This is a genomic window from Pseudomonas sp. B40(2017), from assembly GCF_002112855.1.
In the GTDB taxonomy this organism is placed as follows: domain Bacteria; phylum Pseudomonadota; class Gammaproteobacteria; order Pseudomonadales; family Pseudomonadaceae; genus Aquipseudomonas; species Aquipseudomonas pharyngis.
This window is the reverse complement of the sequence record NZ_NEIT01000007.1, coordinates 284001-396147: the sequence shown is the minus strand read 5'-3', so window position 1 is coordinate 396147 and position 112147 is coordinate 284001. Positions and strand designations below refer to the sequence as shown.

Below are 112147 nucleotides of genomic sequence, written 5' to 3'. Positions count from 1 at the left end.
ATACGGCCACGAGCAATGGGTGCTCAACGACATCGAGGCCTGTGGCGGTGACCGTAACGCTGTGCGTGATGGCCAGCCGTCGCTGCCGATCGAGCTGATGGTCAGCTTTCTTTACGATCTGATCGCCCGAGGCAATCCGGTGGGTCTGTTTGGCATGGTCAACGTGCTGGAGGGCACCAGCATCGCCCTGGCCACCCATGCGGCGGGCAGCATCCGCGAACGTCTGGCCCTGCCGGAAACGGCGTTCAGCTACCTCAGCTCCCACGGCTCGCTGGACATCGAGCACATGCAAACCTATCGCCGGCTGATGAATCAGCTGGAAGATCCGGCCGACCAGGCGGCGGTGATTCATGCCTCGAAAGTCGTCTATCGTCTCTACGCCGACATGTTCCGAGGCCTGCCCCGCGACGCGGAGGCTCAACATGCAGCTGCATGAAGCCCGTGTGGTGTTGACCGGTGCCAGCGGCGGCATCGGGATAGCGATCACGCGTGCCCTGTGCGCTGCCGGTGCGCAGGTCCTGGCGGTCGCGCGACATCAGGAATCGTTGCGCCCGTTGCTCGACCTTTACCCACAGAACCTGTGCTGGGTCGCTGCCGACCTGACATTCCTCAGCGACCGGCGCAAGGTGCTGGCCGCCGCCGAGGCCATCGGCGGCATCAACCTGCTGATCAACGCCGCCGGGGTCAATCATTTCGCAATGCTGGAACAGCTCGACGACAGCGACATCAACGCCATGCTGGCGGTGAACATCGGTGCGCCGATCTGCCTGACCAAACTGTTGCTGCCGCTGCTCAAACAGGCCGACAGTGCCATGGTGGTCAACGTTGGCTCGACCTACGGGTCGATCGGCTATCCCGGTTATGCCAGTTATTGCGCAACCAAGTTTGCCTTGCGCGGATTTTCCGAGGCCTTGCGCCGAGAGTTGGCGGATACCCGGGTCGGTGTGTTGTACGTGGCGCCCCGCGCCACACGCACCAGCATGAACAGCCCCGCCGCCCAGGCATTGAACGATGCACTCAAAGCCAGCGTCGACGATCCGCAGGCCGTCGCCGCTGCGGTGATTCATGCGATTGCCGGTGATCGCCGCGACCTCTATCTGGGCTGGCCGGAGCGCTTCTTCGTACGCCTCAACAGCCTGCTGCCCAATCTGGTGGATCGCGGTCTGCGCAAGCAATTGCCATTGATCCGTCGCCTGAGTGAAAAAACCGAGAACGAGACGCCGAAACCATGAAAAAACTTCTCGCCTGTGTGCTGCTGGGCGCCCTCAGTCAAAGTGTCTGGGCGCTGGACGCTGCCGATCAACAACGCCTCAACAGCATCCAGCAGAGCTGGGCACACATCCAGTACGAAACACCGGAAAAACAGCGCGCCGCTGCATTTGAACAGTTGGCCGTCCAGGCAACGCACTTCGCCACCGAACGGCCGGCCGTCGCCGAGGCCTGGATCTGGAAAGGCATCGTCACCAGCAGTTGGGCCGGTGCCGAGGGCGGACTGGGTGCTCTGGGTAAAGCCAAGGATGCCAAAGCCGATCTGGAAAAATCCCTGACCCTGGACCCCAAGGCGCTGCAAGGTTCCGCCTACACCAGCCTCGCCGCGCTGTACGATCGGGTGCCCGGCTGGCCGATCGGTTTCGGCGACAGCGACAAGGCTGAGCAACTGCTCAAGCAGGCCCTGCAACTCAACCCTGATGGCATCGACAGTTTGTACTTTTGGGGCGATCACCTTTACCGTCAAAAACGCTACGCTGAAGCCAGAGCAGCGCTGCTCAAGGCCCTGCAAGCCGCTCCGCGCCCGGGCCGGGAAAGTGCCGATGCCGGGCGCCGCAAAGAGATCGCCGCGTTGCTGGTGGACGTAAACAAGAAACTCGACTGACAGGAGTCCGTGTGCGCTTATTACTGATCGAGGATGACGTGGCCCTCGGCGAGGGCATTCATCAGGCACTGGGGCGCGAGGGCTACACCGTCGACTGGCTCAAGGACGGCAGCAGCGCCCTGCACGCCCTGCTCAGCGAAACCTTTGATCTGGCGGTGCTCGATCTCGGCCTGCCACGCATGGACGGCCTGGAAGTACTACGCCGTCTGCGTAGCACTGGTTCTAACCTGCCGGTGCTGATCCTCACCGCCCGCGATGCCACCGAAGACCGCATTGCGGGGCTGGACGCCGGCGCCGACGATTACCTGATCAAGCCCTTTGACCTGGCCGAGCTCAAAGCCCGCCTGCGCGCCCTGCTGCGACGCAGTGCCGGACGCGCGCAGATGCTGATCGAGCACGCCGGCATCAGTCTCAACCCCGGCACCCAGCAAGTCAGCTATCTGGGGCAGCCGGTGGTGCTCACGCCCAAGGAATATCAGTTGCTGCACGAACTGCTCTCGCCGCCGGGTCGGGTCATGACCCGCGACCACCTCACACAACTGCTTTACGGCTGGAACGAAGAAGCCGAAAGCAACACCCTGGAAGTGCACATTCATCACCTGCGCAAGAAATTCTCCACCGACCTGATCCGCACCATTCGCGGCGTGGGTTATCTGGTGGAGGAGCGCCGATGACCTCGATCCGGCGCCGCACCCTGACCCTGATCATCGGCCTGATGCTCGCTGGTCTGACTGTGCTCAGCCTGTTCAACCTGCACGACAGCAACCACGAAATCGCCGAGGTCTACGACGCGCAACTGGCGCAGAACGCGCGTCTGCTGCAAGGCGTGATGCGCATGCCGTTGTCAGCGCCGGAACACACGAACCTGTATCAGGCCTTCAACTCGGCACTGGCTGAAGCCGTGCCTCGGGGCGATGGCCACCCCTACGAACGAAAACTCGCCTTTCAGGTGTGGAATCCCCAAGGCGAGGTGTTGGTACACACCGCCAGTGCACCCTCCTTCAGCACGCCGCCGATCCAGCCAGGCTTCAGCGACGTGGAGGATCTGAACAAGCGCCACTGGCGGGCGTTTGTCCTGGAAGACAAACAGAACGGTTTGCGCATCTGGGTGGGTGAACGTGGCGACGTGCGAGCGGATCTGGTTGACCGGATCGTCCGCCATACCCTGTGGCCGAACGTAATCGGCAGTCTGGTCCTTGCGGCGATGATCTGGCTGGCCATCGGCTGGGGGCTCAAGCCGCTGGCCAATATGGCGGCGACCCTGCGCGCCCGCCACAGTGGCGCTCTCGAACCGCTGCAACTGACGCCGCTGCCCAGCGAACTGGAACCGATGCAAGCCGCACTCAACCGCATGCTTGCGCAGATCCAGGAAGTGCTCGGTCGGGAACGCCGGTTCATCGCCGACGCCGCCCACGAAATGCGCACGCCGCTGGCGGTACTGCGGGTACATGCGCAAAACCTGCTGGAGGCTGGCACCGAGCAGGAACGTCGCGAGTCACTCGAATTTCTGATCGCCGGGGTGGATCGCACCAGCCGACTGGTCAATCAGCTACTGACCATGGCCCGCCTCGAACCCAAGGCCAGTGCGCCTGCCAACCAACGCATCGACCTTGGCGACACCGTGCGCAACAGTCTGGTGCAACTCACGCCATGGTTGCTGAGCAAACATCTGGAACTGGCCTTTGACGTCAGCGACCAACCTTTTCCAGCGTTCGCCGATGCTGCCACCATCGACATTGCCTTGAACAACCTCATCACCAACGCCGCCAACTTCTCCCCGGAGCAAGGCGTGATCAGCGTGCAATTGACCCGCGTCGACGGTTTTTACCATTTGGACGTTGAAGATCAGGGCCCGGGTATCGATGAAACGGACCGGGCGCGATTGTTCGAGCGGTTCTACAGCCGGGGCAACCCCGAGGGCGCGGGCCTGGGGCTGACCATCGTCAATACCATCGCCACCCGTCTGGGTGGGCGGATCACACTGCAAAACCGGGTCGAGGGAGGCCTGCGGGCGACGCTGTCGATTCCCGCCGGTTGAACAGGTCTTGGGACCGTTGAGTCAAGGCGTAACCATCCGCGACGCCTTGCTTTGCAGTGCAATTGAGTCGGCATTGGAACCCGATACTGTCTCGGGCACCGCCACCCAAAGCAGCACCAGCGCTACCAGCGCCACGGCCGCCAAGGTCAGAAACCCGGCGCTGTAACCGGCCTCTTGAACCAAGATGCCCGCCAGACTGTTGCTCAATGCCGCGCCCAGTCCGAACACCGTTGAGATTGCCCCGAGGCTGACATTGAAATGCCCGGTCCCCAGCGTCAGGTCTTTCACCACCACCGGAAACAGCGCGCCGAAAATCCCCGCACCGATGCCATCGAGCAACTGCACCGAAACCAGCCACCACGGATCGTTCGACAGCACATACAACACGCCGCGTAACGGCAGGATCAGGAACCCCGCCAGCAGCAATGGCTTGCGCCCCCACAGATCGGCCTTCGCCCCCACCAGCAGCGCGACCGGCACCATCACCAGTTGTGCCGCGACGATGCAGGCAGACGTGAGCGGTGTGGCCATCTGCAGATTGGCCTGCGCCAGCTTCTGGCTCACCAGCGGCAACATCGCCGCGTTCGCCAGATGAAACAGCGCGCAGCAAATCGCAAACATCAGCAGCGGGCGGTTGGTGAGCAACACGGAAAAGCCCGAAGGCTGCTTGCCCTGCCCCGCTTCGCTGGGGGAAAGACCTCGGGCGAGATCGTGGTCAATGGCGTCGGCCGATACGAACGAGACAGCAATCACACTGGCCAGCGCCATGACCGCCATCAAATAAAACACCGCAACCGGACCGAACAGGTACGCCGACAGACCGGCCAACAACGCGGCGCAGGCGTTGCCGGCGTGGTTGAAAGTCTCGTTGCGGCCGGTCCTTCGCGTGAAGGCGCGAGGCCCGGTGATCCCGAGGGTGATCGCGCAAATGGCCGGCGCGAAAATCGAAGCGGCGACGGCACTGATGGCTTGCGTCACCGCCACCAGGCTGAACGACGTCACAAACGGCAGCAGCAGACAGCTTGCGGTGACCACCAGCGCGGCAATCGCAATCAGCGACCGTTTGAAGCGCGTGCTGTCGACCAGCGCACCTGCCGGGGTCTGGGTGATGAGCGCGGCGATCCCGGCAATAGTCATCACCAGACCAATGCTCGCCGGCTCCCAGTGGTGAACCGCCAGCAGGTAAATCGCCAGATAAGGACCGAGCCCGTCACGCACGTCGGCGAGGAAGAAATTCAGGCTGTCGAGGGACAGGTTATTGCGGCGATCGAGGTGAGTGGCCACGGGAAACGTCTTCGTTGTCGAGGTTCTGCGTGATGACTCAACCTCCGCAAATCGAATGACCTTTTGCCGGGCGTTTTAGTTGCATGAAACCGCTGTCTTTACTGGCCCATCAACAACTCGCGCTCGCCTTCGCAAAGCCCCACCACGTAATCCCAGACCACCCGCAACCGTACCGACTTGTGCAACTCGCGCCGCGTGCTGATCCAGTAACTGCGCTCGATGCTCTCATCCGGCAACAGCGCCACCAGATCCGGGTCCGACGCGGCCATGTAGCAAGGAAGTACCGCAATCCCCAACCCCGAGCGCGCCGCCTGCTGCTGGGCGATCACGCTGGTGCTGTGAAACACCACCCGTGGGTTGCGGCAGAAGCTGTTGAGAAACATCAGCTCCTGACTGAACAGCAGATCATCGACGTAGCCGATCCACGCGTGCCGTCCGAGATCTTCGCGACTGCGCAGCGGCGGTGAATTATCGAGATAGGCGCGGCTGGCATAGAGCGCGAGCCGGTAATCGGTGAGTTTGCGGGTGACCAGCATGTCCGCCGCCGGCCGCTCCAGGTGAATGCTGATTTCCGCCTCGCGATTGAGGATGCTGACAAAGCGCGGTACCGCCACCAGTTCCACTTCTAGTCCCGGGTAGCGCTCGAACAACCCGATCATGCGGCTGGCGAGAAACATGATGCCCAGCCCTTCTGTCACACCGACGCGAATCTTGCCCAGCGGCGCCGTGGACTGGGTGATTTCTTCCTGAGCCAGGAGCGCGACATTTTCCATGGCTTCGGCATGCTTGAGCAGCGCCTCCCCCGCCGGAGTCATTTCGTACCCCTGGGCGTGCTGGACGAACAACGCGGTGCCAAGGCTTTTTTCGATGGCCTCGATATGCCGGGCGACGGTGGCGTGCGTGGTGTTCAGGCGGCGGGCGGCGGTGAGCAGTCGGCCGCTGCGCTGCAACTCGAGAAAGAACCGCAGGTCGTTCCAGTCGAACATGGCTTGTCCTTGTCGGCTATCGTCAGGGAACGCTGTTTGAAAACGCACAGCGGCTGCGCAAAAACTAACATTCTTTTGACGAAAGCTAACAACTAGGATGACCGACAACAAAAACAATAAGCGAGGTCAGGGAATGCAGACGTCCCTCGATGAGTTCGATTACATCGTGGTCGGTGCCGGGCCGGCCGGGTGTTTGCTGGCCAATCGTCTGTCGGCCGATCCACAGCAGCGCGTGCTGTTGCTGGAGGCTGGCGGGCGCGACAACTACCCGTGGATTCACATCCCCGTGGGTTATCTGTTCTGCATCGGCAACCCGCGCACCGACTGGTGCTTCAAGACCGAAGAACAACCGGGCCTTAACGGCCGCGCGCTGAGTTATCCGCGCGGCAAGGTGCTGGGCGGCTGCTCGTCGATCAACGGCATGATCTACATGCGTGGCCAGGCCAACGACTATGACGGCTGGGCCGCCGAAGGCAATCCGGGCTGGGCCTGGAACGATGTGCTACCGCTGTTCAAACAGAGCGAAAACCATTTTGCTGGTGCGGCGGACTTTCATGGCGACAAGGGTGAGTGGCGAGTCGAACGCCAGCGCCTGTCGTGGCCGATTCTCGATGCCTTCCGCAGCGCTGCCGAACAGAGCGGCATCGCCAGCATCGACGACTTCAACCAGGGCGACAACGAGGGTTGCGGCTACTTTCAGGTCAATCAGAAGGCCGGGGTGCGCTGGAATGCGGCGAAGGCGTTTCTGAAGCCGATTCGCGATCGGGCCAATCTCACCGTGCTGACTGAAGTCGAAGTGGATCGCGTGTTGTTCGAAGACGGTCGCGCTTCGAAAGTCAGCGCCCGTTGGCAGGGTCAACAAAAGAACTTCAAGGCGCGCAAGGAGATCGTGTTGTGCGCCGGCTCCGTGGGCTCGCCGAGCATTCTGCAACGCTCCGGAATCGGGCCGCGCCCGCTGCTGGAAAAGCTCGGCATCGGCGTGGTGCATGAATTGCCGGGCGTCGGCGGCAACCTGCAGGATCACCTGCAACTGCGGCTTATCTACCAACTGGAGAACGCCCGCACCCTCAATCAGATCGCCGGCAGCGTGTGGGGCAAGATGGGCATGGGCCTGCGTTACCTGTACGACCGCAGCGGGCCGTTGTCGATGGCCCCGAGTCAGCTGGGTGCGTTTGCCCGTTCCGGGCCTGAGCAGACCTCGGCCAACCTCGAATATCACGTGCAGCCGCTGTCGCTGGAGCGCTTTGGCGAACCGCTGCACAGCTTCCCCGCATTCACCGCGTCGGTGTGTGATTTACGGCCGCAGAGCCGGGGTCGGGTCGAGATCCGTTCCGCCGATCCACAAACCGCGCCGCTGATTCAACCCAATTACCTCAGCCATCCCGAAGACCTGCGCGTGGCCGCCGATGCGATTCGCCTGACCCGGCGCATCGTCAGCGCCCCCGCCCTACAAGCCTTCAACCCGGTGGAATACCTGCCCGGCGCCAGCCTGCAAACCGAAGAACAACTGCACGAAGCGGCGGCGAAGATCGGCACGACGATTTTCCACCCGGTCGGCACTTGCCGCATGGGCAACGACGCGGACGCCGTGGTCGATGCGCAGTTGCGCGTGCACGGCGTACCGGGGCTGCGGATTGCCGATGCGTCGATCATGCCGCGCATTACCTCGGGCAACACCTGTTCGCCTACGCTGATGATTGCTGAAAAAGCGGCACAGCTGATTCTCAACCCAACCGCCCGGAGTTTTCCCGCCGAAGAAAAAGCACTGACCGCACTCTCTTGACCAAAGGAACAGCGGCGCCCGCCCACAAGGCCGGTGCCGACAGTGGAAACAACAAAAACAATCACTGTGAGGGATACCGATATGTCAGAACACGTTCAGCCTCTGGACGCCGTGCGCAGCACGGACGCCAGCCCCGATACCCGAAAGGTCATCTTCGCCTCGTCCCTAGGGACGGTGTTCGAGTGGTATGACTTCTTCCTCTACGGCGCCCTGGCGGCGGTCATCAGCAAGCAATTTTTCGCCGGGGTCAACGACACCACCGCATTCATCTTTGCGCTGATGGCATTTGCCGCAGGCTTCATCGTGCGGCCGTTCGGGGCGCTGGTGTTTGGTCGGTTGGGGGACATGATCGGGCGCAAATACACCTTCCTCGCAACCATCATCCTGATGGGCGTGGCGACGTTCGCCGTGGGCCTGCTGCCGACCTACGCCAGCATCGGCATCGCCGCACCGATCATTCTGGTGATACTGCGCATGCTTCAGGGCCTGGCCCTCGGCGGCGAGTACGGCGGCGCCGCGACTTACGTGGCCGAACACGCGCCGATCGGCAAGCGCGGGTTCCACACCAGCTGGATTCAGTCCACCGCGACCCTTGGCTTGCTGCTGTCGCTGCTGGTGGTGCTCGGTTGCCGCTACTTCACCGGCGATCAATTCGAAGTCTGGGGCTGGCGTATTCCGTTCCTGTTGTCGATCGTGCTGCTGGGTATTTCCACCTGGATTCGCCTGAGTCTGCACGAATCGCCGGCCTATCTGAAAATGAAAGAAGAAGGCAAGGCCAGCAAGGCGCCGATCCGCGAGTCCTTCGGCAAATGGGAAAACCTCAAAGTCGTGCTGATCGCCCTGTTCAGCATCAACGCCGGGCAAGCGGTGACCTTCTACGCGGCGCAGTTTTACGTGCTGTTCTTCCTCACCCAGTTCCTGAAAATGGACCCGGCGGTGGCCAACAGTCTGCTGATCATCAGCGTGGTGATCGGCGCGCCGTTCTTCATCATTTTCGGCTGGCTGTCGGACAAGGTCGGGCGCAAACCGGTGCTGATGCTTGGCTTGCTGCTGGCCACCGCGCTGTACTTCCCGATCTTCAAATCCCTGGCCCACTACGCCAACCCGGCCATCGACCACGCCAGCCGACAGGCACCGATCACCGTGGTGGCCGACCCGGCGACCTGCACCTTCCAGTTCGATCCGGTGGGCAAGGCCAAATTCGACAGCCCGTGCGACAAGGTCAAGACCTTCCTGGTCAAGCAAGGCCTGCCTTACTCCAGCGTCGCCGCGCCGGCGGGCAGCACGGTGCAAGTGAGCGTCGGCGATGTGAAACTCGACGGCTTCGACGAAGCCGCCCTGCGCGGCGCCATCACCCTGGCCGGCTATCCGCAACAGGCTGATATGCAGCAAATCAACAAACCGATGATCGTGGCCCTGATCGTCGGCCTGATCATCATCTCGGCCATGTGCTACGGTCCGCTCGCCGCGCTGATGGTCGAACTGTTCCCGACCCGCATCCGCTACACCTCGATGTCCCTGCCGTATCACATCGGCAACGGCTGGTTCGGCGGATTCCTGCCAACCGTGTCGTTTGCGCTGGTGGTGTACACCGGGGATATTTTTTACGGGCTGTGGTACCCGGTGCTGATTACCGGAGTGAGCCTGGTGGTGGGGATGATCTGTCTGCGTGAGACGAAGAATATCGATCTGGACAAGAACTGATTGATATTCGTGTGGCGGGGGCGCAATGCCCTCGCCACCCTGCTGGATCTCAGACCTCCGCGTCCAGCAACTCAAACTTCACCTGATCGGGATAAAACGCCACGTAGTCCTTGATCTGGCTGACCGAAATCTTTGGATTTTCGTACGTCCATACCGCGTTCGCGCCCTCATGTCCCGGCACTTGCAGACTGAAATAGTTGGCATCGCCCTTGTACGGGCAGTAGGTGGTGTGGTCGGTGCGGGCGAAGTATTTTTCGTCGATGTCTTCACGCGGAATGTAGTAGACCGGCGGGTAATTGGCTTCGAGCAGCACCAGGGCTCGGGCCGAGGCGGCGACCTGTATGCCGTGGAATTTTACCAGCAGGCAGCCAGGCTGCTCGGCAACGGTGATGACGGGACTGGGACCGGAAATTTTCATCGGTTTCTCCTGACGGGCGGCGAAGGCACCGGTTCAGGTATAACCCATGCGGGGGAATCTCGTCGGATCCGCAGCCGAACGGTTTTTTCTCCGATCAGCAACAACCGTCACTTGCGAAGGCGGCGGTTTCTGTTTTCATATCACGCGCAAAACGACCAAGACGCCCACCGACAGGAGTCATCATGCGCAAGGATTACCTGGCTTTTTTCATCTCGCTGTTCCTGTCACGGCTGGCGGATCAGATCCTGTTGTTCATCGTGCCGCTTGTGGTGTTCCAGACCACCAACAGCGCGTCCTGGGCGGGGCTTGCATTCTTCGTCGAGTCGCTGCCGCGTTTTCTCGCGTTTCCGCTATGCGGAGCCCTGTGCGACAAGTTCTCGCCCATCAGGATCCTGCACATCAGTCAGGTCTACCGCGCGCTGCTTTGCGTATTGGCAGTAGGGCTTTATGCCGTCTTCGGCGGTATCGCGTGGCTGGTGGTGCTGTCGGCGCTATGCGGCGTGCTGACGACTCAGGGCATCATGGCCCGCGAAGTGCTGATGCCGCGTATTTTCCAGCACTACAGCTACACCAAAACCCTGTCCTACTCGCAGATAGCCGACCAGACCGGACTGGTTCTGGGGCCTTTGGTGGCGGCATTGCTGCTGGAAGTTTCGGCCTGGCACTGGGTGGTGCTGTGGGTGGCCGGGCTGTTCCTGCTCGCCGACCTGAGCATGCGGGTGTGGCAACGTTTCAGCCGTATCACTCTGGAGGTGTTCGAGCAGCATCAGGACATCTGGCTGCAGCCTCTGCGCATCGCTTTCAGGCATATCCGCGAACGGGCGGAGCTGAAAAAGATCATCACACTGGCAGTGGGGGTCAATCTGATTGTCGGGGTCACCCTGGCCACTTCGGCGGCCATGGTGCTCGGTCAGTACAGCGCCGGCAAGGACGACTACGCCGTGCTGCAAGCGGCAGGCGCGGTGACCACCATCGTGATTCTGTTTTTCCTCGCCCGGGTGGTATTGCCGTTGCGCGTACTGGGTGGCGTTGCCTGTTCGATGCTCGCCGCCGGCGCCTTCATCAGTGCCCTGAGCCCGAACCTGGCGGGTTATGTGCTGGGTTTTCTGCTGATCGTCGGCTTCGACAAGATGTTCAACGTCTACATGCGCAGCATTCGCCAGCGAGTCATTCCCCCTCAGGACTTCGGCAAGACCGTGGGCGTGATCACCCTGCTAAACAACTTGTCACAACCGCTCGCAGGACTGCTTGTTGCGCTGCTCGCCGCGCCTTTGGGGGCACAACGTGTGATCCTGATCCTGGCTGTGCTGGCGACGCTGCTGGGCGTTGCGGCTCTCTGGTGGTTTGCCAGAGTACGTAATACATCCGCCGCTTCGATCCTCGAAACCGAGCAGTAACCGATTTCAATGTCGTAGAGCGATGTCCGAAAACAAAAAAAACCGCAGCCTGCGAAGGACTGCGGTTTTTTTCGTTTCAGATCACGCGACAATATCGGTCGCCACAGCCTGCCCCACCACACCCACGGCGAAGTCCACCGAACCCTGGCCTGTGAGGTCAATCATCAGGCTGGTCTGGTTGGTCTGTTCGAAGTAAGTGAGGATCGCGTCCCCGGCATGCCCTGTGAAGCCGCTGACGAAGTTCAGAGTGGCTGCGCCGGTGGCGAACCCGGCGATGCCTGACAGGTCGATCTTGTCCAGGCCGCTGGTGAAATCCATGATCCAGTCTGGCGCGGTCATGATCGAGTCGCTGGCCGCGCCGAACACGAAGGTGTCTGCGCCTTCACCGCCCCACAGCGAATCACCGCCGCCAGCGCCGTAAATGATGTCGTTACCGGCGCCACCGATCAGGTCGTTGGCCGCTGCGTTGCCGATCAGCAGGTCATTGCCCGAACCGCCAATGGCGTTTTCCACGGTCACGCCGTGAGCGATGGACACGTTGCCCACCAGACCGCCGACATCGGAGAACGACCCTTCGTTAAGGTTGATCTTCTGGTTCTGGCTGAAGCCGGAGAAATCCAGCGTGTCATTGCCGCCGCCGTCCCACACCGAGAACACCACTTTGGAAGTGTTCGAGGTGGCGCTGTAGAAGTCGCGATCGGCGTTCGAGTTGAAGCCGTACACGGTGTTGTCGGCACGGGTTTCGAAGTTGGCGCCGTAGAGTTTCTGCACCGCGACGATGTCGTCCATCAACGGTGCCGAGGCGTAGGCGCCGCTGCCGTCCTTGCTGAAGTTCTGGTCGGTGTTGGCTTCGCTCCAGTAGCTCATCAGGCTGTAGCCGCGGGTGTCTTCGGCGTATTTGGCGTCGCCGTAGGTCGGGTTGCCGTTGCCGGCGTTGTAGGCGCCCGGGTGCGACAGGCCGAGGGTGTGGCCGATTTCGTGGGTCAGGGTCTGACGCCCGTAGTTGTTGGTGTCCGGGGTCTTGTTGACCTGGTACTGATCGTTGATCAGGTACCACGACTGACCGTCGTAGCTGCTGCCCTGCGGCAGGTAGGCAAACGCCGCGCCGCCAGTGCTGACGTCGTAGTTGCCGAAAGTCATGTGGCCGTCACCGCCCTTGCCTTCAGTGAAGGTCACGTTGGCCACGTCCGACCACGATTGCATCGCCAGCACGGCCTGGGCCTTTTGCTGGGCGCTGAACTCGCTGAAGTTGCCGAGTTTCGGATTGTAGTTGGACGGTTTGTCGGTCAGGAAGGTGTAGATCAGGTCAATCTTGCCGTCGGCATTCTTGTCCTGCCACGACATGCCCTTGCGCAGGATTTCGTCGGCGGCCTGGTCGGCGGTGAACGACGGTTTGCCGTTTACGGTACCGGTGCCGCGATCGTACAGGTGGCTGAAGGTGTCGACGGCGGTGAAGGCGCTGCTGGCCTGGGAGGAAGGTTGAGACATGGTGTACGTCCTTGTTTCTGAAAAGTCAGTGTCAGACAGAAAAGCGGCGATCTTCTGGCGAGATCGTCCTGTCACTCGCCCTGTCAGGCAGATTGACCCTGCCACAGCCGCCAACGGGGGCGCTAATCAATTTCTCGATAGCGTCCCGGATTGCCCCGACGCGGGCTGTCATGACCGGCAACCCTTTTATCTGTATATCCATACAGATAAAAGTTGCCCGTTCGCCCGAGTCAGGCCATCCTGTGCGCCTCTTCGGGCAATGATCGACGACGGTGGTTATGCGGCTGTACCTCTGTGAAAAACCTTCCCAGGCCAAGGACATTGCGGCCGTGCTCGGCGCAAAGCGTCGGGGCGACGGCTGCTGGCTGGGAACGGACGTCACGGTGACCTGGTGCATCGGCCACTTGCTGGAAACCGCGCCGCCGGACGCCTACGACGCCAAATACAAGCGCTGGGTGCTGGCGGACCTGCCGATCATCCCGGACAAATGGAAAATGACCGTAAAGCCGCGTACCGCCAGCCAGTACAAGGCGGTCAAGCGCCTGCTCGGCGAGGCCAGCGAACTGATCATCGCCACCGACGCCGACCGTGAGGGCGAGATGATCGCCCGGGAGCTGGTGGAGCATTGCCGCTATCGCGGGCCGATCCGCCGCTTGTGGCTGTCGGCGCTGGATGAAGCCTCGATCCGCAAGGCGTTGGCAGCGCTCAAACCGGGCGCTGAAACCTTCAGCCTGTATCACTCGGCACTGGGGCGCTCGCGGGCGGACTGGCTGATCGGGATGAACATGAGTCGCCTGTTCACCCTGCTCGGCCGGCAATCAGGCTATCAAGGTGTACTGCCGGTGGGCCGGGTGCAGACGCCGACGTTGCGGCTGGTGGTGGATCGCGACCGCAGCATCGCCGATTTCGTGCCGGTCGCGTACTGGGCCATCGACGTGCAACTGCTGCACAACGGCACGCCGTTCACGGCGCAGTGGCGTGCGCCGGGCGATGCCTGTGACGATCAGGACCGTTGTCTCAATCAGGCCCTCGCCCAGCAAGCGGCCGCCGCCATCGGCAGCGCCGCCAGCGCCCGGGTGGTCAAGCTGCGCACCGAACGCATGCGCGAAGTGGCACCCCTGCCCTTCGACCTCGGCACCTTGCAGGAAGTCTGCTCGAAGAAGCTCGGCCTCGGTGCCCAGGAAACCCTCGACATCGCCCAGGCGCTTTACGAAACCTACAAGGTCATCACCTACCCGCGCAGCGATTGCGGCTACCTGCCCCTGAGCCAGCACAGCGAGGCGCCAGCGATTCTTGCGGCGCTGCGTCAGGCCGACCCGAGCCTCGAAGCGCTGCGCGAGCATCTGGAGCCGCAGCGCCGCTCCCGCGCCTGGAACGACGCCAAGGTCAGCGCCCACCACGGCATCATCCCGACCGCTGCCGCGAAAAATCTCGAACGCCTGACCGGCAAGCACCGCGCGGTCTACACGCTGGTTCGCGCACGGTATCTGGCGCAGTTCCTGCCCAATCACGAATACGACCGCACCCAGGCCGATTTCGATTGCGCCGGGGAAGCCTTGCGCGCGGTCGGCAAGCAGATCATCGAGCCGGGCTGGAAACGCGCGTTGCCCGAAGCGCTGGCCCCGGCCAAGGGGCGTGAAACCCCCGCGCCGCAGACTTTGCCAGCGCTGACCCAAGGCTCCGAGTGCGCCATCGCGGACGTGAAACTCAAGGACCTGTGGACGCAGCCGCCCAAGCCCTACACCGAGGGCGACCTGATCAAGGCCATGAAGAACGTCGCCACACTGGTGGAAGATCCGCTGCTCAAGCAGAAACTCAAGGACACCACCGGCATCGGCACCGAGGCCACCCGCGCCTCGATCATTCAAGGGTTGCTGGATCGCGGTTATCTGGTGAAGAACGGCAAGGCGCTGTCCGCCACGCCCGCTGCCTTCAGCCTGATCGACGCCGTGCCGCGGGCGATTGCCGACCCCGGCACCACAGCGATCTGGGAACAGGCGCTGGACATGGTGCAGAGCGGCGAAATGAGTCTGGAGGAATTCGTCACCAAACAGGCCGCATGGATGAGCAAGCAAGTGACCCGTTGCGCCGGGCTGAGCCTGACTATCAGCGGCCCGCCACCTGCCGGCAAAGCCGCTGCGCCATGGAAGAACAAACGCAAGACCACTCGGCGCAAAACCACCGGAACCGGCAAACGCTCGGCGAAACCGGCGGCCAAATAGCCCGCTGCGCGCTACTGTTTCAACAGTGATGGTCAGGAGGCTGCGGCATGTCTGTCATCGAACTGCGCGTCGCCCGGCGCGACGAACTGGAAACCCTTGAAAACCTGATGCAGTTCTACACTTATGACTTCAGCGAGTGGCTGCCGCTGAAGCTCGGCGGGCATGGTTTCTTCCCGATCCAGTTGAAAGACGATTACTGGCGCCAGCCGGCGACCCGACCATTCCTGATCCACGTCGACGGCGAACTGGCGGGGTTCGTGACTGTGGATGACCACCTCCTCATTGAAGGCGCCGACTACAACATCGGCTACTTCTTCGTCAGCCGACGCTGGCGTGGCCAAGGCGTCGCGCAGTTTGTCGCCTCTGCCCTCTTGAGCCACCTGCCCGGTCGATGGCAGATTTTCCATGTCGACGCAAACCTGCCTGCACAGCGGTTCTGGGCCCGGCTCATCCCCGAGCTGAGCGGCGGCAACTTTACCCGCCAGACCAAAACAGTGGACGGCTATCCCTGCACGTTCTACTGCCTGCGCAGCCTTACTCCCACTGCCTGAAGCCCCCCTTTTTTCATTCCAGAATGACTTTGTCCGACAATATGTAGTGACCAAAAATAATCACTACAAAACCGTTGACGGCATCGTTTTGCTTTTGCATGATGCAGACGTCTCCCCGATCGGGAGCACTGGCAACACGCTTGAGCAAGCTCGTCTGACCGCCGAGCTGTTTTTTCCGGATACACGCTGCCCACAAGGCAGATTGAAGAAGCTGACCTGGCCTGAACGTCCAGTACAAGGACGAGAAGCGCTGGCGAAAATTCTCAAGACGCTTGTGGTCGACCCTGAAAACGTCGTCAAGGAGCCTCCCGGTTTTCGCTGCTTCTCCTCGTTGTGACGCTTTTGCGTAGCAGTTATTCAACACGACTACATGCAACAGACGCATGACCCCGTACTTCACACGGGCGACCGCTGACGTCCTGGTTTCGGTGCCAGGGATCAACTAACCGATGGGCTACCTGTATTAGCGAATCAACTTTGAAAGATCACCAGACTGGTCAAGGGGCAATATCATGAATCTGAACAATCAACCTACTATCGAAGAACTGGCTCGTATGTTCGCTGCGCAAAAAGACAGCCACGACAGCCATATTCTGTGGATCAGCAAGTCGGGTCAGGTCCATATCGACTGCCTGTCGCCCCATGCTGGTGAAGAAGAGTTCGATCGGAACAACCAGAACCTGCTGGCCCGCCTGAAGATGTACCGCCGTGGCCACGGCTATGTCGGCAAGAAAGCCGCGGCCGACAAGGACTTCATCGGTAATGTTCTGCAAACGCTGAAACAGGCGTGGGACTCGATGCAGAACAAGAACGAAGTTCGGGTGATTGATCGGTTCTGCTAAGTTAAAACTTCAATAAAACAAGAGCCTGCTTCGAAGACGAAGCAGGCTCTTTTTATTGCTCGCAAAAAAAGCTCATGAACGAGTTTCCAGCACCAGCTTCATAAACGCCTCAGCCGCCGCACTGTGATAGTTGTTCTTGCGCCGCAACAACGCCGCTCCCCGCTGCGGCGCTTCGCTCTCGACCCGCAACCTGCGCAACGCCCGGTCCTCGGTCGCAATCGCCTCGGGCAGCATGGTCGCAATCGGCGCATGCCGGATCACTTCCAGCAACGTGCTCACCGAATTCACCTCGATCTGCACCTTGGGGGTGATGCCGTTCTGGCGGAAGTATTCATCGATCGACAGGCGCGTGAAAAAATCAGGCGCCAGCAAGGCGAAATCCAGCTGCGCGATGTCCTCCGGCGTCAGCACCGAAGCGCTGTCATACAACGGATGTTCACGCCCGACCATCACCCCCAACGTCTCGACAAACGCGGGAATGCACTCGATGTCCGGATTACGCACCGGCGTGAAGGCAATCGCGATATCCAGCGAGTCATCCGCCAGCCCGGCCTCGATGTCATCCATCGACAACTCGAAAATCTCCAGGTGAATCCCCGGATACCGCGCCACGTAGTCGCGCACCAACGGCCCGACCAGGTACGCCATGAACGTCGGCGTCATGGCCAGGCGCAGCGAGCCTCGGGACAGATCCTTCACGTCATGCAACGCGCGCTTGCCCGCCTCCAGCTCCACCAGCACCCGTCGCGCGCATTCGATATAGGCCTGGCCGGCGTCAGTCGGTTTGACCGAGCGCGAGGTGCGGTCGAACAGATCCACACCGAGGGTTTCTTCCAGTTGGCGGATCTGTTGCGACAAGGTCGGCTGCGACACATGCAACGCCTCGGCAGCCCGGGTAAAGCCGCCGTGATCGGCCACGGCCAGCAGGTATCGCAAATGTCGCAGCAGCATGGAACGCTCCATCTATAGGCATTACTTATGCTTGGCATTGTATATCGGTCTTGGACGCTATGGATCAATCGGCAGAAGATGAATCCACACAGCAAGACAACCCCGAAAGGAGAAGCACCATGCAATCCCAAGCCTACAACGACAGCCGCATCGCCCTGACCACCCGCGCCCTGGATGCCAAGGCACAGAAAAACCTGTCGTGGCAGGATCTGGCCGACGACACCGGCCTGAGTCTGGCCTACGTCACCGCCGCCCTCCTCGGCCAGCATCCACTGCCCAAAGCCGCGGCCGAATTGGTTGGCGACAAGCTTGAGCTGAGCGCCGAAGACGTCGCCGCCCTGCAAATCATCCCGCTGCGCGGCAGCCTCGACGGTGTGCCGACCGACCCGACCATTTACCGCTTCCACGAGATGATCCAGATCTACGGCACCACCCTGAAGGCACTGGTTCACGAGCAGTTCGGCGACGGCATCATCAGCGCGATCAACTTCAAGCTCGACATCAAGAAAGTCGAAGACCCTGAAGGCGGTTCCCGCGCCGTTGTCACCCTCGACGGCAAGTTCCTCCCGCTGCGTCCGTTCTGATCCCTCCCGGGCCCGCACCCCGCGTGCGGGCCCCTCCAAACCTGATTTGCCAAGTCATCACCACATCTGTCTGGAGGCTGCCCCATGCAAAAAATTCTGTTGACCCTGGCCCTGCTCGCCGGCCTCGCCGCCCAGGCCCAGGCTGATGAAGAGGCCGTCGCCTATCGCTACGGCATGTCGCTGGACATCGCGCAGGTCGTGAGCATCACCCCGGTCGCCGACGTCTGCGGCGTGGTGCCGGTCGAAATGACTTACCTCGACAGCCACGGCGCAAAACACATTCTTCAATACAGTGAATTCGGCACCGGCTGTTCGAACTGAGAGGACACACCATGAAAAACCTGATCGAAGGCTTCCTGAAGTTCCAGAACGAGGCGTTTCCGCAACGCACCGAGCTGTTCAAACACCTGGCGACCACCCAGACCCCGGGTACGCTGTTCATCACTTGCTCCGACAGCCGCGTCGTTCCGGAACTGCTGACCCAGCAAGAACCCGGTGAGCTGTTCGTGATCCGCAACGCCGGCAATATCGTGCCGTCCTACAGCCCGCATCCGGGCGGGGTTTCGGCGACGGTGGAATACGCGGTGGCCGTGCTCGGCGTAACCGACATCGTGATCTGCGGCCACTCCGATTGCGGCGCGATGACCGCCATCGCCCAGTGCAAATGCATGGATCACCTGCCCGCCGTCAGCGGCTGGCTGCAACACGTCGAGTCGGCGAAAGTGGTCAACGAATCGCGGCCACACGCCAATGACGCCGCCAGGCTGAGTTCGATGGTGCGGGAAAACGTGATCGCGCAACTGGCGAATATCCAGACTCACCCGAGCGTGCGCCTGGCTCAGGAGAAAGGCCTGCTGAATCTGCATGGCTGGGTGTACGACATCGAGACCGGTTCGATCGACGCGCTGAGTGCCGACCGTCGCACCTTCGTCTCGCTGGCCGAGCAACCGTCGACGTGCGCGGTCTACGGTCAGGCAGTCGATGCGGCTTGAAAACACAACGCCGCGCCCGTCATTGCGACGGGCGCGGCGTTGTTCTGTTCAGCGTTTTACGCCCAGATCGATCTGCGTCATGCGGCTGCGTACGGTGAACACGCCGTCACCGGAGAGGATCGCGCTGCGAGCAAACAACCGGCCGCTTTCCCAGTTCGAAAGCCCCAGTTCCGGCTTGTTCAGCGCGTACTGGCCATCGACCCAACGGGTAATCCCGTTACCCACGAACGGCGCGTCGACCGCGCTGTAGAAACGCTCCTGAACCGCCGCGTCTTCGCTGATCAGCGACACCGTGAATTGCGGGCTGTAACGATTGAACAACGCGATGGCCTGATCCAGATCGTCGACGATCATCAGGCTGGTTTCCGGGGTTTCTTCCCATTCCCACTCGCGGCCCAGTTGCGCTTCCGGCAATGGCTCGGCCAGGGCTTCGGTCTGGTAACCCTCGGCGCGATAGACCTCGACCGTCGCGTTCTGCCAGTCGCTCGGCAGGTAGCTTTCGCTGCCTTCGACGATATGCAGTTTGCAGCCCTGACCACGCGCGGTGCCAGCCTGCTGCAAGGCGTCGAGGAACAGCGGCACCAGTTCGGCAGCACGGTCGCGCTGGATCAGGCAGACGTTCAACGTGTTGCAGACTTTGCGATCCAGCGAATTGCGCACCACGGCGGCGAAGCGTTTGGCATCGGCATCGCGATCAGCAATCAGCCACGCGCCACCGGTGCCATGCAGGCTGACGGCGGTGCCGGCCTGCTGGGCGATGCTGCCCAACTGGCTGACCGCACGCCCCGAACCACGAGCCACCGCCAGCGACAGACGCCGGTCGGCGAACATCGCCCAACCGGCGGCGTGGTTGACGCTCTCCACCAGCGACACCGCACCGGCCGGCAGACCGGCATCGGCCAACGCCGGGTTCAGGGCGTGGGTGACGATGGCTTGCGCGGTACCCAGCGCATCGCTGCCAATACGCAGCACGGCGGTGTTGCCGGTGCGCAGTACGCCCGCGGCGTCGGCGAAGACGTTTGGCCGACCTTCGAACACGAACGCGACGATGCCCAGCGGCGACACTACCTGCTCGACCTTCCAGCCGTCATGTTCGACGCTGCTGATCACCTTGCCACGGGTGGCCGGCGCATCACGCCAGGCGCGCAGACCGGCGATCATGTCGCGGCGCATGCGCTCGTCGGCGAGCAAGCGGGTGGTGGAGCGACCGCGCGCCTTGGCCCGTTCGATGTCGGCGAGGTTGGCGGTTTCGATCAGTGCCCAGGCGTCCGGGTTTTCCAGACGTTGGGCAAACAGATCGAAGAAGCGGCTGATGGCCTCGTCCGGCACCGCGGACAACGCGGTAAACGCCGCCGCTGCACGCTCGATTGCCACCGAGGCTGCCTGCTGATCCGCCACCGGAATCAGCAACAGCTCGCCGCTCACCTGCTCCACCAACAGGTGGTCGCCGGGGCGGAAACGCTCGGCCAGTTCGGGGCTGACCACGGTGACGCGGTTACCGGCGAAAGGGATAGGCGTGCCAGCGACGAGACGTTCGAGCGCGAGAGACATGGAGCGGATTCACCATATTGAGGGCGGCCGGAAAATGTATAGGTTGGCCTCCCTCAAAGCAACACGGCCTCAGAACACCGACCAGCCAATCCGCGAACTGAGCATTTCCAGCGCCGCCATCCCCGCCAGCGAATTGCCCGCCGCGTTCAGCTCCGGCGACCACACGCACACCGTGAACTGCCCCGGCACCACCGCGACGATGCCGCCACCGACGCCGCTCTTGCCCGGCAGACCAACGCGGTAGGCGAAGTTGCCCGCCTCGTCGTACAGGCCGCTGGTGGCCATGATCGAGTTGACTTGCTGGGTCTGGCGTCGGCTGAGGATCTGTTCGCCGCTGTGTTTGCAGAAGCCGTCGTTGGCCAGGAAACAAAAGGCCCGGGCCAGGTCGATGCAGCTCATGCGCAACGCGCAGTGGCTGAAGTAGCTGCGCAGCACCGCTTCAACATCGTTGTGGAAATTGCCGAAGGATTGCATCAGGTACGCCATCGCCGCGTTGCGCGCGCGGTGCTGGTATTCGGAGTCAGCGACCTTGCCGTCAACCATCACCTGCGGGTTGCCCGACAGCCGCCGCACGAAGTCGCGCATCGACAACGCCGGTGCGGCAAAGCGCGACTGGTTGATGTCGCAGATCACCAGCGCCCCGGCATTGATGAACGGATTGCGCGGACGGCCGCGTTCGAATTCCAGCTGCACCAGCGAGTTGAACGGCTGGCCGGAAGGCTCGTGGCCCAGACGCTCCCAGATCGCCTCGCCGGAATGTTCGATGGCCTGCACCAGGCTGAATACCTTGGAAATACTCTGCACCGAGAACGGCGTCTCGGCGTCGCCGGCGCAATACATCTCGCCGTCGTTGCCATACACGGCGATGCCCAGTTGATTGGCCGGCACGGTGCCGAGGGCGGGAATGTAGTCAGCCACCTTGCCCTGCCCGATCAGGGGCCGGACAGCGTCAAGGATCTCGTTCAACAGCGCTTGCATGCCGGGCTCCGAAGTCTCGCCCCATGGGATTGCGGGGACACCGTGGCTAGACGCTGCGGGTCTGAGGCAAATCACACATTTGGAATAATTGGAGATGCAGTGTGGGAGCGAGCCTGCTCGCGATAAGGCCGGCACAGACAGTAGCCTCGGTGCCTGACCCACCGCTATCGCGAGCAGGCTCGCTCCCACAGTTTTTAGCAGGCTGTGTATCGCAGTGTGTACGGCCCGACGCCCGACACATCCCGCGCACAAATCCGGCCCTTTGCGACACATCCGCGATACAGCCTGCCGCTCAAATACGCCTGTCGATCGGCAACCCCGATCAAGCCTTTGAACTCACCTATCGCATCGGAGATACATCATGACCAAGCGCTCGAAAACCTCCCTGACCCTCGGCCTGCTGCTTGCCGGTGGCCTGGCCCTGTCCAACGCCGCTTCGGCTTCCGAAGCGTTCAGCGTCAAGCAACTGGATCACGGCTACAGCCAGACCCAGGCCAAGGCCGACTCGGCGGAAAAAACCTCGGAAGGCAAATGCGGCGAAGGCAAGTGCGGCGCCGGCGAGTAACCCTTTTTTACGGGGCACGTCGGTGCCCCATTTTCTTTTGAATGAATGGAGCCTTCCCATGACCACAGCTCTCTCGTCGGCCGTCAAAGGCCTGCATGTGAACCTCGACCGCGCCGGTCAGTGGCTCGCGCCGCTGACCTTGCGCCTGTTCATCGCCTGGGAGTTTTTTGAATCGGGGCTGGAGAAATTCAACGGCCAGAACTGGTTCGAAGACATTCAGGAGCGGTTCCCGTTTCCCTTCGACCACTTGCCGGCCACGCTGAACTGGGAACTGTCGATGTGGGCCGAACTGATCTGCGCGCTGGCGATCCTGATCGGATTCGGCACGCGGATTTCGGCGATTTCGCTGATTGTCGTGACCGTCGTCGCCACCGCTGCCGTGCACTGGCCGGCGGACTGGTCATCGTTGAGTGAACTGGCCCAGGGTTATGCGATCACCAACAAGGGCTTCGGCAACTTCAAGCTGCCGGCGATTTATTTGGCTGCGCTGGTGCCGCTGGTGTTTACCGGGGCCGGCAAGTTGAGCGTGGATGCGTGGCTGGCGCGGTTTTTCTGGAAACGCGCCAGCCACTGAGGATCAATGCGCCCGGTCCAGCCCGGCCAGCAACGCACTGTCCCGGCTGTAGATGTCCGGTGCGTAGAGCACACGCCCCTGGCCGTCGACCTGTGCCGTCCAGTAAGTCATGAGGATCGGCACCGGATTGCTCAGGCGGAATTCATGGGTGGTGCCGGTGGCGAGCAAGGTGTCGGTGCGCGCCTTCTCCGCCGGGCTGAGCAGCAAATCGCGCAGCTTCATCGGATGCTCGACCCGCACGCAGCCGGAGCTGAACGCCCGTGGCCCCTTGTCGAACAGCGCCTTGCTCGGCGTGTCGTGCAGGTACACCGAAAACGGGTTGGGGAAACGAATGACCATTTGCCCCAGCGGGTTGCGTGGCCCGGCGTCCTGACGCAGGAGGATGTTGCCGGGGTTGTCCCAGTCGATGTCGGCGGCGGCCAGCGGCTGGCCGTTGGCGTCAAGCACTTGCAGATTCTGGCGGCTGAGGAAGGTCTGGTCCTTGCGGATCTCCGGCAGCTTGTCTTCCTTCCAGATCGTCGGCGGCACGGTCCAGGTCGGGTTTAAGGTCAAGCGTGTGACCCGGGATTTGAGCAGCGGGGTCTGGCGTTCGGCGCGCCCGACCTGGGTGCGGGTCTGCCACACCGGCAGGCCGCCCTTATAAAGCGTCAGCTCGGCCGCGGCGACGTTGACCAGCAGACCGTCCGGCTCCATGTCCTGGGCCATCCAGCGGAAACGTTCTAGGTTGACCCGCAACTGTTCACGGCGAGTCAGCGGACTGATGTTGAGTTCGGCAATCGTTCCCGGCCCGACCACCCCGTCTGCCTGCAACGAATGGTTGGCCTGAAAACGCTTCACCGCCTCCACCAATACGCCGTGATAAGCGTTGTCCGGCGTGCCGACCACACTGCTCAGATAACCTTCGCTGTAGAGCCGGCGGGCCAGTTCCGGCACGCGTTTGTCTTCCATGTCCGGACGCAGCAACGGGCCGTTGCCCACCGACGTCCACTGAGGCAGGGCTTGCAGGCGCTGCGCGGCATACAGATGACGCAGGTTCTGGTACTGCGCCAACTGCGGCCGGGCCAGATCGAAGGCAGCCGGAACGTTGTGCACGCCCGGCACGGCGATCGCCAGCAATTCAGCCTGACGGTCGCGAGGCGTTTCGTCGGAATGCCACAGCGGTTCGAAGTGCGATTGCAACAGGCGGCCGTAATGCAGATCCTGCAGGGCTTGCAGGTAATAGCGGCTGATCTCGATATCGGCGCACAGTTCTCCATCCTGCGGCGCGGTGAGCGCCACCGGATAGCGTTTCGGGTTCAGGCCATCGTCGGCCAACAGCTGCAATTGCGCATGCAAGGCCGGCAATTGCCCGCCATCGGCCCACACTGGCAGCCAGTCCTGCTGCTGGTAGAACGCGCGCAACTGATCCAGCGCCGGGCCGCTGAGGCTGGTGCCGATCGTCGGGCACGCCTGGGGCAGGCTGATCAGCGCAGCCTGCAGCGGGCTCTGCGGCTCGATGGGCATTTCCGTCGGCACGGGCGGCATCGTCGGGAGTCCCGGCAACGGCTCTTCGGCGCAAGCGACAAACGGCGCAGCGAGCAAACAAATGCTCAAGTAGCATGCGTACTTTTTGAACAACTGCTTTACTCCAATCCATGGCCGTCTTGATTGACGGTCAACCTTACCTCAGGTGCGGTGCACAGTCAGGCCCGATTCGCGGGCTTGCCGGGAACGACTGGACGTCAGGAGCCTAAGTGCCAAACAAGTAGCAAGTGGAGACTCACTTTAAATGTTGACGTTTTTGCGCCGACTTCTGCTGACTGCCACCGCCCTTGGCGTGCTGACCAGCCCAGCCTTTGCCGCCGGCACCTCTTCGCCGGTTCTCTACACCAGCCTCGCGCACGCCGCTCCGGAACTCAATCCCCAGGCGCTGAAAGGTGCCTTGAGCGCCATGCAATGTGCGATCAACAACGGCGCGAAGCAGTCTCGTCATCTGGCGATCATCGACTATTCGCAGCCGTCCACCGAGCGCCGGTTGTGGATCTTCGACCTGACGCGGAAAAAACTGGTGCTGCGCGATCTGGTCGCCCACGGCTCGAACTCCGGGGAAAATTTCGCCACCCGGTTCTCCAACCGTGAAGGCAGTTTCCAGTCCAGCCTCGGCCTGTTCCGGACCCAGGAAAGTTACCAGGGCACCCACGGTTACTCGCTGCGCATGGACGGTCTGGAACCGGGCATCAACGACATGGCCCGTGACCGCGCCATCGTGATCCATGCCGCCGACTACGTGAACCCGTTCTGGAGCAAACGTACCGGCCGCCTGGGCCGCAGCCAGGGTTGCCCGGCGGTGCGACCGCAGGTTGCCAAACGGGTGATAGACAGCCTGAAGAACGGCCAATTCATGTTCTCCTGGTACCCGGATCAGCAGTGGCTGAAATCCTCGCCGTACCTCAACTGCCAGCCACAACAGATCGCGAGCATTCTCAGCACCCACGCCAGCTGAATACGCTGTGGGAGTGCGCTGGCTCCCACAGGTTCGGTTTATTACAGATTTGTCATCGAGTTGTCGGTTTGCCGAGCGGATCGCCCGGTAGCTTGAAGTTGTCCCGGCCAGAACGCCGATCAACTTCAACGATTCGAGTGACCCATCATGAAAACCCTGATCCTCGCCTTCACCGCCCTCCTCGCCACCGGTTCCGTGTTCGCCGCACCTGCGCCGGACGCTGCCGTCATTCATGACAAAACCGGCTTCTTCGTGCACCTGGATGTCGACAAAGTCCTCTCCAGCACCGATATTTCCCAGGCCTGCGGCGTGATCCCCGCGCAGCTCGACTACCTCGACCACCAGGGCCGTGAACATGTGCTGGACTATCAAGTGCAAGGCAGCGGCTGCACCAACGACCATTGAGGCGCAGTAGCCATGAATATCCTTGTTGTCGAAGACGAACCGAAGGCCGGCAATTACTTGCTCAACGGCCTGCAGGAACTGGGCTACAGCGTGAGCCTGGCCCGGGACGGCGCCGACGGTCTGCACCTGGCGCTGGAGTTCGACTTCGACGTGATCGTGCTGGACGTGATGATGCCGAAAATGGATGGCTGGGAAGTGCTGCGCCGGCTGCGCAAGGAGACCGACACGCCGGTGCTGTTCCTGACTGCCCGCGACGACATCGCCGACCGGGTCAAAGGCCTGGAGCTGGGTGCCGACGACTACCTGATCAAGCCGTTTTCCTTCGCCGAACTGGTGGCACGCCTGCGCACCCTGACCCGGCGCGGGCCGATCCATGAAGAAGAGCAATTGCAGGTGGCCGATCTGCAGATCGACGTGCTCAAGCGCCGGGTCAGCCGCGCCGGCAACCGGATCACCCTGACCAACAAGGAATTCGCCCTGCTGCAACTGTTCGCCACCCACACCGGGCAAGTGCTGTCGCGCTCGCTGATCGCCTCGCGGGTGTGGGACATGAATTTCGACAGCGACACCAACGTGGTCGATGTCGCCGTGCGCCGCCTGCGGGCGAAGATCGACGATCCGTTTCCGCTCAAGCTGATCCACAGCGTGCGCGGCATCGGCTACCGCTTCGATACCCAGCCATGAAAATCGCCGGCACGTATTCCCTGACCTTGCGCCTGGCGCTGGTCTTCGCCGTGCTTGCCTTCGCCGCGCTGGCAGGCCTGGGCGCGGCGCTGTACAACCAACTGGAAGCAGCTCTGATTCGCCGCGACGACATCCAGTTGGTCAGTCGCGTCGATCAGTTGCGCACCTTCCTCAACGACAGCAACACCCTGGAACTGATCAAGAACAAGCCGGCGCTGTTTCAGAACATGCTCGGCAACCGCGAAGCCTTGCTGACCATCGGCGCACCCGGCCAGCCGCCGTTGCTGGTGGTCAACCCCGGCAACCTCGCCACCCCGAACTTGCCCGCCGTACCGATCGATCACCCGATGGCCCTGAGCGATGTACAGCACTTGCCGAGCGTCGACGGTGTGCCATTTTCGGCGGTGGCGGCGACCATCGACTCGGGCGATCTGGGCAACCTGCAGGTGCTCACCGGACGCCTGATGACCGAGCGCACGGCAATGCTCGCCAATTATCGGCTCAGCGTGTACGGCCTCGCTTCATTGGCCGCGATTGTGCTGGCGCTGGTCGGCTGCCTGCTGGTGTATCGCGGTTTGCTGCCATTGCGGCGGATTGCCCGGCATGCCCACGGGATCGGCATCGCCAACCTCGGCGAACGCCTCGACCGCCACGGCACGCCCCGGGAATTGCAGCCGATGATCGAAGCTTTCAATGCGATGCTTGACCGGCTTGACCGAGGGGTTGCGCAACTGAGCCAGGTCTCCACCGACATGGCCCACGAACTGCGCACGCCGATCAACAACCTGCTCGGCGAGACCCAGGTCGCCCTGCAACAGAACCGCAGCGTCGACGCCTATCAGCAGTTGCTCGCCTCCAACGTCGAAGAACTCGAACGGCTGGCGCGGATGCTCGACAACATGCTGTTTCTCGCCCGCACCGACCCGGCCAGCGCGCTGAGTCAGCGGCAGGAGCTGGACGCCAGCGATGAGATGCAACGCATTGCCGATTACTTCGAAGGGCTGGCCGCCGATGTCGGCGTCACCATCGAGGCCAGTGGCAGCGGTGTGATCTGGGCAGAGCCGATGCTGCTGCGCCGAGCGCTGGCCAATCTGTGCGCCAATGCGATCAAGTACGGCGCGGCGGATTCGACGTTGCAGGTCGAGGCCGTGGCTGAAGCGGACGGCAGTTATCTGCGGGTACGCAATCAGGGGGCGACCATTCCTGCCGAACACCTGTCGCGGCTGTTCGAACGCTTCTACCGCGTCGATCCGTCCCGCGAGCGCTCGGCCCAATCCAACGGGCTGGGCCTGTCGATTGTCGCGACCATCATGCAATTGCATCAGGGCCGCTACAGCGTCAGCAGTGTTGACGGCATCACCTGCTTTGAACTGTTCTTTCCGGCCCGACAACCCCGCGACTGATTTCGCCAAGGTTTCCCTGTGGGAGCGAACCTGCTCGCGAATGGGTTGTGTCGGGCACTGATGAAACTGACTGACCCGGGCGCTATCGCGAGCAGGCTCGCTCCCACAAGGAAAATGCAGTGCGAACGGCGCCATTGTGTGCGCGAAGTCTGCGCCTAACGCGCATCCCCGCCAGCGGGCTTATAGAACAGAAACTTCCTGGTCTCGGCGGTTTTCCTGTATTCCTTCGCCCAGCTCGGATGAACGTTACGGTCGTGGAAATACAGCGCGCCGTGGGTGCGGTCGGTGAGCTGGCGGTTCAGGGCCTTGCCGGCGATTTCCTTGGCCAGCGCGTATTCGGCGTCCTCCTTGACCTGATCCGGACGCCCGTCGCACCACCAGGAAAACTGGCAACTCCTGGTTTCCGAGCCCTGCTTGACCACCTCGCAGACCGTGCCCGGAAAGCCGTCATGCCCGAGACGGTTCATCACCACACTGGCCACGCCTTCCATGTCGGCAGTGTCCTTGCCCTTGGCTTCCCAATAGATACTGCGTGCCAGACAGGTGATCGGATCGTCCAGCGGCGCAGCGCCGGCGGGGTCGACCGCCTGGGCTTCGGTCGGAGTGATGGCTTCGGATTTGGGTGCCGGGGGCGCGTCGGGTTTGTCGGCCGCTTTCTCTTCCAGTACTTCGGCTTTCGCTTCAGCCTTTTCCTTGATCGGCGCCTGATCGGTGGCCAGTGCCGTACCGCTCAGCAGGGTCAACGCAAGACAGCAAAGCAACCCGTTCAATCCCATGATCATTCTTCCGGCAGGGCCCGCTGCGGGCAAAGTGTTACGTGGTTGAGACGCCCGGATCCCGGGCTCTTCGCGAAGTGTAGACGGCAATTTTCACAGGATCGTTCCGCAGAAAAATCCGTGCCATGAAGAAAAAGACATTGCACCAACCGGGGCCCTTTCGCGCATGATGTGCGCACTCAGCCCAAGGGAGATTTCCATGCGCTTCATGCCATCCGTTCTGCGACTCGCCGCGTTGTCCGTGGGCCTGGCGCTGGCCACTTCGGCCATGGCCACCGACGAGTCGCAATTGATCGAATCGATCAACAGCTACCGCAGCCAGCCGCAGCGTTGTGGCAGCCAGGCGTCCAGCGAATTGCCGCCGCTGTCGGCCGATCCGCGCCTGATTCTGCCGGCCACCGGCGTGGTGGATTTGCAGCAGGCGATGTCCAGCGCTCGCTACCCGATGGTCAACGTGCAGGCGATCACCCTGAACGGACCACGGGACGCGGCGTCGGCGATGAAGGCGATTCAGGAGAGCTTCTGTCAGGTGGTGCTGGATCCGCAGTTCGTCGATATCGGTGTCAGTCGCGCCGACCGTGACTGGCGCATCACTCTGGCCCGACCGCTGCTGTCGGCCCGCCTCGGCGACGGTCAGGCGGAAGGCCAGAAACTCCTCGAACAACTCAATGCCGCCCGCGCCCAACCGCGCCAGTGCGGCAGTCAGGCATTCGCGGCGACCACGCCGCTGGCATGGAACGCGGTGCTTGGCGGCGTTGCCCAGGAACACAGCCGCGAGATGGCCAACAACAATTATTTCGACCACAAGGACCGCAACGGCGGCACTCCCGGCGACCGCGCCGAACTGGCCGGCTACAGCGGCCAGCAGGTCGGCGAGAACATCGCCGCCGGCCAGGACACGGTGCAGAAGGTCGTCGCCGGCTGGCTCGCCAGCCCCGGTCATTGCGCCAACCTGATGAACCCTCAATATCGTGAGCTTGGCGCTGCCTACGCAGTCGATCCGAAGAGCAGTGCCGGGATTTACTGGACTGCGATGTTTGGCGGGGAGTAAATCCCGCGCAATAAAAACCGGAGCCAGGCTCCGGTTTTTTTATGGTCAATGAGTTCTCATCCCCGCCGCGTACATCGCCAGCTTCAGCAGGCTCGCCACCACCGCCAGCGAAACCACGCTGCCGGACCAGATCAACAGCAACCAGCCCAGGCGTTTGTACCAGCGGCTTTTCACTTCACGCATCTCAATGGTAGCCATCGCCAATCCTCACTTTGCCGCGGAACACGTAGTAGCTCCAGAAGGTGTACATCAGGATCACCGGCAGGATAAACAGCGCGCCGATCAGGGCGAACAGCTGGCTGGTGGCCGGTGAAGCCGCCGCCCACAGGCTGACCGACGGCGGGATGATGTTCGGCCAGATGCTCAGTGCCAGACCGATGTAACCGAGGAACATCAGCACCAGGGTGAACACGAACGGCCAGTGGGTGTGGCGCTGACGCAGCGAACGCAACAGACCGAACAGCGCCAGCACCGCCAATACCACCAGCCCGGCGAACACGGTCAGGTGCGCATGGTTGAACCAGCGACTGGCCAGTTCCGGATGCAGTTGCAACGTCCACACGCCGATCACCACCACCATCGCCAGCAACAGCCACGCCAGCGGACGGCTGTAGTGGCGCATCCGCGATTCGAGCATGCCTTCGGTCTTGACCAGCAACCAGGTGCTGCCGAGCAAGGCGTAGGCGATCACCAGACCGACGCCGCAGACCAGCGGGAACGGCGCCAGCCAGTCGAGACCGCCACCGGCAAACTGCCGATCCACCACCGGAATCCCCGCCACATACGCGCCGATCACCACGCCCTGGGAGAACGTCGCCAGCAGCGAACCGCCAATGAACGCCCAGTCCCACAGATGGCGTTTTTCAGCCGGCGCCTTGAAGCGAAACTCGAACGCCACACCGCGGAAAATCAACCCCGCGAGCATGAAGATCAACGGCAGATACAGCGCCTCCAGAATCACCCCGTACGCCAGCGGAAACGCGCCGTACAAAGCCGCGCCGCCGAGCACCAGCCAGGTTTCGTTGCCATCCCACACCGGTGCGACGGTGTTCATCATCACGTCGCGTTCCTGCTCGTCGCTGATCATCGGGAACAGGATCCCGAGGCCCAGATCGAAGCCGTCCATGATCACGTACATCATCACCCCGAAGGCAATGATCACGCCCCAGATCAACGAGAGATCGATACCTTGAATACCCATGACTCAACACTCCTTTTTCAGTGGACCCGGGTCGCGGATTCGAGGTTGTCGGTGACCGCCGAAAGTGGCCGGCGCGGGGTCTGCACCTGAGTGCCTTCGGGCGGATGTTCGTGGTGCGGCTGCGGGCCCTTGCTCACCAGTTTCATCATGTAGCCGATGCCCACGGTGAACACCGAGCAGTAGATGACGACGAACAGCGCCAGCGACGTGCTCATCTGCGCCACCGAGTGATGGGACGCGGCGTCATGGGTGCGCATCAGGCCGTACACCACCCACGGCTGACGCCCGACTTCGGTGGTGATCCACCCCGCCAGCAGCGCAATCAGTCCGCTCGGCCCCATCAGCAGCACCAGCCGCTGGAAGCCGCGATGCCGGTAGATCTTGCCGTTGCGCCGCAGCGCCAGCCCCAGCACACCGACCAGAATCATCAACATCCCCAGCCCGGCCATCACGCGGAAGCTCCAGAAAATCACGGTCGAGTTCGGCCGGTCTTCTTTCGGGAAGCTCTTGAGCGCCGGGATCTGCTTGTCGAGGCTGTGGGTGAGGATCAGGCTGCCGAGGTACGGAATCTCGATCGCGTATTTGGTCTTCTCCGCCTGCATGTCCGGGATGCCGAACAGCACCAACGGGGTCGGCCCGTTGTCGGCGTTTTCCCAGTGGCCTTCGATGGCGGCGATTTTTGCCGGCTGATGCTCCAGGGTGTTCAAGCCATGGGCGTCACCGACCACCGCTTGAATCGGCGCCACGATCAGCGCCATCCACAGCGCCATGGAAAACATCTTGCGCACCGGTTTGCTGTCGTTGCCACGCAGCAAATGCCAGGCTGCCGAAGCACCGACGAAGAACGCCGTGGCGACGAACGCGGCAATCGCCATGTGCGCGAGACGGAACGGGAACGACGGGTTGAACACGATCGCCAGCCAGTCGACCGGCATTACCCGGCCGTCGACAATTTCGAAGCCTTGCGGGGTCTGCATCCAGCTGTTGGAGGCGAGAATCCAGAAGGTCGAAATCAGCGTGCCGATAGCGACCATCACCGTGGCGAAGAAGTGCAAGCCACGGCCCACGCGGTTCCAGCCGAACAGCATCACCCCGAGGAACCCGGCTTCGAGGAAGAACGCGGTCAGCACTTCATAGGTCAGCAACGGCCCGGTGACGCTGCCGGCGAAGTCGGAAAATCCGCTCCAGTTGGTGCCGAACTGGTACGCCATGACCAGCCCCGACACCACGCCCATGCCGAAGTTGACGGCGAAGATCTTTGACCAGAAGTGGTAAAGATCGCGGTAAGTGTCGTTACGGGTTTTCAGCCACAGGCCTTCGAGCACCGCCAGGAAACTCGCGAGACCAATGGTGATCGCCGGGAAAATGATGTGGAACGAAACCGTGAACGCGAATTGAATTCGCGCCAGGTCCAGTGCCTCCAGGTTGAACATGATGATGTCCTCATCAAGGCTGAAAAGCGGCAGCACACGGCCGGGCCACCGCCAGGCGCGAACGCCTGCAGCCAGTCAAAATGCAAAAGGGTTGGATCGCGTGGTTCGGTCAGGCCACCGACGACGGGATCAGGTTGCTCGCCTCGGCCGCTTCGAGGCGGATCGCCACGAATTTGGAGGTCGGCGTGTAGGTGCGGTCGCCGTAGCTTTCCAGCGGCACCAACGGGTTGGTTTCCGGGTAGTACGCGGCAGCCTGCCCGGCGGGAATGTCGTAGGCGATCAGGGTGAAACCGCTGACCCGACGCTCGCGCTCGTCGCCCCACAGCGCCACCAGATCAACCTTTTGCCCCGGTTCGAAACCGAGTCGGCGGATGTCCTGTTCGTTGGCGAACACCACGTCGCGCATCCCGTATACACCGCGATAACGGTCGTCGAGGCCGTACAGCGTGGTGTTGTACTGATCGTGGGAACGCATGGTTTGCAGGATCAGATGCGGTTTGACCGGCAGGTTGCGCACGCCTTCGCTGATCAGATGTTCCGGCAGCACACACGGGGTGAACTGGGCTTTGCCGGATTCGGTGTTCCAGACCCGGTCGGAGGCGTTGTTGCCGAGGTGGAAACCACCGGGGATCAGCAGCTTCTCGTTGAAATTCTCGAAGCCCGGAATCACGTCGGCGATCAGGTTGCGGATACGCCCATAGTCGCCCACCGCCCATTCCCAGTCGATCGGGTGCTTGCCCAATGTGGCGGCAGCGATCCCGGCAATGATCGCCGGCTCGGATTTCAGGTGGGCCGACTTCGGCTTCAGTTGACCGAACGACAAATGCACCATGCTGAAGGTGTCTTCCACGGTCACGCCTTGCGGACCTTCGGCCTGGACATCGATGTCGGTACGGCCCAGGCACGGCAGGATCAACGCATCACGCCCGGTCACCAGATGGCTGCGGTTGAGCTTGGTCGAAATGTGCACGGTGAGGTCGAGTTTGCGCATCGCGGCGTGGGTGCGCGGGGTGTCCGGCGTGGCTTGGGCAAAGTTGCCGCCCAGACCGATAAACACCTTGGCGTCGCCCCGCTCCATGGCGCCAATTGCCATGACCGTGTTGTGGCCGTGCATGCGCGGCACCTTGAAGTTGAAGCGTTTCTCCAGAGCATCCATCAGCTCGGTCGGGGCCAGTTCGTTGATGCCCATGGTGCGGTCGCCCTGCACGTTACTGTGGCCGCGCACCGGCGACAGCCCGGCGCCCGGACGGCCGACGTTGCCGCGCAACAGTTGCAGGTTGATGACTTCCTGCAGGGTCGGCACCGAGTGCACGTGTTGGGTCAGCCCCATGGCCCAGCACATGATCACGCTCTTGGCCCGGGCGTACATGCGCGCTGCCAGTTCGATGTCATGCAGCGGCACGCCGGACTGCTCGACGATGTGCTCCCAGCTCGTGGCATCGACTTCGGCCAGATAGCCGTCGAGGCCCGACGTGTGCTCGGCAATGAACGCGTGATCGAACACCGGCTCGCCGCCCGTGGCCTGGGCTTCGCGCTCCCACTCCAGCAGGAATTTGGCCATGCCGCGAATCATCGCCATGTCGCCGCCCAGTGCCGGGCGGAAGTACGCGGTGTTGGTCGCTTCCCAGCCGTTGCTGAGCATCTCGATCGGGTTCTGCGGATTCTGGAAGCGCTCCAGTCCACGCTCCTTGAGCGGGTTGATGCACACCACTTGGGCGCCACGTTTCACTGCTTCACGCAGCGGTTCGAGCATGCGCGGGTGGTTGGTGCCGGGGTTCTGGCCGATCACGAAAATCGCGTCGGCGTGGTGCAGGTCTTCATAGACCACCGTGCCTTTGCCGACGCCCAGGCTCTCGCCCATGCTCACCGCACTGGCTTCGTGGCACATGTTCGAGCAGTCCGGGAAGTTGTTGGTGCCGTAGGCGCGGACGAACAACTGATAGAGAAACGCCGCTTCGTTGCTGGCACGACCCGAGGTGTAGAACTCGGCCTCGTGGGGCGATTTCAGGCCTTTGAGGTGCTTGGCGATCAGCGCAAAGGCGTCGTCCCAGGTAGTTTCCACATAGCGGTCGACCCGCGCGTCGTAGCGCATCGGATGGGTGATCCGGCCCTGATACTCAAGCCAGTAATCACTTTGCTCGGCCAGGGTCGAGACCGTGTACTTGTTGAAGAACGCCGGATCGACCAGGCGGCCGGTGGCTTCCCAGTTCACCGCTTTGGCGCCGTTCTCGCAGAACTTCAGCATGCTCGCGCCGGGTGCTTCACCCCAGGCGCAACCGGGGCAGTCGAAGCCGCCGTTCTGGTTGGTCTTGAGCATGGCGCGGATGTTTTTCAGGGCGTTTTCACTGCCCAGCCAGTTCTTGGTGAGGCTGATGACAGCGCCCCAACCCGCAGCGGCGCCCTTGTAGGGTTTGTAACGGTCGACTTGTGACATGGGACTTCTCCATGACGATGCACACAGGCAAAAACCTGATCGGGTTTAAACAGCGACGACTGGCTTTCAAGTTAAAAAGCGGTCGTTTCGTTTGACGGGGCCAAGGATAGGAACCGCTGCAAAACCTTGTCTAATCGCTATTAGTGACTGCGTTATCGAAAGCATCTATCACGGCGTTAAACCCTTTAAATACGGACACTTGCAAAACTAAGCAGCGCAAAATTCCAAATAATTATTTCATCATCGACAGCATCAATCGGCCGGTCATTAAGAGTGATTGGACGCTTTCTCAAGTTGCTCATAACCTGCACCGACCCGATCCCTTCAATAGCGGATTTCACCCAAGCGAGGCTGTCATGTCAGAGCGCGTCTTGATCGATGGTTACAACCGCCGCGTCGACTACCTGCGCATGTCGGTCACCGACCGCTGCGACTTCCGCTGCGTGTATTGCATGGCCGAAGACATGCAGTTTTTGCCGCGCCAACGGGTGCTGACGCTGGAGGAGATCTATCAACTGGCGCAGAGCTTCGTTGCGCTGGGCACCCGCAAGATCCGCCTGACCGGTGGTGAGCCGCTGATTCGCCCCGGCGTCGTCGGCTTGTGCAAGCAGATCGCCGCCCTGCCCGGCCTGCGCGAACTGTGCCTGACCACCAACGGCTCGCAACTCGTCAAACTCGCCAGCCCGCTGTTCGATGCCGGGGTCAAACGCCTCAACGTCAGCCTCGACAGCCTTGATGCCGAGCGCTTCAAGCAGATGACCCGCACCGGCGACCTGGGCCAGGTGATCGACGGCATCGACGCCGCACACGCCGCCGGATTTACCCGCACTAAACTCAACTGCGTGGTGATGCAGGGCCGCAACGATCACGAGATCAATGATCTGGTGCAGTTCGCCATCGAGCGGGATCTGGATATTTCCTTCATCGAGGAAATGCCGCTGGGGATCATCAGCGAACACAGCCGCGCCGAGTCGTTCTTTTCCAGCACCCAAGTGCGCGAAAAGATCGCCGAGCGCTACACCCTGATCGACTCCGCCGAATCGACCCAGGGCCCGTCGCGTTACTGGCGGCTGGCCGAAGCGCCGCACATCCGGCTGGGGTTCATTTCGCCCCACAGCCACAATTTCTGCAGCACCTGCAACCGGGTGCGGCTGACGGTCGAGGGGCGTTTGCTACTGTGTCTGGGGAACGAGCATTCGGTGGATCTGAAAGCGGTGCTGCGGGCTCATCCGGGTCAACCGGAACGGCTGGAGAAAGCCATTATCGAAGCGATGAAGCTGAAGCCTTACCGGCACAATTTTGAAGTGAACGACGACGTGCAAGTGGTGCGTTTCATGAACATGACCGGCGGCTGATCCGCCACGTTTGCAAGGCAGAGAGCCGCATGATCATCCGACCCAAGGTCAATCAATTCGCCATTCTCTTCACCCTCAAAGGCTCGATTGCCAAGCGCATCGCCCTGCGCGCGTTGATGGTGACGCTGCTGGCGTCGGCCATCGTGCTGGTGGAAATGCTCCACCCGAGCAACTTCACCAAGGTCAACGCCACGCCGTTCACCCTGCTCGGCCTGTCGCTGTCGATCTTCATGAACTTCCGCAACAACGCCTGTTACGACCGCTGGTACGAAGCGCGCAAGGCCTGGGGCGAAGTGATCGTGCATGTGCGCTCGATGATTCGCGAGACCCATGTGATTCGCGAATCTGCGCAGCGCCGTCTTTTGCTACTCAACCTCGCAGGTTTTGCCCACGCGCTGAATGCGCGGTTGCGCCGGGAAGACGAAGCCGCTGCCAGCGCCGAGTGGATCACCCCACAGCACGATGCACAGGTGCCGGACTACAGCGGGCGCATCCTGCAAACCGTCGGCCAGCAATGTTCCGATCTGCATGAGGCAGGCGAGCTCAGCGAATGGCGCTACATGCTGCTGGCCAATCACCTGACCAGCCTGACCCAGGCGCAGGCGGTGTGCGAGCGGATCAAGAACACGCCGCTGCCCTTCCCTTACACCTTGCTGCTGCACCGCACGATTTATCTGTTTTGCATCCTGCTGCCGTTCGCCATGGCCGAACCGCTGGGCTGGCTGACCCCGCTGTTCACGGCGATTGTCAGCTACACCTTTTTTGGTCTGGATGCGATTGCCGATGAACTGGAAGACCCGTTCGGCCGGGATGAAAACGACTTGCCGACCGATGCGCTGGTGCGCAGCATCGAGCGGGACATTCTTGCGGAGCTGGGGACTGAGCCGTTGCCGCCGGCGCTGAAACCTGTCGATTACGTACTCAGCTGAAGCTGATGCACCACTGTTTCCCTGTGGGAGCCAGCCTGCTGGCGATAGCGGTGCCTGATCCAACTGATTTGCAAGCTGACACACCGAAATCGCCAGCAGGCTGGCTCCCACAGAGGACATGTGGTGTTTTCTGGATCGGGTCAATCCAGATGCGCCCAGGTCATGCGGAACGACGCCCCGCCCCACGGTGAATCGCCGACGTCGACCTGCCCGCCATGGGATTGCGACACCCGCCGCACCAGCGCCAGACCGAGGCCAAAGCCGCCCGTGCGGCGGTCACGGCTGGCGTCCAGGCGCGAGAACGGTTCGAAGATTTTCTCCCGTCCTTCCAGCGGCACGCCCGGGCCGTCGTCGTTGACCTGCACTTCGTATTGATCGCCGATGCGCACCAGCGACACCTCGACCCGCTGCTCGGCATAGCGAATGGCATTGCGCAGCAGATTGATCACCGCCCGCGCCATGAACCGCGGTTCGATCCGTACTTCATCGACTCGGCAATCAACGATCAGCAATTGCACACCGGCCGCCTCGGCCTCCAGGGCTACGCTGCCGACCACGCTGTCCAGCCAGTTGGCCGCCTGGATGTTTTCGCGGGTAATCACCGTCGCGCCACGTTCGAGGCTGGCGTAGGTCAGCAGTTCGGAGACCATTTCTTCCAGCTCGCCGAGGTCGGCATACATGTCGGCGATCAGTTCGCGGTTCTGGCTGGCGTCCGGTTGCTGCTTGAGTTGATCGAGCTCGAACGACAACCGGGCAATCGGCGTGCGCAGTTCGTGGGAGACGGCGTTGGTCAGTTCGCGCTGATTGGCGATCAGCCCTTCGATGCGCGCTGCCATCAGGTTGAAGTGGCCGGCCAGGTCGCGGATGTTCGAGCGTTTGGACAGCTGAATCCGCACCGAGAGGTCGTTGTCGCCGAAACGCTCGGCGGCCAGCCGCAGTTTTTCCAGATCGCGCCAGTGCGGACGAACCCAGAAGTACAGGACGATGCCCAGCAGCACAGCCAGCATCAGGTAGGCCCCGGCAATGTAGAACGGCATCAGGCTCGGCTCGGGCGGCAGCTTGATGCTGAGCAACTGCGAACCACCGTCGATGTTGCTGATGAACTGGGTGTAATCGTCACGAATAACCAACACATCCTGGGCCAGTTCGGCTTTTTCCTGATCATTGAGGTTCAATTGGTCAGCCTCGACCAGGCTCAACGTCAGCCCGTAGTGCGGACGCAACGCCTCCAGTTGCGCCTCGCGCGCCGCGCCCTGCTGGTCGCGCATGTGTTCGACCAGCGACCAGGCCTGACCGCGCACCGCTTCACGGTTGTAGGCCTGCATCTGGTTGTCGAGCAACGCGTTGAAGGTGTGTTCGACGGTTTGCAGCGCCGCTACCAGCCCGACGGTCATCACCAGAAACAGCCCGAGAAATAACCGCAGCATCTACAACTCCCACGCGAACGGATTGAACAGGTAACCCTTGCCCCACACGGTCTTGATGCACACCGGTTCGCGAGGGTTGTCCTTGAGTTTGTTGCGCAACTTGCTGATGTACACGTCGACGCTGCGATTGAGGCCATCGAACGCGATGCCGCGCATGCGGTTGAGAATGTCATCGCGCGACAGGATCTTGCCGGCGGCGCTGGCCAGCAGCCACAGCAGTTCGAATTCCATGGTGGTCAGCTCGATCAGCTCGCCCGCCAGACGCACTTCGCGGCAACTGCGGTCGATGATCAGGTTGCCGAATTCCAGTGAACTGACCACGCCGCTGTCCGGCACCTGCCGGCGTTGCAGGGCCCGCAGGCGCGCGAGCAGGACCGGCGGCTTGATCGGTTTGATCACGTAGTCATCGGCGCCGGACTCCAGGCCCAGAATGTGGTCGAGGTCATCTTCCTTGGCCGTCAGGATGACAATCGGTGTGTCCGACACGCTGCGGATTTCCCGGCATACGTGCAGGCCGCTCTGCCCTGGCAGCATCAGGTCGAGCACCACCACTTTGGGCTTGAATTCGAGAAACGCGGCCACGGCCAGATCGCCGCGATGCACCGTGCGTACCTCGTAGCCGTGTTGTTCGAGAAAGTGGGCGATCAGCGCGGCCAGCCGCTCATCGTCTTCCACCAGCAGGACTCTGCCAAAACCCAGGTTATCCATAACAACCGCCGCCAACCGCTTTGTGAAGTGGGCGCCATTATGGCGGCATTCGCGGGCGAGTCGTTTATCGCAGGCAGCAAAAACCGGCCTCTGGGGCCGGTTTTCGTTGATGTTTCATACTCTTAAGAGTTTTTAACAATTCATGCCGCGACGGGTACGCCGCTGTGGAAGCGGAATTCCTCGTCCGGCGATTCGATCAGGTCCTGCTCGGCGGCGCGGACTTTCTCGATCACCTGGGCGATGTCCTTGGCGTCACCGTACTGGTAGGCCAGTTTCAGGTAACCCTGGAAATGCCGGGCCTCGCTTTTCAGCAGGCCGAAGTAGAACTTGCCGAGTTCATCGTCCAGATGCGGCACCAGCGCTTCGAACCGCTCGCAACTGCGCGCTTCGATGAAGGCGCCGACCACCAGGGTGTCGACCAGTTTTACCGGTTCGTGGCTGCGCACCACTTTACGCAGGCTGGAAGCATAACGGCCGGCGTGCAGCTGGCGCAGTTCGATCTTGCGCCGCTTCATGATGCGCATCACCTGCTCGTGGTGCACCAGCTCTTCCCGGGCCAGACGCGACATCATGTTGATCAGATCGACGTGGGAATGGTACTTGGCGATCAGGCTCAACGCGGTGCTGGCGGCCTTGAACTCGCAGTTCTTGTGGTCGATCAGCAGGGTTTCCTGATCGGCCAGCGCGGCCTGGACCCAGGCGTCAGGCGTGCGGCAACCAAGGAATTCGTGGATTTCGGGAAGGATCATGGGGCTCACGGTCAAAAGGTGTTCGAGCGAAGGGCGCCGATTATACCGGCCTGCCCGCAGACCACCAGCGGCCTGCGTTGATATGCATCAAGTCGCAGGCACGGCAGCAGCAACTATAGTTGTGCAACGCCGTGCCTTTTCATTGCTGGAGATTCCGCTATGCAAGCCATTCGCAGCATTCTGGTGGTCATTGAACCCGAACACGCGGAAAGCCTGGCGCTCAAGCGCGCCAAGCTGATCGCCGGGGTGACCCAGGCCCATCTGCACCTGCTGGTCTGCGACAAGAAGCACGATCACGCCGGCATGCTCAGCGTGCTCAAGGCCGCGCTTTTGGCGGACGGCTACAGCGTCACCACCGAGCAGGCGTGGAACGAGAGCCTGCACGAAACCATCATCGACGTGCAGCAGGCCGAAGGTTGCGGGCTGGTGATCAAACAGCACTTCCCCGACAGCTCGCTGAAAAAGGCCCTGCTGACCCCGGCGGACTGGAAACTGCTGCGCCACTGCCCTACTCCCGTGCTGCTGGTGAAAACCGCCGGTTCGTGGAAGGACAAGGTGATTCTTGCGGCGGTCGACGTGGGCAATGCCGACGGCGAACACCGTCATCTGCACACCACGATCATCGACCATGGGTTCGACATCGCCAGCCTGGCCAAGGGGCATCTGCACGTAATTACCGCTCATCCGTCGCCGATGCTGTCGGCGGCCGACCCGACGTTCCAGCTCAAGGAAACCATCGAGGCGCGCTATCGCGAGCAATGCCGGGCGTTTCAGGCTGAATTCGACATCGATGACGCTCATCTGCATGTCGAGGAAGGCCCGGCAGACGTGCTGATTCCGTTCATGGCGCACAAGCTGCAGGCGGCGGTGACCGTGATTGGGACCGTGGCGCGCAGCGGCGTGTCCGGTGCGTTGATCGGCAATACGGCCGAACAGGTGCTGGATCAGCTGGAAAGCGACGTGCTGGTGCTAAAGCCTCAGGAGGTTGAAGACCATTTGGTCGAATTGGCGGTGAAGCATTAAGTATTGTGGCGCCTGCAAGGCCGTCATCGCTGGCAAGCCAGCTCCCACAGGAACTTCGGTGTGCACTCCATGGAGAGCTTTACACCATCATTGTGGGAGCTGGCTTGCCAGCGATGGCAATAGATCAGTCGCCGAGGGCGTCCTTGAGGAAACCGGGGGCGATGTAGCGCTGATAGTGCGCTTCCGACAGCAGGAAAAATTCCCGATCAATGGCATCGCGCAGTTCCGGCAGGTTCCAGTCGCGAAACTCCGGCAGCAGCACCATGCCGTAGGCTTCCAGATTAATGATCACCCGCGCGCCCCGGGCGATCAGCTGATAGGCCCAGCAATACTCCGACTGATGCGGCACGAAGCGGATCTTGCGCTGTTCCAGCTGATGACGCAGACGCGCCGGATCGAAGACCTCGACCTTGCTCGCCATCACTTGTGACAGCAATTGCTCAAGACGCAGCCAGACCGCACGCTTTTCCTCCTCGTTGTAACCGTTCCAATGGATCACTTCGTGGTGGAAACGCTTGCAGCCACGGCACACCAGATCACCGTAAACGGTGGAGCAGAGGCCGACGCAGGGGGTCTTGATGGTCTGATTGGGCATAGAGTGGGCAAAACACTTGAAACGCGGAACAGGTCGGCATGTTAGCCCTTTGTCCGCCATTCATCACCCCTCAAACGTCAGGGGCAAGCGCCGGATCAAGGTTTGCCCCACCCGTGCACAACGCAACCAAAGTCCAATAGAGCGCGACTTACCTTTAAATTTTTTTTGCCGTAGAATCAGCCAGCCTTTTTAGGCGCCAATGTCCGTTAGAAGCTGTTTTCAAAGCGTCACGAGCACAGTCGTTCCTTCAGAGCGGTGTTGGCGTAAGGTTTTTCCAGCGGGGAAAAGCCATACGCCAACCCTCATCAGCTCCCCGTTCTGCAGGCGTAAAACTTTGAAAGCAGCTTCTGTAAGGAATTGCCGGTAATTCTGGCCGAACGACCCACAACGTCGTGAGGAGCATGAGTACGGCAATTTCGGGATGAGCGTCCCGGACACCCATTTGGGACCACTGATGAGGGTAATAACTGTGCTTGAAGCCTACCGCAAACATATCGAAGAGCGTGCAGCCCTGGGTATCGTTCCCCAGCCGCTTAACGCCGAACAAACTGCAGGCCTGGTCGAGCTGCTGAAGAATCCTCCGGCTGGCGAAGAAGCTTTCCTCGTTGACCTGATCACCAATCGCGTACCACCAGGAGTGGACGAAGCCGCCTACGTCAAGGCCGGTTTCCTCTCCGCACTGGCCAAGGGCGAAGTCTCCTCCCCTCTGCTGGACAAGAAGCGCGCTGTAGAACTGCTCGGCACCATGCAGGGCGGCTACAACATCGTGACCCTGGTTGAACTGCTGGACGACGCCGAGCTGGCGCCAGTGGCCGCCGAGGAACTCAAGCACACCCTGCTGATGTTCGATGCCTTCCACGACGTGGCTGAAAAAGCCAAGAACGGCAACGTTCACGCCAAGGCCGTACTGCAATCCTGGGCTGACGGCGAGTGGTTCAAGAAGCGCCCGGTGCTGGCCGACAAGATCAGCCTGCGCGTCTTCAAGGTCACCGGCGAAACCAACACCGACGACCTGTCCCCTGCCCCAGACGCCTGGTCGCGTCCAGACATCCCGCTGCACGCCCTGGCCATGCTGAAAATGGCCCGTGACGGCATCGTTCCGGACGAGCAAGGCAAGACCGGCCCGATGAAGCAGATCGAAGAAATGCGCGGCCAGGGCTTCCCTATCGCCTACGTCGGTGACGTGGTCGGTACCGGTTCCTCGCGTAAATCGGCGACCAACTCGGTCCTGTGGTTCTTCGGCGACGACATCCCTTACGTTCCGAACAAGCGCGCTGGCGGTTTCTGCTTCGGCAGCAAAATTGCCCCGATCTTCTACAACACCATGGAAGATGCCGGCGCACTGCCAATCGAGTTCGACGTATCGAACATGAACATGGGCGACGTGATCGACCTGTACCCGCACGCAGGCAAAGTCTGCAAGCACGGTACCGACGAAGTCATCACCACCTTCGAAATGAAAACCCCGGTGCTGCTGGACGAAGTCCGCGCCGGCGGCCGTATCCCGCTGATCATCGGCCGTGGCCTGACCGAGAAGGCTCGCGCCGAACTGGGTCTGCCAGCGTTCGACCTGTTCAAGAAACCGGAAGCTCCGGCTGAAAGCACCAAGGGCTTCACCCTGGCGCAGAAAATGGTCGGCAAGGCTTGCGGTCTGGCAGAAGGCAAAGGCGTTCGTCCTGGCACCTATTGCGAACCGAAGATGACCACCGTAGGTTCTCAGGACACCACCGGTCCAATGACCCGTGACGAACTGAAAGACCTGGCGTGCCTGGGCTTCTCCGCTGATCTGGTGATGCAGTCCTTCTGCCACACCGCGGCTTATCCAAAGCCGATCGACGTGACCACCCACCACACCCTGCCTGACTTCATCATGACCCGCGGCGGTGTTTCCCTGCGTCCGGGCGACGGCATCATCCACTCGTGGCTGAACCGCATGCTGCTGCCGGACACCGTCGGTACCGGTGGTGACTCGCACACCCGTTTCCCGATGGGCATCTCGTTCCCGGCCGGTTCCGGCCTGGTCGCGTTCGCCGCTGCCACCGGCGTCATGCCGCTGGACATGCCGGAATCGATCCTGGTGCGCTTCAAAGGCAAAATGAAACCTGGCATCACCCTGCGTGACCTGGTTCATGCCATTCCTTACTTCGCCATCCAGAACGGTCTGCTGACCGTCGAGAAGAAAGGCAAGAAAAACGCCTTCTCCGGCCGCATCCTGGAAATCGAAGGCCTGGAAGGTCTGACCCTGGAACAGGCGTTCGAACTGTCCGACGCCTCGGCCGAACGTTCGGCTGCCGGTTGCACCATCAAGCTGTCGAAAGAGTCGATCACCGAGTACCTGCAGTCCAACATCACCCTGCTGCGCTGGATGATCGGCGAAGGCTACGGCGATGCGCGTACCCTGGAGCGTCGTGCTCAAGCGATGGAAGCCTGGATCGCCAACCCGCAACTGATGGAAGCCGATGCCGACGCCGAGTACGCCGAAGTCATCGAAATCGATCTGGCCGATATCAGCGAGCCTGTGCTGTGCGCGCCGAACGACCCGGACGACGCCCGTCTGCTGTCCAGCGTTGCTGGCGAGAAGATCGACGAAGTGTTCATCGGTTCGTGCATGACCAACATCGGTCACTTCCGCGCTGCCGGTAAACTGCTGGATCAGGTCAAGGGTCAGCTGCCAACCCGTCTGTGGCTGTCGCCGCCGACCAAGATGGACGCTCACCAACTGACCGAAGAAGGCTACTACGGCATCTACGGCAAGGCCGGCGCCCGCATGGAAATGCCAGGCTGCTCGCTGTGCATGGGTAACCAGGCACGCGTTGAGCCGAACAGCACCGTGGTGTCGACCTCGACCCGTAACTTCCCGAACCGTCTGGGCGACGGCGCGAACGTCTACCTGGCTTCGGCTGAGCTTGCGTCCGTCGCTTCGATCCTGGGTCGCCTGCCGACCGTCGAGGAGTACATGGAATACGCTGGCAAGATCGACAGCATGGCGGCCGACGTTTACCGCTACCTGTCCTTCGACCAGATTGCCGAGTTCCGTGAAGCTGCTGCGAACGCCAAGATCCCGGTCGTTCAAGCCTAACGCTGCAACGCAATGAAAAACGCCGCCCATCGCGAGATGAGCGGCGTTTTTTATGCCTGTCGGATGGGGCCTCGCCCCGCGCTGATCGCAGGCACAAAAAAGGCCGACCTGCGATGCAGATCGGCCTTTCTGTTTCACCAGATCAAACGGGATCTTGTGTTGGATCTCACGCCGTCAGCGAATAGATCAACGCCGAAATGGCCACCAGACCCACTGCGGTGACAAACACGTTCGACATCTGCCCACGATAACGGGCCATCGCCGGCACCTTGCGGATCGCGTACATCGGCATCAGGAACAGGATCGCCGCGATGACCGGGCCACCGATGGTTTCGATCATGCCGAGGATGCTCGGGTTCAGGGTCGCCACGATCCAGCACACCACCAGCATGAACGCCGCCACGATGCGGTCCAGCGCCTTGGCGCCCGGACGCTTGCCACTTTTGACGATCAAGCCCTTCAGGCCTTCGCTGGCACCGATGTAGTGACCGAGGAACGACTTGGAGATCGCCACGAACGCAATCAGTGGCGCCGCGAACGCGATGGTCGGGTTGCTGAAGTGGTTGGCCAGGTACGACAGGATCGACAGGTTCTGCGCCTTGGCTTCCGCCAGTTGCTCCGGCGACAGGGTCAGCACGCAGCTGAACACGAAGAACAGCACCATCACCACCATCAGCAGGTGCGCGCGGGACAGGATCTGCGAGCTGCGCTCATCCGCGTGAATGCCGTAACGACGCTTCTGATCCACAGCAAACGCCGAGATGATCGGCGAGTGGTTGAACGAGAACACCATCACCGGAATCGCCAGCCACAATGTGTGCAGCAGCGCGGACGGTGCCGGCACTTGCGAAGCGGTGGTCAGGATGCCGCCGTTCCAGTGCGGAATCAGATACACCGCCAGGAACAGCAGCGCGACGATGAACGGATACACCATCAGGCTCATGGCCTTGACGATCACTTGCTCGCCGCAGCGCACCACGGCCAGCAGGCCGAGAATCAGCACGAACGAAAGCAGCGCGCGCGGTGGCGGCGTGATGTGCAGTTGGTGCTCGAGGAAACTGGCGACCGTGTTGGTCAGGCCAACGCTGTAGATCAGCAGGATCGGGAAGATAGCGAAGAAGTACAGCAGGGTGATCAGCGCGCCGGCCTTGATGCCGAAATGCTGTTCCACCACGTCCGTGATGTCGGCGCCTTCGCGACCGGAAAGCACGAAGCGGGTCAGGCCGCGGTGTGCGTAGAACGTCATCGGGAAGGCCAGCAGCGCGAGGATCACCAGCGGCCAGAAGCCACCCAGACCTGCGTTGATCGGCAAAAACAGGGTACCGGCGCCGATGGCCGTCCCAAACAGTCCCAACATCCAGGTAGTGTCATGGCGATTCCAGCTCGACAGTTCGGCTGGTGCTGCCGCCTCAAAGCGTTGTTCGACGCTATTGGCCTGATCATTCATCCGGTCGGATCTCCGCATTCCGGTCACTTGCCACTCGGTCAGGACGCGTCGGAAAAAACCGACAGACATGCTCCGGCCGAAACAGGGGCGCGATTCTCCGCGATAAATGAGCAGAAGCAAAGACTTAGCTGAGGAATGGTTGTGCGGAGCAGATCGGAGGCTTGTCGCTTTTGGGAAAAAGACTGTCGGCGCCAGATACGTCACATGTCGTTCTATGGCATGTGCTGGCGCCGAATGTGCCATGGGAAAACCCGATCAGATCGATCGGGCCAATATGAAGCCGAGGGACATGCAAAAGATGCCCAACCCCAGCAACCCCCAGATCGGGCGCATTTCTTTCCTGTTCTTGATCCGTATTTTTTCGGCCCACTCATCGTGTTCCCGTTCCAATTGCTCCATTCTGGCTTTGGCGTCATAGGTGCTCATGTTGATTTCCTTTTGGGTCATGTGTCTGAAGATTGCGAAAACGAACGTTCAAAACTTGAAAAAGACGCCCGCTAACGCCGCGCTTGCCGTCAACACGCCGGCCACCACCGCGACTGGATAGAAATACGTCTCCCACTTCAGCTTCTTCTCTTCCGCCAGAAGCTTCTGCCGCTCAGCCACCAGTTTTCGCGTTTCGTTATGCAGCCTGTCCAGTTCCAGGTTTTCACGGTTGTTCTGAAGCATTGGCCTTCCTTGGCTGATGGCAATTTCCGTCCGGGTTGCCGCTCCGTCCTGAAGAGCGCATCCCGTCCTGCTCTCTATGGTTCCGCGCTTCTCACCCCGCCGTATAGCGGATGAATCCGGCAGCACTTGTAGGCAACATCCGTAAATCCCGCAGGATGGTGCGTCCATTTCCTAACGTTTTTAAACAACCTCACTGACCGGCATTTTTCGGCTATACCCAATGGCGAATTGACTGACATTCCCGTCCAGTCCCCCTCGCCTGTGGAGACATCCCATGCCCCTCGTCCGCGTCGACATCAAGAAGAACCCGGACCCGACGTTCGCCAAACGCATTGGCGAAGTGATCTACGCCGCCCTGCGCAGCGAGATCAATGTGCCGGAACACGACAACTTTCAGGTGCTGGCCGAGCACGACGACCAGCACTTGATCTATGACCCGCAATATTTGGGAATCCAACGCAGCGACGGCATCGTGTTCATCCAACTGACCATCAGCGAAGGCCGTACCGTCGAGATGAAACAACGGCTGTTCCAGACCATCGCGCGCAATCTGAACCAGCAACTGGCCGTGCGTCAGGAGGATGTGTTTATCAATCTGGTGGAGGTGAAAAAAGAGAACTGGTCGTTCGGCAACGGCATCGCCCAGTACGTGACCTGATCCTGTGACCACCGGCGCCGGCCTCACCTTCTGACGAAGCACCCGAGCGCTCCCCGCATCAGCTCCTACACTGCCTGATGCGGGGCCGCGCCAGCCATTGCCAAACCGCTCTGGAGTCAGCACTCTGAACCGACTTTTGCGCCCGAAGACCGACGATCACAGGAGCCGAGCAATGCCCGCCACCGTTCTGGTACTGGTTGAAACCATCAATGACTATTTGCCGATTCTTGAACATCAGGGTTTTCACCTGATTCTCGCGCCGACCCCTGCCGAACGCGCGCAAGCCATCGCCACCCACGGGGCGCGGATTGACGCGGTGCTGACCCGCGGCCCGCTGGGTTTATATGCTGAAGAGATCGCCGCATTGCCCGCGCTGAAAATCATTTGCGTGATCGGCGCCGGTTACGAGCAGGTCGACCTGCAAGCCGCCAGCGACCGGGGTCTGATCGTGACCAACGGCGCCGGCGTCAACGCTTCATCGGTGGCCGACCACGCCATGGCCATGTTGCTGGCGCTGGTGCGTGACATACCGCGCTGCGACGCAGCCGTGCGCAGGGGTGAATGGCCGAAGATCATGCGTCCGTCACTGGCCGGCAAGCGTCTGGGGATTCTCGGGCTGGGCGCGGTGGGGATGGCGATCGCCAAACGCGCAAGCCTGGGCTTCGACATGGAGATCAGCTACCACAACCGTCAAGTGCGCAGTGACGTGCCTTACGCCTTCTGCTCGACCCCGACCGAACTGGCCCGGGCCTCGGACTTTCTGGTAGTCGCCACGCCCGGCGGCATCGGCAGCCAGCATCTGGTGACCCGCCCGGTGCTCGATGCCCTGGGGCCCAACGGTTTTATCGTCAACATTGCCCGCGCCAGCGTAATCGCCACCGCTGAACTGATCAGCGCACTGGAACAACGTCGCATCGCCGGGGCGGCGCTGGATGTGTTCGATCACGAGCCTCAAGTGCCCGATGCACTGAAAAACCTCAGCAATGTGCTTCTGACCCCGCACGTCGCCGGGTTATCACCGGAAGCCACCCAGGGCACCGTGGAACTGGTGGGCAAAAATCTGCTGGCGTTCTTCTCCGGCCAACCGGTGCTGACGCCGCTCCAGTTGCCGCCGAAACTGAACAACCAGCGCGTGCACTAAAGCGCGCCAGGCAAAGTTCAAGACGCCGGGATTCGGCGTCTGCCGAAATCATGCCAAGCGTGGCGGCGTTGGGCTGCGGGACGCCACGCCCATTCCCAAAGTTGATTACCGTCCAACACGCTAACCTATAAGACCGGACCGCGCTTGTGACGACCCGAGCGCGCCATTAGATTAGCCAATGATGTCTGGCCTCCAAAATAAGCAGAAGGGATAAGCATGGCGCTTACTGACCAGTCCACCCGTATCCGCTCTGGCGAAGAACTCGATGCCAGCCTGATCGATCCGTACCTCAAGGCGCACATTCCGGGCCTGACCGGCACACCGCAGATCAGCCAATTTCCCGGCGGCGCGTCGAACCTGACCTACCTGCTGGAATACCCGGACCAGGAATTCGTCCTGCGCCGTCCGCCGTTCGGCCACAAGGCCAAGTCCGCCCACGACATGGGCCGCGAATTCCGCATCCTTAACCAGTTGCGCGACGGTTTCCCGTATTGCCCAAAAGCCTACGTGCACTGCACCGACGATTCGGTGATCGGTGCCGAGTTCTACGTGATGGAACGGGTCAAGGGGATCATCCTGCGCTCGGACCTGCCGCCTGAACTGGGGCTGGATTCAGCGAAAACCGAAGCCCTGTGCAAGAGTTTCATCGACCGTTTCGTCGAGCTGCACCGGGTGGATTACAACGCCTGCGGCCTCGGCGATCTGGGCAAGCCTGAAGGCTACGTCGCCCGCCAGATCAAAGGCTGGAGCGAGCGTTACGAAAAAGCCCTGACCCCGGACGCTCCGCACTGGGAACAGGTCAAAGCCTGGCTCACCGACAAGATGCCGGCCGACCACCCGACCTCCAGCATCGTCCACAACGACTACCGCTTCGACAACGTCATCCTCGACCCGAACAACCCGATGCAGATCATCGGCGTGCTCGACTGGGAACTGACCACCCTCGGCGATCCGCTGATGGACCTGGGCAACACCCTCGCCTACTGGATCCAGGCCGACGACCCAGCACCGGTGCAACTGATGCGCCGTCAGCCAAGCCACGCGCCAGGGATGCTCACCCGCCGCGAATTCGTCGACTATTACGCCGAGCGTTCGGGGATCCGGATCGACAATTTCGACTTCTACTACACCTACGGCCTGTTCCGCCTGGCCGGCATCGTGCAGCAGATCTACTACCGCTTCTTCCATGGACAGACCCAGGACAAACGCTTCGCGCAGTTCATTCACATGAACAAACTGCTGGAGCAGATGAGCCTGCAGGTCATTGCCAAATCCAGCCTCTGATGACGGCGTTATAACAAGGCTTACTACAAGGGAATCCCATGTCCAAGACTCAGTTGTTCGACCTCGACGGCAAGATCGCTTTCGTCTCCGGCGCCAGCCGTGGCATCGGTGAAGCCATCGCCAAACTGCTGGCCCAACAAGGCGCACATGTGATCGTTTCGAGCCGCAAACTCGAAGGCTGCCAGCACGTGGCCGACGCCATCATCGCCGCCGGCGGCAAGGCCACAGCGATCGCCTGCCACATCGGCGAAATGGAACAGATCAGCCAGGTCTTCGCCGGGATCAAGGAACAGTTCGGCCGGCTGGACATCCTGGTCAACAACGCCGCGACCAACCCGCAGTTCTGCAACGTGCTGGACACCGACCTTGGCGCCTTCCAGAAAACTGTCGACGTGAACATCCGCGGCTACTTCTTCATGTCGGTGGAAGCCGGCAAGCTGATGCGCGAAAACGGCGGCGGCAGCATCATCAACGTGGCGTCGATCAACGGCATTTCGCCGGGGATCTTCCAGGGCATCTACTCGGTGACCAAGGCTGCGGTGATCAACATGACCAAAGTCTTCGCCAAGGAATGCGCGCAGTTCGGCATCCGCTGCAACGCCCTGCTGCCGGGCCTGACCGACACCAAATTCGCCTCGGCCCTGGTTAAGAACGACGCGATCCTGAAACAGGCCCTGACACAGATCCCGCTCAAACGCGTCGCCGACCCGAGCGAAATGGCCGGCGCCGTGCTGTACCTGGCGAGCGACGCCTCGAGCTACACCACCGGCGTGTCGCTGAACGTGGACGGCGGATTCCTGTCCTGATCAGGCCCTGAAAAGCCCTGTGGGAGCGAGCTGCCCGCGATTGCGTCAGTCCAGTTAAGACCTATGTGACTGTCATAACGCTTTCGCGAGCAGGCTCGCTCCCACAATTTGAAGGTCATGCCTCCAGAACCTTCGGCAACTGCCAGCCGAAATGCACCGACAACAACCGCAACAACAGACACGCCGCCCCGGCCAGCAACGCAGCCGCTACCGGTGGCACACCCAGCCTGCGCCCGACGATCAACACTGCCGCCCCGACAAACGCCGAGCTGGCATACAAATCCGCCTGCAACACCACCGGCACCCGCGCCAGCACAATGTCACGCAGCACCCCGCCACCGACCCCGGTAATCGTGCCCATCAACATGGCCACAAACGGCGAGATCCCGAAATTCAACGCCTTCTGCGCCCCGGCCACGGCAAACAGAGCCAATCCCGCCGCATCCAGCACGATCAGCGTCGAACCGGACCACCCAAGCACCAGCTCATGAAAAACAAACGCCACCCCGCCCATGGCAAACGCCAGCGCCGGATAGCGCCAGTCCGCCACAGCCTTGGGCGGCGTAGCACCGATCAACAGATCACGGGTCACCCCGCCACCGAGCGCGACGATAAACGCAATCACCATCACCCCGAGCAGATCGAGCTGACTGCGCATCGCCGCAATCGCGCCTTCCACGGCAAAGACTGCGGTGCCAACCAGATCGGCCACCAGCACAATCCACTCGACCCGCGCCTTCAACGGCGCCCGGCTTATTGAGTGACGCAACGGGTCTTGGTGATGTGTCGAGTCACTTGCCCGTCGGCATAGGCATCACCGGCGACCTCGGTATTTTCCATGACCTGACAAGTGCGCTCAGGTGGTGGAGGTGGTGCTGCCGGCGGAGGGGGTGGAGGACTGGCGCAACCACTGAGCAGCACCAGACCGAAAGCCGACAACAACGAAGCACACACGCGTTTCCCAGGATTGTTCATAGGATGACCCGCGATGAATGGAAGAAAACTCCCGTCGCCGAGCAGGACAACGCCCGGTTATGGAAACCGAACCACTCATTCCTTATAGACCAGTGGGGGGTGAGTGCCAGTGAAATGGCTCGAACTGGCAGGATTTGCTGTCGATTTTCGGAATGAGTCGACTGATCCATCGCCACCGCCGACAAGCCATCACCCACAGGTGAAAGTCGGATTGGGACGCAGAGCGTCCTGGGCTGCATTCCCACGCGGAGCGTGGGAACGATCAAAATCGGCCCTACGCTCCTCGCTCCTCACCACTCACCACTCACCACGATGAGCGTTAGCTCGAGAAAGGCTTTTGACGTGCTAGCCCCGTCGGCAGGCTGAGTGGAGGGATTGATCCGGGGGTGGGAGCGAAGCGACCGTGCGGCGCAGCCGCATGCATCGAGAGGAGGTGCAGCGAAGCAAACCGTAGGCGATGCCCCCGGATCAATCCCGGAGCGAAGGGACACCGAGCCAAAGCGAGGTGCCGTACGTCAGGGTAAAGCCTTTTGGGTTACCTTTTCGGCGTTTGGAAAAGGTGACTCGCCGTAAGGGCGAAACCGCCAGCGGCTGCACCCGAAGAACCGGATATTCACCCAAACCGAACAAGAACCTGGTCGGCCCAGAGGCCGCCAAGTTCACCCCGGCGTTCGCAACGAATTACTCTCAAGCTCATACCGCAACTCATCAACCAAAGCATCCACCGCTTCCGAAGTACGCAACGCATCCAGACTCAACCCACTAATCACCAGATCAACCTGCCCGGAAGCCGGGTGATACAGCTTCACCGTAAGCGAATGATCCCCATCCACCACACACTCACAAGCCAACGGCGAAAAACTACGCTCAAGTTGCGCCCGCAACTGCGTCAGATAAATCATCGCGCCAGCTCCGAAAATCGACGCAACACGCCAGGTTCAATGACAAACAACACATTCATGGTCTGATCCAATAACAACGACGGAAGGGACACGATCACGAACGAAACCCGCATCGCACCCCACCAGCCTAAGAACAGCCTGCCTTGTCAGACACCCGAATTTGCACCTCATGAACTAGTGCATTTGCACCTTAGCGCTGTCCCCGGCTGCTCCCCGAGAACAACCCCCGTTCGCGGGCCCAGACAATCGCCTCGCTGCGGCTGTGCACATCCAGCTTGGAATAAACCGTCGCCACATGATTGCGCACTGTATTCGGCGCCAGTTTCAACCGTGCAGCAATTTCCTTGTCCGCCAGCCCCTCGCAGATCAGCCCCAGAACATCGCGCTCGCGGGCGGTCAGATCGGTGAACGAAACGCTGGGCAACTGCGGCGAGTTGATCTTCTTCACATTGGCCAGCTTTTCGATCAGCGTGCGGCTGAACCACGACGCATCCTTCATCACCTCTTCAATCGCTGCCACCAGTTCAAGCTCAGTGTGCTTGCGCTCGGTGATGTCCATCAGCACCAGCAGATAGCACACTGTGTTCTGGATGTTGACGGTGTCAGCGGACACCGCGCACTCCAGCACTTCGGCGTTTTTCTTGCGGATTCGCATATCGGCGCGATCGACCCGGCCGGTCTTCTCCAGCGCCGCCAGCAAGCGGGCGCGCTCAGCCTTTTCATCGATGAAGTCCAGTTGCGCGACGGTCTTGCCGAGCACGTCGTCGCTGTCGTAAGCCAAGGTATCGAGGAAGGCCTGGTTGACATCGATCAGCCGCTGCTCGTCGGCACTGCAAATCAGGATCGGCACCGGCGTCAGGCGAAAGGCCTTGGCGAACCGCTCCTCACTCTGGCGCAGGGCGACCTCGGCCTTGTGCCGTGGCTCCATGTCGACGAACGAAAACAGCATGCAGTCTTCGTCGTTGAGCACCAACGGCTGGCCGGCAACGATAACCTGTTTGCTGCCACCGTCCGGCAGACGCAGTTCGGCCTGCATCTGCGGAATGGTCGCGACATCACGCAGGCGCTGGATCGCCAGATCCTTGCGCTCGGCCCGTTCGAGAATGTCCAGCTCATAGGTCGAGGCACCGATCACCTGATCGCGGGCGTAGCCGGTCATTTCCAGAAACCCCGGATTGACCTTGATATAACGCAGATCGCTGAGGCGGCAGATCACCGCCGGCGCCGGGTTGGCATTGAAGGTTTTTTCGAAGCGCTGCTCGGCGTTGGCCCAATCGGTGACGTCGCTCATGATCAGCACCAGCGACTCGACCTCGCCATCGCGATCGGTCAGCACCATGCTGCGCACACTGTGTACCCAGGTGCGTTCCTCGTCACTGCACGGGGAGACTTCCACCAGCACGTCGCTGAAGGTTTCGCCGGCGGCCACACGGCAGATCGGGTACTGCTCCGGTGCCAGCGCGTGGTTGTTGCGATACCGCAGATTGAAGCGCTCGGCATATTCCCCGGCGTTGTTGCCCAGCTCTCCGATGCGGCTGACGCCATGCATCGCCAGCGCCGCTTCGTTGGCCCAGAGAATCGTCTGGTCGATCTCCAGCAGAATCACCCCGTCGGACAGCCCGGCAATGATTTGCTGCAACTGACGGCGATTGGTTTCGGTGGTCAGGACGTCCCGGCTCATTGATTCTCCACAAGTTCGCGCATGTGAAATTTACGACCGCGGACGGTTGTGATCGTGCCAACCACGATTGAGCGTTGACTATTAGCGCCTCGCGGCTTTCTCGTCTAACGTTAGTACCTCGACGGATTGTGTCCGCGCCTGCGGCCGGGCATCTGATCAAGGAGAGACAAATGACGAGCGACCGTATTACCGAACGGACCTATCGCACGTGGTCCACACCCATTCTGTTGGAGCTGAAAAAGCGCGAACACCAGATGGACCCGGCAGAGCGGCAGGCACTGGAAAACGTGATGATCGAAAGAAGGCTGTTGAACATCGGCAGCCTGGATGGCAAGGAACGGCGCAAGGCAGAGCTGAGCCACAAAAGAACAACTTGAGCCGGGTGTCTGCGGCGATCTGCCAGATCGCCACAGTCTCTTGACTACCCAACCCTGGCTTTACGCCGCGCGTTGCTTGCCCGCCACCGCCGCCGAAGCCGCCAGCATCGCCCGCAGCAACACCGCACAGCCGGCCGCCAGATCGTCCGGCGCGGCGTTTTCGATTTCGTTGTGGCTGATACCGCCTTCGCACGGCACGAAAATCATCCCCGCCGGGCCGAGTTCGGCGAGGAAAATCGCGTCGTGGCCGGCGCCGCTGACGATGTCCATGTGCGACAGGCCCAGACCTTTGGCGGCGCCACGAACCGCGTCGACGCAGCCTTTTTCGAAGTACAGCGGCGGGAAGTCGGCGGTCGGGGTCAGTTCATAGGTCAGGCCGTGTTCTTCGCAGGTGGCTTCGATGACTTGCTTGACCTCGGCGATCATCGAGTCGAGGCGTGCCGGCTCCAGGTGGCGGAAGTCGAGGGTCATGCGTACCTCGCCGGGGATGACGTTGCGCGAACCCGGATAGGCTTGCAGGCAACCGACCGTGCCGCACGCGTGGGGTTGGTGGCCGAGGGCAGCGCGATTGACCGCGCCGACGATCACCGAGGCGCCGACCAGTGCATCCTTGCGCAGGTGCATCGGGGTCGGGCCGGCGTGGGCTTCGACGCCGCGCAGTTTCAGGTCGAACCACTTCTGCCCCAGTGCGCCGAGTACTACGCCGATGGTTTTCTGCTCGTCCTCAAGAATCGGGCCTTGTTCGATGTGCGCTTCGAAATAGGCGCCGACCTTGTGCCCGCTGACCTTGCGCGGCCCGGCGTAGCCGATGGCGTTCAACGCTTCGCCAACCGTTACGCCGTCGGCATCGACCTTGGCCAGGGTTTCTTCGAGGGTGAATTTTTCCGCGAACACGCCGGAGCCCATCATGCACGGGGCGAAGCGCGAGCCTTCTTCGTTGGTCCAGACCACCACTTCCAGCGGTGCCTCGGTTTCCACGCCGAGGTCGTTGAGGGTGCGCAGAACCTCGACCCCGGCGAGCACGCCGAAGCAACCGTCGAACTTGCCGCCGGTGGGCTGGGTGTCGATGTGACTGCCGGTCATCACCGGGGGCAGGTTCGGGTTGCGGCCGGGGCGGCGGGCGAAGATGTTGCCGACTTCATCGACCGTGACGCTGCAACCGGCGTCCTTGCACCATTGCACGAACAGGTCGCGGGCCTGGCGGTCGAGGTCGGTCAGGGCCAGTCGACAGACCCCGCCCTTGACCGTCGCGCCGAGCTTCGCCAGCTCCATGAGCGACGCCCATAAGCGGTCGCGGTTGATGTGCTGATGGGTCGATTGCAGAACGTCTACGGCTGCGTTCATGGGGATCTCCTCAGGCAGTTTTCTTATGAGTTTCTTCGGATACATCTCCGGCGTTAGTCAGGCCGTCTTCGCGAGCAGGCTCGCTCCCACAGGGGAACGCATTCCAAATGTGGGAGCGAGCCTGCTCGCGATAAGGCCCTCCATCACACCGGTGATTTCGCGACAGAAGGCTGCGCACGCATCGCGCACAACCCGTAATAGATCAACCCGCCCAGCGCCGAGCCGGTGAACCAGCCGTAGCTGTAGAACCAGCTGAATGCGCTGCTGCCCAACGACAGCAGGGTCAGCACCACCGGCACGCCGAAGGCGATGAACCCGGCCCAGTTCCACGCCGGGTACACGTCGTCGCGGTACAGGCCAGCCAGGTCCAGTTGCTGTTTCTTGATCAGGAAATAGTCCACCAACATGATCCCTGCAATCGGCCCGAGCAGGCTGGAATAGCCCAGCAGCCAGTTCGAATACACGGTTTCCAGGCTGACATCGGAGACGATCAGCCCGAGTTTCTTCAGCAGCTCATGGCCCATCAGCGCCAGACCGACGAATCCGGTAAGGATCACCGCTTTGGTGCGGTTGATCACTTTGGGCGCGATGTTCTGGAAGTCGTTGGTTGGCGAGACGATGTTGGCGGCGGTGTTGGTCGACAGCGTGGCGATGATGATCAGCGCCATGGCCACCGCGACCCACACCGGGCTCTGGATATGGCCGATCAACGTCACCGGATCGGAAACGCTGACGCCCACCAGTTTCACCGACGCAGCGGTCATCACCACGCCCAGCGCAGCGAACAGGAACATGGTCAGCGGCAGGCCGAAAATCTGCCCGAGGATCTGATCTTTCTGGCTGCGGGCATACCGGCTGAAGTCAGGAATGTTCAGCGACAGGGTGGCCCAGAAACCGACCATCGCCGTCAGCCCGGCGGCGAAATAGCTGACCACGCTCGCGCCCTCGGGACGCTTCGGCGGAATCGCCAGCAACTCGGTCATCGACACATTCGGCATGGCCCATACCAGCAACCCGATGCCGACCGCCACCAGCAGCGGCGCCGACAGGGTTTCCAGCCATTTGATCGACTCAGCGCCACGGATCACCACCCACAGGTTGAGCGCCCAGAAGACCATGAAACCGATCACCTCTCCCGTCCCGCCGAGGGATTTCCAGCCGTCAAACACCGAGCCGAGAAACAGGTGAATCGCCAGCCCGCCGAACATGGTCTGGATGCCGAACCAGCCGCACGCCACCAGCGCGCGGATCAGGCACGGCACATTGGAGCCGAGAATCCCGAACGACGAGCGCAGCAACACTGGAAACGGAATCCCGTATTTGGTGCCGGGAAACGCATTGAGCGTGAGGGGAATCAGGACGATGACGTTGGCAAACAGAATCGCCAGCAAGGCCTCGCCGACGGTGAGGCCGAAATACGCGGTGAGCACGCCGCCGAGGGTGTAGGTCGGCACGCAGATCGACATGCCGACCCACAGCGCAGTGATGTGCCATTTGTTCCAGGTTCGTTCGCGCACCTTGGTCGGTGCCATATCGTGGTTGTATCGGGGACTGTCGAGGACGTCGCTGCCGGCTTCGAGTTCGAACAAGCCGTCGCGCTCGGTCACTTGCGATCTGTTCTGTTGCATGGCCGCTCCACTGTTCTTCTGATTATTTTTTTGCTCATCAGACGGCTGCACACGCAGGTGCGAGCCGGACGATGGCCGGAGGAACTGACAACTTTCATGCACCGGCCATGGTGTCAGCGGCGGCATCAATAAACGTGCCGGGGGAACCGCTTGGCGCTGGGGCCGTGCTTTGATCTTTTTGTAACTGACTGATGTTTATCAGTTTTAATTATTCACCTTGTGAGGCCGCGAAAACTTGACTGAACACTCAGGCTAAATGCCAGGCAAGTTGTCCGAACTGTCAGGACTCAATCTGGTGCACTGCATTATTTTTCTTCGGGAAGCATCACTCTCCGCTCAACTTCAAGCGGCTGATTTCACATAGGAAATCTTGCTCATATTTCCAACCTGTCAAGTGCGTCAAAATGGTGAAGCGCCTCACCATTTTGGTGATTTTGTATTTTTATCGTTATTTATCAGCAACTTAAAAAAGTCATAAGCTTATAAAAAATAATCTTGATCAATTGCAGAACTGCGACTAGCGTCTATTCCTGACAGCGCTGACAAGATTACGCATTTGGCGCCGCAAACAATAAAACACTAGAACCGGCACAAGTCGGTCATGCCTGCGAGGAACTCGGAATGTCTCTGTTGATCCGTGGCGCCACCGTTGTTACCCATGATGAAAGTTACCGCGCCGATGTCTATTGCGCTGACGGCGTGATCAAAGCCATTGGTGAAAACCTGGATGTTCCCGCCGGCGCCGAAGTGCTCGACGGCAGCGGTCAATACCTGATGCCCGGCGGCATCGATCCGCACACCCACATGCAACTCCCGTTCATGGGCACCGTAGCCAGCGAAGACTTCTACAGCGGCACCGCCGCTGGCCTGGCCGGCGGCACCACCTCGATCATCGATTTCGTGATTCCCAATCCGCAGCAGTCGCTGCTCGAAGCCTTTCACCAGTGGCGCGGCTGGGCGGAGAAGTCCGCGTCCGACTACGGCTTCCACGTCGCGATCACTTGGTGGAGCGAGCAGGTGCGGGAGGAAATGGCCGAGCTGGTCAGCCATCACGGGATCAACAGCTTCAAGCATTTCATGGCTTACAAGAACGCGATCATGGCCGCCGACGACACGCTGGTGGCGAGCTTCGAGCGCTGCCTGGAACTCGGCGCGGTGCCGACCGTGCACGCGGAAAACGGCGAGCTGGTCTATCACCTGCAACGCAAGTTGATGGCTCAGGGCATCACCGGGCCGGAAGCGCATCCACTGTCGCGGCCATCGCAGGTTGAAGGCGAAGCCGCGAGCCGGGCAATCCGGATCGCTGAAACCATCGGCACGCCGCTGTACCTGGTGCACGTCTCGACCAAGGAAGCCCTCGACGAAATCACCTATGCCCGCAGCAAGGGCCAACCGGTTTACGGCGAAGTGCTGGCCGGGCATCTGCTGCTGGACGACAGTGTCTACCAGCATCCGGACTGGCAAACCGCCGCCGGTTACGTGATGAGCCCGCCGTTTCGTCCGCGCGGGCACCAGGACGCGCTTTGGCATGGCTTGCAAAGCGGCAATCTGCACACCACCGCCACCGACCATTGCTGCTTCTGCGCCGAGCAGAAAGCCGCCGGCCGTGACGATTTCAGCAAGATCCCCAACGGCACCGCCGGCATCGAAGACCGCATGGCGGTGTTGTGGGATGAAGGGGTGAACTCGGGGCGGTTGTCGATGCAGGACTTCGTCGCCCTCACCTCCACCAACACTGCGAAGATCTTCAACCTCTACCCGCGCAAGGGCGCGATCCGCGTCGGCGCCGATGCCGACCTGGTGCTGTGGGATCCGCAAGGCACCCGCACCATCTCCGCCAAGACCCACCATCAGCAGGTGGATTTCAACATCTTCGAAGGCAAGACCGTGACCGGCGTGCCGAGCCATACCGTCAGCCAGGGCCGGGTGGTCTGGGCCGACGGCGACCTGCGCGCCGAGCGTGGCGCAGGCCGCTATATCGAACGGCCGGCGTATCCGGCGGTGTTTGATTTGCTGAGCAAGCGGGCGGAGTTGCACAGGCCGGTTGCGGTTAAACGCTGAAATCCAGGCCTTCGGCCATCGCTAGCAGGCTAGCTCCCACAGGTGTACGCATTCCAAATGTGGGAGCCAGCCTGCTGGCGATGAGGCCAGTTCAAACACCACAAAAAACCACTGCCCGACAGAGGCAGAAAACCTCAAATAACCGTGAGGCAAAAAACCGTGATCGAGACCCTGAACCATCTCCCGCACCCGCACGAAAGTGCGGCCGCCCTCGCCGGCCATTTCACTGATCTGGCGCCGCCGCTCAACGACCGCCAGGCGCATCTGGAAGCCTCGCGCTGCCTGTATTGCTACGACGCGCCGTGCGTGAATGCGTGCCCGAGCGAGATCGACATTCCGTCGTTCATCCGCAATATCCATCAGGACAACGTGCCCGGCGCGGCGCAGAAAATCCTTTCGGCAAACATCCTCGGCGGCAGTTGCGCACGGGTCTGTCCGACCGAGATCCTCTGCCAGCAAGCTTGCGTGCGCAACAACGCCCACGAATGCGCGCCGGTGCTGATCGGCCTGCTGCAGCGTTATGCCGTGGACAACGCGCACTTCACCGAACACCCGTTCCAGCGCGCCGCCGCCACCGGCAAACGCATCGCCGTGGTCGGTGCCGGCCCGGCGGGTTTGTCCTGCGCACATCGCAGCGCGATGCACGGGCATGACGTGGTGATTTTCGAAGCGCGGGAGAAGGCTGGCGGGCTCAACGAATACGGGATCGCCAAGTACAAACTGGTCGACGACTACGCGCAGAAGGAGCTGGATTTCCTCCTGCAGATAGGCGGCATCGAAATCCGTCACGGCCAGAAACTCGGCGACAACCTGACTTTGAGCGAACTGCATCAACAGTTCGACGCAGTGTTCCTCGGCCTCGGTCTCAATGCGAGCAAGCAACTCGGCCTGGCCCACGAAGACGCTCCCGGCCTGCTCGCCGCCACCGACTATATCCGCGAACTGCGCCAGGCTGATGACCTGTCGCAACTGCCGCTGGCCGAGCGCTGCATCGTCCTCGGCGCCGGCAATACCGCCATCGACATGGCCGTGCAAATGGCCCGCCTCGGTGCCCGTGACGTCAATCTGGTCTATCGCCGTGGCGCAGCGGACATGGGCGCCACCGGCCACGAACAGGACATCGCCAAGGCCAATCAGGTGCGGCTGCTGACCTGGGCGCAACCGGATGAGGTGCTGCTCGATGCCCAAGGCAAGGTGCGTGGCATGCGCTTCGCCCGCTCCCAGCTGGTGGACGGTCGCCTGCAAACCACTGGCGAGACTTTCGAGTTGGCCGCCGATGCAATCTTCAAAGCCATCGGCCAGGCCTTCGACGGCAGCGCCCTCGCCGACCCGCTGGCCCGCGAACTCAAGCGTCAGGGCGAACGGATTCAGGTCGATGAAAACCTGCGCACCAGCATCCCCGGCGTGTATGCCGGCGGCGACTGCACCAGCCTCGATCAGGACCTGACCGTGCAAGCGGTGCAACACGGCAAACGCGCCGCCGAGGCGATCAACGCTCAACTGATGCTCAACGTGGAGGCTGCGTAAATGGCCGATCTCTCGATTGTCTTCGCCGGTATCAAAGCCCCCAATCCGTTCTGGCTGGCCTCCGCGCCGCCGACCGACAAGGCCTACAACGTGGTGCGCGCCTTCGAAGCCGGCTGGGGTGGCGTAGTGTGGAAAACCCTGGGTGAAGACCCGGCGGCGGTCAACGTGTCGTCGCGCTACTCGGCGCATTACGGCAACAACCGCGAAGTGCTGGGCATCAACAACATCGAACTGATCACCGACCGCTCGCTGGAAATCAACCTGCGGGAAATCACCCAGGTGAAAAAGGATTGGCCGGACCGCGCGCTGATCGTTTCGCTGATGGTGCCGTGCGTCGAAGAGTCGTGGAAACACATCCTGCCGCTGGTGGAAGCCACCGGCGCCGATGGCATCGAATTGAACTTCGGCTGCCCACACGGCATGCCCGAGCGCGGCATGGGCGCAGCGGTCGGTCAGGTGCCGGAGTACGTCGAACAGGTTACGCGCTGGTGCAAGACCTATTGCTCGCTGCCGGTGATCGTCAAACTGACGCCGAACATCACCGACATCCGCGTCGCCGCCCGCGCTGCACACCGGGGTGGCGCGGATGCGGTGTCGCTGATCAACACCATCAACTCGATCACCAGCGTCGACCTCGAACACATGGTCGCCCTGCCCACCGTCGGCAGCAAAAGCACCCACGGCGGTTATTGCGGCTCGGCAGTGAAGCCGATCGCGTTGAACATGGTCGCGGAAATCGCCCGTGATCCACAGACCCAGGGCCTGCCGATCTGCGGCATCGGCGGCATTGGCAGCTGGCGTGATGCGGCGGAGTTCATCGCACTGGGCAGCGGCGCGGTGCAGGTGTGCACGGCGGCGATGCTGCATGGCTTCCGGATTGTCGATGAGATGAAGGATGGCCTGTCGCGGTGGATGGACAGTCAAGGCTACGCCAGCATTGCCGAGTTTTCCGGGCGCGCGGTGGGCAACACCACGGACTGGAAGTACCTGGACATCAACTATCAGGTGATTGCGAAGATCGACCAGGAGGCATGCATCGGTTGCGGGCGTTGCCACATTGCCTGCGAAGACACTTCACACCAGGCGATCAGCAGCCTGAAACAGGCCGATGGAACGCATAAATATGAAGTGATCGATGATGAGTGTGTGGGGTGCAATCTGTGCCAGATCACTTGTCCGGTGGCGGATTGCATCGAGATGGTGCCGATGGAAACGGGCAAGCCGTTTCTGGACTGGAATCATGATCCGCGCAATCCCTACCACGTCAGCCCTTGAGCTCGGCGGTTTCTGACCCGACGCTTTCGCGAGCAGGCTCGCTCCCACATTTGGAATGCACTTTCCTGTGGGAGCGAGCCTGCTCGCGAAGAGGCCAGCACGGCCACCACAAGACTCAGGGCTCCAACCCGATCCCCCGCAAAATCACACTCGTCACCGTCTGCACCGCCCGCTCGAACTGCATGTCCGACAGCGGCTGGTGCTCATTCAGAATATTCACCTGATGATCGAAGTCCGCATAGTGCTGCGTCGAGGCCCAGATCATGTACAGCAGGCTCGACGGCTCCACCGGCAGAATCCGCTTGTCCTCCACCCACTGCCGGATCTTCGCCTCCTTCATCTTCGCCCAGTCGTACAGGCTCACATCCAGCGCCTCGCCGAGGGTCGGGGCGCCGTGGATGATTTCGTTGGCCCAGACTTTCGAACCGTAAGGCCGGCTGCGCGAGTGGTTCATCTTGGCGCGGATGTAGCTGCTGAGCACCACGCGCGGATCGTCGAACATCTCGAAGCACAGCGCGTCCTGCTTCCACACTTCCAGCAGGTCGAACAGCACCGCGCTGTACAGCTCGCTCTTGGTCGAAAAGTAGTAATGCAGATTGGAGCGCGGCAGCTGCACTTCCGCGGCGATGTCCGCCATGGCGGTGCCGCCGAAACCTTTCTCGGCGAAGACTTTCTCCGCCGCCAGCAGGATCTTGTCGACGTTGGTGCGGCGGATTTCGATCTTGTGATTGCCCATGAGGGCTCCCTGAAGACAACGTGGTTGAAGACTAGCATCCGCTCTGGGCACGGGGCGACAGCCGAGAACGATTCTTCACACACTTGGGCTTTTTTCTGGTTTAGGATCGCCCTCCTTCTCCCCGTCAGACACTGAAGGATCCTGCCCATGACCATTCGAAAGCGCATCGCTGCGGATGATCCGCAGCTCGCCGCACTGTGGGAGCGCTCGGTCCGCGCCACCCACGATTTCCTCCCGGAAGACGACATCCACCGGCTGTTCCCGCTGGTGCGTGACACCTACCTGCCCGCCCTGGACGTGCAGGTTTTCGAGAACCCCGACCACTCCCCGGCAGGCTTCATCGCCACCGACGACGACACCGTGCAGATGCTGTTCATCGACCCGGCCCAGCGTGGCCAGGGCATCGGCCGGCGCTTGCTCGACCATGTCCGCCGCCCACTGCTGAAGGTCGACGTCAACGAACAGAACCCGCAAGCCCACGGCTTCTACCGTCACTACGGATTCGAAGACATCGGCCGCTCGGCACTCGACGGCGAAGGCCGGCCCTTTCCGGTCATTCACATGCGCCTGAAAGCCCTGTGATCCACGTTCTATACTCAGCCGGCCATTTCACTGAAAGGAATCTTTCCATGCCGATGAAAAAACTCTTCACCGCTGGCGCGCTGCTGGCTTCGCTGATCGTCACTTCCCAGGCGTTCGCCCACGCCCATCTGAAAAGCCAAACTCCGGCTGCCGACAGCACCGTCGCGGCACCGGCCGATCTGCGCCTGGTGTTTTCCGAAGGCGTCGAAGCCAGCTTCACCAAAGTCACCGTGACCCACGATGGCAAGCCGGTGACGGTCAAACCGCTGACCACCGAAGGTGACAAGAAAACCCTGATCGTCACCCCCGAAACACCGCTGACCGCTGGCGAGTACAAGGTCGAATGGCATGCGGTGTCGGTCGACACACACACAAGCGAAGGCGCCTATCAGTTCAAGGTTGGCCAGTAATTCATGAGTGAAGCGCTGGTGCTGTGCCGGTTCCTGCATTTCATCGTGGTGTTGATGCTGTTCGGGGCCTGGCTGTTCCGGCCGCTGCTGCTCAAGGGTGAAGCGCCGACGCTGGATCGGCACCTCGCGCGACTGGCTCGCTGGCTGGTAGCGATTGCCTTGGCCAGCGGCGTCATCTGGGCGTTGTTGATTACCGCAAGCATGGCCGGATCGGCGGCGGCCGCGTTTGATCCGCCCACCGTCGAGCTGGTTCTCGGTCATACGTTTTTCGGTCAGGTCTGGCGCTGGCATCTGTTGATCAATGCGCTGTTGCTGGCGTTGCTGTTGACGCCGTGGCGTTCGAGCCAGCCATTGCGGCTGGGCCTGAGTGCGCTGCTGCTGATGACGCTGGCACCGGTCGGACACGGGGCGATGCTCGATGGCTTCAGCGGGCAAATGCTGATCCTCAATCAAGTCATTCATTTGACCTGCGTCGGCGCCTGGCTCGGCGGGCTGCTGATGCTGGTAATGATCCTGCGCCAACCTGACAAAGACATGCGCGAAGTTTTGCAGCGTTTCAGCGGGCTCGGTTACGCACTGGTCGCCGGCCTGCTGATCACCGGGCTGATCAATGTGCGCGTGCTCACCGGCCAATGGTGGCCGACACCGCTGTTCTCGGGCTTCGCCCTGATCCTGTTGATCAAGGCGCTGCTGGTGTTTGGCATGCTCGCCCTGGCGCTGTTCAATCGCCTGCGGATCAACGATTGCGAACAACGGCTCGACACCCTCAAGCGCAGCGTCATGCTCGAATGGCTGCTGGGGATCGGCGCCGTGGCGGCGGTTTCCGTGCTTGGCACCTTGCCGCCGATGACCGCCGCCTGAGGTCAGTGTTTCTGGGTGTCACCCGCCGCCGTATCAATGCTGACCACCACCGACATCCCCGGCCGCAGGCGCTCGCTTTCCTGCTGATCCGGATCGATGGTGATGCGCACCGGCACCCGCTGGGCGATTTTCACGAAGTTGCCGGTGGCGTTGTCGGCCTGCAACAACGCGAATTCGGAACCGGTGCCTGGTGAGATGTGCTGCACATGGCCGGTGAATTTGCGGTGGTTCAAGGCATCGACGGTGAAACTCGCCGGCTGCCCCACGCGCACATTGTCCATCTGGGTTTCCTTGAGGTTGGCGATCACCCATTTCTGGTTCGGCACCAGCGCCATCAACTGCGCCCCGGAGTTGACGTAAGCGCCCAGACGCACGCCGATCTGCCCGAGCTGACCGTCGCGCGGGGCGATGATCCGGGTGTTGGACAAATCGATCCGCGCCAACTGCACCGCCGCCTCGGCACTGGCCACCGCCGCTTCCAGTGAGCCGCGATTGACGATCACCGTTTGCAGATCCTGCCGGGCGATCTCCAGATTGGCCTTGGCCTGCGCCACCGCCGCAATGCTTTGCGCATTGGCGGCCAGCGCCACGTCCATCTCACGCTTGGACACGGAACCGTCATTGACCAGCGCCTTGTTGCGTCGCAAGTCGGCCTCGCTTTTGCGCAACTGCGCCTCGCTGTCGGCCACCACCGCCTGCCGCAGCTTGATCGTGGCTTCGGCGCTATTGCGCTGCTGCACCACGTTGGCCAGCGAGGCCTTCTGCACCGCCAGTTGTGCCAGCGACTGGTCGAGACGTTGCTGATAGATGCGGTCATCGAGACGCACCAGCAAATCGCCTTCTTTCACAAACTGGAAGTCCTGCACCGGCACTTCAAACACATACCCACTGAGCTGCGGGCCGATGATCGTCACCTGCCCGCGCACCAAGGCGTTTTCGGTGGTCTCAACTGCGCTGCTGAACGGCGGCAGTTGCCAGGCGTAAAGCACGATCAGCACACCGACGATGGCAATCGCGGCAAAGCCCAGCGACGAGATGATCCGCACCCGCAACGAACGCGGCTCGGTGTTCGGTGATGACGGCGGCGCCACACCTTCAGGGGTGGCGGCGATGGCATTGGTGGTCGTAGTGGTCGGTTCGGTCATGAAGAAGTGGCACCGCTGGAAGGTACGGAAGGTGTCGGGGCGACGGTTTTGGTGGTACTGATCAGCCACAGCGCACGGATGGAAATCCAGATCATGGTCAGGATCGCGATCACCGCAATCAGCATGAACACATCGTTATAGGCCAGTACGTTGGCTTCGCGCGTGGCGGCGTTGGCCAGGCTGCGAATGCCTTGCAGATTGCGCAGACTCGGGTCGGCAATCACGGAGCCGACCGCCGATCCGCCGCTCTGCACCCGGGCGGCGACACGCGGGTCGGACATCACCAGTTGCTCGACGATGTGGCTGGAATGAAATTTCTCGCGCACGATCTGGAAAGTTCCCAGCAACGCCGCGCCGATCAGGCCGCCGAGGTTGTTGCAGATCCCGAACAACACCGAAAAACTCACGAGGTTGCGCGGGTTGGTCAGCACGTTGCGCGTGCCCAGCACCATGGTCGGCCCGAGGAAGAACGTACTGCCGAACGCCAGCAGGAACTGGCTGAAATACAGGTTGCCGGGGCGGGTCAGGTTGTTCGATGAGCTGTCCATGATCGAGCCGGTGGCCATCAACGCCAGCGAAATGATCAGCGGCATCAGCAGGTGTTTCGGGTCGATGGTCAGCGCACTGGTCAGCAACCCGGCGACGCTGCCGATCAGCATCACCACATACAGGCTATGAAGCTGCTGGCTGCTCATGTTCAGGTTCTGCATGAAGCCCACGGCGCCGGTGGATTGCTCCGAGGTCACCATGCGAATCAGGATCACCGCCAGCGCCAGGCGGATCATCACCCCGCTGCCGAGCCAGCGGGTCATCAGCATCGGGTTGCTGCGGTTATGTTCGATGGCCAGCCCCGCGAGAATCAGCGCAATCGACGCGGCCAGGGCGATACCGATCCAGTCGGCCTCCAGCCACCAGTCGATCCGCCCCAGGGACAACACCGCGCACAACAGCGCGACGCCGCTGGCGAGGATCGCGAAGGTCAGGAAGTCGAGCGGTTCGAAGGTCTTGAACCGGTCACCCGGCGGCAGTTTGAGCATCAGGACGCAGCCCAACGACAGCAGCGCCATACCCAGTTCAAACAGGTACAGGCCGCGCCATTCGGCGATCTGCAGCAGGTCTTCGGAAAACAGTCGCGCCAGTGGCAAGGCCAGCTGTGAGGTGCCGAGGCCCAGCACCAGCGCCTTCATCCGCCATTTGGCCGGGAACGCCTGCACCATGTAATACAGGCCCAGTGAACTGAGCGCCGCGCCAACCATGCCGTGGGCCGCACGCACGGCGATCGCCGAATTCAGGTCATTGACGAACAGATGGCCGAAGGTCACCAGCGCATACAGCACCAGAAACACCTCGGTGAACGCCCGCAGGCCGAACTGCTGGCGAAACTTCACCAGCAGCAGGTTCATCGACACGTTGGTCATCACATACGCCGCCGGCAGCCAGGCCATCTCCGCCGTCGTCGCCCCGAGCGCGCCTTGCAGATAAGGCAGGTTGGCGACCACCAGCGCATTACCCAGCCCACCGGTTACCGCCACCAGCAAGCCCACCAGCGCATAAGCCAGACGCTTGGGGTTGGAGTGCAGCGGCGTCGAGGGGGAGCCGGGCAGACTGGGCTTCTCGTGCGGCTGCCAGTTGCGCGGGGCGTATTGATCCATTGAAAGGCCTTGTCTTGTAGTCGCTTAAGTGTGCCGCAAATCCTGACCAAACACCTATCCAGGCTCGCTCCCACCAGGAATTCGTGCATCGCGATTCGTAAATTCTGTTTAAAAGACATCTCGCCCGCAGCGGATTTTTCCAAAGCGTAGCGGATGCCAACCTTGCAGCACTTCTCAACCTGAAAGGTGCCCGATATGACCACTCCCCGTTGGCAACGCTCCCCGCGTCTGCTGAAAAACCTGCTGGCCGCCGCGCTGTTGCTGCCAGCCCTCACCTTCGCTCAGGAACGCCCGTGGCCGGATGGCTCGCAACTGGTCATTTCGGTGTCGATGCAATTCGAAACCGGCGGCCAGCCCGAGGGCGCTGAAAGTCCGTTCTCCGGCACACCGCTGCCAAAAGGCTACCCGGATCTACCGGCGCAGACCTGGTTCGATTACGGCTACAAGGAAGGCCTGTGGCGCATGCTCGATCTGTGGGATCGCACCGGCATTAAAGTCACCTCCCACGTGGTCGGCGAAGCGGCGCTCAAGCACCCGGACCTGGCCAAGGCGATTGCCGAGCGTGGCCATGAACTGGCGGCCCACGGCATGCGCTGGGCCGACTCGTACAACATGAATTACGCCCAGGAAAAACAGTTCATCGGTGATGGCGTCGCCGCGGTGGAAAAAATCACCGGTCAGCGCTCGGTCGGCTACAACGCCAACTGGCTGCGCCGCAGCCCCAATACGTTGAAGGTGCTGCAGGATCTGAATTTCACCTATCACATCGACGATGTCAGCCGCGACGAGCCGTTCGTGACCATGGTTCGTGGACGCAAATTCGCCGTGGTGCCGTACACCCTGCGCAACAACGACATCGTGCTGGTCGAGGGCCGGCATTTCTCTGCCGAACAGTTCTATCAGCAACTGGTGCTGGAATTCGATCGCCTCTACGCCGAAGGCGCGAGCAAGCGGCGGATGATGTCGGTGAGTCTGCACGACCGCATCGGCGGCACCCCGGCGATGGTCGAGGCCATGGAGCGCTTCATCCGGTACGCCCAGTCGCATTCGAAGGTGAGTTTCATGCGCAAGGATCAGATCGCGCAGATCGTGCTGACCGAAAAAAATCCCCTGATCGATAACACTGAAGCGCTCTACAACCAGTAAACGTGCCGAAAGCAGCCCTCTTCACAGCGCTTTGAGGGCTGCCCGCTCACCCAAAGTCATCGTACGACGCCCTGTTGACTTTTCCGGAAAACCTCGCAAATATCCGCAACCATGTTGTACGACGACGTATAACAAATAATAAAAACAACAAATGAAACAGGGAGCGTCACAGTGAGCACACTCGTCTGCAATTCCGTCCGCACGTCCCGTTTTTCTATCCCCCGCCCGCGTTCCACCCTGAGCCTGATCGGCTGCGGCAGTCTCGCCCTAGCCTTGCCGATGAGCGCCGATGCCGAGGGCTTCCTCGAAGACAGCAAAGCCACGCTGAACCTGCGCAACGCCTACTTCAACCGCAACTTCGTCAACCCGAACTATCCGCAGGGCAAGGCCGAAGAGTGGACGCAGAACTTCATTCTCGACGCCAAATCCGGTTTTACCCAGGGCACCGTCGGCTTTGGCCTGGACGTGCTGGGTATGTATTCGCAGAAGCTTGATGGCGGCAAAGGCACGGGCGGTACGCAGCTGCTGCCGATTCACGATGACGGACGCCCGGCGGACAATTTCGGGCGACTGGGTGTTGCGCTCAAGGCCAAGGTGTCGAAGACCGAACTGAAGGTGGGTGAATGGATGCCGGTGTTGCCCATCCTGCGCTCGGACGATGGTCGCTCCCTGCCCCAGACCTTTCGTGGCGGCCAGATCACCTCTACCGAAATCAATGGCCTGACCCTTTACGGCGGGCAGTTCCGTGGCAACAGCCCACGCAACGATGCCAGCATGGAAGACATGTCGATGAACGGCCGCGGCGCCTTCACCTCCGACCGTTTCAACTTTGGCGGCGGCGAATACACCTTCAACGACAAACGCACGCTTGTCGGTCTGTGGTACGCCGAACTCAGCGACATCTACCAACAACAGTACTTCAACCTCAGCCACAGCCAGCCGCTGGGCGACTGGACGCTGGGCGCCAACCTCGGTTTCTTCACCGGCAAGGAAGATGGCAGCGCCCAGGCCGGCGACCTCGACAACAAAACCGCTTTCGCCATGCTCTCGGCCCGGTACGGCGAAAACACGTTCTACATCGGCCTGCAAAAACTCAGTGGCGACGATGCCTGGATGCGCGTCAACGGCACCAGCGGCGGCACCCTGGCCAACGACAGCTACAACGCCAGCTACGACAACGCGCAGGAGCGTTCCTGGCAGATCCGCCACGACTACAACTTCGTGGTCCTCGGCGTCCCCGGGCTGACGCTGATGAACCGCTACATCAGCGGTGACAACGTGCACACCGGCACCATCACCGACGGCAAGGAATGGGGGCGCGAGTCGGAGCTGGCCTACACAGTGCAGAGCGGTCCGCTGAAAAACCTCAACGTCAAATGGCGCAACGCGACGATTCGCCGGGACTTCAGCACCAATGAATTCGACGAGAACCGGATCTTCATCAGTTACCCGATTTCGTTGTTGTAAACCCTGGCATGGGGTGAACGGAGGGTGAATCGGCCTTCCGTCACTTACACCGAAAGTCGCGTTGACAAGTTCCGGAAACCCTACCGATACTTCAGCGCAGTCATACGACAACCTACAACAAACCTAATAACAACGTGTAAGGGATTGCCATGACGTCCACCTCCACCGCCCCAACTCCGTTCAATCGCCTGCTGCTGACCGGCGCCGCCGGTGGCCTGGGCAAAGTCCTGCGTGAACGTCTGCGCCCGTATGCCAACGTGCTGCGCCTGTCGGACATCGCCGCCCTCGCCCCGGCCATCGATGACCGCGAAGAAATCGTGCTCTGCGACCTCGCCGACAAAGCTGCCGTGCATCAGCTGGTCGAAGGCGTGGATGCGATCCTGCACTTCGGTGGCGTCTCGGTGGAGCGCCCCTTCGAAGAAATCCTCGGCGCCAACATCTGCGGCGTATTCCATATCTATGAAGCGGCACGCCGACACGGTGTGAAACGGGTGATTTTCGCCAGCTCCAACCATGTCATCGGCTTCTACAAACAGAACGAACACCTCGACGCCAGCTCTGCTCGCCGCCCCGACGGCTACTACGGTCTGTCCAAGTCCTACGGCGAAGACATGGCCAGTTTCTACTTCGATCGCTATGGCATCGAAACTGTCAGCATCCGCATCGGCTCGTCGTTTCCCGAACCACAGAACCGCCGAATGATGCACACCTGGCTGAGCTTCGACGATCTCACCCAACTGCTCGAACGTTCGCTGTACACCCCCAACGTCGGCCACACCGTGGTTTATGGCATGTCCGCCAACAAGGATGTGTGGTGGGACAACCGCTTCGCCAGTCACCTCGGTTTCGAGGCCAAAGACACCTCCGAAGTGTTTCGCGACAAGGTCGAGGCGCAGCCCATGCCGGCAGCCGATGACCCGGCGCGGATCTACCAGGGCGGAGCCTTCGTTGCGGCCGGCCCGTTCGGCGATTGATCGCTGCGCTTGTCCGTCTCCAAAAGCACAAACCAAGGGAATGAGTATGCAAGCCGAATTGATCGTCGACGCCCGCAACGCTGTGGGTGAAAGCCCGGTCTGGGTGCCACAGGAAAACGCCTTGTACTGGGTCGATATCCCCAACGGTGGCCTGCAGCGCTGGAACGCCGACACTGGCCATGTTCACGCCTGGAAGGCGCCCGAGATGCTCGCCTGCCTCGCCCGACACAGTCGCGGCGGCTGGGTGGCCGGCATGGAGAGCGGATTCTTTCACCTGCAACCGCATGCCGATGGCAGCCTCGACAGCGACCTGCTCGGCCCGGTGGAACACAACCGCCAGGACATGCGCCTGAACGACGGTCGCTGCGACCGCCAGGGTCGGTTCTGGGCCGGCAGCATGGTGCTGAACATGGGTCTGAATCTGTCCGAGGGCCGGCTCTATCGTTACGGTGCCGGGCAAACAGGCGTGATCGAGGCACAGCTTGATGGCTTCATCGTGCCCAACGGCCTGGGCTTCAGCCCGGACGGCAAAACCATGTACCTGTCGGACTCGCACCCGAACGTCCAACTGATCTGGGCTTTCGACTACGACACCGAGACAGGCACACCCTCCAACCGGCGGGTGTTCGTGGACATGAACCATTTTTACGGCCGCCCCGACGGCGCAGCCGTGGATGCCGATGGCTGCTACTGGATCTGCGCCAACGACGTCGGCCTGATCCATCGTTTTACCCCCGACGGTCGCCTTGACCGCTCGCTGCAGGTACCGGTTAAAAAACCCACCATGTGCGCCTTCGGCGGCAGCCGGATGGACACCTTGTTCGTGACTTCGATTCGCCCCGGCGACGACCAGGATCCGCAGTCCCTGGCCGGTGGCGTGTTCGCCCTCAACCCCGGCGTCAAAGGCCTGCCGGAGCCAATGTTCGACGATTTGCTGTAACCCGCCCTTGCTGCATTGCTGTGCCTTGAACACAAAAATAACAAGACTGGAGAACCCCTCATGGACTTCAAACGCACGTTGCTCGCCGTCGCCCTCCCCCTCGCGCTCACCTTCGGCAGCGCGGCCCAGGCGCTGGAAATCAAATTCGCCGACATCCACCCCGCCGGGTATCCGACCGTGGTCGCCGAAGAACAGTTGGGCAAGACCCTGGTTGCCGAAAGTGACGGCAAGCTGACCTTCAAGATGTTCCCCGGCGGTGTACTCGGCTCGGAAAAGGAAGTGGTCGAACAGGCCCAGGTCGGCGCCATCCAGATGGCCCGCGTCAGCCTCGGGATCGTCGGCCCTGTGGTGCCGGACGTGAACGTGTTCAACATGCCGTTCGTGTTCCGTGACCAGGCGCACATGCGCAAAATCATCGACGGTGAAATCGGTGACGAGATCCTCGACAAGATCACCAACTCCGAATTCAACCTCGTGGCGCTGGCGTGGATGGATGGCGGCACGCGCAACATCTACACCAAGAAACCGGTGCGCAGCCTGGCGGACCTCAAGGGCATGAAAATCCGCGTGCAGGGCAACCCGATGTTCATCGAAACCATCAACGCCATGGGCGGCAACGGTATTGCCATGGACACCGGCGAAATCTTCAGTGCCCTGCAGACCGGCGTCATCGATGGCGCGGAAAACAATCCGCCGACCCTGCTTGAACACAACCACTACCAGAACGCCAAGTTCTACAGCCTGACCGGGCACCTGATCCTGCCCGAGCCCATCGTGATGTCGAAAATCACCTGGGAAAAACTCAGCCCCGATCAGCAGACCCTAGTGAAAAAAGCCGCCAAGGCTGCGCAGGCCCAGGAGCGCACGCTGTGGGACGCCAAGTCGGCCAGCAGTGAAGAGAAACTCAAGGCCGCCGGCGTCGAGTTCATCACCGTCGACAAGAAACCCTTCTACGAGGCCACCGCTTCGATCCGCGAAAAATACGGCGCGCCCTACGTCGACCTGATCAAACGCATCGAAGCCGTTCAGTAACCTCCCTGCCCTCAATACAAGGCCCGGCAGCGCTGGCGTCGCTCGGCGCTCACGCCTGCCCGGTTACGGTGGAACCCGATGAAGAATTTGCTGCTGCGCATCAATGACCGGATCTACATGGCCTGCATCTGGGTCGCCGGTCTGTCGGTGCTGACCATTTCCCTGATCATTCCCTGGGGCGTGTTCGCCCGTTACGTCCTCGGCACCGGCTCAAGCTGGCCGGAGCCCACCGCCATCCTGCTGATGATGGTCTTCACCTTCATCGGCGCCGCCGCCAGCTATCGCGCCGGCGCTCACATGGCGGTGGCGATGGTCACCGACCGCCTGCAACCGAACATGCGTCGAACCATGAGCATCGTTTCCCAAGTGCTCATGGGCACCATCTGCCTGTTCATGACCATCTGGGGCACCAAGCTCTGCCTGTCAACGTGGAACCAGTTCATGAGCGCCCTGCCGACATTGCGCGTCGGCATCACCTACATGCCGATCCCGATTGGCGGCGCGCTGACGCTGATTTTCGTGCTGGAAAAACTCTTGCTCGGCGATCAAAGCAATCGCCGCGTGGTGCGGTTCGACCTGGTTGAAGAAAACGAAGGGGCTGCCTGATGGACGCATTGATTCTGCTGGGCAGTTTTATCGCACTGATCCTGATCGGCATGCCGGTTGCCTATGCGCTCGGGCTGTCGGCGCTGATTGGCGCGTGGTGGATCGACATCCCGTTCCAGGCCCTGATGATTCAGGTGGCGGGCGGGGTGAACAAATTCTCGCTGCTGGCGATTCCATTCTTCGTGCTCGCCGGCGCGATCATGGCCGAGGGCGGCATGTCGCGGCGACTGGTTGCGTTCGCCGGGGTCCTGGTGGGCTTCGTGCGTGGCGGGCTGTCGCTGGTCAACATCATGGCCTCGACCTTTTTCGGTGCGATTTCCGGCTCGTCGGTGGCCGATACCGCGTCGGTGGGTTCGGTACTGATCCCGGAAATGGAGCGCAAGGGTTATCCCCGGGACTTCTCCACGGCAGTGACCGTCAGTGGTTCGGTGCAGGCCTTGCTGACTCCGCCGAGTCACAACTCGGTGCTCTACTCGCTGGCCGCCGGCGGCACTGTGTCCATCGCTTCGCTGTTCATGGCGGGTGTCGTGCCGGGCCTGCTGATGAGCGCGTGCCTGATGGTGCTGTGCCTGATCTTCGCGCGCAAACGCGACTATCCCAAAGGCGAAGTGATCCCGATGCGCGAAGCCTTGAAGATCTGCGGCGAAGCGCTGTGGGGGCTGATGGCGATGGTGATCATTCTCGGCGGAATTCTCTCGGGGATCTTCACGGCCACCGAGTCGGCGGCCATCGCCGTGCTGTGGTCGTTTTTCGTCACCATGTTCATCTACCGCGACTACAAATGGAGCGAACTGCCGAAACTGATGCATCGCACGGTGCGCACCATTTCCATCGTGATGATCCTGATCGGCTTCGCCGCCAGCTTCGGCTACATCATGACCCTGATGCAGATCCCGGCGAAAATCACCACGCTGTTCCTGACCCTGTCCGACAACCGCTACGTGATCCTGATGTGCATCAACGTCATGCTGCTGTTGCTCGGCACCGTGATGGACATGGCACCGCTGATCCTGATCCTTACGCCGATCCTGATGCCGGTGATCCTCGGTATCGGCGTCGACCCGGTGCAGTTCGGCATGATCATGCTGGTCAACCTCGGTATCGGCCTGATAACCCCGCCGGTGGGCGCCGTGCTATTCGTCGGTTCGGCGGTGGGCAAGGTCAGCATCGAAAGCACCGTGAAGGCGCTGCTGCCGTTCTATGCGGTGCTGTTCCTGGTGCTGATGCTGGTGACCTACGTTCCGGCACTGTCGCTGTGGTTACCGCACCTGGTGTTGTAACGCGATCGCTGTGGCGAGGGCGCCTGCTCCCTCGTCACAGACTTCATATCAAGCCCGCAGCAACATGTAAGCCGCAACCACCAGGCACACACTGGCAAACCCCACCTGCAACGTCCTCGCCGGTACTCGCGCGCAAAGTTGGCGACCGATGATCATGCCGATGATGCTCGCCACAATGAACGCAGCACCCAGTCGATCTATCCGCACGCCCGCGTGGAACGCGCCGATCACGCCGATGGCGGAAATCAGGCTGATGACCATCAGTGAAGTGGCAACGATCCCGCGCATCTGTACATCGGTCAGTTGCTTGAACGCCGGCACGATCAGAAACCCGCCGCCCACCCCCAGCAACCCGGACACCACACCGGTGACAGCGCCCAGTGCCGCAAGGGTCGCGGTGCATTTGGCGGTCCAGTCGAAACGGCCGGTCTGTTCATTGAGCATGCAGTTCTTCTGGCCCCAACTGGCGTGGCCATGGTCGCTCGGGCCCTCCTGCTGGCGTTCGCGACGCAGCATGCGCCACGCCACCATCACCATCAGCAGGCTGAACAGAATCATCAAAACCTTTTCCGGCAACTGATGGGCGAAGTAGATGCCCACCGGCGAAAACACCGCGCCGAGCGCCGCAATCAGCAGCGCCGCGCGATAACGCACCAGACCATGGCGCAAACCATCAATCGCGCCGACTGCCGCCGCGCTGCCCACTGCAAACAACGCCACCGGCGCCGCTTGCGTCATCGTCCAGCCCAGCCCCAGCACCAGCGCCGGCACGGCGAGAATCCCGCCGCCGGCCCCGGTCAGACCAAGGACCAATCCCATCACCACGCCAAACAGACTTGCCAGCAACATAGAGTGTTCTCAGTCGACCCTGGACAGACGCGTCAGCCATTCGCGGCCCTTGAGCATGCCGTTCCAGTAGAACCACGGCAGCAGCGTCGCCTTCAGCCACCACGCGGAGCGGCGCGGCACGGTCGGGTCGAGGGGAAAGGTCGGCAGCAGTTTTCCGCCATAGCCGAACTCGGCGAGGATCACCTTGCCCTTCTCCACCGTCAGCGGGCAGGAACCGTAGCCGTCGTACTTCAGCGGCAGTGCCAGATCCTTGCGCAGGGCGAGAAGGTTTTCCGCCACCACCACGACTTGCTTACGCACTGCCGCGGCGGTTTTCGCATGGGTGGTGCCGCAGATATCGCCCAGGGCAAACACATCGGGATAACGCGGATGTTGCAGCGTGTGCGGGTTGACCTCGCACCAGCCGCTGGCGTCGGCCAACCGACTCTGCGCGATGAAATCCGGCGAAACCTGCGGCGGGACGACGTGCAGCAGATCGAAAGTCTTGGCCTGACGGGTGACGTTGCCGTCCGCATCCTTGACGTCGAACCAGGCAGTTTTCGCCGGGCCGTCGACCTTCACCAGATTGGAATTGAACGCCAGCCGCGCGTTGTATTTTTCGATGTACTTCATCAGCGGCGGCACGAAGGTCGGGACGCCGAACAATGCGGCGCCGGCCAGATTGAACTCGACCTCGACCTTGCTCAGCACGTTGCGCTTGAGCCAGTGATCGCAGGACAGGTACAGCGCCTTCTGCGGCGCGCCGGCGCACTTGATCGGGATTGGCGGCTGGGTGAACAGGGCTTTGCCGCCGCGCAGTTTCTGCACCTGATCCCAGGTGTATTGCGCGTGCTGATAGCTGTAGTTGGAAGTGACGCCGTGCTGGCCGAGGCTGTCCTGCAGGCCTTCGATCTTCTCCCACGCCAGGCGCAGGCCGGGGCAGACGATCAGGTTCTGATAGGTGATGGTGCGTTGATCGTTGAGGGTGAGACGGCGCTGGTCGGGGTCGATGCCGGTCACTGCCGCCTGAATCCAGGTGGCCTGGCGCGGCATCACTTTGTTCATCGGTCGGGCGGTGTCTTTGGCGTCATAGGCGCCACCGCCGACCAGCGTCCACGCCGGTTGGTAGTAATGCAGGGTGCTCGGCTCGATCACCGTGATTTTCAGGCCGGGATCGCGCTTGAGCAGGCTCGCGACAAAACCGATACCGGCAGTGCCGCCGCCGATGACCACGATGTCCGCACTGATGGATGGGCCCCAGTGTTGATCGTTCATTGTTTGTTCCTTATGGCTGCACGCAAGGATAGCCGGGACTATTGCGCCCAGCTTTTGAGCACGGCTCCGCAGTAGAGTCCGGAAAGGGTTTTCATCACCTGGATCACTTCGTGACTGGCGAGACCGTAAAAAATGTACTTGCCTTCACGACGAGTCGCGACCAGCCCTTCATCACGCAGGATGCCCAGTTGCTGGGACAGGGTCGGCTGACGCACGCCGGTCATTTTCTCCAGCTCGCCGACGTTGCGCTCGCCCTGGGTCAACTGGCACAGGATCAGCAGCCGATCCTCATTGGCCAAGGCCTTGAGCAAAGAACAGGCCTTGGAAGCCGAGGCGCGCAGTTGCGCCACTTCACATTCGGTCAGACTGGATTGCATTTGCAGGATGCCTTCAACGTCACTTAAGCTGCGGACATTATGTGTTTACATAAAGTGTTGCAACCCACTACTGATTTTTCGTCCTCTGCCACAGGTTCATGTCCATGCCCGCGTTGATTGAAGCCTTTCTCGACCCCGCCTCCTCGACCTACAGCTACGTGGTCTACGAAGCCGACGGTGGGCAATGCGCGATCGTCGATCCGGTGCTCGATTACGACGGTGCCGCCGGCCGCACCTGCACGCTGCAAGCCGACCGGATCATCGCGTTCGTGCGCGAACATCGACTGCAGGTGCAATGGCTGCTGGAAACCCACGCCCATGCCGACCACCTCTCCGCCGCGCCTTACCTGCGCCGGGAACTGGGGGGCAAGATCGCCATTGGCGAATCCATCAGCAAAGTGCAGGACGTATTCAAAGCGCTGTTCAATCTGGAGCCGGAGTTTCGTGTCGATGGATCGCAGTTCGATCATCTGTTCACGCCGAACGAGTCATTCAGGATCGGCAATCTCAAGGCCACCGCCCTGCACGTCCCCGGCCACACCCCGGCGGACATGGCCTACTTGATCGATGGCGAACAGATTCTGGTCGGCGACACGCTGTTCATGCCCGACGTCGGCACCGCTCGTTGCGACTTTCCCGGCGGCAACGCCCATCAATTGTTCAATTCGATTCACAAGCTGCTGGCCTTCCCCGCCAGCGTGAAGCTTTACGTCTGCCACGACTACCCGCCGCAAGGCCGTGACTCGCAGTGCCAGACCACTGTAGGCGAACAGCGCAAAAGCAATATCCATGTGCATGACGGCATCGATGAAGCCACGTTCGTTGAAATGCGCACACGGCGGGACGCGGGGTTGGGAATGCCGACGCTGTTGCTGCCGGCGATTCAAGTCAACGTCCGGGCAGGAAACCTGCCGCCGGCGGAAGGCAATGGCGTTGTCTACCTGAAGATTCCCATCAACTCCGTGTAAGAAAAAAACACTAAGGGAACCCGAAACAAGGGGATTCGTACCTGTCACGTCGGACCCCATGAACTGGGCGTAATCTCGGCCAGAAGGCAGACTTCATGGAGTAATCAACCCATGGAGATTTGGCAATATGGATATTCGCCGCAACCACCGGGATCTGTCCCGAGAGGAAAAGGCCGCCTTCATCAACGCGGTCCTGAGGCTGAAAAACAACGTGAACAGCGTACTGCGTCCCGGCCAGCAAAGCCGTTACGACGATTTTGTACAGATCCACAAGAATTCAATGGGACGAGGTAATCCTCTTGTTCCCAATCCGCATCGCAGCCCCCTGTTCTATCCGTGGCACCGTGTGCTGATCCGCCAGTTCGAGTTGGCGCTGCAGGCCGCGGCTGATGACCCTCGCATCACCCTGCCCTACTGGAACTGGCAACTCGGCGGCGCCGACAATCCGTTCACTTCGGACTTCATGGGCGGCAACGGTGACACTACCCAAAACATGCTGGTAACAACCGGGCCCTTTTCCAGTACACAGTCGTCATTCATTGTCTCCGTATGGGACGAGGGGTTCGGTAACGCCGGGGTGCGCCGCAATCTCGGCGCTGCGGGTGCCTTGCCGTCACCAGAAACCGTCATTTCGGCGCTGAACAGAACGTCGTACTGGATGGAGCCGGGCGGTTGGGAAAACGTCTCCGAGCGCGAACTGCACAATCAGGTACATGCCTGGATCGGGGGCAACATGATGGAAGCATCGTCCCCCAACGACCCGATATTCTTCCTGCATCATTGCTATCTGGATCTGCTCTGGGAGCGGTGGAAGAAGCTGCATCCGAACGTCCCCTCCTTCACGCAGGACGACCTGAATCACTCGACACTGGTCTTTCACCCGGAAAACGAACCCGCTCCCTGGCCTCAGAGCTTTACCGTTCAGCAGACACTTGTTACCGAAGACCTGGAATATCGCTATGAATACCTGTGAACTGCATCGCGCTCAGTTACCCAGCGTCAAGCCATTCGCCGGCAACGGCAACGCCGTCTTGTAGCGCACCTGCTTGAGCGCAAAACTTGACCGGATGTTGGCCACGCCCGGCACCTTGGTCAGAAAGTCCATCATGAAGCGTTCGAGCGACTGGATGGTCGGCACCAGCACCCGGATCAGATAGTCCGGGTCGCCGGCCATCAGGTAGCACTCCATGACCTCAGGGCGATCGGAAATCGCCTCTTCAAAATGCTGCAGCGCTTCCTCTACCTGTTTCTCGAGACTGACGTGGATGAACACGTTGACGTGCAGCCCCAGCAGGTCGGCATCCAGCAGGGTCACCTGCTCGCGGATCAGCCCCAGCTCTTCCATTGCCTTGACCCGGTTGAAGCACGGCGTCGGCGACAGATTGACCGAACGGGCCAGGTCGGCGTTGGTGATACGCGCGTTCTCCTGAAGGCTGTTGAGTATGCCGATATCGGTACGGTCCAGTTTGCGCATGAGACAAAACCACCTGTTTTTTATGTTTATGCAGAATTTCTATCTGCAAATGATCTTCAGCGCAACGAAACAGAGAGAAATATTCTTCTTGCCCGGGCCTATGATTGTTGTAGGACAAGATTTCTTTTATCGAAGAATGACTGCCAGCTCACTACAAGAAATTCACAAGATCGAGCGTAGAAGCCATGACCCAAGCGTATGAACCGCTGCGTCTGCACGTCCCTGAACCCTCGGGCCGCCCAGGCTGCAAAACCGATTTCTCCTACCTGCATCTGACCGATGCCGGCACGGTGCGCAAACCTTCCATCGACGTTGAACCGGCCGACACCGCCGACCTGGCCCGTGGCCTGATCCGCGTGCTCGACGACCAGGGCAACGCCCTCGGCCCATGGGCTGAAAACGTGCCGGTCGAGATCCTGCGCAAAGGCATGCGTGCCATGCTCAAGACCCGGATCTACGACAACCGCATGGTGGTCGCCCAGCGTCAGAAAAAAATGTCGTTCTACATGCAGAGCCTCGGCGAAGAAGCCATCGGCAGCGCCCAGGCCCTGGCCTTGAACATCGACGACATGTGCTTCCCGACCTACCGCCAGCAAAGCATTCTGATGGCCCGCGACGTACCGCTGGTCGACCTGATCTGCCAACTGCTGTCCAACGAGCGCGATCCGCTCAAGGGCCGTCAGTTGCCGATCATGTACTCGGTCAAGGATGCGGGTTTCTTCACCATTTCCGGCAACCTCGCCACCCAATTCATTCAGGGCGTGGGCTGGGGCATGGCCTCGGCGATCAAGGGCGACACCAAAATCGCCTCGGCCTGGATCGGTGACGGCGCCACCGCCGAATCGGACTTCCACACCGCCCTCACCTTCGCTCACGTCTATCGGGCGCCAGTGATCCTCAACGTGGTCAACAACCAGTGGGCGATCTCGACCTTCCAGGCCATCGCCGGTGGTGAAGCCACCACCTTCGCCGGACGCGGCGTCGGTTGCGGCATCGCTTCGCTGCGGGTTGACGGCAACGACTTCTACGCGGTCTACGCCGCCTCCGCCTGGGCTGCCGAACGCGCGCGCCGCGGCCTCGGCCCGACCATGATCGAATGGGTCACCTACCGCGCCGGCCCGCACTCGACCTCCGACGATCCATCCAAATACCGTCCTGCCGACGACTGGAGCCACTTCCCGCTGGGCGACCCGATTGCCCGCCTGAAACAGCACCTGATCAAGGTCGGCCACTGGTCGGAAGAGGAGCACGCCGCCGTCAGCGCCGAGCTCGAAGCCGAAGTGATTGCCGCACAGAAACAGGCCGAACAGTACGGCACCCTCGCCGGCGGCCAGATTCCAAGCGCCGCGACCATGTTCGAAGACGTCTACAAAGAGATGCCGGAGCACTTGAAGCGCCAGCGTCAGCAGTTGGGGATCTGACATGAACGATCACAACAACAATATTCAGTTGGAAACCGCCATGACCACGACCACCATGACCATGATCCAGGCCCTGCGCTCGGCCATGGATGTGATGCTTGAGCGTGACGACAACGTGGTGGTGTTCGGCCAGGACGTCGGTTACTTCGGCGGCGTGTTCCGTTGCACCGAAGGCTTGCAGACCAAGTACGGCACCTCGCGGGTGTTCGATGCGCCGATCTCCGAAAGCGGTATCGTCGGCGTCGCGGTGGGCATGGGCGCTTATGGCTTGCGTCCGGTGGCCGAGATCCAGTTCGCCGACTACGTGTACCCGGCGTCCGACCAGATCATTTCCGAAGCCGCCCGCTTGCGTTATCGCTCGGCCGGCGAGTTCACCGCCCCGATGACCCTGCGCATGCCGTGCGGCGGCGGCATCTACGGCGGCCAGACCCACAGCCAGAGCATCGAGGCGATGTTCACTCAGGTCTGCGGCCTGCGCACTGTCATGCCGTCCAACCCGTATGACGCCAAAGGCCTGCTGATCGCCTCCATCGAAAACGATGACCCGGTGATCTTCCTCGAGCCGAAACGCCTGTACAACGGCCCGTTCGATGGCCATCACGACCGCCCGGTAACCCCGTGGTCGAAACACCCGCAAGCCCAGGTGCCAGATGGTTACTACACCGTGCCATTGGACGTTGCCGCCATCACTCGTCCGGGCAAGGACGTGACCGTGCTGACCTACGGCACCACCGTGTACGTGTCGCAAGTCGCCGCCGAAGAATCCGGCGTGGACGCCGAAGTCATCGACCTGCGCAGCCTGTGGCCGCTGGATCTGGAAACCATCGTCAAATCCGTTAAGAAGACCGGCCGTTGCGTCGTGGTTCACGAAGCCACCCGCACCTGCGGTTTCGGCGCCGAACTGGTGTCGCTGGTGCAAGAGCATTGCTTCCACCACCTGGAGGCGCCGATCGAACGCGTCACCGGTTGGGACACCCCCTACCCGCACGCGCAGGAGTGGGCGTATTTCCCTGGGCCGTCCCGAGTGGGCGCGGCGCTGAAACGGGTCATGGAGGTCTGAATGGGCACGCACGTTATCAAGATGCCGGACATCGGCGAAGGCATCGCAGAAGTAGAACTGTCACAGTGGCACGTGAAGGTTGGCGATCTGGTCGTTGAGGATCAGGTGCTGGCGGATGTGATGACCGACAAGGCGATGGTCGACATTCCGTCGCCGGTCCACGGCAAGGTGATTGCGCTGGGTGGTCAGCCGGGTGAAGTGATGGCGGTCGGCAGTATCCTGATCAGCATCGAGGTTGAAGGTGCTGGCAATCTGAAGGAGTCGGACAAACCGGCGCCTGTTGCGGCGAAAGAAACACCTGTCGCACCTAAAGTTGAAGCTGTCGTTGAAAGCAAACCCGCCGCGCCGCGTACGGCTCCGGTTTGCCAAGGCCCGATGGTCGCTCGCGAAGCCGATGAACGCCCGCTGGCCTCGCCGGCCGTGCGCAAACACGCGCTGGATCTGGGCATTCAATTGCGTCTGGTGCGCGGCTCCGGCCCGGCAGGTCGCATATTGCACGAAGACCTCGACGCCTATCTGGCGCAAGGTCAGTCGAACGCTTCGGCGCCGGTCGCCGCCGCGTACGCCCAACGTAACGACGAAGAACAGATTCAAGTGATCGGCATGCGCCGCAAGATTGCCCAGCGCATGCAGGACGCGACTCAGCGCGCTGCGCACTTCAGTTATGTCGAGGAAATCGACGTCACCGCAATTGAAGAACTGCGTGCCCACCTGAACGAAAAACACGGTGCCAGTCGTGGCAAGCTGACCTTGCTGCCGTTTCTGGTGCGTGCACTGGTCGTCGCACTGCGCGACTTCCCGCAGATGAACGCCCGTTACGACGACGAAGCCCAGGTCATCACCCGCCTCGGCGCGGTGCATGTCGGCGTCGCCACCCAAAGCGATGTCGGCCTGATGGTGCCGGTGGTGCGTCACGCCGAAGCGCGCAGCCTGTGGGACAGCGCGGCGGAAATCTCCCGCCTCGCCACCGCTGCGCGCAATGGCAAGGCCAGCCGCGATGAACTGTCCGGCTCGACCATCACCCTGACCAGCCTCGGCGCCCTTGGCGGCATCGTCAGCACCCCGGTGCTGAACCTGCCTGAAGTCGCGATCGTCGGCGTCAACAAAATCGTCGAACGCCCAATGGTCGTCAAAGGCCAGGTGGTGATCCGCAAGATGATGAACCTCTCCAGCTCCTTCGATCACCGCGTGGTCGACGGCATGGACGCGGCGCTCTTCATCCAGGCCATTCGTGGTCTGCTCGAACAACCCGCGACCCTGTTTGTGGAGTGACGCAATGCAAACTCTGAACACCACGCTGCTGATCATCGGCGGTGGCCCCGGCGGTTACGTGACGGCCATTCGCGCCGGGCAACTGGGCATTTCGACCATTCTGGTCGAGGGCGAATCGCTGGGCGGCACCTGCCTGAACATCGGCTGCATTCCGTCGAAAGCGCTGATCCATGTGGCCGAGCAGTTTCACCAGACGCAACATCACAATCAGCATTCGGCACTGGGCATTAGCGTTTCGGCGCCGACCCTCGACATCACCAAGAGCGTCGAGTGGAAGGACGGCATCGTCGATCGCCTGACCACCGGCGTCGCCGCGTTGCTGAAGAAGCACAAGGTTCAGGTCATCAATGGCTGGGCCAAGGTCATCGACGGCAAGACCGTGGAAGTCGGCGATACCCGCATCCAGTGCGAGCATCTGGTGCTGGCCACCGGCTCGAAAAGCGTCAACCTGCCGATCCTGCCGATTGGCGAGCCGATCATTTCGTCGACCGAAGCGTTGGCACCGAAGTCGGTTCCGAAACGCTTGATCGTGGTCGGCGGTGGTTACATCGGTCTGGAGCTGGGCATTGCCTATCGCAAGCTCGGCGCCGAGGTCAGTGTGGTAGAGGCGCAGGATCGCATTCTGCCGGCCTACGATGCCGAACTGACACAACCGGTGCACGACGCGCTGAAGCAACTGGGCGTGAAGTTGTACCTGAAACACAGCGTACTGGGCTTCGACGGTACGTTGCAGGTGCGCGATCCGAACGGCGACACCCTGAACCTTGAAACCGATCAGGTGCTGGTGGCTGTCGGTCGCAAACCCAATACTCAGGGCTGGAACCTTGAAGCGCTGAACCTGGACATGAACGGCTCGGCGATCAAGATCGACAGCCGCTGCCAGACCAGCATGCGCAACGTCTACGCCATCGGCGACCTGAGCGGCGAGCCGATGCTGGCCCACCGCGCCATGGCCCAAGGCGAGATGGTTGCCGAGCTGATCAGCGGCAAGACCCGCGAATTCAACCCGACCGCCATTGCAGCCGTGTGCTTTACCGACCCGGAACTGGTGGTGGTCGGCAAGACCCCAGACGAAGTCAAAGCGGCAGGACTGGACTGCATCGTGTCGAACTTCCCGTTCGCGGCCAATGGCCGGGCGATGACCCTGGAATCGAAAACCGGCTTCGTGCGGGTGGTCGCTCGTCGGGACAACCATGTGATTGTCGGTTGGCAGGCGGTGGGTGTCGGGGTCTCCGAACTGTCGACTGCGTTCGCGCAAAGCCTGGAAATGGGTGCGCGACTGGAAGACATCGGTGGCACCATCCATGCGCACCCGACCCTGGGTGAAGCGGTGCAGGAAGCGGCGTTGCGTGCGCTTGGGCACGCGCTGCACCTGTAAAAACCCGACACGGGGGAGTTTTTTCATAAGCAGGCTAATAAATCTGCTGCTCCCCCCATCGCCCGGGCTGCGAAACCGCTCAAGAATGAAGTATTGTTGTGCCCATCCAAAAAAACGTCAGAAGCCTTGAACCGCTTCGGCGGTTGTTCAGTGATAGAGGGTGTCATGGGTAACGAAAGCATCAACTGGGACAAGCTGGGTTTTGACTACATCAAGACCGACAAACGCTATCTGTCGTACTTTCGCAACGGCGAGTGGGACAAAGGCACCCTGACCGAAGACAACGTGCTGCACATCAGCGAAGGCTCCACTGCCCTTCACTATGGCCAGCAATGCTTCGAAGGCCTGAAGGCCTATCGTTGCAAGGACGGCTCGATCAACCTGTTCCGTCCGGACCAGAACGCCGCGCGCATGCAACGCAGCTGCGCCCGCCTGCTGATGCCACATGTCTCCACCGAGCAGTTCATCGAAGCATGCAAGCAAGTGGTTCGCGCCAACGAGCGCTTCATCCCGCCTTACGGCACCGGCGGCGCGCTGTACCTGCGTCCGTTCGTGATCGGCGTGGGTGACAACATCGGCGTGCGTACCGCACCTGAGTTCATCTTCTCGGTGTTCGCGATCCCGGTCGGCGCCTACTTCAAGGGCGGCCTGACCCCGCACAACTTCCAGATCTCCACCTTCGACCGCGCCGCGCCACAAGGCACCGGTGCCGCCAAGGTCGGTGGCAACTACGCTGCCAGCCTGATGCCGGGCTCCCAGGCCAAGAAAGCGCACTTCGCTGACGCCATCTACCTGGATCCGCTGACCCACAAAAAGATCGAGGAAGTCGGTTCGGCCAACTTCTTCGGGATCACTCACGACAACAAATTCGTGACCCCGAACTCGCCGTCAGTACTGCCGGGTATCACCCGTCTGTCGCTGATCGAACTGGCCAAGTCCCGCCTGGGCCTGGAAGTGGTCGAAGGTGATGTGTTCATCGACAAGCTGTCGGACTTCAAAGAGGCCGGTGCTTGCGGTACTGCTGCGGTGATCACCCCGATCGGCGGCATCAGCTACAACGACCACCTGCACGTGTTCCACAGCGAAACCGAAGTCGGCCCGGTCACCCAGAAGCTCTACAAAGAGCTGACCGGCGTACAGACTGGCGACGTCGAAGCGCCAGCAGGCTGGATCGTCAAGGTTTGATCTGACGGCCAGATGCACAAAAGCCCCCATCGAGTGATCGATGGGGGCTTTTTTATTCGTTTGGCTCGGTGGCCTTCATGGCAATCCGCTTGCCCGCGCGACCGGCAATCCCGCTCGCCTGTCCGTTCTGCTGCTTGCCCATGCGCGCCTGGGTAATCAATCCGGGAATCAGCTCTCCTTCCGGCAGGTTCTTCCAGAACCGCGTCGGCAAATGCCCCTGCATGACTTTCTCGTTCAAACGCGCCGGGTTGAAGATGTGGCTGTAGTACGTCAGCCACAAGTCACCGTGGGGATCGTCGACGTTCTGCGCCAGTTGCTGCCACTCCAGCGGACACTGACGTTCATGGATCAGTTGTTCACCATCGTAATAAACCCCGTCGCGGGGCGTGGCGATCAGCCAGCGATGCCGGCCCATGCGCCCGATGAAGTGTTCGCTGGCGCTGTGCAGAATGTCATGGGCCGGTTCGTGCCATGCGACGTATTTCGGGCCCGGCAATTCTGGCGGGCGCTCGATGAAACGCACGAACGCATGCAGATGATGGGCTTCGCGCTGCACCTGCTTGATCCGCCGCTGTAACTCGCTGCCCAATTTGTCGCCGGCCATCATTGCCGTGCGATCACCATGGCTGACCCGCCACAGCACTTCATACAACAGACTCCAGCGCTGATCGCCACGGTAGCGTGACGCTTGCTCCAGGGTGTCGAGCAACGCACGGGGAATCCGTGCCTGAAACGGGCCCTGCCCTTCCGGCACCGACACGTCACTGGCGAACAGATCGCTCACGCCTTCCGACACCCAGCTCACCAGACTCGGGTCGACTTCATGGCTGAGCAACCAGCGCGCCTGCTGGCGCCAGGTGTCGAACAGGTCGTCGCAATCGAGGTTGATCATCCCCATAGCCCCATCTGCTGCGGCATCGGTCGGTCGCGCAACTGCTGATAAAGCATCTGGCTAGTGACCTCCGCCTGCTGCGGGTGGTAATCACTGGTAATGATGAACGGTTTGGCTTTGGCCAGCACACAGCGCATGCGCGCCACGTCTTCGTAGCGAATGCGCCGCTGCCGGCGCAGCTCCACCAGACGTTCGGTGGTGCGCAGGCCGATGCCGGGAATGCGCGAGATCAGCGCCGGTTCAGCGCGATTGAGGTCCAGCGGAAACACCTCACGATTCTGCAGCGCCCAGGCCAGTTTCGGGTCGATGTCCAACGCCAGATTACCCGGCCCCTGAAGCAACTCACCAGCGCTGTAGCCATAACTGCGCAACAGGAAATCCGCCTGATACAAGCGGTGCTCGCGCATCAGCGGCGGTGCGGCCAACGGCACGCTTTTCGGGCTGTCGGGAATCGGGCTGAAGGCCGAGTAATAGACCCGGCGCAGATGGAAGTTGCCGTAGAGCGCCTGCGCGCTGTGCAGGATGGTGCTGTCGTCGGTGTCATCGGCACCTACGATCATCTGCGTGCTCTGCCCGGCCGGGGCGAACTTCGGAGCGCGGGGTTCGTTAAGCACCGTCTGCACGCCGGTGTAGATGGTATTCATCGCCTGCTTGATCGAACCGATGTGCTTCTCCGGCGCCAGGGTTTGCAGGCTGGCATCGGTGGGCAATTCGATGTTGACGCTCAAGCGGTCGGCATAACGCCCGGCCTCTTCGATCAACGCGGGATCCGCATCAGGGATGGTCTTGAGATGAATATAGCCACGGAATTCATGCTCTTCGCGCAGCAGCTTCGCGACACGCACCAGTTGCTCCATGGTGTAGTCCGCCGAGCGAATGATCCCCGAGCTGAGGAACAACCCGCTGACGCAGTTGCGCCGGTAGAAATCCAGGGTCAACGTCACCACTTCCTCGGGCGTGAAACGCGCACGCGGTACGTCGCTGGAGCGGCGATTGACGCAGTATTGGCAGTCGTAAAGGCAGAAGTTGGTCAGCAGAATCTTGAGCAGAGACACGCAACGCCCGTCCGGCGTGTAGCTGTGGCAGATGCCCATACCATCGGTCGAGCCCAGCCCGCTCTTGCCCTCGGAACTGCGCTTCGGCGCGCCACTGCTGGCGCAGGAGGCGTCGTACTTGGCGGCGTCGGCGAGGATGCTGAGCTTGTCGATGATTTGCATGGCACGGACTCGATACTGTTCGCATATACAGTATAGACAGCGATTGGCTCATACAAGGTGCAATGCAGCTCTTCGTCGGAATGTCGCACCGCAGGAGTCAGGTCAATTTGACTCAGCAGCAGTCAGATTGACTCGACTCCACAAGCGTCATTATGACTATCAACCCTGCGCAGCCCTTGATATTAAAGGCTGTCCAGCATGGCCCGAAAATTGACTGGCTCCCGGTAGCCATTTGGCTGAAGACCAAAAACGGGAGTCGAACATGGATCATGTTTTTCAGGGCAAGCTTGCCGTCATCACCGGTGCCAGTTCAGGCATAGGCCTGGCCGCTACCGAGCGTCTGCTGGATCAGGGCGCGCGCGTATTGGCCATGTCGCGAAAACTCGGCCCACTGGCCGAACTGCTTGAGCGGTATCCGCAGCAACTGGTCTGGCATCCCGGCGATGTCACTCAAGCCTCTGACCTTGCCGCCCTGGCCAACCAGGCTGCACGCCTCGGCCCGGTGAGTTTCGTGTTGCCCAATGCCGGTATCGCAGAACTCGCCGACGGGCTCGACAGCTCGGCGTTCGATCGCCAATGGGCAGTGAACGGCGCCGGCGCCCTGAACACCTTGGCCGCCCTGCGCCCGCACCTTGCAGACAAGGCGTCAGTGGTGTTCATCGGTACGTTTCTGGCCGGCATCAGCTTCGCCGGACTGTCCGCCTATATCGCGTCAAAAGCAGCATTGATCGCCCACGCCCGAACCCTCGCGGTCGAGCTGGCACCCCACGGCGTGCGCATCAATTGCGTCTCCCCCGGCCCGACCGCGACGCCGATCTGGTCAACGCTGGGCCTGAGTGACGAAGCGCTCGGCGACGTGGCCCAAGACGTCAACAAACGGCTATTGGGCGGACAATTCCTCGAACCTGCGGCAGTGGCCGACGTCATTCTTTTTCAGTTGGGCAATGGCGCACGCGGCGTCATCGGTCAGGACTGGGTGGTCGATAGTGGATACACCCTGAGCTAACGCACATGCACCGATCCGGGCGTGGATTCCGTCAACTGGCGACCTGACGAATCCCGCCCGGACTCGAGCAAAACCAGACCCCAGCGCGATAACAATTCTCGGCGCCCCTGCACCGTCAACGTCAGTGCGCGACTGTCCAGATCCTGCGTCACCCATCTACGCTTCAACGCCGTCTGCAATAACGCGGCCCCGAGCGAGCCGCCCAGATGTGGCCGACGCATGCTCCAGTCCAGACACGGGCAGGCGAACCGTCGGCGCAGCGTCGACAGATCCTTGACCTCAATGCCCAAGCCTTCAAACATCGCCTCGCCGCTTTCACTGAGGCGATAAACCTGCTCATCGGTTTCCACCAGCCATCCCGCCTCGAGCAAGCGGTCATGCAGCAACACCGCCAGCGTGCCGGCCATGTGGTCGTAGCAGGTGCGGGCAAATTGCAGGCGATCCGGCGTGTGCGGTTTGAAGGTCGGCGCGGGGTTTTGGCCGATCACCATCAGCGCTTCCAGCGCCTGGGCCACGCGCTTGTCGGCGAGGCTGTAATAACGGTGGCGGCCCTGCACATGCAGGCGCACCAAGGCCAGATCCTTGAGCTTGGCCAGGTGCGCACTGGCGGTCGAGGCGCTGACGTCGGCGAGGGTCGCCAGCTCCGTGGCGGTGCGGGCGTGGCCGTCCATCAGCGAACACAGCATTTTGGTCCGCGCCGGTTCCGCGATGGCGGCGGCCACTTGCGAGACGCCGATGTCTTGATGTTCTGCGTGCATATTTCGCTCCCGGACGAATCATCGCCCTCAAGGACTGGAGATAGTAGCAACACTTTCCCCACCGACAAGGATGCGATCCATGGACCCGATCTTCGCTGCAACTCACGCCGATCCCTATCCCTATTACGCCGAACTGCGCACGACGGGCGGGCTGACTTTTCATCACGGACTGAAACTGTGGGTGGCCAGCAGCGCCCGGGCGGCGTGCGCGGTGCTGGCGCATCCGGATTGCCGGGTGCGTCCGGTGCAGGAGCCGGTGCCCAAAGCCATCGCCGATGGCATGGCGGGCAAGGTGTTCGGCCAGTTGATGCGCATGAATGACGGAGAAGCTCAGCGCTGCCCGCGCTCAGCCATCGAGCCGCCGTTGGGGTTGATTGATCGGGAAGAAGTCAGCGCGCTGGTGTCCGCGCGGCTGATCACAAACGATGCCGACGGCCTATATAAAGCCATGTTTCGCGGCCCGGTGTGCGTGGTTGCATCGCTGCTCGGATTCACCCCGGCGCAGGCACGCGTAATCAGTGAACTGACGGCGGATTTCGCGGCGTGTCTGTCGCCGTTGAGCAATGACCTGCAACTGGCGGCAGCCCATCGGGCGGCGGAACAATTGCGCGGGTACTTCATTGAATTGCTGGCGGATCCGAACCCGTTTCTCGCCGACATCCAACAGCGTTTTGTCGGCGAGGAGGATGTGCTGCTCGCCAACCTGATCGGCCTCTGTTCGCAGACGTTCGAGGCCACTGCCGGGTTGATTGGCAACGCGCTGGTGGCGTTGCAGCGGCAGCCTGAATTACACAATGCGTCCTTAGATTCGCTGCTCGCCGAAGTCCAGCGTTTCGATCCCTCGGTACAGAACACTCGCCGTTTTGTGGCGAACAGCTGCGAAATCGACGGCGTGCGGCTGGAAGCCGGCGACGTGATTCTGGTGCTGCTGGCCTCGGCCAATCGCGATCCGGCACTCAATGAAAACCCGGATCGTTTTATGCCGGATCGCCCGAATCGCCGCAGCTTCACGTTTGGCAGCGGTCGGCATCAATGTCCCGGACAAATGCTGGCGATGACGATCGCCCGCGCCACGCTCACTGAAATCCTCGCCCGCGACATCGATCCGGGGCGACTCGCGTGGCACTACCAGCCTTCGTTGAATGGGAGAGTTCCGATGTTCAGCGAGGTGCATGTTTAAGTACCGCAGCAATCAATCATCAGGTGGCCCATTCCAGGGATGCAGGCAACTGGAAACAGAGGTCTACTTCCAGTTTTGCGGCCGCCGACAGGTTGACCAGCGCATCCAGCGAGAACTTGTCGATTTTGCCGTTGAGTACGTCGTTGAGACGCGGCTGAGTGATGCCAAGACGCTTGGCCGCCTCCTTTTGGGGAAGCTCCCACGCACGAATCGTTTCGCAAAGCGTGCGCATCAGTTTGGCCCGCAGACGCATGTTGGCCGCTTCCTGCGGCGTGTCTTCCAGTGCGTCCCAGATGCTTGAGAAACGCTGGGGGGATTTTGATGATCCTTCATGGATTAACATGTTCCTGGCATTTGAATGTGCCACGCAGGCTATATCGAAACCGATATAAATCAAGCTCGAAGTGGCTTATTAAATATTCGGTATCACAAAGAGGATGTTTACAAGCAAGCACGCTTCACAGGCCGGCGGCGACCTCTTATGTGAGCCATAAAGCCTGACAAATGAAGCATCATTTTGCCCTCATCCGCGAGGCTACATCGCCTTGCGCCTTTGCCTACAACTACGCCAGAATCCGCCGGCTTGTGCGGTTTTGAGGGCGTCGGTAACTTGGTCCGCGTCACTGAATGGTCAGTGATCGGGTTTAGTCGCTCGATGATTTCTCAAAACTTTACATGTGCTCCAGACAGTCAGGTGACCTTCATCTGCACTCTATGGCGGCTGTGTGCAGGGCACCCTCGGGTGCGCCGGTTTTGGGAAGTCGCCGGTCGACTAACCTGCGTACAGCTGCCACCTTTTCGTTTAGTCGCGAGGTGGTGTCGGCATCACTTTGAGGCTTTCCCGAATGTTCAAATACGTCCCCGATCCACCCGAAACAGACAAACCCAGCGAATCCGATCCGGCCTCGCCCTACGCCTCCGCCGATTCCAGAAAACTCCACGAAGCCGCCGAGCGCGCCCTCGACCATTACCTGAAACCCACCGCCCCGAAACAACACTGCCCCGGCCGCATGTTCCTCGTCGCCCCCGACCTGGATCAGCATGCCCTGCTGGCCCACGCCTGCGAATCGATGACTTCGGCCAGCGTGATGCTCAGCGACTTCGCCGCGCTGCTGGACCCGCCCTACCGCAGCACCGTGCTGGGCATCGCCCAAGTGGTGATGTGTGGCGAACTCGCGGTGAACCGGGCGCTGGACACTCTCGATGCCACGACCTGAGGAACACCCATGGAAAGCAAATCCGATGCACACATCGTCGCCGCCCTGATCTCCATCGGCCTCAACGAGAAAGACAGCCAATGGGCCCAGAAAGCCTGTCTGCTATTGCTCGAGAGCGAACGAAAATCCATCGTCAGCGCCGCCCTCACCGCCCTCGTCCAGATTGCCCGCGACCATGGCGAACTGGACCGCAACCGCCTGCTGCCGGCACTCGCCAGCGTAAAACGCAGATTCCCAAGCCTGACCGGCACGGTTGCCGCGACGCTGGATGAGATGGCAATGGCTGCGTAATAACCTGCGCACAAGGCAAGAAAAACCCGCTGTCTCCGTGAAGGGAGGCAGCGGGTTTTTAAGACTTCAGCGATGAAACGGGCAATCAATCCTCCCGCGTCAAAACCTCAAGCAACTCAATCTCAAACACCAGATTCGAATTCGGCGGAATCTTGCCCATCGTCCGTTCGCCGTAACCCAGATGCGCCGGCACCAGCAGCTTGCGCTTGCCGCCCACCTGCATCCCCATAATCCCCTGATCCCAACCCTTGATCACACGGCCCGTACCGATCACACACTGAAACGGCTTGCCCCGGCTCCAGGACGAATCGAATTCGGTGCCGTCTTCCAGCCAACCGGTGTATTGGGTGGTGATCAACGCGCCTTTGACGGCGGCTTTTCCGTCACCGGGCTGAAGATCGATTATCTGCAGTTCATCATTCATAACATTCGCTCTATTGTTCCGCTGGCCGCCGTTTTCCCAGAAATGCCGGCCATTGGCAACCGTTTGACCCAAGGTTGCCGCTGTTTCCGGTGTTGACCGCGAATGAGGATTGTGTGGCGGACAGGCGCTGAGTCATGACCACGCTGACTGAGTTTCAGCGCTCGGGCGTACCGAATACAACGCCATTAAAGGTATGCGTGCAGCACTGGCACGTAGGCGTCATGTCTTCGGCTTTCAGGGCTGGATTGACGATTTGCAGGCGCTTGTTCTCATCGACGTATAACCCACTGTAGATGCTGGACTCACCCACCCCCACCACATCCCTTCGCTCGTGTTCATGCAGAGCGACCATCCAGAACACCGGTTCCTGCCGATCCAGCCGCGACACGGCTTCACTGAAAATCTCGTCCCAATCACCGCCGACACGCGACAACAGAAAGCGAAACAACGGCGTGTAATCGTAGCCATGGTGCTTGATGCCATGCATCGAACCGCGTGTAGCCTCGCTGTGGATTTCAGACTTGGTGTTTCGTTGATGCCGGTAATGCCCGCCCGGGTTGTTGCGCCAAACGTTGTGGGCGGTGGTGTTTTCTTTGCGATAAAGGGGTTTCTTGTCCAACGATTTGCTCCTGACATCCAGTCACTCGAAACGCCCCTCGCGTTTTACCGGAACGGCGCTCGAATGCAATCAACCGTCCATGGCCAATTGTTGCTTGAGGTCAGCGCTCCACCGGCTGAATCGCCACAATCGTCCCGTTGGTAATCATCACCATCACGTACTTGTCATTGATCTGCACCCACTGCGCCTGTGGCTCTGGTTGTTTGAGGCCTTTCTGTTTCCAGTTTTTGATGGCTTTTTCGCTGCGCTGGTAGATATCCGGGGCGCGGTCGTTGACGTTCAGTTCGCGGTTTCCGGTCGGTGATTGCTCAACAGTGTCGTTCGAGGTTTGCGCCGCTTGAACGAGGGGGCTGATCCCGGCGATGCCGGCGACGAGTGCCAGGCTGGCGATTAGGGTCTTGTTGTTCATCGGTGAACCTCCTGAGATTTGTGATACCTGAACTCCGACTGCGGGGTTCTGGAATCATTCCTTGTTTTTTGATGGCGCTGAGCCGGAGATTGTAGTCGCCAGTCATGACGCTATCGCTGGCAAGCCAGCTCCCACAACGATCTCGATTGATCTGCATAGCACATCAATCCATGCCAACAATGCAATTAACAAATCGATCCCTGCGCGCCACTATCCGCCCCAATAAGAACCGTGCGCCGCCTCCCCGTCGCGCACGTCATAAAAGCGGTGGAGTACTTTTCTATGACAGCCTCAATCCCACACGGCGGCTCGCGGGCCGGCGCCATTTTCCGGGTGACCTCGGGTAACTTCCTCGAACAGTTCGACTTCTTTCTGTTCGGCTTCTACGCCACGCAGATCGCGGCGGTGTTCTTTCCGGCGAGCAGTGAGTTCGCGTCCCTGATGATGACTTTCGCAGTGTTCGGCGCAGGCTTTTTGATGCGTCCGCTGGGGGCTATCGTGCTCGGCGCGTACATCGATGACGTCGGTCGTCGCAAAGGTTTGATCGTCACCCTGTCGATCATGGCCAGCGGCACGATACTGATTGTGCTGGTGCCCGGATATGAAACCATCGGCCTGTTTGCCCCGGCGCTGGTGTTGATCGGACGGCTGCTGCAGGGCTTCTCCGCCGGTGCCGAACTGGGCGGGGTTTCGGTGTATCTCTCGGAGATCGCCACACCCGGTCGCAAAGGCTTTTTCACGGCCTGGCAGTCGGCCAGTCAGCAGGTGGCCATCGTCGTCGCCGCAGCGCTGGGTTATGGCTTGAACCAGTGGATGGCGCCGCAAGCCGTCGCCGATTGGGGCTGGCGGATTCCGTTTTTCGTCGGCTGCATGATCGTGCCGTTCATCTTCTTTCTGCGGCGCAATCTCGCGGAAACCGAAGAGTTCGCCGCTCGCAAACATCGCCCGAGCATGAAGGAAGTGTTCCGCACCCTCGGTCAGAACTGGGGCGTGGTACTGGGCGGGATGCTGATGGTCGCCCTGACCACCACCGCGTTTTACTTGATTACCGTGTACGCACCGACCTTCGGCAAAACCGTGCTGCACCTGAGCACTTCCGATGCGTTGCTGGTGACGCTGCTGGTGGGTGTTTCCAACTTCTTCTGGCTGCCGATTGGCGGTGCATTGTCCGATCGCGTCGGCCGCCGTCCGGTGCTGATCGCCATGGCGCTGCTGGCTCTGGCTACCACGTATCCGGCGCTGTCGTATCTGGTGCAGGCGCCTAGCTTCAGCCACATGCTGCTGTCGCTGTTGTGGCTGTCGTTTATCTACGGCCTGTACAACGGCGCAATGATTCCGGCCCTGACCGAGATCATGCCGGTGGAAGTGCGGGTGGCCGGTTTCTCCCTGGCCTATAGCCTCGCCACTGCCGTGTTCGGCGGGTTCACCCCGGCAATGTCGACCTTCCTGATTGAGTACACCGGCGACAAAGCCGCACCGGGTTACTGGATGAGCATCGGCGCACTGTGTGCATTGTGCGCCACGCTTTATCTGTATCGCCGGGCCGGCGGTCGTCTGCAACCTGTTACTGCCTGAGAACATCACCATGAAAAAACTGTTTACCGTTTCAGCCCTGCTCGCCGGTCTTGCGTTCAACGTTGCGGCCCAGGCCGAAGAACTGCGGGTCATGACCTCCGGCGGTTTCACCGCCGCCTACAAGATCCTCGGGCCGAAATTCGCCGCCGCCACCGGCAACACGCTGGACACCCAACTCGGTCCGTCAATGGGCAAGGCCCCCGAAGCGATCCCCAACCGCCTCGCCCGTGGTGAAAAGGCCGACGTGGTGATCATGGTCGGTTACGCCCTCGACGATTTGATCAAGCAAGGCAAGGTCGACCCGGCTTCGCGTGTGGAACTGGCGGATTCGCGAATCGGCCTGGTGGTGCGCGAAGGCGCGCCGAAGCCGGACATCAGCAACGTCGATGCCCTGAAGAAAACCCTGCTGGATGCAAAATCGGTGGCCTACTCCGACAGCGCCAGCGGCGTGTACATCGAGCAGCAGTTGTTCAAGAAACTCGGCATCGAAGATCAGCTGAAACCCAAGGCGAAGATGATCCCGAAAATCCCGGTGGGCTCGGTGGTCGCCACTGGCGACTATCAACTGGGCTTCCAGCAGGTCAGCGAATTGCTGCCGGTGCCGGGAGTGAGTTTTGTGGCAAAGATTCCTGAATCGGTGCAGTCGGTAACCCGATTTGCAGCGGGGATTCCGGTGGGTGCGCAGCATCCACAGGAAGCCAAGGCGTTGCTCGCTTATCTGGCCGCACCTGCCGCCCAGGCCGACGTGCAGGCCACCGGGCTCGACTCGGTCAAGCGCTGACGGTCGGCGGCTGGACTTTCATCTCCACCACCAGCCGCTCCAACTCCAATGCCGCCGGGGTCAGCGTACGACCCCGGCGTTTGATGATGCCGACGCTGCGCATCACTTGCGGATCGGTCAGCGGTACCCGCGTCAGGATCGGATGATCCGCCGCCGGCATCGCCATCAATGGCACCGCTGCCACACCCAACCCCGCTTCCACCAGACCAATCATGGTTGTCACATGCCGCGTCTCGCAGATGCTCGGGCGCTGCGGCACCACTTTGGCCAGGGCCTGATCCAGCAGAAAACGGTTGCCCGAGGTTTTGTCGAGCGAGATGTAATCCTGCCGGTAGAACTCGTCCCAGGTCACGCTGCTACGCCCGGCCAGCGGATGATCGCGGCGACAGGCAACAACGTAGCTCTCCTGCACCAGCGGTTCGAAATCCACGCCCGCCTCCTGGGTGCCCATGAAACTCAGACCGAAATCCGCCTCGCCGTTGACCACCGCGCTCAGCACGTCGTGGGCGCTGGAATCGAGGACTTTGACTTTGATTCGCGGGAACTGCTGGTGATAGCGCGCGACCACGCTCGGCATGAAGTAATACGCCGCCGACGGCACGCAGGCAACGGTTACGTGGCCCTGCCGATTCGAGGCGACTTCGCTGATGCCCAGCAACGCCACGTCCAGATCGTCGAGCAAACGTTCGACGCTGGGCATGAAACCGCGTCCGGCCTGGGTCAGGCTGACCTTGCGCGTGGTGCGCTCGAACAACTTCACGCCGAGGGCGTCTTCGAGCTTTTCGATGCGCCGGCTCAGTGCCGGTTGCGACAGGCGCACGGTGTCGGCGGCCTTGCGGAAACTGCCCTGCTCGACCACCGCGCGAAAGGCTTGCAGGTCGTTGAGGTCGAAGTTGATGGCCATGGAAGACTCGAAAGGAATTGATTCGCTGAGGCTATAAATGTAACCAATTGATGCAAATTATTACAGAAGCACATCTGCTCAAGCATGTGCTGCCCTGGAGTGTTCACATAGCCTGGGATCATCTCAGTCTCCCTTGTGGGAGTGGGCTTGCTCGCGAAGAAGTCGTGTCAGGCAACTAGTCTGCGGAATGACACACCGCCTTCGCGAGCAAGCCCGCTCCCACATCAGGATCTGCGGTGGATCTTGAATCGTTGCAACCTTTATCCTTGTCGCCCCCCCGCCGTACCGTGTTACTGGAGTTCCGCTCATGCCCCATGAAGGCAATCTGTTACAAGCCGCCGTCGTCTTTCTCTTCGCCGCCGTGCTTACCGTTCCCCTGGCCAAGCGCCTGCAACTGGGCGCGGTGCTCGGTTATCTGTTTGCCGGGGTGATCATCGGCCCGTCGGTGCTGGGCCTGATCGGTAATCCGCAAAGTGTCAGCCACATTTCGGAACTGGGCGTGGTGTTGTTGCTGTTCATCATCGGTCTTGAGCTGTCGCCGCGACGTTTGTGGGTGATGCGCAAATCGGTGTTCGGCGTGGGTCTGGCGCAGGTGCTGCTGACCGGTTCGGTGATCGGGGTGCTGGCGTTGTCGGTGTTCGGCCAGCCGCTGAACAGCGCGATTGTCTTGGGCCTCGGTCTGGCGCTGTCGTCCACCGCGTTCGGCTTGCAAAGCCTCGCCGAGCGAAAGGAACTGACCAGCCCCCACGGTCGTCTGGCGTTTGCGATTCTGCTGTTCCAGGACATCGCCGCGATCCCGCTGATCGCCCTGGTGCCGATGCTCGCGGGGGTCGATCACCACACCAGCACCGCCGACGACGTGCGCCACAGTTTGCAGGTGCTCGGCGGCATCGCGGTGGTGGTGATCGGTGGACGTTACCTGTTGCGGCCAGTGTTCCGCATCGTAGCGAAAACCGGTCTGCCGGAAGTCTCCACCGCCACCGCGTTGCTGGTGGTGATCGGCACGGCGTGGCTGATGGACATGGTCGGTGTGTCAATGGCGTTGGGCGCGTTTCTTGCGGGCCTGCTGCTGGCGGATTCGGAATATCGCCATGAGCTGGAAGCGCAGATCGAGCCGTTCAAGGGCCTGCTGCTGGGGTTGTTTTTCATCAGCGTCGGCATGGGCGCCAACCTCAGTCTGCTGCTCAGCGCGCCGATCGCGGTGCTGGGGCTGACGCTGCTGCTGATCGCCCTGAAGTTGCCGCTGTTGTTTGTGGTCGGGCGTCTGGCCGGCGGGTTGAACAAGGTCAGCGCGATTCGCCTCGGCATCGTGCTGGCGGCGGGCGGTGAATTTGCGTTTGTGGTGTTCAAGATCGGTCGCGATCAGGGGCTGTTCGAACCGCGTCTGTACGATCTGCTGGTGCTGACCATCACCCTGTCGATGGCGGTCACGCCGTTGTTGCTGTTGATTTGCGCACGGCTGGTCAGCCCGAAGGTGCAACCGGTGGAAGTCCCCGAGAAATTCCGCCAGATCGAAACCGAAACCCCACGAGTGGTGATCGCCGGTATGGGCCGGATGGGTCAGATCGTGGCGCGGATTCTGCGGGCGCAGAACATCAAGTTCGTGGCGCTGGATACCTCGGTGGAGACTATCGAACTGTCGCGCAGTTTTGGTGGCGTGCCGGTGTTCTACGGTGACCCGATGCGTCCGGAAATCCTTAGTGCGGCCAAGGCCGGGGAAGCGGAGTATTTCGTGATTGCCACGGACGATCCGGAAACCAACATCAAGACCGCCGAGATCGTGCGCAAGCTCTACCCGCACATGAAGATCATCGCCCGCGCGCGTAACCGGCAGCATGTGCATCGGTTGGTGGATGTGGGGGCCGATCCGATCCGGGAGACCTACTACTCAAGCCTGGAAATGAGCCGTCGCACCCTGGTTGGCCTCGGCTTGACCCAGGCCCAGGCCGATGCGCGGATCAAGCGCTTCAAGCACCATGACGAACAGGTGCTCGAGGCGCAACACGCGGTGTACGACGACGCGGCCAAAGTCCTGCAGACCGCCCAGGAAGCGCGGGCGGAACTGGCCCGGTTGTTCGAGTCGGATCAACTGGAAGAACAATCGGGCCAGTCCTGAAGGTTGCAGAGTTCCAAATGTGGGAGCCAGCCTGCTGGCGATTGCGACAGCTCGGCCACCATCAAGGGTGGCTGAACCGGCCTCATCGCCAGCAGGCTGGCTCCCACAAGTTCAGGCCATCTCCAGCGCCCGCTCTTCCTGCACGGGCGCCACCGCAAACCGATCCGCCAGAAACGGCGTGATGTCCAGCGGCAGCGGTTCATCGTTGACCAGTTTGTCCAGCAACACCCCGGTGATCGCCGACGTCAGCACCCCGGTGCGGAAATGCCCGCAGGCGTTGAGATACCCCTCCACCCCGGCCATCGGCCCGAGAATCGGCAATTCGTCCGGCGAACCCGGCCGCAATCCGGCCCAGGTACGCTTGAGGTTGATGTCCGCCAATTCCGGCAAGCAACGCACGGCGCCCTGTACCAGCCCGGCGATTTCCGGCCAGGTGGTGGTGACGTCGAAGCCCTTGTCCTCGGTGGTGCTGCCGATCAGGATTTCGCCGTTGTCCTTCTGCGCCATGTAGCAATCGCTGGTGGTCAGGCAACCGTTGAGGATTTTCGGCAGGCGCTCGGTCAGCAGGATCTGGCCTTTCACCGGTTTCACCGGAATCCGGATGCCTGTGGCCCACTCGCTCAAGTCCGCTGCCCACGCGCCCGCTGCGTTGATCAGGGTCTTGCAGTGAAACACCCCGGCTTCAGCCGTCTGCACCCCGGTCACCCGCGTGCCGTGATGCAACACGCCAGTGACGTTGGTGTTGACGAACATGTCCACGCCATTCTGCCGGGCGCCTTCGGTGTAGGCGTCGGCCAGGCGGAACGGGCTGACCTGATGGTCGCAGAGAAACTCCAGCGCCCCGCGCGCTTCATGGCTGACGCTCGGCTCGGACTCGCGCAATGCCGCCTGATCCAGCCAGCGCACCTGATCGGCCAGATGCGGAATGCAGCCGACGATATGCTCGGCGTACAACCGGTCTTCATCGTCATAGATCACGAACTTGAGCCCGGTCCTTTCGAACTTGAAATCCATCCCGTGGTTGTCGCGCAGCTCGCGGTGCAACGCCGGGTACAACGCATTGGACTGCAAGGCGAAATCGAAAAATGACGGCGGCAGAATGTGCGGCGTGCTGGCGTCCACCGCCACCGCCGCGCCCTGGGTTTCGCGCTTGCGGTTGGCCGACATCATGCGGAAGAAAATCACCCCGCAGCCCAGCCCCACCGACTCGCCGATGGCCCACAAACCACCGGCCGAAGCGCGGGTCGCGTTGCCGGGGCGCTTAGCGTCGATCAGTGCAACCTTCAGGCCTTTGCGCTTGGACAATTGATAGGCGATGGACGCGCCGATCACACCGCCGCCGGCAATGACCACGTCATAGAACTTACTCATGGGAAACGGCCTCCGTGCCGAGGGACTGGAACGCGGAAAAAGGAATCGGATCGATCGGGAAACGCGGCCGCAGCCAGCCGACATCCTGGCGCCCGGTGGCCTGCCGCAAACGGTCGCTGCAATAGCCGACGCACATCCGCCCCTGGCAGTCGCCCATGCTCACGCGAGTGCGCATTTTCAGGCTGGCGATGTCTTGCACGCCCTGCTCCAGCGCGCGGTCGATGTCGGCGCGGGTCGCGTGTTCGCAACGGCAGATCACCGTGTCGGCCGCCGGCAAGGCGGTCTGCCCGACGCCGCGTTCGGTGTAGCGATCCACCGCTGCGCGGAAACGCACGATGGCTTTGAGTTTGCCCAAGTAGCGATCGCGACGGACGCGCGCCAGCTCTTCTTCCAGCACGCCGCGTTGCAGCAGGATCGAAGTGGCAGCGATCTTGCCGGCGAGCATCGCCGCTTCGCCGCCGCGAATCCCGCCCATGTCACCGGCCAGGTGCACGTGGGGCTCGCTGCTTTGTTGCCAGATGTTGGCATTGGCGCGCAGGTAACCGTCGTCGCTGAAGCCGTGATCCAGGCCCATTTGCTGACTCAGTTGCGTACGCGGAATGAAGCCGTAACCGACCGCCAGCGTCTTCGCTTCGAAGCGCTCAACGCGGCTCATGTCCGGCTCCCACGTCGCCGAATATGGCGCCACGCTGACGCTTTTCAGTTCGCCTTCGCCATGCGCTTTGACCACGCCCCAGCCGTAGTGCATCGGGATGCCGTGCAGTTTCAGATAGGCGAGCATGCTCAAGCCATCGAGGAACAGCTGCGGCTTGTTGAGCAGCGCCAGACTTTCCTTGGCGATCTTGCCGAACGCGCAGGCCTCGTAGACCCCTGCCACACTCACGCCCGACGCGTGCAACTGGGTCGCCACCAACGGCAACAACGGCCCGGTGCCGGCGATCACCACCGGACCCTGCGGTTTGACCACGCCGCTTTTGATCTGCAATTGCAGGCCGCCGAGCATGATTACGCCAGGCAGCGTCCAGCCAGGAAACGGCACGCTGCGCTCGTGGCAACCGGCGGCCAGCAGCAACTGTGGGTAGGCGATTTCGTGCAGACGCTCGTCGCCGTCCAGCACCACCAGCGAGCGCGTGCCTTCGGCGCCGACCACGCGATGGTTGAGGCGCACGTCGATCAGCCCGGACTGCTCCTGGAAATCGCCGTGCAGTTTGCCCAGCGCCTCGGCATAGCGCGGCCCCAGGTAATCCAGCTGCACACCATCACGCAGCGGCCCGCGATAGACCACGCCACCGAGGCGCGAAGCCTCTTCGAGCAAGGTGCAGCGCACCCCGTGCCGGGCCAGTTCGATGGCCGCCGCCATGCCCGCCGGACCACCGCCGACGATTACCGGATTCAGGCTCATACCACCTCCTGCCCGTGAATGCGGTTGACCTGGGTCTCGATCAGCATGCCGTCGCGCACCACAGTCTGGCAGGCGCGGCGCTTGTGCCGACCGTTGATTTTCACCAGGCAGCACTGGCACACGCCCATGCCGCAATAGGCACCGCTGATCTGGTTGTGATCGTTGCGCGCGACCTGGCGCACGCCGAGGGACTGAATGACGCTGAGCACGGTTTCGCCGATAGCGGCGCTGACCGGCTGGCCGTTGATGTGGACAGTCATATCCGCCTGCGTCAAAGGCTGGATATCGAAGGTTCTTTCTAGGCAGTGCATTGCAATGATCATCCGTGAAAAGTTCAGGTGAGGTTGAAACAGCTCCTTGCTGCACTACACCTCGCCGGCTCGTGGGGGTTATCGCTCTCTATCGGGCCGGCAGGCGGGTTTTGCTCGCGCAGCAAAGTGCGCGCAAGCAATGTAGTCGATCCAGCGGCAAGGGCCTGGAAATTTCACGGTAGGGGATATTGCGCCGACGAATATTGATCCAGGCCATGGAAATGACTGGTCGGTTCTGCGCCTTCGGCCCCGCGCAGAAAGCAAAAAGCCGCTTCAACCCGAAGGTGGAAGCGGCCAAGGCATGTGCCTCAAGGAATCAGTGCACGAACAGGGCGATCAGGATGATGATCGGGATCGGTACGCCGAGGAAAAACAGCAGTAGTGAGCGCATGGTGAGTCTCCTTGATTAACGGACTGGCGGCAGCGTGGTCGTGGTGTAGGTTTCGACTTCGACGTACTCGACCGCATCCCGGCGGCGACCGCCGAAGGTGGCCGAGAGGCTGGCGAAGAACGCACCGGCCAGCAGCGCAATGAACATCCACAGCGAAGTCCAGGCGGCGACTTTGGCGGCGGTGTCGGCGGCTTGCTGCGCTTTCACCTTGGCGTCGGCGATTGCCTTCTGGGTGCGGGCGTAGATTTCATCGACCCGACGTTCGGCGTCAGCCTGGGTCAGGTTGGTACGCTGAGCGACCAGTTGGGCGAGGTAGGTACGATCTTCGGCGCTGAGCTGACCGTTGGCCAGGCTCTGGGCGAAGATCCGGGTCACGGTGCCACGGGCCGCGTCATCGCTGACGGCGGCGGGACGATCGTCGCGGAACAGGCTGTCGACGAAGTAGCCGTACTGATCGCCGTCAGTGTTGGCCGCTGCGGTGCCGGCTGCTTGGGTCATCGCACTGGCTGCGCCACCGGCAACACTTGCACCGGCCTGCACGCCGCCGCTGACGATGCTGCTGACCGAACCGACCACCAGCGTCGCGGTGACCAGCGTGGCCACGCACCAGGCGAGGAAGCCATGAGCGGTGTCGCGGAAATACACCTCGTCACCGTGCATGTTGGCCCACTTCACCCGCAGGCGACCGGCGATATAGCCACCGAGCCCCGAGGCAATGATTTGCGTGGCGGCCAGCCAGATGATGGTGGAAATGCCCAGGCCTTTGGCGCTGACGCCCTCCCCGGCCCACGGAGAAACGGCGGAAAAGCCCAGACCGAACCCCAACAGCACCAGAATCAGCGACAGTGCCGCCGCAGCGGCAGCCCCTGCGAAGATCGCGCCCCAGGACACGCCCGAGACGTTGCTCGACTCTCCTTCGTAGGCAGGATAAAACCCATCAGAGGATCTATTCATTGTTGTAGTGCTCCAGGCATGAAAAATGGTGTTACAACTCGTCAACAGAGGAATTGCAGTGACCGTGCCAGTCGCCCACATTAAATAAATCGTTTTAATTCAATAGCTTAAAAAGTCTGAACTTCCTAAGACCATGCAAATTGCAACAACGGGTCGATAACAGCGGGTTTTATGCATTGGCACAAAAGCCCGGCCGTGGCGTTTGTATCCGCTACAACATGAAAGTTAATTTAAAGCGCCCGCGTAAAATCTTGGCAAAATGCTGCCATTGCGTTTGAACAGACCAGCAGGCCCACCATGACTCGCATCCTCACCATCGAAGACGACGCCGTGACCGCCCGGGAAATTGTCGCCGAACTGAGCAGCCACGGCCTCGACGTGGACTGGGTCGACAATGGCCGTGAAGGCCTGGACCGCGCCGTCAGCGGCAACTACGACCTGATCACCCTTGACCGCATGCTGCCGGAGCTTGATGGCCTGGCCATCGTCACCACGCTGCGGACCATGGGCGTGGCGACGCCGATCCTGATGATCAGCGCCCTCTCCGACGTCGACGAGCGCGTGCGTGGCTTGCGCGCCGGCGGCGATGACTACCTCACCAAACCGTTCGCCACCGATGAAATGGCCGCCCGGGTCGAAGTATTGCTGCGTCGCCAGAACAGCAACGGCGCACAACCGACCACGTTGCAGGTGGCGGATCTGCAACTCGACCTGATCAGCCACGAAGCCCGCCGCGCCGAGCAGGTGCTGACGCTGTTGCCGACCGAGTACAAGCTGCTGGAATTCCTGATGCGCAACAGCGGCCAGATCCTGTCGCGGATGATGATTTTCGAGGAGGTCTGGGGCTATCACTTCGACCCTGGCACCAACCTGATCGACGTGCACATCGGCCGCCTGCGCAAGAAGATCGACCCGCCGGGCAATGTCCCGCTGATCCGTACGGTGCGAGGCTCGGGTTATGTCATTGCCGAACCCGTCTGACGGTTGGCGTTCTTCCAGCAGTCGCTTGCTGGCGCTGTACAGTTCGTTGTTCGTGGCCTGGAGCGCGATCCTGATGGGGGTCATGTACTTCGAGGTCTCCGGTTACCTCGACAACCTGGCCAAGCATTCGCTGATGCAACGTCAGCATCTGTTTTCGCACTTTCGCGGCGATCAGCTGGAAGACGCACTCGCCGCCAGCATGACCTTCGACATTCGCGGCATCGACGCCTACGGTCTGTTCGACGCCCAGCATCGCTATCTCGGCGGCGCGTTGCAGAGGATCCCCGAGGGCCTGCCGCTGGACGGCAAGATCCACATGCTCAGCGAATGCGCCGACTCCGACGACCCGACCCTGCCCGCCGACAGCTGCGACGCAGTCGCCACCCCGACCCGCGACGGCCGCTGGCTGGTGCTGCTGCGCGACAACGGTTCGCTGTTCGCGGTGACCAGGATCATTCTGCATGCGTTGCTCTGGGGCGTGTCGCTGACGATTGTGCCGGGGATCATCGGCTGGCATCTGCTGCGTCGGCGGCCGTTGCGACGGATCCGGGCGATCCAGGACAGTGCCCAGTCGATCGTCGCCGGCGACCTGACTCATCGCTTGCCGCTGTCCAATCGCCGCGATGAACTGGACATGCTCGCCGCCATCGTCAACGCCATGCTCGATCGCATCGAGCGCTTGATGAACGAAGTCAAAGGCGTGTGCGACAACATCGCCCATGACCTGCGCACCCCGCTGACCCGTTTGCGTGCGCAGTTGTATCGCATGCAACAACAGGCCGGCGAAGGCTCGCCGGCAGCGGCGCAACTGGATCTGGTGCTGGCCGAGGCCGATACGCTGATGGCGCGGTTTCGCGGTTTATTGAGGATTTCCGAACTGGAGGATCGTCAGCGGCGCTCGGGGTTTGTCGAACTCGATCCGGTGTTGTTGCTGCAGGAACTGCACGAGTTCTATTTGCCGCTGGCCGAAGACGACGAGTTGCGCTTCGAGCTGAACATGCCGGAAACCCTGCCGATGCTGAACGGTGATCGAGCGTTGCTGTTTGAAGCGCTGGCGAACCTGTTGAGCAATTCGATCAAGTTCACCCCGGCCGGTGGCACGGTGGTGTTGCGCGGGGTCAATGATGCGGGGCATACGCGGATCGAGGTGCATGACTCCGGCCCCGGTATTCCCGAGACCGAACGGGAGGCGGTGTTCCAGCGGTTCTACCGCGCCGAGGGCGGGCAGTTGCAGAATGGCTTTGGCCTGGGGCTGTCGATTGTCGCGGCGATCGTCAACCTGCATGGGTTCAGTCTTGAGGTGGGACGCAGTGATCTGGGCGGGGCGAAGCTGGTGCTGGATTGTCGGCAGAGCTTGATTTCACAATCCTGAACTTCATGTATTGCCCATGTGGGAGCCAGCCTGCTGGCGATGGCGGTGTGTCAGTCAATGAATATGAATGATCGACCGTTATCGCTAGCAGGCTAGCTCCCACAAGGGGTTCTTGCAGAAACTCAGGCGGGATAGTTCGCGCGCAGTGCTTCGAGGCCGCCCTGATAGATCCCGCTGAACAACGCCACCACTTCCTCCTCGCTCACGCCCTTGGCCGTGAAGCGTCCCGACCACGTCACCTTCGCGCCCTGCCCCTGGGCTTCAACACGAATCGTCGCCAGATAATCGGTGGCCGGAAACGGTGCCTGCAGAATCGAATAACTGTAGGTTTTGCCCGCGTTATCGAACGTCTCCAGACGCTCGACCACCACGCCACCGTCAGCGGTTTGCAAGGTGCGCACACGCCCGCCTTCACTCAGTTCGCTGTTGGGAATGAACGGCAGCCAGTCCGGCAGGGTGTTGAAGCCGCCAATCAATTGCCAGACCTGATCGGCCGAAGCCGGGATGTCGATCGTTGCTGATGCTGTTGCCATAGATAAAAAGTCTCTCTCGATAAATTCAGATAGTCAGGCTGTCGACCACGCCACCGTCGACCCGCAACGCGGCGCCAGTGGTAGCTGAAGACAGCGGTGAAGCGATGTAGGTGACCAGGTGCGCGACCTCTTCGACATCCGCCACGCGCTGGATGATCGAGCTCGGACGGGCCCGGCGCACAAAGGCGTCAGCCTCGTCCCGCAGGCTGCGGCCAGATTCGGCGGCGGCATCCTTGAGCATCTCCTCGACACCGTCGGTGAAGGTCGGACCGGGCAAAATCGCGTTGACCGTAACCCCGGTGCCAGCCAGACGTTTGGCCAGACCATGGGACACCGCGAGATTGGCGCTTTTGGTCACGCCGTAGTTGATCATGTCGGCCGGAGTGGCCACGCCGGATTCCGAAGACAGGAAGATCACCCGGCCCCAGCCCTGCTCGACCATCGCCGGCACGTAATGCCGCGACAGGCGAACGCCGGAGATCACGTTGATTTCGTAGAAGCGCGTCCACTCATCGTCCGGCGCATCGAAGAAATCCACGGCGTTGTAGATGCCGAGGTTGTTCACCAGGATGTCGGCTTTCGGTTCAGCGGCGAACAGTTTCTGCGCGCCTTCGGCCGTGCCCAGATCCGCCGTCAGACCGCGCAGTTGCGCCCCCGGCACTTTGTCTCGAATGCTTGCCAGCGCCTGTTCGACCTTGGCCGCGTCGCGACCGATCACCACCACCGTGGCGCCCGCCTCGGCCAGCGACTGGCTGATGCCCAAACCGATGCCCGCCGTGCTGCCGCTGACAATCGCCAGTTTTCCGCTCAGATCGATCTTCATGCTTTCACCTCGTCGATGGGTAATGGTGCACGTTCGGACACCAGTTTCGCTTCACGCATGGCCTGCCAGAAGCCGGCCGGAATGACCGCCGACAGCGCCGCCACATCTTCAGCGATGCGCCCCGGTTTGCTCGCGCCGGGAATCACTGCCGCCACGGCCGGATTGGCCAGCGAGAATTGTAGTGCAGCCGCTTTGACATCCACGCCATGGGCCGCGGCGATGCGTTTGATCTGCTCGACCTTCGCCACGATCTCAGGGCTGGCCTTCTGGTATTCGAAGTGCGCGCCGCCGGCCAGGATCCCCGAGCTGTAGGGGCCGCCGACCACGATTTCAACATTCTGCGCCCGCGCCGAATCCATCAAACGCTGCAAGGCACGGTCGTGGTCGAGCAAGGTATAGCGGCCGGCCAGCAGGAGGCCGTCAGGCTGCGCCTCGGTCAGGTCCAGCGTCAACTCGCACGGCTCGACCTTGTTCACGCCCAAGCCCCAACCCTTGATCACGCCTTCTTCACGCAGACGGGTCAGGACTTTGAACGCCCCGGTACGGGCCTGATTGAAGTACTCCAGCCATTGATCGCCGTAGAAATCCTGAGCGATGTCGTGGACCCAGACGATGTCGAGGCGATCGGTTTTCAGACGCTTGAGGCTGTCTTCGATCGAACGCAAGGTGGCGTCGGCGCTGTAGTCGTTGACGATCTTGTTCGGGCGACCGTGTTCGAACACCCCACTTTTCTCGCCCAGATCCCGGGCGGCGGCGTCTTCGACTTCATCGAGAATCAACCGGCCGACTTTGGTGCTGAGCACATAGTCGTCGCGCTTGTAGCGGGACAGTGCTTCGCCGAGGCGGATTTCCGAGAGGCCCGAGCCGTAGAACGGTGCGGTGTCGAAGTAACGCACGCCGGCATCCCACGCTGCGTGCACGGTGGCTTGCGCTTCTTCTTCAGGAATGGCGCGAAACATGTTGCCCAGTGGCGCGGTGCCAAAGCCGAGTTGGCCGGGGAGTTTGTCTTTCAAGCTCATGATGCTGTCCTCGTAGTTCGTGGTCGGTGTTGACCGTTGAGCAGATCCTAGATTGCGCTACTCAGACCGTCCAAGACATAATCCGCAGCACTTGAGTCCCCGAAGGTCTGACATGATCGACATCCGCCAATTGCGCTACTTCGTCGCCGTCGCCGAGGAAGAACACGTCGGCCGCGCCGCCGAGCGCCTGCACATTTCCCAGTCGCCCCTGAGCCGACAGATCGCCCAGCTCGAAGAACGCCTGGGCCTGACCCTGTTCGAACGCAGCCAGCAGCGCATACGCCTGACCCGCGACGGCCAGACCTTTCTCGCCGAAACCCGCGCCCTGCTGACCCACGCCAATCGCCTGGAATCCCTCGGCAAACGCCTGGGCCGTGGCGAAGAAGGCGGCTTGTGCATCGGCTACATCGAAAACGCCATGCACGCCGGGGTGTTGCCCAATGCCTTGCGCGTGCTGCGGGTCGACCGGCCCAACGTGCATGTCGCGCTGTACAACCTGAGTTCCGCCGAACAACTGGAAGGCCTGCGTCAGCGTAGCCTCGATATCGCGCTGGTCAGTGAACCGCCGACGATCGACGATCCCGACCTGCTGGGCTTTCAGGTGCTGGACGACCCGATGCTGCTGGCGCTGCCCGAAGGACACCCGCTGAACCAACTGGCGTCGCTGACCCCGGCGGATCTGGCCGATCAGGAATGGATCGGCGTGCAGCCACGCCAAGGGTCGGACGATGAGTTCGTCAGCGCCTGCATCCGTGCAGGCTTCACCCCGGATGTGCGGATGCAGGCCACCGAGCCGTTTACCGCGCTGGGGCTGGTCGCCTCGGGCCTGGGGATCGCGATGATCCAGAAAGGCCTGAGCCACAACGCACCGCCGGGCGTGGTGCTGCGGGAAGTGCCGTGGCTGGCGTTTACCACGCCGTTGTGGGCGGCTTGGCACCGAGTCAATTTACGGCCGTTGGTGGAGACGTTTCGTAAAGTGTTGACCGGGTCCGATATCTCCGGCGCCTGAAAATCCGCAGGCCCTCACCCTGGCCCTCTCGAAACGTCGGACCGCCCGTAGGGAGAGGGGCCCTATCGAGGGATATTGACGTGATACAACGACCTGAAAAATCTGGTGTGAATCCATAACCAGGTTGATCCGGCACTGAGAGTTGGTCTGGTCTACAGTGAATTTTCCATTCCACTTCACAAGGACGTGAAGCATGCAAAATCGCCCTACCCTCGACCAGCGCCGATTCGCCCGCCGCTTACGCGCCAGCCAGACCGATTGTGAGCAACTGCTCTGGCAGAAGCTGCGAGCACGGCAGGTGGCGGGGCTGAAATTTCGGCGGCAGGTGCCGGTTCCGCCATTCGTGCTGGATTTCTACTGTGTGGAATTGAAGCTGGCGGTAGAGCTGGATGGGGGGCAGCACTTTGAGGAGGCGGGAGAAATTCATGACCGGCGGCGTACGGTTTATCTTCAGCGGCTGGGGATTGAGGTGGTGCGGTTCAGTAACCTGGAGGTGATTCAGCAGATGGGTGAGGTGTTGGAGCAGATTGAGCGGATTGCGGAGAGTTTGAGATCGCGAACCTGATCCGAAAAGCGCCCTCACCCCAGCCCTCTCCCGGAGGGAGAGGGAGCCGATCCGGGGATATTGTCGGAATACATCGACCTGAAAAGTCTGCGGTGAATCCATAATCGATTCGGTATCTCATGTCGATGCCTGGAATCCATAATCGACTCGGTATCTCAGGTCGATGTATCCCTCAAGTCACCTCGGTCGGCCCCCTCTCCCTCCGGGCGGTCCGACGTTTCGGGAGGGCTGGGGTGAGGGCAAGCGGTCTACGCGGAACTCCTGAGCATTCAAGCCCCCTACCGCGCCCACCCCGCCAACAGCTGCGCACTGATACTCACCCCGCCACAAACAATGACCACCACATCATGCGCCCCCGCCAGCGCCGAATGATCAAGGTACGCCACCGCCAGCGAAACCGCGCACGCCGTTGATCCTCCATCCGCCCCTGCCAGCGGCTAAACGCCGGGGATCGTGCCGGGATCTACACTGAACGGAACAGCCCGTGAGGTGCCTATGAAAATGTCTGCGCAAATGACCGTGGTCGCCGTGCTCGCCACCCTCGCCTATCTGGGCCTGGCGATGTGGGGCATCGGTGGCGTGGCGGTGTTTTTTTCTCACGGCGCATTGGTCGTGGTGGCCCTGGCCACGCTGGCCATGGTGGTGGCGTCGCTGTTCACGGAAGTGAATCTGAGCACCGGCGAGCGCGAGGACCGGGCCAATCGCTGGGTGATTCCGGCGTTCGCCGTAATCGGATTGGTCAGTGCCTTTCTGCCGGCTTATTGCGACCGCATCGGCTTTTGGACCATCGGCCGCGAAGGCACCCGTTGGCTGGGAGCGCTGTTGTTTATCGTCGGCGGCGGATTGCGTTTATGGCCGGTGTTTGTGCTGGGCCATCGGTTCAGCGGGTTGGTGGCGATTCAGCCGGGGCACCGATTGGTTACCGAAGGGATCTATCGACATTTGCGTAACCCCAGTTATCTGGGGCTGGTGATCAATGCGATCGGCTGGGCGCTGGCGTTTCGTTCGGTGGTCGGCCTGTTGCTGGCGGCGCTGACGCTGATCCCGCTGATCGCCCGCATCCACGCCGAAGAGGCCCTGCTGCGTGCGCAGTTCGGCGCCGAATACGACGCTTATTGCGCGCGCAGCTGGCGACTGGTGCCCTGGGTTTATTGAGGTTGCAGGCGCAGCTGGCCGTCGCTGTCGATGCTCAGCGCAATGTCGCGGTAACTGGCGATGGTCGCGTGTGCGGTTTCAAGCGGATGCTGGTGAGTCGTGGTGATGATCATCAACGGCGCGCCGGCGGCTTCAGCGGCCTGAATGCCGACGGCGGCGTCTTCGAAAATCAGGCAGTCCGCCGGCTCCAGGCCCAGGCGTTTGGCCGCCAGTCGATAACCCGCCGGATCCGGTTTGCCGGCGCTCACGTCTTCAGCGGTGATCATCACCGCCGGTTCAGGAATCCCCGCCGCCGCCATCCGCCGCAATGCCAGATTCCGTGGCGCCGAAGTCACCATGGCCCAGCGATCCGCCGGCAATGATTTGAGAAATGCCGCCGCGCCGGGGATCTCGACAATGCCTTCGACGTCTTCGATTTCCGCCGTGGTGATGAACGCCGCTTGCGCCTCGGCGTCCACGCCCGGCAGGTTCAAACGCGTGATGGTGTCGATGGCGCGCACGCCATGGATGGTC

The 112147-nt window shown here is 61.4% G+C and carries 111 protein-coding genes and 1 pseudogene (2 of these 112 only partly in view); 62 read left to right on the top strand and 50 right to left on the bottom strand.

The genetic code is table 11. The annotated features are described in order from the left end of the window. The 5 genes in view from CAF76_RS21835 to CAF76_RS21815 are tightly spaced (at most 11 nt apart) and all read left to right on the top strand, a layout consistent with a single transcriptional unit that may run on beyond the window. Positions 1 to 436, top strand: partial view of a TenA family transcriptional regulator gene (locus CAF76_RS21835; RefSeq protein WP_011334723.1) — the 3' portion only. The gene continues 239 nt to the left of window position 1, outside the view; the window shows 436 of its 675 coding nt (coding positions 240-675); its start codon lies beyond the left edge, outside the window; it ends in the stop codon at positions 434 to 436. Beyond that, the gene (locus CAF76_RS21830; RefSeq protein WP_064597435.1) at positions 423 to 1232 is read left to right on the top strand and encodes an SDR family oxidoreductase; all 810 of its coding nucleotides are present in this window, start codon (positions 423 to 425) and stop codon (positions 1230 to 1232) included. Before CAF76_RS21835 ends, CAF76_RS21830 begins: the two co-directional genes overlap by 14 nt. Then, complete coding sequence (locus tag CAF76_RS21825; protein ID WP_064597437.1) at positions 1229 to 1873, top strand: tetratricopeptide repeat protein; 645 nt, start codon at positions 1229 to 1231, stop codon at positions 1871 to 1873. Before CAF76_RS21830 ends, CAF76_RS21825 begins: the two co-directional genes overlap by 4 nt. A gap of 11 nt (positions 1874 to 1884) precedes the next feature. Next, positions 1885 to 2547, top strand: a complete 663-nt coding sequence (locus CAF76_RS21820; RefSeq protein ID WP_064597443.1) for a response regulator — start codon at positions 1885 to 1887, stop codon at positions 2545 to 2547. After that, positions 2544 to 3911, top strand: a complete 1368-nt coding sequence (locus tag CAF76_RS21815) for an ATP-binding protein (protein ID WP_064597446.1) — start codon at positions 2544 to 2546, stop codon at positions 3909 to 3911. Before CAF76_RS21820 ends, CAF76_RS21815 begins: the two co-directional genes overlap by 4 nt. A 21-nt stretch (positions 3912 to 3932) precedes the next feature. Here the strand turns inward: CAF76_RS21815 and CAF76_RS21810 are convergent, their stop codons facing one another. Then, a complete protein-coding gene (locus CAF76_RS21810; protein ID WP_085648367.1) occupies positions 3933 to 5195 on the bottom strand; it encodes an MFS transporter in 1263 nt (420 codons plus the stop codon). 98 nt (positions 5196 to 5293) lie between these two features. Next, positions 5294 to 6181 (bottom strand): LysR family transcriptional regulator, encoded by an 888-nt coding sequence (locus tag CAF76_RS21805; RefSeq protein ID WP_064597450.1) that lies wholly within the window; start codon positions 6179 to 6181, stop codon positions 5294 to 5296. A 133-nt stretch (positions 6182 to 6314) separates the two neighbouring features. Here CAF76_RS21805 and CAF76_RS21800 point away from each other — a divergent pair, with 133 nt between their 5' ends. Together CAF76_RS21800 and CAF76_RS21795 are read left to right on the top strand one after the other, a co-directional pair. Next, entirely contained in the window at positions 6315 to 7964 is a 1650-nt protein-coding gene (locus CAF76_RS21800) for a GMC family oxidoreductase (protein ID WP_085648366.1), read from the top strand. An 81-nt stretch (positions 7965 to 8045) separates the two neighbouring features. Beyond that, positions 8046 to 9668 carry an MFS transporter gene (locus CAF76_RS21795; protein ID WP_085648365.1) on the top strand — a complete coding sequence of 541 codons (1623 nt, stop codon included), beginning with the start codon at positions 8046 to 8048 and terminating at the stop codon, positions 9666 to 9668. Positions 9669 to 9717: 49 nt separating this feature from the next. Here CAF76_RS21795 and CAF76_RS21790 read toward each other — a convergent pair whose 3' ends face one another. After that, the gene (locus CAF76_RS21790; protein ID WP_085648364.1) at positions 9718 to 10086 is read right to left on the bottom strand and encodes a DUF427 domain-containing protein; all 369 of its coding nucleotides are present in this window, start codon (positions 10084 to 10086) and stop codon (positions 9718 to 9720) included. Positions 10087 to 10268: 182 nt separating this feature from the next. Here CAF76_RS21790 and CAF76_RS21785 point away from each other — a divergent pair, with 182 nt between their 5' ends. Then, positions 10269 to 11483 carry an MFS transporter gene (locus CAF76_RS21785; protein ID WP_085648363.1) on the top strand — a complete coding sequence of 405 codons (1215 nt, stop codon included), beginning with the start codon at positions 10269 to 10271 and terminating at the stop codon, positions 11481 to 11483. Between the two features lie 81 nt (positions 11484 to 11564). Here CAF76_RS21785 and CAF76_RS21780 read toward each other — a convergent pair whose 3' ends face one another. Next, a complete protein-coding gene (locus CAF76_RS21780; RefSeq protein ID WP_085648362.1) occupies positions 11565 to 12971 on the bottom strand; it encodes a serralysin family metalloprotease in 1407 nt (468 codons plus the stop codon). 278 nt (positions 12972 to 13249) lie between these two features. Between CAF76_RS21780 and CAF76_RS21775 the strand changes: the two genes are divergently transcribed. Next, a complete protein-coding gene (locus CAF76_RS21775; protein WP_085648361.1) occupies positions 13250 to 15193 on the top strand; it encodes a DNA topoisomerase III in 1944 nt (647 codons plus the stop codon). Positions 15194 to 15240: 47 nt separating this feature from the next. Then, positions 15241 to 15744 carry a GNAT family N-acetyltransferase gene (locus tag CAF76_RS21770; protein WP_085648360.1) on the top strand — a complete coding sequence of 168 codons (504 nt, stop codon included), beginning with the start codon at positions 15241 to 15243 and terminating at the stop codon, positions 15742 to 15744. Between the two features lie 13 nt (positions 15745 to 15757). On the opposite strand, the gene CAF76_RS21765 is transcribed toward CAF76_RS21770, so the two are convergent. After that, positions 15758 to 16129, bottom strand: a complete 372-nt coding sequence (locus tag CAF76_RS21765) for a hypothetical protein (protein WP_064597467.1) — start codon at positions 16127 to 16129, stop codon at positions 15758 to 15760. A gap of 127 nt (positions 16130 to 16256) precedes the next feature. Here CAF76_RS21765 and CAF76_RS21760 point away from each other — a divergent pair, with 127 nt between their 5' ends. Continuing rightward, the gene (locus CAF76_RS21760) at positions 16257 to 16586 is read left to right on the top strand and encodes a hypothetical protein (protein WP_047293552.1); all 330 of its coding nucleotides are present in this window, start codon (positions 16257 to 16259) and stop codon (positions 16584 to 16586) included. 72 nt (positions 16587 to 16658) lie between these two features. Here the strand turns inward: CAF76_RS21760 and cynR are convergent, their stop codons facing one another. Beyond that, positions 16659 to 17537, bottom strand: coding sequence for a transcriptional regulator CynR (cynR, locus tag CAF76_RS21755; protein WP_085648359.1), 879 nt, complete (start codon positions 17535 to 17537; stop codon positions 16659 to 16661). Between the two features lie 119 nt (positions 17538 to 17656). On the opposite strand from cynR, the gene cynS reads away from it, so the two are divergent. The 3 genes from cynS to CAF76_RS21740 all read left to right on the top strand — a co-directional run bounded on the left by cynS (position 17657) and on the right by CAF76_RS21740 (position 19113). Then, a complete protein-coding gene (gene cynS / locus CAF76_RS21750) occupies positions 17657 to 18121 on the top strand; it encodes a cyanase (protein WP_064597470.1) in 465 nt (154 codons plus the stop codon). An 84-nt stretch (positions 18122 to 18205) separates the two neighbouring features. Continuing rightward, complete coding sequence (locus CAF76_RS21745) at positions 18206 to 18442, top strand: DUF2790 domain-containing protein (RefSeq protein ID WP_064597472.1); 237 nt, start codon at positions 18206 to 18208, stop codon at positions 18440 to 18442. 11 nt (positions 18443 to 18453) lie between these two features. After that, entirely contained in the window at positions 18454 to 19113 is a 660-nt protein-coding gene (locus tag CAF76_RS21740; RefSeq protein WP_085648358.1) for a carbonic anhydrase, read from the top strand. 48 nt (positions 19114 to 19161) lie between these two features. Here CAF76_RS21740 and CAF76_RS21735 read toward each other — a convergent pair whose 3' ends face one another. Both CAF76_RS21735 and glsB read right to left on the bottom strand, forming a co-directional pair. After that, positions 19162 to 20664 carry an aldehyde dehydrogenase family protein gene (locus CAF76_RS21735; RefSeq protein ID WP_085648357.1) on the bottom strand — a complete coding sequence of 501 codons (1503 nt, stop codon included), beginning with the start codon at positions 20662 to 20664 and terminating at the stop codon, positions 19162 to 19164. A 69-nt stretch (positions 20665 to 20733) separates the two neighbouring features. Beyond that, complete coding sequence (gene glsB / locus CAF76_RS21730; RefSeq protein ID WP_085648356.1) at positions 20734 to 21642, bottom strand: glutaminase B; 909 nt, start codon at positions 21640 to 21642, stop codon at positions 20734 to 20736. A gap of 361 nt (positions 21643 to 22003) precedes the next feature. Between glsB and CAF76_RS21725 the strand changes: the two genes are divergently transcribed. Both CAF76_RS21725 and CAF76_RS21720 read left to right on the top strand, forming a co-directional pair. Next, positions 22004 to 22207: a hypothetical protein gene (locus CAF76_RS21725; RefSeq protein ID WP_039767107.1), complete on the top strand. Its 204-nt coding sequence runs from the start codon at positions 22004 to 22006 to the stop codon at positions 22205 to 22207. Between the two features lie 58 nt (positions 22208 to 22265). Continuing rightward, complete coding sequence (locus CAF76_RS21720) at positions 22266 to 22781, top strand: DoxX family protein (RefSeq protein ID WP_085648355.1); 516 nt, start codon at positions 22266 to 22268, stop codon at positions 22779 to 22781. A gap of 3 nt (positions 22782 to 22784) precedes the next feature. Here CAF76_RS21720 and CAF76_RS21715 read toward each other — a convergent pair whose 3' ends face one another. Further along, positions 22785 to 24398: a murein L,D-transpeptidase gene (locus tag CAF76_RS21715; protein WP_085648354.1), complete on the bottom strand. Its 1614-nt coding sequence runs from the start codon at positions 24396 to 24398 to the stop codon at positions 22785 to 22787. 151 nt (positions 24399 to 24549) lie between these two features. On the opposite strand from CAF76_RS21715, the gene CAF76_RS21710 reads away from it, so the two are divergent. The 4 genes from CAF76_RS21710 (at position 24550) to CAF76_RS21695 (ending at position 27755) form a co-directional block, all read left to right on the top strand. Continuing rightward, positions 24550 to 25263 (top strand): murein L,D-transpeptidase catalytic domain family protein, encoded by a 714-nt coding sequence (locus tag CAF76_RS21710; protein ID WP_064597485.1) that lies wholly within the window; start codon positions 24550 to 24552, stop codon positions 25261 to 25263. 147 nt (positions 25264 to 25410) lie between these two features. Further along, the gene (locus CAF76_RS21705) at positions 25411 to 25668 is read left to right on the top strand and encodes a DUF2790 domain-containing protein (protein WP_064597487.1); all 258 of its coding nucleotides are present in this window, start codon (positions 25411 to 25413) and stop codon (positions 25666 to 25668) included. Between the two features lie 12 nt (positions 25669 to 25680). Continuing rightward, on the top strand, positions 25681 to 26352 hold the full coding sequence (locus CAF76_RS21700; protein ID WP_039767117.1) for a heavy metal response regulator transcription factor: 672 nt from the start codon (positions 25681 to 25683) through the stop codon (positions 26350 to 26352). Next, positions 26349 to 27755 (top strand): heavy metal sensor histidine kinase, encoded by a 1407-nt coding sequence (locus CAF76_RS21695; protein WP_064597489.1) that lies wholly within the window; start codon positions 26349 to 26351, stop codon positions 27753 to 27755. The genes CAF76_RS21700 and CAF76_RS21695 overlap by 4 nt, the downstream gene beginning before the upstream one ends. 155 nt (positions 27756 to 27910) lie before the next feature. On the opposite strand, the gene CAF76_RS21690 is transcribed toward CAF76_RS21695, so the two are convergent. Next, positions 27911 to 28531 carry a cell wall hydrolase gene (locus CAF76_RS21690; RefSeq protein WP_085648353.1) on the bottom strand — a complete coding sequence of 207 codons (621 nt, stop codon included), beginning with the start codon at positions 28529 to 28531 and terminating at the stop codon, positions 27911 to 27913. A gap of 199 nt (positions 28532 to 28730) precedes the next feature. On the opposite strand from CAF76_RS21690, the gene CAF76_RS21685 reads away from it, so the two are divergent. After that, positions 28731 to 29582: a CAP domain-containing protein gene (locus CAF76_RS21685; RefSeq protein ID WP_064597492.1), complete on the top strand. Its 852-nt coding sequence runs from the start codon at positions 28731 to 28733 to the stop codon at positions 29580 to 29582. A 45-nt stretch (positions 29583 to 29627) separates the two neighbouring features. Here the strand turns inward: CAF76_RS21685 and CAF76_RS21680 are convergent, their stop codons facing one another. The 4 genes from CAF76_RS21680 to CAF76_RS21665 form a co-directional block, all read right to left on the bottom strand. After that, positions 29628 to 29780 (bottom strand): DUF2474 domain-containing protein, encoded by a 153-nt coding sequence (locus tag CAF76_RS21680; protein WP_074688757.1) that lies wholly within the window; start codon positions 29778 to 29780, stop codon positions 29628 to 29630. Beyond that, positions 29767 to 30783, bottom strand: a complete 1017-nt coding sequence (gene cydB, locus CAF76_RS21675; RefSeq protein WP_064597494.1) for a cytochrome d ubiquinol oxidase subunit II — start codon at positions 30781 to 30783, stop codon at positions 29767 to 29769. The genes CAF76_RS21680 and cydB overlap by 14 nt, the downstream gene beginning before the upstream one ends. A 17-nt stretch (positions 30784 to 30800) precedes the next feature. Beyond that, entirely contained in the window at positions 30801 to 32216 is a 1416-nt protein-coding gene (locus CAF76_RS21670) for a cytochrome ubiquinol oxidase subunit I (protein WP_085648463.1), read from the bottom strand. Positions 32217 to 32325: 109 nt separating this feature from the next. Next, entirely contained in the window at positions 32326 to 34650 is a 2325-nt protein-coding gene (locus tag CAF76_RS21665) for an FdhF/YdeP family oxidoreductase (RefSeq protein ID WP_085648352.1), read from the bottom strand. 356 nt (positions 34651 to 35006) lie between these two features. Between CAF76_RS21665 and moaA the strand changes: the two genes are divergently transcribed. Beyond that, positions 35007 to 36005, top strand: a complete 999-nt coding sequence (gene moaA / locus CAF76_RS21660) for a GTP 3',8-cyclase MoaA (protein WP_085648351.1) — start codon at positions 35007 to 35009, stop codon at positions 36003 to 36005. A gap of 29 nt (positions 36006 to 36034) precedes the next feature. Continuing rightward, the gene (locus tag CAF76_RS21655) at positions 36035 to 36934 is read left to right on the top strand and encodes a bestrophin family protein (RefSeq protein WP_085648350.1); all 900 of its coding nucleotides are present in this window, start codon (positions 36035 to 36037) and stop codon (positions 36932 to 36934) included. Positions 36935 to 37074: 140 nt separating this feature from the next. Here the strand turns inward: CAF76_RS21655 and CAF76_RS21650 are convergent, their stop codons facing one another. From CAF76_RS21650 to CAF76_RS21640, 3 genes are all read right to left on the bottom strand, one after another. Beyond that, the gene (locus CAF76_RS21650) at positions 37075 to 38361 is read right to left on the bottom strand and encodes an ATP-binding protein (protein WP_085648349.1); all 1287 of its coding nucleotides are present in this window, start codon (positions 38359 to 38361) and stop codon (positions 37075 to 37077) included. Continuing rightward, the gene (locus tag CAF76_RS21645) at positions 38362 to 39069 is read right to left on the bottom strand and encodes a response regulator (protein ID WP_011334763.1); all 708 of its coding nucleotides are present in this window, start codon (positions 39067 to 39069) and stop codon (positions 38362 to 38364) included. 140 nt (positions 39070 to 39209) lie between these two features. Continuing rightward, positions 39210 to 39818, bottom strand: coding sequence for a tRNA-(ms[2]io[6]A)-hydroxylase (locus CAF76_RS21640; protein WP_085648348.1), 609 nt, complete (start codon positions 39816 to 39818; stop codon positions 39210 to 39212). Between the two features lie 159 nt (positions 39819 to 39977). Here CAF76_RS21640 and CAF76_RS21635 point away from each other — a divergent pair, with 159 nt between their 5' ends. Continuing rightward, the gene (locus tag CAF76_RS21635) at positions 39978 to 40841 is read left to right on the top strand and encodes a universal stress protein (RefSeq protein WP_007958823.1); all 864 of its coding nucleotides are present in this window, start codon (positions 39978 to 39980) and stop codon (positions 40839 to 40841) included. Positions 40842 to 40965: 124 nt separating this feature from the next. Here CAF76_RS21635 and CAF76_RS21630 read toward each other — a convergent pair whose 3' ends face one another. Beyond that, positions 40966 to 41436 carry a DUF1289 domain-containing protein gene (locus tag CAF76_RS21630; protein WP_085610662.1) on the bottom strand — a complete coding sequence of 157 codons (471 nt, stop codon included), beginning with the start codon at positions 41434 to 41436 and terminating at the stop codon, positions 40966 to 40968. Between the two features lie 469 nt (positions 41437 to 41905). Here CAF76_RS21630 and acnB point away from each other — a divergent pair, with 469 nt between their 5' ends. Beyond that, positions 41906 to 44515 (top strand): bifunctional aconitate hydratase 2/2-methylisocitrate dehydratase, encoded by a 2610-nt coding sequence (gene acnB, locus CAF76_RS21625; protein ID WP_041475328.1) that lies wholly within the window; start codon positions 41906 to 41908, stop codon positions 44513 to 44515. 166 nt (positions 44516 to 44681) lie between these two features. Here acnB and CAF76_RS21620 read toward each other — a convergent pair whose 3' ends face one another. From CAF76_RS21620 to CAF76_RS21615, 3 genes are all read right to left on the bottom strand, one after another. Continuing rightward, a complete protein-coding gene (locus tag CAF76_RS21620) occupies positions 44682 to 45962 on the bottom strand; it encodes an HAAAP family serine/threonine permease (RefSeq protein ID WP_064597506.1) in 1281 nt (426 codons plus the stop codon). Positions 45963 to 46217: 255 nt separating this feature from the next. Continuing rightward, positions 46218 to 46388, bottom strand: coding sequence for a hypothetical protein (locus CAF76_RS28765; protein WP_172829490.1), 171 nt, complete (start codon positions 46386 to 46388; stop codon positions 46218 to 46220). Positions 46389 to 46436: 48 nt separating this feature from the next. Then, positions 46437 to 46631 (bottom strand): hypothetical protein, encoded by a 195-nt coding sequence (locus CAF76_RS21615; RefSeq protein ID WP_064597508.1) that lies wholly within the window; start codon positions 46629 to 46631, stop codon positions 46437 to 46439. Positions 46632 to 46905: 274 nt separating this feature from the next. On the opposite strand from CAF76_RS21615, the gene CAF76_RS21610 reads away from it, so the two are divergent. From CAF76_RS21610 to CAF76_RS21595, 4 genes are all read left to right on the top strand, one after another. After that, positions 46906 to 47289 carry a tautomerase family protein gene (locus tag CAF76_RS21610; RefSeq protein WP_064597510.1) on the top strand — a complete coding sequence of 128 codons (384 nt, stop codon included), beginning with the start codon at positions 46906 to 46908 and terminating at the stop codon, positions 47287 to 47289. A gap of 172 nt (positions 47290 to 47461) precedes the next feature. Next, positions 47462 to 48430 carry a 2-hydroxyacid dehydrogenase gene (locus tag CAF76_RS21605; protein ID WP_085648347.1) on the top strand — a complete coding sequence of 323 codons (969 nt, stop codon included), beginning with the start codon at positions 47462 to 47464 and terminating at the stop codon, positions 48428 to 48430. A 216-nt stretch (positions 48431 to 48646) separates the two neighbouring features. Continuing rightward, entirely contained in the window at positions 48647 to 49714 is a 1068-nt protein-coding gene (locus tag CAF76_RS21600; protein ID WP_085648346.1) for a phosphotransferase family protein, read from the top strand. A gap of 38 nt (positions 49715 to 49752) precedes the next feature. Beyond that, positions 49753 to 50520, top strand: a complete 768-nt coding sequence (locus CAF76_RS21595; protein WP_064380507.1) for an SDR family oxidoreductase — start codon at positions 49753 to 49755, stop codon at positions 50518 to 50520. Positions 50521 to 50635: 115 nt separating this feature from the next. Here the strand turns inward: CAF76_RS21595 and CAF76_RS21590 are convergent, their stop codons facing one another. From CAF76_RS21590 to CAF76_RS21580, 3 genes are all read right to left on the bottom strand, one after another. Continuing rightward, positions 50636 to 51289, bottom strand: coding sequence for a trimeric intracellular cation channel family protein (locus CAF76_RS21590; protein ID WP_236189071.1), 654 nt, complete (start codon positions 51287 to 51289; stop codon positions 50636 to 50638). Between the two features lie 865 nt (positions 51290 to 52154). Next, complete coding sequence (locus CAF76_RS21585; RefSeq protein ID WP_039767197.1) at positions 52155 to 52397, bottom strand: DUF1652 domain-containing protein; 243 nt, start codon at positions 52395 to 52397, stop codon at positions 52155 to 52157. A gap of 190 nt (positions 52398 to 52587) precedes the next feature. Further along, positions 52588 to 54078, bottom strand: a complete 1491-nt coding sequence (locus tag CAF76_RS21580; RefSeq protein WP_085648345.1) for a helix-turn-helix transcriptional regulator — start codon at positions 54076 to 54078, stop codon at positions 52588 to 52590. 170 nt (positions 54079 to 54248) lie between these two features. Between CAF76_RS21580 and CAF76_RS21575 the strand changes: the two genes are divergently transcribed. After that, positions 54249 to 54455 (top strand): hypothetical protein, encoded by a 207-nt coding sequence (locus CAF76_RS21575; RefSeq protein WP_085648344.1) that lies wholly within the window; start codon positions 54249 to 54251, stop codon positions 54453 to 54455. A 60-nt stretch (positions 54456 to 54515) separates the two neighbouring features. Here CAF76_RS21575 and CAF76_RS21570 read toward each other — a convergent pair whose 3' ends face one another. Beyond that, positions 54516 to 55799 carry a Zn-dependent hydrolase gene (locus CAF76_RS21570; RefSeq protein WP_085648343.1) on the bottom strand — a complete coding sequence of 428 codons (1284 nt, stop codon included), beginning with the start codon at positions 55797 to 55799 and terminating at the stop codon, positions 54516 to 54518. A 143-nt stretch (positions 55800 to 55942) separates the two neighbouring features. Then, a complete protein-coding gene (locus tag CAF76_RS21565) occupies positions 55943 to 57427 on the bottom strand; it encodes an NCS1 family nucleobase:cation symporter-1 (protein WP_085648342.1) in 1485 nt (494 codons plus the stop codon). Between the two features lie 621 nt (positions 57428 to 58048). On the opposite strand from CAF76_RS21565, the gene hydA reads away from it, so the two are divergent. The 3 genes from hydA (at position 58049) to preA (ending at position 62290) form a co-directional block, all read left to right on the top strand. After that, positions 58049 to 59488, top strand: coding sequence for a dihydropyrimidinase (gene hydA / locus CAF76_RS21560; RefSeq protein WP_085648341.1), 1440 nt, complete (start codon positions 58049 to 58051; stop codon positions 59486 to 59488). 159 nt (positions 59489 to 59647) lie between these two features. After that, positions 59648 to 61015 carry an NAD(P)-dependent oxidoreductase gene (locus CAF76_RS21555; RefSeq protein ID WP_085648340.1) on the top strand — a complete coding sequence of 456 codons (1368 nt, stop codon included), beginning with the start codon at positions 59648 to 59650 and terminating at the stop codon, positions 61013 to 61015. Beyond that, positions 61016 to 62290, top strand: a complete 1275-nt coding sequence (gene preA / locus CAF76_RS21550) for an NAD-dependent dihydropyrimidine dehydrogenase subunit PreA (RefSeq protein ID WP_085648339.1) — start codon at positions 61016 to 61018, stop codon at positions 62288 to 62290. A 115-nt stretch (positions 62291 to 62405) separates the two neighbouring features. On the opposite strand, the gene CAF76_RS21545 is transcribed toward preA, so the two are convergent. Next, positions 62406 to 63026, bottom strand: coding sequence for a TetR/AcrR family transcriptional regulator (locus CAF76_RS21545; RefSeq protein WP_007952885.1), 621 nt, complete (start codon positions 63024 to 63026; stop codon positions 62406 to 62408). Positions 63027 to 63173: 147 nt separating this feature from the next. On the opposite strand from CAF76_RS21545, the gene CAF76_RS21540 reads away from it, so the two are divergent. From CAF76_RS21540 to copD, 3 genes are read left to right on the top strand one after another with little or no spacing between them, the layout of a single operon-like run. Beyond that, positions 63174 to 63608 carry a GNAT family N-acetyltransferase gene (locus tag CAF76_RS21540; protein ID WP_085648338.1) on the top strand — a complete coding sequence of 145 codons (435 nt, stop codon included), beginning with the start codon at positions 63174 to 63176 and terminating at the stop codon, positions 63606 to 63608. A gap of 47 nt (positions 63609 to 63655) precedes the next feature. Continuing rightward, a complete protein-coding gene (gene copC / locus CAF76_RS21535; protein WP_085648337.1) occupies positions 63656 to 64018 on the top strand; it encodes a copper homeostasis periplasmic binding protein CopC in 363 nt (120 codons plus the stop codon). Positions 64019 to 64021: 3 nt separating this feature from the next. Beyond that, complete coding sequence (gene copD, locus CAF76_RS21530) at positions 64022 to 64879, top strand: copper homeostasis membrane protein CopD (RefSeq protein WP_085648336.1); 858 nt, start codon at positions 64022 to 64024, stop codon at positions 64877 to 64879. 2 nt (positions 64880 to 64881) lie between these two features. Here copD and CAF76_RS21525 read toward each other — a convergent pair whose 3' ends face one another. Beyond that, the gene (locus tag CAF76_RS21525; RefSeq protein ID WP_039767224.1) at positions 64882 to 66024 is read right to left on the bottom strand and encodes an HlyD family secretion protein; all 1143 of its coding nucleotides are present in this window, start codon (positions 66022 to 66024) and stop codon (positions 64882 to 64884) included. Beyond that, positions 66021 to 67676 carry an MFS transporter gene (locus tag CAF76_RS21520; RefSeq protein ID WP_085648335.1) on the bottom strand — a complete coding sequence of 552 codons (1656 nt, stop codon included), beginning with the start codon at positions 67674 to 67676 and terminating at the stop codon, positions 66021 to 66023. The genes CAF76_RS21525 and CAF76_RS21520 overlap by 4 nt, the downstream gene beginning before the upstream one ends. Positions 67677 to 67871: 195 nt before the next feature. Between CAF76_RS21520 and CAF76_RS21515 the strand changes: the two genes are divergently transcribed. The 7 genes from CAF76_RS21515 (at position 67872) to CAF76_RS21485 (ending at position 75121) form a co-directional block, all read left to right on the top strand. Continuing rightward, positions 67872 to 68822 carry a polysaccharide deacetylase family protein gene (locus CAF76_RS21515; RefSeq protein ID WP_085648334.1) on the top strand — a complete coding sequence of 317 codons (951 nt, stop codon included), beginning with the start codon at positions 67872 to 67874 and terminating at the stop codon, positions 68820 to 68822. A 171-nt stretch (positions 68823 to 68993) separates the two neighbouring features. Further along, complete coding sequence (locus tag CAF76_RS21510) at positions 68994 to 70289, top strand: OprD family porin (RefSeq protein WP_085648333.1); 1296 nt, start codon at positions 68994 to 68996, stop codon at positions 70287 to 70289. A 149-nt stretch (positions 70290 to 70438) separates the two neighbouring features. Continuing rightward, complete coding sequence (locus CAF76_RS21505; RefSeq protein WP_085648332.1) at positions 70439 to 71263, top strand: NAD(P)-dependent oxidoreductase; 825 nt, start codon at positions 70439 to 70441, stop codon at positions 71261 to 71263. 46 nt (positions 71264 to 71309) lie between these two features. Then, positions 71310 to 72203, top strand: coding sequence for an SMP-30/gluconolactonase/LRE family protein (locus CAF76_RS21500; protein ID WP_085648331.1), 894 nt, complete (start codon positions 71310 to 71312; stop codon positions 72201 to 72203). 60 nt (positions 72204 to 72263) lie between these two features. Next, positions 72264 to 73235, top strand: a complete 972-nt coding sequence (locus CAF76_RS21495) for a TRAP transporter substrate-binding protein (RefSeq protein ID WP_064597546.1) — start codon at positions 72264 to 72266, stop codon at positions 73233 to 73235. Between the two features lie 78 nt (positions 73236 to 73313). After that, positions 73314 to 73841 carry a TRAP transporter small permease gene (locus CAF76_RS21490; protein ID WP_039767235.1) on the top strand — a complete coding sequence of 176 codons (528 nt, stop codon included), beginning with the start codon at positions 73314 to 73316 and terminating at the stop codon, positions 73839 to 73841. Continuing rightward, positions 73841 to 75121, top strand: coding sequence for a TRAP transporter large permease (locus CAF76_RS21485; RefSeq protein WP_039767236.1), 1281 nt, complete (start codon positions 73841 to 73843; stop codon positions 75119 to 75121). Before CAF76_RS21490 ends, CAF76_RS21485 begins: the two co-directional genes overlap by 1 nt. A gap of 48 nt (positions 75122 to 75169) precedes the next feature. Here CAF76_RS21485 and CAF76_RS21480 read toward each other — a convergent pair whose 3' ends face one another. The 3 genes from CAF76_RS21480 to CAF76_RS21470 are packed head-to-tail and all read right to left on the bottom strand — an operon-like array spanning position 75170 to position 77601. Then, a complete protein-coding gene (locus CAF76_RS21480; protein ID WP_085613200.1) occupies positions 75170 to 75970 on the bottom strand; it encodes a sulfite exporter TauE/SafE family protein in 801 nt (266 codons plus the stop codon). Positions 75971 to 75979: 9 nt separating this feature from the next. Beyond that, positions 75980 to 77224, bottom strand: a complete 1245-nt coding sequence (locus CAF76_RS21475) for an FAD/NAD(P)-binding oxidoreductase (protein WP_085648330.1) — start codon at positions 77222 to 77224, stop codon at positions 75980 to 75982. 38 nt (positions 77225 to 77262) lie between these two features. Further along, positions 77263 to 77601 (bottom strand): helix-turn-helix transcriptional regulator, encoded by a 339-nt coding sequence (locus CAF76_RS21470; RefSeq protein ID WP_007952897.1) that lies wholly within the window; start codon positions 77599 to 77601, stop codon positions 77263 to 77265. 104 nt (positions 77602 to 77705) lie between these two features. Between CAF76_RS21470 and CAF76_RS21465 the strand changes: the two genes are divergently transcribed. Next, on the top strand, positions 77706 to 78569 hold the full coding sequence (locus CAF76_RS21465) for an MBL fold metallo-hydrolase (RefSeq protein WP_085648329.1): 864 nt from the start codon (positions 77706 to 77708) through the stop codon (positions 78567 to 78569). Between the two features lie 127 nt (positions 78570 to 78696). Further along, entirely contained in the window at positions 78697 to 79542 is an 846-nt protein-coding gene (locus CAF76_RS21460) for a tyrosinase family protein (protein ID WP_085648328.1), read from the top strand. A gap of 12 nt (positions 79543 to 79554) precedes the next feature. On the opposite strand, the gene bkdR is transcribed toward CAF76_RS21460, so the two are convergent. Further along, on the bottom strand, positions 79555 to 80043 hold the full coding sequence (bkdR, locus tag CAF76_RS21455) for a Bkd operon transcriptional regulator BkdR (RefSeq protein WP_007915088.1): 489 nt from the start codon (positions 80041 to 80043) through the stop codon (positions 79555 to 79557). Positions 80044 to 80228: 185 nt separating this feature from the next. Between bkdR and CAF76_RS21450 the strand changes: the two genes are divergently transcribed. The 5 genes from CAF76_RS21450 to CAF76_RS21430 all read left to right on the top strand — a co-directional run bounded on the left by CAF76_RS21450 (position 80229) and on the right by CAF76_RS21430 (position 86359). Beyond that, positions 80229 to 81464: a 3-methyl-2-oxobutanoate dehydrogenase (2-methylpropanoyl-transferring) subunit alpha gene (locus CAF76_RS21450; protein WP_007965287.1), complete on the top strand. Its 1236-nt coding sequence runs from the start codon at positions 80229 to 80231 to the stop codon at positions 81462 to 81464. Between the two features lies 1 nt (position 81465). Beyond that, the gene (locus tag CAF76_RS21445) at positions 81466 to 82524 is read left to right on the top strand and encodes an alpha-ketoacid dehydrogenase subunit beta (protein ID WP_003224000.1); all 1059 of its coding nucleotides are present in this window, start codon (positions 81466 to 81468) and stop codon (positions 82522 to 82524) included. Continuing rightward, positions 82525 to 83796 (top strand): dihydrolipoamide acetyltransferase family protein, encoded by a 1272-nt coding sequence (locus CAF76_RS21440; RefSeq protein ID WP_085648327.1) that lies wholly within the window; start codon positions 82525 to 82527, stop codon positions 83794 to 83796. 4 nt (positions 83797 to 83800) lie between these two features. Continuing rightward, complete coding sequence (gene lpdA, locus CAF76_RS21435; protein ID WP_085648326.1) at positions 83801 to 85174, top strand: dihydrolipoyl dehydrogenase; 1374 nt, start codon at positions 83801 to 83803, stop codon at positions 85172 to 85174. A gap of 165 nt (positions 85175 to 85339) precedes the next feature. Continuing rightward, entirely contained in the window at positions 85340 to 86359 is a 1020-nt protein-coding gene (locus tag CAF76_RS21430; protein WP_064597568.1) for a branched-chain amino acid aminotransferase, read from the top strand. Positions 86360 to 86411: 52 nt separating this feature from the next. Here the strand turns inward: CAF76_RS21430 and CAF76_RS21425 are convergent, their stop codons facing one another. Then, positions 86412 to 87251: a TIGR03915 family putative DNA repair protein gene (locus tag CAF76_RS21425; RefSeq protein WP_085648325.1), complete on the bottom strand. Its 840-nt coding sequence runs from the start codon at positions 87249 to 87251 to the stop codon at positions 86412 to 86414. Further along, the gene (locus CAF76_RS21420; RefSeq protein WP_085648324.1) at positions 87248 to 88468 is read right to left on the bottom strand and encodes a putative DNA modification/repair radical SAM protein; all 1221 of its coding nucleotides are present in this window, start codon (positions 88466 to 88468) and stop codon (positions 87248 to 87250) included. The genes CAF76_RS21425 and CAF76_RS21420 overlap by 4 nt, the downstream gene beginning before the upstream one ends. 262 nt (positions 88469 to 88730) lie before the next feature. Here CAF76_RS21420 and CAF76_RS21415 point away from each other — a divergent pair, with 262 nt between their 5' ends. Further along, positions 88731 to 89474 carry an SDR family NAD(P)-dependent oxidoreductase gene (locus tag CAF76_RS21415; protein WP_085648323.1) on the top strand — a complete coding sequence of 248 codons (744 nt, stop codon included), beginning with the start codon at positions 88731 to 88733 and terminating at the stop codon, positions 89472 to 89474. Here CAF76_RS21415 and CAF76_RS21410 read toward each other — a convergent pair. Further along, on the bottom strand, positions 89471 to 90232 hold the full coding sequence (locus CAF76_RS21410) for a helix-turn-helix transcriptional regulator (protein ID WP_085648322.1): 762 nt from the start codon (positions 90230 to 90232) through the stop codon (positions 89471 to 89473). The genes CAF76_RS21415 and CAF76_RS21410 overlap by 4 nt on opposite strands. A gap of 79 nt (positions 90233 to 90311) precedes the next feature. Here CAF76_RS21410 and CAF76_RS21405 point away from each other — a divergent pair, with 79 nt between their 5' ends. Further along, positions 90312 to 91412 (top strand): cytochrome P450, encoded by a 1101-nt coding sequence (locus CAF76_RS21405; protein ID WP_085648321.1) that lies wholly within the window; start codon positions 90312 to 90314, stop codon positions 91410 to 91412. Positions 91413 to 91431: 19 nt separating this feature from the next. Here the strand turns inward: CAF76_RS21405 and CAF76_RS21400 are convergent, their stop codons facing one another. Beyond that, the gene (locus CAF76_RS21400; RefSeq protein ID WP_143491837.1) at positions 91432 to 91755 is read right to left on the bottom strand and encodes a helix-turn-helix domain-containing protein; all 324 of its coding nucleotides are present in this window, start codon (positions 91753 to 91755) and stop codon (positions 91432 to 91434) included. Positions 91756 to 92257: 502 nt separating this feature from the next. Between CAF76_RS21400 and CAF76_RS21395 the strand changes: the two genes are divergently transcribed. Together CAF76_RS21395 and CAF76_RS21390 are read left to right on the top strand one after the other, a co-directional pair. After that, positions 92258 to 92629: a DUF6124 family protein gene (locus CAF76_RS21395; protein WP_039767261.1), complete on the top strand. Its 372-nt coding sequence runs from the start codon at positions 92258 to 92260 to the stop codon at positions 92627 to 92629. Positions 92630 to 92638: 9 nt separating this feature from the next. Continuing rightward, on the top strand, positions 92639 to 92920 hold the full coding sequence (locus CAF76_RS21390) for a hypothetical protein (RefSeq protein ID WP_064597585.1): 282 nt from the start codon (positions 92639 to 92641) through the stop codon (positions 92918 to 92920). 85 nt (positions 92921 to 93005) lie between these two features. Here CAF76_RS21390 and CAF76_RS21385 read toward each other — a convergent pair whose 3' ends face one another. The 3 genes from CAF76_RS21385 to CAF76_RS21375 all read right to left on the bottom strand — a co-directional run bounded on the left by CAF76_RS21385 (position 93006) and on the right by CAF76_RS21375 (position 94372). Continuing rightward, complete coding sequence (locus tag CAF76_RS21385) at positions 93006 to 93344, bottom strand: FKBP-type peptidyl-prolyl cis-trans isomerase (RefSeq protein WP_007952931.1); 339 nt, start codon at positions 93342 to 93344, stop codon at positions 93006 to 93008. A 154-nt stretch (positions 93345 to 93498) separates the two neighbouring features. Further along, positions 93499 to 93963: a hypothetical protein gene (locus tag CAF76_RS21380; RefSeq protein ID WP_085648320.1), complete on the bottom strand. Its 465-nt coding sequence runs from the start codon at positions 93961 to 93963 to the stop codon at positions 93499 to 93501. 100 nt (positions 93964 to 94063) lie between these two features. Then, entirely contained in the window at positions 94064 to 94372 is a 309-nt protein-coding gene (locus CAF76_RS21375; protein ID WP_064597595.1) for an RcnB family protein, read from the bottom strand. 282 nt (positions 94373 to 94654) lie between these two features. Between CAF76_RS21375 and CAF76_RS21370 the strand changes: the two genes are divergently transcribed. Both CAF76_RS21370 and CAF76_RS21365 read left to right on the top strand, forming a co-directional pair. After that, positions 94655 to 95947, top strand: coding sequence for an MFS transporter (locus CAF76_RS21370; protein ID WP_064597597.1), 1293 nt, complete (start codon positions 94655 to 94657; stop codon positions 95945 to 95947). Between the two features lie 10 nt (positions 95948 to 95957). Further along, positions 95958 to 96728: a substrate-binding domain-containing protein gene (locus CAF76_RS21365; RefSeq protein WP_085648319.1), complete on the top strand. Its 771-nt coding sequence runs from the start codon at positions 95958 to 95960 to the stop codon at positions 96726 to 96728. On the opposite strand, the gene CAF76_RS21360 is transcribed toward CAF76_RS21365, so the two are convergent. Continuing rightward, entirely contained in the window at positions 96718 to 97632 is a 915-nt protein-coding gene (locus tag CAF76_RS21360; RefSeq protein ID WP_007952946.1) for a LysR family transcriptional regulator, read from the bottom strand. The genes CAF76_RS21365 and CAF76_RS21360 overlap by 11 nt on opposite strands. 307 nt (positions 97633 to 97939) lie before the next feature. Between CAF76_RS21360 and CAF76_RS21355 the strand changes: the two genes are divergently transcribed. Continuing rightward, positions 97940 to 99748: a monovalent cation:proton antiporter-2 (CPA2) family protein gene (locus CAF76_RS21355; protein WP_085648318.1), complete on the top strand. Its 1809-nt coding sequence runs from the start codon at positions 97940 to 97942 to the stop codon at positions 99746 to 99748. 111 nt (positions 99749 to 99859) lie between these two features. On the opposite strand, the gene hcnC is transcribed toward CAF76_RS21355, so the two are convergent. The 4 genes from hcnC to CAF76_RS21330 form a co-directional block, all read right to left on the bottom strand. Beyond that, positions 99860 to 101119, bottom strand: a complete 1260-nt coding sequence (gene hcnC / locus CAF76_RS21350; protein WP_085648317.1) for a cyanide-forming glycine dehydrogenase subunit HcnC — start codon at positions 101117 to 101119, stop codon at positions 99860 to 99862. After that, positions 101112 to 102521 carry a cyanide-forming glycine dehydrogenase subunit HcnB gene (gene hcnB, locus CAF76_RS21345; RefSeq protein ID WP_085648316.1) on the bottom strand — a complete coding sequence of 470 codons (1410 nt, stop codon included), beginning with the start codon at positions 102519 to 102521 and terminating at the stop codon, positions 101112 to 101114. Before hcnB ends, hcnC begins: the two co-directional genes overlap by 8 nt. Beyond that, the gene (gene hcnA / locus CAF76_RS21340; protein ID WP_039767680.1) at positions 102518 to 102832 is read right to left on the bottom strand and encodes a cyanide-forming glycine dehydrogenase subunit HcnA; all 315 of its coding nucleotides are present in this window, start codon (positions 102830 to 102832) and stop codon (positions 102518 to 102520) included. The genes hcnB and hcnA overlap by 4 nt, the downstream gene beginning before the upstream one ends. A 406-nt stretch (positions 102833 to 103238) precedes the next feature. After that, entirely contained in the window at positions 103239 to 104177 is a 939-nt protein-coding gene (locus CAF76_RS21330; protein WP_064597616.1) for a hypothetical protein, read from the bottom strand. 297 nt (positions 104178 to 104474) lie between these two features. Here CAF76_RS21330 and CAF76_RS21325 point away from each other — a divergent pair, with 297 nt between their 5' ends. Then, the gene (locus CAF76_RS21325; RefSeq protein ID WP_007952956.1) at positions 104475 to 105158 is read left to right on the top strand and encodes a response regulator transcription factor; all 684 of its coding nucleotides are present in this window, start codon (positions 104475 to 104477) and stop codon (positions 105156 to 105158) included. Beyond that, a complete protein-coding gene (locus CAF76_RS21320; RefSeq protein ID WP_085648315.1) occupies positions 105136 to 106530 on the top strand; it encodes a HAMP domain-containing sensor histidine kinase in 1395 nt (464 codons plus the stop codon). Before CAF76_RS21325 ends, CAF76_RS21320 begins: the two co-directional genes overlap by 23 nt. A gap of 122 nt (positions 106531 to 106652) precedes the next feature. Here the strand turns inward: CAF76_RS21320 and CAF76_RS21315 are convergent, their stop codons facing one another. Genes CAF76_RS21315 through CAF76_RS21305 form a run of 3 tightly spaced genes read right to left on the bottom strand, consistent with a single transcriptional unit; the run spans position 106653 to position 108905 of the window. Then, complete coding sequence (locus CAF76_RS21315) at positions 106653 to 107063, bottom strand: SRPBCC family protein (RefSeq protein ID WP_085648314.1); 411 nt, start codon at positions 107061 to 107063, stop codon at positions 106653 to 106655. Between the two features lie 25 nt (positions 107064 to 107088). Continuing rightward, positions 107089 to 107886, bottom strand: coding sequence for an SDR family NAD(P)-dependent oxidoreductase (locus CAF76_RS21310; protein ID WP_007952959.1), 798 nt, complete (start codon positions 107884 to 107886; stop codon positions 107089 to 107091). Then, entirely contained in the window at positions 107883 to 108905 is a 1023-nt protein-coding gene (locus tag CAF76_RS21305) for an aldo/keto reductase (RefSeq protein ID WP_085648313.1), read from the bottom strand. Before CAF76_RS21305 ends, CAF76_RS21310 begins: the two co-directional genes overlap by 4 nt. Before the next feature lie 112 nt (positions 108906 to 109017). Here CAF76_RS21305 and CAF76_RS21300 point away from each other — a divergent pair, with 112 nt between their 5' ends. Then, on the top strand, positions 109018 to 109914 hold the full coding sequence (locus CAF76_RS21300) for a LysR substrate-binding domain-containing protein (RefSeq protein WP_085648312.1): 897 nt from the start codon (positions 109018 to 109020) through the stop codon (positions 109912 to 109914). A 193-nt stretch (positions 109915 to 110107) separates the two neighbouring features. Further along, positions 110108 to 110479 (top strand): endonuclease domain-containing protein, encoded by a 372-nt coding sequence (locus CAF76_RS21295; RefSeq protein ID WP_085648311.1) that lies wholly within the window; start codon positions 110108 to 110110, stop codon positions 110477 to 110479. Positions 110480 to 110757: 278 nt separating this feature from the next. On the opposite strand, the pseudogene CAF76_RS28880 reads toward CAF76_RS21295, so the two are convergent. Next, positions 110758 to 110886: pseudogene (locus CAF76_RS28880) on the bottom strand (pyridoxal-5'-phosphate-dependent protein subunit beta); the annotation flags it as partial. A gap of 88 nt (positions 110887 to 110974) precedes the next feature. On the opposite strand from CAF76_RS28880, the gene CAF76_RS21290 reads away from it, so the two are divergent. Further along, positions 110975 to 111634 (top strand): isoprenylcysteine carboxylmethyltransferase family protein, encoded by a 660-nt coding sequence (locus CAF76_RS21290; RefSeq protein WP_064597628.1) that lies wholly within the window; start codon positions 110975 to 110977, stop codon positions 111632 to 111634. On the opposite strand, the gene CAF76_RS21285 is transcribed toward CAF76_RS21290, so the two are convergent. Next, positions 111628 to 112147 carry the 3' portion of an HAD family hydrolase gene (locus tag CAF76_RS21285; protein ID WP_085648310.1) on the bottom strand. Its footprint extends 149 nt past the window's final position, so only the last 520 of its 669 coding nucleotides appear in the window; its start codon lies beyond the right edge, outside the window — the gene reads right to left on this strand; the stop codon is at positions 111628 to 111630. The genes CAF76_RS21290 and CAF76_RS21285 overlap by 7 nt on opposite strands.

Coding starts and splice junctions, on each gene's coding strand:
- CAF76_RS21500 (WP_085648331.1), top strand. CDS start 71,310: ATGCAAGCCGAATTGATCGTCGACGCCCGCAACGCTGTGGGTGAAAGC.
- CAF76_RS21360 (WP_007952946.1), bottom strand. CDS start 97,632: ATGGCCATCAACTTCGACCTCAACGACCTGCAAGCCTTTCGCGCGGTG.
- CAF76_RS21695 (WP_064597489.1), top strand. CDS start 26,349: ATGAAAATCGCCGGCACGTATTCCCTGACCTTGCGCCTGGCGCTGGTC.
- CAF76_RS21540 (WP_085648338.1), top strand. CDS start 63,174: ATGACCATTCGAAAGCGCATCGCTGCGGATGATCCGCAGCTCGCCGCA.
- CAF76_RS21745 (WP_064597472.1), top strand. CDS start 18,206: ATGCAAAAAATTCTGTTGACCCTGGCCCTGCTCGCCGGCCTCGCCGCC.
- CAF76_RS21600 (WP_085648346.1), top strand. CDS start 48,647: ATGGCGCTTACTGACCAGTCCACCCGTATCCGCTCTGGCGAAGAACTC.
- CAF76_RS21400 (WP_143491837.1), bottom strand. CDS start 91,755: ATGTTAATCCATGAAGGATCATCAAAATCCCCCCAGCGTTTCTCAAGC.
- CAF76_RS21700 (WP_039767117.1), top strand. CDS start 25,681: ATGAATATCCTTGTTGTCGAAGACGAACCGAAGGCCGGCAATTACTTG.
- CAF76_RS21420 (WP_085648324.1), bottom strand. CDS start 88,468: ATGCAAATCATCGACAAGCTCAGCATCCTCGCCGACGCCGCCAAGTAC.
- CAF76_RS21390 (WP_064597585.1), top strand. CDS start 92,639: ATGGAAAGCAAATCCGATGCACACATCGTCGCCGCCCTGATCTCCATC.
- CAF76_RS21440 (WP_085648327.1), top strand. CDS start 82,525: ATGGGCACGCACGTTATCAAGATGCCGGACATCGGCGAAGGCATCGCA.
- CAF76_RS21355 (WP_085648318.1), top strand. CDS start 97,940: ATGCCCCATGAAGGCAATCTGTTACAAGCCGCCGTCGTCTTTCTCTTC.
- hcnA (WP_039767680.1), bottom strand. CDS start 102,832: ATGCACTGCCTAGAAAGAACCTTCGATATCCAGCCTTTGACGCAGGCG.
- CAF76_RS21375 (WP_064597595.1), bottom strand. CDS start 94,372: ATGAACAACAAGACCCTAATCGCCAGCCTGGCACTCGTCGCCGGCATC.
- CAF76_RS21505 (WP_085648332.1), top strand. CDS start 70,439: ATGACGTCCACCTCCACCGCCCCAACTCCGTTCAATCGCCTGCTGCTG.
- CAF76_RS21635 (WP_007958823.1), top strand. CDS start 39,978: ATGCAAGCCATTCGCAGCATTCTGGTGGTCATTGAACCCGAACACGCG.
- CAF76_RS21325 (WP_007952956.1), top strand. CDS start 104,475: ATGACTCGCATCCTCACCATCGAAGACGACGCCGTGACCGCCCGGGAA.
- CAF76_RS21450 (WP_007965287.1), top strand. CDS start 80,229: ATGACCCAAGCGTATGAACCGCTGCGTCTGCACGTCCCTGAACCCTCG.
- CAF76_RS21795 (WP_085648365.1), top strand. CDS start 8,046: ATGTCAGAACACGTTCAGCCTCTGGACGCCGTGCGCAGCACGGACGCC.
- CAF76_RS21685 (WP_064597492.1), top strand. CDS start 28,731: ATGCGCTTCATGCCATCCGTTCTGCGACTCGCCGCGTTGTCCGTGGGC.
- CAF76_RS21470 (WP_007952897.1), bottom strand. CDS start 77,601: ATGCAATCCAGTCTGACCGAATGTGAAGTGGCGCAACTGCGCGCCTCG.
- CAF76_RS21705 (WP_064597487.1), top strand. CDS start 25,411: ATGAAAACCCTGATCCTCGCCTTCACCGCCCTCCTCGCCACCGGTTCC.
- CAF76_RS21565 (WP_085648342.1), bottom strand. CDS start 57,427: ATGCAACAGAACAGATCGCAAGTGACCGAGCGCGACGGCTTGTTCGAA.
- CAF76_RS21735 (WP_085648357.1), bottom strand. CDS start 20,664: ATGTCTCTCGCGCTCGAACGTCTCGTCGCTGGCACGCCTATCCCTTTC.
- cynS (WP_064597470.1), top strand. CDS start 17,657: ATGCAATCCCAAGCCTACAACGACAGCCGCATCGCCCTGACCACCCGC.
- CAF76_RS21740 (WP_085648358.1), top strand. CDS start 18,454: ATGAAAAACCTGATCGAAGGCTTCCTGAAGTTCCAGAACGAGGCGTTT.
- CAF76_RS21410 (WP_085648322.1), bottom strand. CDS start 90,232: ATGCACGCAGAACATCAAGACATCGGCGTCTCGCAAGTGGCCGCCGCC.
- cynR (WP_085648359.1), bottom strand. CDS start 17,537: ATGCTGCTGCGACATTTGCGATACCTGCTGGCCGTGGCCGATCACGGC.
- lpdA (WP_085648326.1), top strand. CDS start 83,801: ATGCAAACTCTGAACACCACGCTGCTGATCATCGGCGGTGGCCCCGGC.
- CAF76_RS21415 (WP_085648323.1), top strand. CDS start 88,731: ATGGATCATGTTTTTCAGGGCAAGCTTGCCGTCATCACCGGTGCCAGT.
- CAF76_RS21585 (WP_039767197.1), bottom strand. CDS start 52,397: ATGATTTATCTGACGCAGTTGCGGGCGCAACTTGAGCGTAGTTTTTCG.
- CAF76_RS21760 (WP_047293552.1), top strand. CDS start 16,257: ATGAATCTGAACAATCAACCTACTATCGAAGAACTGGCTCGTATGTTC.
- hydA (WP_085648341.1), top strand. CDS start 58,049: ATGTCTCTGTTGATCCGTGGCGCCACCGTTGTTACCCATGATGAAAGT.
- CAF76_RS21300 (WP_085648312.1), top strand. CDS start 109,018: ATGATCGACATCCGCCAATTGCGCTACTTCGTCGCCGTCGCCGAGGAA.
- CAF76_RS21575 (WP_085648344.1), top strand. CDS start 54,249: ATGACGAGCGACCGTATTACCGAACGGACCTATCGCACGTGGTCCACA.
- CAF76_RS21645 (WP_011334763.1), bottom strand. CDS start 39,069: ATGGATAACCTGGGTTTTGGCAGAGTCCTGCTGGTGGAAGACGATGAG.
- CAF76_RS21395 (WP_039767261.1), top strand. CDS start 92,258: ATGTTCAAATACGTCCCCGATCCACCCGAAACAGACAAACCCAGCGAA.
- CAF76_RS21690 (WP_085648353.1), bottom strand. CDS start 28,531: ATGGGATTGAACGGGTTGCTTTGCTGTCTTGCGTTGACCCTGCTGAGC.
- CAF76_RS21595 (WP_064380507.1), top strand. CDS start 49,753: ATGTCCAAGACTCAGTTGTTCGACCTCGACGGCAAGATCGCTTTCGTC.
- CAF76_RS21650 (WP_085648349.1), bottom strand. CDS start 38,361: ATGCTGCGGTTATTTCTCGGGCTGTTTCTGGTGATGACCGTCGGGCTG.
- CAF76_RS21570 (WP_085648343.1), bottom strand. CDS start 55,799: ATGAACGCAGCCGTAGACGTTCTGCAATCGACCCATCAGCACATCAAC.
- CAF76_RS21580 (WP_085648345.1), bottom strand. CDS start 54,078: ATGAGCCGGGACGTCCTGACCACCGAAACCAATCGCCGTCAGTTGCAG.
- CAF76_RS21725 (WP_039767107.1), top strand. CDS start 22,004: ATGACCAAGCGCTCGAAAACCTCCCTGACCCTCGGCCTGCTGCTTGCC.
- CAF76_RS21385 (WP_007952931.1), bottom strand. CDS start 93,344: ATGAATGATGAACTGCAGATAATCGATCTTCAGCCCGGTGACGGAAAA.
- hcnB (WP_085648316.1), bottom strand. CDS start 102,521: ATGAGCCTGAATCCGGTAATCGTCGGCGGTGGTCCGGCGGGCATGGCG.
- CAF76_RS21615 (WP_064597508.1), bottom strand. CDS start 46,631: ATGCTTCAGAACAACCGTGAAAACCTGGAACTGGACAGGCTGCATAAC.
- CAF76_RS21680 (WP_074688757.1), bottom strand. CDS start 29,780: ATGGCTACCATTGAGATGCGTGAAGTGAAAAGCCGCTGGTACAAACGC.
- CAF76_RS21630 (WP_085610662.1), bottom strand. CDS start 41,436: ATGCCCAATCAGACCATCAAGACCCCCTGCGTCGGCCTCTGCTCCACC.
- CAF76_RS21405 (WP_085648321.1), top strand. CDS start 90,312: ATGGACCCGATCTTCGCTGCAACTCACGCCGATCCCTATCCCTATTAC.
- CAF76_RS21370 (WP_064597597.1), top strand. CDS start 94,655: ATGACAGCCTCAATCCCACACGGCGGCTCGCGGGCCGGCGCCATTTTC.
- CAF76_RS21465 (WP_085648329.1), top strand. CDS start 77,706: ATGCCCGCGTTGATTGAAGCCTTTCTCGACCCCGCCTCCTCGACCTAC.
- CAF76_RS21315 (WP_085648314.1), bottom strand. CDS start 107,063: ATGGCAACAGCATCAGCAACGATCGACATCCCGGCTTCGGCCGATCAG.
- copD (WP_085648336.1), top strand. CDS start 64,022: ATGAGTGAAGCGCTGGTGCTGTGCCGGTTCCTGCATTTCATCGTGGTG.
- CAF76_RS21495 (WP_064597546.1), top strand. CDS start 72,264: ATGGACTTCAAACGCACGTTGCTCGCCGTCGCCCTCCCCCTCGCGCTC.
- CAF76_RS21320 (WP_085648315.1), top strand. CDS start 105,136: ATGTCATTGCCGAACCCGTCTGACGGTTGGCGTTCTTCCAGCAGTCGC.
- CAF76_RS21365 (WP_085648319.1), top strand. CDS start 95,958: ATGAAAAAACTGTTTACCGTTTCAGCCCTGCTCGCCGGTCTTGCGTTC.
- CAF76_RS21655 (WP_085648350.1), top strand. CDS start 36,035: ATGATCATCCGACCCAAGGTCAATCAATTCGCCATTCTCTTCACCCTC.
- CAF76_RS21515 (WP_085648334.1), top strand. CDS start 67,872: ATGACCACTCCCCGTTGGCAACGCTCCCCGCGTCTGCTGAAAAACCTG.
- CAF76_RS21460 (WP_085648328.1), top strand. CDS start 78,697: ATGGATATTCGCCGCAACCACCGGGATCTGTCCCGAGAGGAAAAGGCC.
- CAF76_RS21785 (WP_085648363.1), top strand. CDS start 10,269: ATGCGCAAGGATTACCTGGCTTTTTTCATCTCGCTGTTCCTGTCACGG.
- CAF76_RS21605 (WP_085648347.1), top strand. CDS start 47,462: ATGCCCGCCACCGTTCTGGTACTGGTTGAAACCATCAATGACTATTTG.
- CAF76_RS21620 (WP_064597506.1), bottom strand. CDS start 45,962: ATGAATGATCAGGCCAATAGCGTCGAACAACGCTTTGAGGCGGCAGCA.
- CAF76_RS21480 (WP_085613200.1), bottom strand. CDS start 75,970: ATGTTGCTGGCAAGTCTGTTTGGCGTGGTGATGGGATTGGTCCTTGGT.
- CAF76_RS21765 (WP_064597467.1), bottom strand. CDS start 16,129: ATGCGTCTGTTGCATGTAGTCGTGTTGAATAACTGCTACGCAAAAGCG.
- CAF76_RS21665 (WP_085648352.1), bottom strand. CDS start 34,650: ATGTCACAAGTCGACCGTTACAAACCCTACAAGGGCGCCGCTGCGGGT.
- CAF76_RS21770 (WP_085648360.1), top strand. CDS start 15,241: ATGTCTGTCATCGAACTGCGCGTCGCCCGGCGCGACGAACTGGAAACC.
- CAF76_RS21545 (WP_007952885.1), bottom strand. CDS start 63,026: ATGGGCAATCACAAGATCGAAATCCGCCGCACCAACGTCGACAAGATC.
- CAF76_RS21290 (WP_064597628.1), top strand. CDS start 110,975: ATGAAAATGTCTGCGCAAATGACCGTGGTCGCCGTGCTCGCCACCCTC.
- CAF76_RS21610 (WP_064597510.1), top strand. CDS start 46,906: ATGCCCCTCGTCCGCGTCGACATCAAGAAGAACCCGGACCCGACGTTC.
- CAF76_RS21525 (WP_039767224.1), bottom strand. CDS start 66,024: ATGACCGAACCGACCACTACGACCACCAATGCCATCGCCGCCACCCCT.
- CAF76_RS21805 (WP_064597450.1), bottom strand. CDS start 6,181: ATGTTCGACTGGAACGACCTGCGGTTCTTTCTCGAGTTGCAGCGCAGC.
- CAF76_RS21490 (WP_039767235.1), top strand. CDS start 73,314: ATGAAGAATTTGCTGCTGCGCATCAATGACCGGATCTACATGGCCTGC.
- CAF76_RS21425 (WP_085648325.1), bottom strand. CDS start 87,251: ATGATCAACCTCGATTGCGACGACCTGTTCGACACCTGGCGCCAGCAG.
- hcnC (WP_085648317.1), bottom strand. CDS start 101,119: ATGAGTAAGTTCTATGACGTGGTCATTGCCGGCGGCGGTGTGATCGGC.
- CAF76_RS21800 (WP_085648366.1), top strand. CDS start 6,315: ATGCAGACGTCCCTCGATGAGTTCGATTACATCGTGGTCGGTGCCGGG.
- CAF76_RS21825 (WP_064597437.1), top strand. CDS start 1,229: ATGAAAAAACTTCTCGCCTGTGTGCTGCTGGGCGCCCTCAGTCAAAGT.
- CAF76_RS21475 (WP_085648330.1), bottom strand. CDS start 77,224: ATGAACGATCAACACTGGGGCCCATCCATCAGTGCGGACATCGTGGTC.
- CAF76_RS21710 (WP_064597485.1), top strand. CDS start 24,550: ATGTTGACGTTTTTGCGCCGACTTCTGCTGACTGCCACCGCCCTTGGC.
- CAF76_RS21310 (WP_007952959.1), bottom strand. CDS start 107,886: ATGAAGATCGATCTGAGCGGAAAACTGGCGATTGTCAGCGGCAGCACG.
- CAF76_RS21640 (WP_085648348.1), bottom strand. CDS start 39,818: ATGATCCTTCCCGAAATCCACGAATTCCTTGGTTGCCGCACGCCTGAC.
- copC (WP_085648337.1), top strand. CDS start 63,656: ATGCCGATGAAAAAACTCTTCACCGCTGGCGCGCTGCTGGCTTCGCTG.
- CAF76_RS21790 (WP_085648364.1), bottom strand. CDS start 10,086: ATGAAAATTTCCGGTCCCAGTCCCGTCATCACCGTTGCCGAGCAGCCT.
- glsB (WP_085648356.1), bottom strand. CDS start 21,642: ATGCAAGCGCTGTTGAACGAGATCCTTGACGCTGTCCGGCCCCTGATC.
- CAF76_RS21330 (WP_064597616.1), bottom strand. CDS start 104,177: ATGAATAGATCCTCTGATGGGTTTTATCCTGCCTACGAAGGAGAGTCG.
- CAF76_RS21720 (WP_085648355.1), top strand. CDS start 22,266: ATGACCACAGCTCTCTCGTCGGCCGTCAAAGGCCTGCATGTGAACCTC.
- CAF76_RS21305 (WP_085648313.1), bottom strand. CDS start 108,905: ATGAGCTTGAAAGACAAACTCCCCGGCCAACTCGGCTTTGGCACCGCG.
- CAF76_RS21830 (WP_064597435.1), top strand. CDS start 423: ATGCAGCTGCATGAAGCCCGTGTGGTGTTGACCGGTGCCAGCGGCGGC.
- CAF76_RS21815 (WP_064597446.1), top strand. CDS start 2,544: ATGACCTCGATCCGGCGCCGCACCCTGACCCTGATCATCGGCCTGATG.
- CAF76_RS21295 (WP_085648311.1), top strand. CDS start 110,108: ATGCAAAATCGCCCTACCCTCGACCAGCGCCGATTCGCCCGCCGCTTA.
- CAF76_RS21430 (WP_064597568.1), top strand. CDS start 85,340: ATGGGTAACGAAAGCATCAACTGGGACAAGCTGGGTTTTGACTACATC.
- CAF76_RS21520 (WP_085648335.1), bottom strand. CDS start 67,676: ATGGATCAATACGCCCCGCGCAACTGGCAGCCGCACGAGAAGCCCAGT.
- CAF76_RS21445 (WP_003224000.1), top strand. CDS start 81,466: ATGAACGATCACAACAACAATATTCAGTTGGAAACCGCCATGACCACG.
- CAF76_RS21485 (WP_039767236.1), top strand. CDS start 73,841: ATGGACGCATTGATTCTGCTGGGCAGTTTTATCGCACTGATCCTGATC.
- moaA (WP_085648351.1), top strand. CDS start 35,007: ATGTCAGAGCGCGTCTTGATCGATGGTTACAACCGCCGCGTCGACTAC.
- preA (WP_085648339.1), top strand. CDS start 61,016: ATGGCCGATCTCTCGATTGTCTTCGCCGGTATCAAAGCCCCCAATCCG.
- bkdR (WP_007915088.1), bottom strand. CDS start 80,043: ATGCGCAAACTGGACCGTACCGATATCGGCATACTCAACAGCCTTCAG.
- CAF76_RS21780 (WP_085648362.1), bottom strand. CDS start 12,971: ATGTCTCAACCTTCCTCCCAGGCCAGCAGCGCCTTCACCGCCGTCGAC.
- CAF76_RS21670 (WP_085648463.1), bottom strand. CDS start 32,216: ATGTTCAACCTGGAGGCACTGGACCTGGCGCGAATTCAATTCGCGTTC.
- cydB (WP_064597494.1), bottom strand. CDS start 30,783: ATGGGTATTCAAGGTATCGATCTCTCGTTGATCTGGGGCGTGATCATT.
- CAF76_RS28765 (WP_172829490.1), bottom strand. CDS start 46,388: ATGAGCACCTATGACGCCAAAGCCAGAATGGAGCAATTGGAACGGGAA.
- CAF76_RS21775 (WP_085648361.1), top strand. CDS start 13,250: ATGCGGCTGTACCTCTGTGAAAAACCTTCCCAGGCCAAGGACATTGCG.